Source organism: Flavobacterium sp. GNP002 (assembly GCF_054343795.1).
Genome location: NZ_JBTGUW010000001.1, coordinates 2,076,174 through 2,191,516 on the forward strand (window position 1 = coordinate 2,076,174; position 115,343 = coordinate 2,191,516).

91 protein-coding genes and 2 tRNA genes (2 of these 93 cut by a window edge) are annotated in these 115,343 nt (G+C 33.7%); 36 read left to right on the forward strand and 57 right to left on the reverse strand.

Translation table 11 applies throughout. The features are described 5' to 3' along the window. A protein-coding gene (gene argS, locus ACXX80_RS09085; protein WP_458554089.1) for an arginine--tRNA ligase crosses the window boundary here: on the forward strand, positions 1 to 442 show its 3' portion. It extends 1,337 nt beyond the left edge of the window; the window shows 442 of its 1,779 coding nt (coding positions 1,338-1,779); the start codon falls outside the window, past its left edge; the stop codon is at positions 440 to 442. A 126-nt stretch (positions 443 to 568) separates the two neighbouring features. Here the strand turns inward: argS and ACXX80_RS09090 are convergent, their stop codons facing one another. Continuing rightward, positions 569 to 1,483: a DUF6607 family protein gene (locus tag ACXX80_RS09090; RefSeq protein WP_458552924.1), complete on the reverse strand. Its 915-nt coding sequence runs from the start codon at positions 1,481 to 1,483 to the stop codon at positions 569 to 571. A gap of 97 nt (positions 1,484 to 1,580) precedes the next feature. Here ACXX80_RS09090 and ACXX80_RS09095 point away from each other — a divergent pair, with 97 nt between their 5' ends. From ACXX80_RS09095 to ACXX80_RS09130, 8 genes are all read left to right on the forward strand, one after another. After that, complete coding sequence (locus ACXX80_RS09095; protein WP_458552925.1) at positions 1,581 to 3,656, forward strand: TonB-dependent receptor plug domain-containing protein; 2,076 nt, start codon at positions 1,581 to 1,583, stop codon at positions 3,654 to 3,656. 20 nt (positions 3,657 to 3,676) lie between these two features. Beyond that, positions 3,677 to 4,309, forward strand: coding sequence for an HmuY family protein (locus ACXX80_RS09100; protein ID WP_458552927.1), 633 nt, complete (start codon positions 3,677 to 3,679; stop codon positions 4,307 to 4,309). Positions 4,310 to 4,503: 194 nt separating this feature from the next. After that, positions 4,504 to 5,865 (forward strand): signal recognition particle protein, encoded by a 1,362-nt coding sequence (gene ffh / locus ACXX80_RS09105; protein ID WP_458552929.1) that lies wholly within the window; start codon positions 4,504 to 4,506, stop codon positions 5,863 to 5,865. Between the two features lie 74 nt (positions 5,866 to 5,939). Next, positions 5,940 to 6,821, forward strand: coding sequence for a bifunctional 5,10-methylenetetrahydrofolate dehydrogenase/5,10-methenyltetrahydrofolate cyclohydrolase (locus ACXX80_RS09110; protein ID WP_458552930.1), 882 nt, complete (start codon positions 5,940 to 5,942; stop codon positions 6,819 to 6,821). A 223-nt stretch (positions 6,822 to 7,044) separates the two neighbouring features. Further along, positions 7,045 to 7,971 carry a magnesium transporter CorA family protein gene (locus tag ACXX80_RS09115; protein ID WP_113666428.1) on the forward strand — a complete coding sequence of 309 codons (927 nt, stop codon included), beginning with the start codon at positions 7,045 to 7,047 and terminating at the stop codon, positions 7,969 to 7,971. A 100-nt stretch (positions 7,972 to 8,071) separates the two neighbouring features. Then, positions 8,072 to 8,686 carry a hypothetical protein gene (locus ACXX80_RS09120; protein ID WP_458552931.1) on the forward strand — a complete coding sequence of 205 codons (615 nt, stop codon included), beginning with the start codon at positions 8,072 to 8,074 and terminating at the stop codon, positions 8,684 to 8,686. Positions 8,687 to 8,688: 2 nt separating this feature from the next. Beyond that, positions 8,689 to 8,982: a winged helix-turn-helix domain-containing protein gene (locus ACXX80_RS09125; RefSeq protein WP_338647603.1), complete on the forward strand. Its 294-nt coding sequence runs from the start codon at positions 8,689 to 8,691 to the stop codon at positions 8,980 to 8,982. A 55-nt stretch (positions 8,983 to 9,037) separates the two neighbouring features. Continuing rightward, a complete protein-coding gene (locus ACXX80_RS09130; RefSeq protein WP_458552933.1) occupies positions 9,038 to 10,423 on the forward strand; it encodes a DUF4153 domain-containing protein in 1,386 nt (461 codons plus the stop codon). Positions 10,424 to 10,463: 40 nt separating this feature from the next. On the opposite strand, the gene rluF is transcribed toward ACXX80_RS09130, so the two are convergent. From rluF to ACXX80_RS09150, 4 genes are all read right to left on the reverse strand, one after another. Further along, the gene (gene rluF / locus ACXX80_RS09135; protein WP_458552934.1) at positions 10,464 to 11,276 is read right to left on the reverse strand and encodes a 23S rRNA pseudouridine(2604) synthase RluF; all 813 of its coding nucleotides are present in this window, start codon (positions 11,274 to 11,276) and stop codon (positions 10,464 to 10,466) included. Positions 11,277 to 11,373: 97 nt separating this feature from the next. Beyond that, complete coding sequence (locus tag ACXX80_RS09140; RefSeq protein ID WP_458552935.1) at positions 11,374 to 12,225, reverse strand: alpha/beta fold hydrolase; 852 nt, start codon at positions 12,223 to 12,225, stop codon at positions 11,374 to 11,376. A 38-nt stretch (positions 12,226 to 12,263) separates the two neighbouring features. Further along, positions 12,264 to 13,043, reverse strand: coding sequence for a zinc ribbon domain-containing protein (locus ACXX80_RS09145; protein ID WP_315208982.1), 780 nt, complete (start codon positions 13,041 to 13,043; stop codon positions 12,264 to 12,266). A gap of 3 nt (positions 13,044 to 13,046) precedes the next feature. After that, positions 13,047 to 14,141, reverse strand: coding sequence for a Nif3-like dinuclear metal center hexameric protein (locus ACXX80_RS09150; protein ID WP_458552936.1), 1,095 nt, complete (start codon positions 14,139 to 14,141; stop codon positions 13,047 to 13,049). A gap of 112 nt (positions 14,142 to 14,253) precedes the next feature. Between ACXX80_RS09150 and lpxK the strand changes: the two genes are divergently transcribed. Then, positions 14,254 to 15,279 carry a tetraacyldisaccharide 4'-kinase gene (gene lpxK / locus ACXX80_RS09155; RefSeq protein WP_458552937.1) on the forward strand — a complete coding sequence of 342 codons (1,026 nt, stop codon included), beginning with the start codon at positions 14,254 to 14,256 and terminating at the stop codon, positions 15,277 to 15,279. Then, positions 15,251 to 16,063, forward strand: a complete 813-nt coding sequence (locus tag ACXX80_RS09160) for a purine-nucleoside phosphorylase (RefSeq protein ID WP_315208976.1) — start codon at positions 15,251 to 15,253, stop codon at positions 16,061 to 16,063. The genes lpxK and ACXX80_RS09160 overlap by 29 nt, the downstream gene beginning before the upstream one ends. A 54-nt stretch (positions 16,064 to 16,117) precedes the next feature. On the opposite strand, the gene ACXX80_RS09165 is transcribed toward ACXX80_RS09160, so the two are convergent. The 3 genes from ACXX80_RS09165 to lipA all read right to left on the reverse strand — a co-directional run bounded on the left by ACXX80_RS09165 (position 16,118) and on the right by lipA (position 20,252). Further along, the gene (locus tag ACXX80_RS09165) at positions 16,118 to 18,247 is read right to left on the reverse strand and encodes a tetratricopeptide repeat-containing hybrid sensor histidine kinase/response regulator (protein WP_458552938.1); all 2,130 of its coding nucleotides are present in this window, start codon (positions 18,245 to 18,247) and stop codon (positions 16,118 to 16,120) included. 72 nt (positions 18,248 to 18,319) lie between these two features. Continuing rightward, positions 18,320 to 19,315 (reverse strand): type I glyceraldehyde-3-phosphate dehydrogenase, encoded by a 996-nt coding sequence (gap, locus tag ACXX80_RS09170; protein WP_417981062.1) that lies wholly within the window; start codon positions 19,313 to 19,315, stop codon positions 18,320 to 18,322. A 67-nt stretch (positions 19,316 to 19,382) separates the two neighbouring features. Next, positions 19,383 to 20,252, reverse strand: coding sequence for a lipoyl synthase (lipA, locus tag ACXX80_RS09175; protein WP_458552939.1), 870 nt, complete (start codon positions 20,250 to 20,252; stop codon positions 19,383 to 19,385). Positions 20,253 to 20,593: 341 nt separating this feature from the next. On the opposite strand from lipA, the gene ACXX80_RS09180 reads away from it, so the two are divergent. Then, positions 20,594 to 21,442: a M48 family metalloprotease gene (locus ACXX80_RS09180; RefSeq protein ID WP_458552940.1), complete on the forward strand. Its 849-nt coding sequence runs from the start codon at positions 20,594 to 20,596 to the stop codon at positions 21,440 to 21,442. A 59-nt stretch (positions 21,443 to 21,501) separates the two neighbouring features. Here the strand turns inward: ACXX80_RS09180 and ACXX80_RS09185 are convergent, their stop codons facing one another. Then, the gene (locus ACXX80_RS09185; protein ID WP_458552941.1) at positions 21,502 to 22,323 is read right to left on the reverse strand and encodes an energy transducer TonB; all 822 of its coding nucleotides are present in this window, start codon (positions 22,321 to 22,323) and stop codon (positions 21,502 to 21,504) included. A 256-nt stretch (positions 22,324 to 22,579) separates the two neighbouring features. After that, a complete protein-coding gene (locus ACXX80_RS09190) occupies positions 22,580 to 25,756 on the reverse strand; it encodes a TonB-dependent receptor (protein WP_458552942.1) in 3,177 nt (1,058 codons plus the stop codon). Between the two features lie 265 nt (positions 25,757 to 26,021). On the opposite strand from ACXX80_RS09190, the gene ACXX80_RS09195 reads away from it, so the two are divergent. After that, positions 26,022 to 26,774 (forward strand): glycerophosphodiester phosphodiesterase, encoded by a 753-nt coding sequence (locus ACXX80_RS09195; RefSeq protein WP_458552943.1) that lies wholly within the window; start codon positions 26,022 to 26,024, stop codon positions 26,772 to 26,774. Between the two features lie 110 nt (positions 26,775 to 26,884). Here the strand turns inward: ACXX80_RS09195 and ACXX80_RS09200 are convergent, their stop codons facing one another. The 10 genes from ACXX80_RS09200 to recF form a co-directional block, all read right to left on the reverse strand. Continuing rightward, positions 26,885 to 27,436 (reverse strand): RNA polymerase sigma factor, encoded by a 552-nt coding sequence (locus ACXX80_RS09200; protein WP_458552945.1) that lies wholly within the window; start codon positions 27,434 to 27,436, stop codon positions 26,885 to 26,887. Continuing rightward, entirely contained in the window at positions 27,427 to 28,533 is a 1,107-nt protein-coding gene (locus tag ACXX80_RS09205; protein ID WP_458552946.1) for a glycosyltransferase, read from the reverse strand. Before ACXX80_RS09205 ends, ACXX80_RS09200 begins: the two co-directional genes overlap by 10 nt. 85 nt (positions 28,534 to 28,618) lie before the next feature. After that, the gene (locus ACXX80_RS09210) at positions 28,619 to 29,233 is read right to left on the reverse strand and encodes an FMN-binding negative transcriptional regulator (RefSeq protein WP_417981053.1); all 615 of its coding nucleotides are present in this window, start codon (positions 29,231 to 29,233) and stop codon (positions 28,619 to 28,621) included. Positions 29,234 to 29,325: 92 nt separating this feature from the next. Further along, entirely contained in the window at positions 29,326 to 30,339 is a 1,014-nt protein-coding gene (gene murB, locus ACXX80_RS09215) for a UDP-N-acetylmuramate dehydrogenase (RefSeq protein WP_458552947.1), read from the reverse strand. A 48-nt stretch (positions 30,340 to 30,387) separates the two neighbouring features. Beyond that, positions 30,388 to 32,235 (reverse strand): asparagine synthase (glutamine-hydrolyzing), encoded by a 1,848-nt coding sequence (asnB, locus tag ACXX80_RS09220; RefSeq protein ID WP_458552948.1) that lies wholly within the window; start codon positions 32,233 to 32,235, stop codon positions 30,388 to 30,390. 2 nt (positions 32,236 to 32,237) lie between these two features. After that, on the reverse strand, positions 32,238 to 33,305 hold the full coding sequence (locus ACXX80_RS09225) for a glycosyltransferase (protein ID WP_458552949.1): 1,068 nt from the start codon (positions 33,303 to 33,305) through the stop codon (positions 32,238 to 32,240). Positions 33,306 to 33,320: 15 nt separating this feature from the next. After that, the gene (locus ACXX80_RS09230) at positions 33,321 to 33,992 is read right to left on the reverse strand and encodes a DUF2461 domain-containing protein (RefSeq protein ID WP_458552950.1); all 672 of its coding nucleotides are present in this window, start codon (positions 33,990 to 33,992) and stop codon (positions 33,321 to 33,323) included. A gap of 7 nt (positions 33,993 to 33,999) precedes the next feature. Beyond that, positions 34,000 to 34,698, reverse strand: coding sequence for a thioredoxin domain-containing protein (locus ACXX80_RS09235; RefSeq protein WP_458552951.1), 699 nt, complete (start codon positions 34,696 to 34,698; stop codon positions 34,000 to 34,002). 184 nt (positions 34,699 to 34,882) lie between these two features. Further along, positions 34,883 to 37,003: an ATP-binding response regulator gene (locus ACXX80_RS09240; protein ID WP_458552952.1), complete on the reverse strand. Its 2,121-nt coding sequence runs from the start codon at positions 37,001 to 37,003 to the stop codon at positions 34,883 to 34,885. A gap of 78 nt (positions 37,004 to 37,081) precedes the next feature. Continuing rightward, positions 37,082 to 38,161: a DNA replication/repair protein RecF gene (gene recF, locus ACXX80_RS09245; protein WP_458552953.1), complete on the reverse strand. Its 1,080-nt coding sequence runs from the start codon at positions 38,159 to 38,161 to the stop codon at positions 37,082 to 37,084. 144 nt (positions 38,162 to 38,305) lie between these two features. Here recF and ACXX80_RS09250 point away from each other — a divergent pair, with 144 nt between their 5' ends. The 6 genes from ACXX80_RS09250 (at position 38,306) to ACXX80_RS09275 (ending at position 44,549) form a co-directional block, all read left to right on the forward strand. Continuing rightward, positions 38,306 to 39,079, forward strand: a complete 774-nt coding sequence (locus ACXX80_RS09250; RefSeq protein WP_417951781.1) for a tetratricopeptide repeat protein — start codon at positions 38,306 to 38,308, stop codon at positions 39,077 to 39,079. 106 nt (positions 39,080 to 39,185) lie between these two features. Then, a complete protein-coding gene (ribH, locus tag ACXX80_RS09255) occupies positions 39,186 to 39,761 on the forward strand; it encodes a 6,7-dimethyl-8-ribityllumazine synthase (protein WP_417981037.1) in 576 nt (191 codons plus the stop codon). Positions 39,762 to 39,925: 164 nt separating this feature from the next. Continuing rightward, on the forward strand, positions 39,926 to 41,767 hold the full coding sequence (gene mutL, locus ACXX80_RS09260) for a DNA mismatch repair endonuclease MutL (RefSeq protein WP_315208935.1): 1,842 nt from the start codon (positions 39,926 to 39,928) through the stop codon (positions 41,765 to 41,767). Next, positions 41,764 to 42,525 carry a rhomboid family intramembrane serine protease gene (locus ACXX80_RS09265; RefSeq protein WP_458552954.1) on the forward strand — a complete coding sequence of 254 codons (762 nt, stop codon included), beginning with the start codon at positions 41,764 to 41,766 and terminating at the stop codon, positions 42,523 to 42,525. Before mutL ends, ACXX80_RS09265 begins: the two co-directional genes overlap by 4 nt. Positions 42,526 to 42,586: 61 nt before the next feature. Then, complete coding sequence (locus tag ACXX80_RS09270; RefSeq protein WP_458552955.1) at positions 42,587 to 43,456, forward strand: rhomboid family intramembrane serine protease; 870 nt, start codon at positions 42,587 to 42,589, stop codon at positions 43,454 to 43,456. A gap of 46 nt (positions 43,457 to 43,502) precedes the next feature. Further along, positions 43,503 to 44,549, forward strand: a complete 1,047-nt coding sequence (locus ACXX80_RS09275) for an endonuclease/exonuclease/phosphatase family protein (RefSeq protein ID WP_458552956.1) — start codon at positions 43,503 to 43,505, stop codon at positions 44,547 to 44,549. A gap of 16 nt (positions 44,550 to 44,565) precedes the next feature. Here ACXX80_RS09275 and ACXX80_RS09280 read toward each other — a convergent pair whose 3' ends face one another. From ACXX80_RS09280 to ACXX80_RS09310, 7 genes are all read right to left on the reverse strand, one after another. Continuing rightward, positions 44,566 to 45,192: a WbqC family protein gene (locus ACXX80_RS09280; RefSeq protein WP_458552957.1), complete on the reverse strand. Its 627-nt coding sequence runs from the start codon at positions 45,190 to 45,192 to the stop codon at positions 44,566 to 44,568. A gap of 20 nt (positions 45,193 to 45,212) precedes the next feature. Next, on the reverse strand, positions 45,213 to 45,593 hold the full coding sequence (locus ACXX80_RS09285; RefSeq protein ID WP_458552958.1) for a four helix bundle protein: 381 nt from the start codon (positions 45,591 to 45,593) through the stop codon (positions 45,213 to 45,215). A gap of 128 nt (positions 45,594 to 45,721) precedes the next feature. Continuing rightward, the gene (gene lepB / locus ACXX80_RS09290; protein WP_458552959.1) at positions 45,722 to 47,308 is read right to left on the reverse strand and encodes a signal peptidase I; all 1,587 of its coding nucleotides are present in this window, start codon (positions 47,306 to 47,308) and stop codon (positions 45,722 to 45,724) included. 68 nt (positions 47,309 to 47,376) lie between these two features. Beyond that, positions 47,377 to 48,078 carry a 4-hydroxy-tetrahydrodipicolinate reductase gene (gene dapB, locus ACXX80_RS09295; RefSeq protein WP_315208917.1) on the reverse strand — a complete coding sequence of 234 codons (702 nt, stop codon included), beginning with the start codon at positions 48,076 to 48,078 and terminating at the stop codon, positions 47,377 to 47,379. A gap of 59 nt (positions 48,079 to 48,137) precedes the next feature. Beyond that, positions 48,138 to 48,698: a DUF5683 domain-containing protein gene (locus ACXX80_RS09300; RefSeq protein WP_417981021.1), complete on the reverse strand. Its 561-nt coding sequence runs from the start codon at positions 48,696 to 48,698 to the stop codon at positions 48,138 to 48,140. Continuing rightward, entirely contained in the window at positions 48,698 to 49,597 is a 900-nt protein-coding gene (locus ACXX80_RS09305) for a ParB/RepB/Spo0J family partition protein (RefSeq protein ID WP_282717726.1), read from the reverse strand. The genes ACXX80_RS09300 and ACXX80_RS09305 overlap by 1 nt, the downstream gene beginning before the upstream one ends. A gap of 4 nt (positions 49,598 to 49,601) precedes the next feature. Further along, entirely contained in the window at positions 49,602 to 50,369 is a 768-nt protein-coding gene (locus ACXX80_RS09310) for a ParA family protein (RefSeq protein WP_458552961.1), read from the reverse strand. A gap of 434 nt (positions 50,370 to 50,803) precedes the next feature. On the opposite strand from ACXX80_RS09310, the gene ACXX80_RS09315 reads away from it, so the two are divergent. Both ACXX80_RS09315 and trxB read left to right on the forward strand, forming a co-directional pair. Beyond that, positions 50,804 to 50,878, forward strand: a tRNA-Pro gene (locus tag ACXX80_RS09315). A 130-nt stretch (positions 50,879 to 51,008) separates the two neighbouring features. Further along, positions 51,009 to 51,956 carry a thioredoxin-disulfide reductase gene (gene trxB, locus ACXX80_RS09320; RefSeq protein ID WP_458552962.1) on the forward strand — a complete coding sequence of 316 codons (948 nt, stop codon included), beginning with the start codon at positions 51,009 to 51,011 and terminating at the stop codon, positions 51,954 to 51,956. A gap of 128 nt (positions 51,957 to 52,084) precedes the next feature. Here the strand turns inward: trxB and ACXX80_RS09325 are convergent, their stop codons facing one another. From ACXX80_RS09325 to ACXX80_RS09345, 5 genes are all read right to left on the reverse strand, one after another. Beyond that, positions 52,085 to 52,918 carry a GIN domain-containing protein gene (locus tag ACXX80_RS09325; RefSeq protein WP_458552963.1) on the reverse strand — a complete coding sequence of 278 codons (834 nt, stop codon included), beginning with the start codon at positions 52,916 to 52,918 and terminating at the stop codon, positions 52,085 to 52,087. Between the two features lie 85 nt (positions 52,919 to 53,003). Continuing rightward, entirely contained in the window at positions 53,004 to 53,744 is a 741-nt protein-coding gene (locus ACXX80_RS09330) for a head GIN domain-containing protein (RefSeq protein ID WP_458552965.1), read from the reverse strand. Positions 53,745 to 53,748: 4 nt separating this feature from the next. Next, on the reverse strand, positions 53,749 to 55,509 hold the full coding sequence (locus tag ACXX80_RS09335; RefSeq protein ID WP_417981013.1) for a PspC domain-containing protein: 1,761 nt from the start codon (positions 55,507 to 55,509) through the stop codon (positions 53,749 to 53,751). 2 nt (positions 55,510 to 55,511) lie between these two features. After that, positions 55,512 to 55,844 carry a PadR family transcriptional regulator gene (locus ACXX80_RS09340; RefSeq protein ID WP_099713267.1) on the reverse strand — a complete coding sequence of 111 codons (333 nt, stop codon included), beginning with the start codon at positions 55,842 to 55,844 and terminating at the stop codon, positions 55,512 to 55,514. A 145-nt stretch (positions 55,845 to 55,989) separates the two neighbouring features. Beyond that, positions 55,990 to 56,445 (reverse strand): DUF4870 domain-containing protein, encoded by a 456-nt coding sequence (locus ACXX80_RS09345; protein ID WP_458552966.1) that lies wholly within the window; start codon positions 56,443 to 56,445, stop codon positions 55,990 to 55,992. Positions 56,446 to 56,598: 153 nt separating this feature from the next. Between ACXX80_RS09345 and ACXX80_RS09350 the strand changes: the two genes are divergently transcribed. After that, positions 56,599 to 57,051 carry a DUF4442 domain-containing protein gene (locus tag ACXX80_RS09350; protein WP_417981011.1) on the forward strand — a complete coding sequence of 151 codons (453 nt, stop codon included), beginning with the start codon at positions 56,599 to 56,601 and terminating at the stop codon, positions 57,049 to 57,051. 87 nt (positions 57,052 to 57,138) lie between these two features. Here ACXX80_RS09350 and ACXX80_RS09355 read toward each other — a convergent pair whose 3' ends face one another. From ACXX80_RS09355 to ACXX80_RS09370, 4 genes are all read right to left on the reverse strand, one after another. Next, positions 57,139 to 57,372 carry a hypothetical protein gene (locus tag ACXX80_RS09355; protein ID WP_458552967.1) on the reverse strand — a complete coding sequence of 78 codons (234 nt, stop codon included), beginning with the start codon at positions 57,370 to 57,372 and terminating at the stop codon, positions 57,139 to 57,141. 146 nt (positions 57,373 to 57,518) lie between these two features. Beyond that, positions 57,519 to 63,248 carry a DUF8693 domain-containing protein gene (locus ACXX80_RS09360; protein ID WP_458552968.1) on the reverse strand — a complete coding sequence of 1,910 codons (5,730 nt, stop codon included), beginning with the start codon at positions 63,246 to 63,248 and terminating at the stop codon, positions 57,519 to 57,521. 392 nt (positions 63,249 to 63,640) lie between these two features. Next, a complete protein-coding gene (locus ACXX80_RS09365) occupies positions 63,641 to 68,380 on the reverse strand; it encodes a DUF8202 domain-containing protein (protein ID WP_458552969.1) in 4,740 nt (1,579 codons plus the stop codon). 326 nt (positions 68,381 to 68,706) lie between these two features. Further along, positions 68,707 to 72,786 carry a M14 family zinc carboxypeptidase gene (locus ACXX80_RS09370; RefSeq protein ID WP_458552970.1) on the reverse strand — a complete coding sequence of 1,360 codons (4,080 nt, stop codon included), beginning with the start codon at positions 72,784 to 72,786 and terminating at the stop codon, positions 68,707 to 68,709. A 351-nt stretch (positions 72,787 to 73,137) separates the two neighbouring features. Between ACXX80_RS09370 and ACXX80_RS09375 the strand changes: the two genes are divergently transcribed. Further along, positions 73,138 to 73,812: a TonB-dependent receptor plug domain-containing protein gene (locus ACXX80_RS09375; RefSeq protein ID WP_458552971.1), complete on the forward strand. Its 675-nt coding sequence runs from the start codon at positions 73,138 to 73,140 to the stop codon at positions 73,810 to 73,812. Positions 73,813 to 74,085: 273 nt separating this feature from the next. On the opposite strand, the gene ACXX80_RS09380 is transcribed toward ACXX80_RS09375, so the two are convergent. Continuing rightward, the gene (locus ACXX80_RS09380) at positions 74,086 to 74,715 is read right to left on the reverse strand and encodes an MCP four helix bundle domain-containing protein (RefSeq protein WP_458552972.1); all 630 of its coding nucleotides are present in this window, start codon (positions 74,713 to 74,715) and stop codon (positions 74,086 to 74,088) included. A 145-nt stretch (positions 74,716 to 74,860) separates the two neighbouring features. Next, complete coding sequence (locus ACXX80_RS09385) at positions 74,861 to 75,421, reverse strand: DUF6642 family protein (protein WP_458552973.1); 561 nt, start codon at positions 75,419 to 75,421, stop codon at positions 74,861 to 74,863. Positions 75,422 to 77,212: 1,791 nt separating this feature from the next. On the opposite strand from ACXX80_RS09385, the gene ACXX80_RS09390 reads away from it, so the two are divergent. Further along, positions 77,213 to 78,592 carry an exonuclease domain-containing protein gene (locus ACXX80_RS09390; RefSeq protein WP_458552975.1) on the forward strand — a complete coding sequence of 460 codons (1,380 nt, stop codon included), beginning with the start codon at positions 77,213 to 77,215 and terminating at the stop codon, positions 78,590 to 78,592. 690 nt (positions 78,593 to 79,282) lie between these two features. Next, entirely contained in the window at positions 79,283 to 80,203 is a 921-nt protein-coding gene (locus tag ACXX80_RS09395) for a phytanoyl-CoA dioxygenase family protein (protein WP_458552976.1), read from the forward strand. A gap of 275 nt (positions 80,204 to 80,478) precedes the next feature. Here ACXX80_RS09395 and ACXX80_RS09400 read toward each other — a convergent pair whose 3' ends face one another. The 3 genes from ACXX80_RS09400 to ACXX80_RS09410 form a co-directional block, all read right to left on the reverse strand. Then, entirely contained in the window at positions 80,479 to 81,312 is an 834-nt protein-coding gene (locus ACXX80_RS09400; protein WP_458552978.1) for an outer membrane beta-barrel protein, read from the reverse strand. 162 nt (positions 81,313 to 81,474) lie between these two features. Next, complete coding sequence (locus tag ACXX80_RS09405; protein ID WP_458552979.1) at positions 81,475 to 88,128, reverse strand: MBG domain-containing protein; 6,654 nt, start codon at positions 88,126 to 88,128, stop codon at positions 81,475 to 81,477. A gap of 85 nt (positions 88,129 to 88,213) precedes the next feature. Further along, a complete protein-coding gene (locus ACXX80_RS09410) occupies positions 88,214 to 88,747 on the reverse strand; it encodes a phage tail protein (RefSeq protein WP_458552980.1) in 534 nt (177 codons plus the stop codon). 142 nt (positions 88,748 to 88,889) lie between these two features. On the opposite strand from ACXX80_RS09410, the gene ACXX80_RS09415 reads away from it, so the two are divergent. Further along, positions 88,890 to 89,384: a hypothetical protein gene (locus ACXX80_RS09415; RefSeq protein ID WP_458552982.1), complete on the forward strand. Its 495-nt coding sequence runs from the start codon at positions 88,890 to 88,892 to the stop codon at positions 89,382 to 89,384. 20 nt (positions 89,385 to 89,404) lie between these two features. Here ACXX80_RS09415 and ACXX80_RS09420 read toward each other — a convergent pair whose 3' ends face one another. The 5 genes from ACXX80_RS09420 to ACXX80_RS09440 form a co-directional block, all read right to left on the reverse strand. Then, the gene (locus ACXX80_RS09420) at positions 89,405 to 90,364 is read right to left on the reverse strand and encodes a sulfotransferase family protein (RefSeq protein WP_458552984.1); all 960 of its coding nucleotides are present in this window, start codon (positions 90,362 to 90,364) and stop codon (positions 89,405 to 89,407) included. Positions 90,365 to 90,374: 10 nt separating this feature from the next. Next, complete coding sequence (locus ACXX80_RS09425; RefSeq protein WP_458552986.1) at positions 90,375 to 91,058, reverse strand: aspartyl/asparaginyl beta-hydroxylase domain-containing protein; 684 nt, start codon at positions 91,056 to 91,058, stop codon at positions 90,375 to 90,377. 120 nt (positions 91,059 to 91,178) lie between these two features. Continuing rightward, positions 91,179 to 91,712 (reverse strand): adenylyl-sulfate kinase, encoded by a 534-nt coding sequence (cysC, locus tag ACXX80_RS09430; protein ID WP_458552987.1) that lies wholly within the window; start codon positions 91,710 to 91,712, stop codon positions 91,179 to 91,181. Positions 91,713 to 92,366: 654 nt separating this feature from the next. Then, on the reverse strand, positions 92,367 to 92,705 hold the full coding sequence (locus tag ACXX80_RS09435) for a hypothetical protein (protein ID WP_458552988.1): 339 nt from the start codon (positions 92,703 to 92,705) through the stop codon (positions 92,367 to 92,369). 244 nt (positions 92,706 to 92,949) lie between these two features. Further along, positions 92,950 to 93,023: transfer RNA gene (locus ACXX80_RS09440), tRNA-Met, on the reverse strand. A gap of 155 nt (positions 93,024 to 93,178) precedes the next feature. On the opposite strand from ACXX80_RS09440, the gene ACXX80_RS09445 reads away from it, so the two are divergent. Both ACXX80_RS09445 and ACXX80_RS09450 read left to right on the forward strand, forming a co-directional pair. Continuing rightward, positions 93,179 to 93,571 (forward strand): START-like domain-containing protein, encoded by a 393-nt coding sequence (locus ACXX80_RS09445; RefSeq protein ID WP_099716121.1) that lies wholly within the window; start codon positions 93,179 to 93,181, stop codon positions 93,569 to 93,571. 55 nt (positions 93,572 to 93,626) lie between these two features. After that, entirely contained in the window at positions 93,627 to 94,466 is an 840-nt protein-coding gene (locus ACXX80_RS09450) for an aminotransferase class IV (RefSeq protein ID WP_458552989.1), read from the forward strand. On the opposite strand, the gene ACXX80_RS09455 is transcribed toward ACXX80_RS09450, so the two are convergent. From ACXX80_RS09455 to ACXX80_RS09475, 5 genes are all read right to left on the reverse strand, one after another. Beyond that, positions 94,463 to 95,023 carry a YqgE/AlgH family protein gene (locus ACXX80_RS09455; protein WP_458552990.1) on the reverse strand — a complete coding sequence of 187 codons (561 nt, stop codon included), beginning with the start codon at positions 95,021 to 95,023 and terminating at the stop codon, positions 94,463 to 94,465. The two genes, ACXX80_RS09450 and ACXX80_RS09455, sit on opposite strands and share 4 nt — an antisense overlap. A 119-nt stretch (positions 95,024 to 95,142) precedes the next feature. Next, positions 95,143 to 95,415: an HU family DNA-binding protein gene (locus tag ACXX80_RS09460; protein ID WP_073017033.1), complete on the reverse strand. Its 273-nt coding sequence runs from the start codon at positions 95,413 to 95,415 to the stop codon at positions 95,143 to 95,145. Positions 95,416 to 95,594: 179 nt separating this feature from the next. Continuing rightward, positions 95,595 to 96,542, reverse strand: coding sequence for a methionyl-tRNA formyltransferase (fmt, locus tag ACXX80_RS09465; RefSeq protein WP_458552991.1), 948 nt, complete (start codon positions 96,540 to 96,542; stop codon positions 95,595 to 95,597). After that, entirely contained in the window at positions 96,542 to 98,437 is a 1,896-nt protein-coding gene (locus tag ACXX80_RS09470) for a RecQ family ATP-dependent DNA helicase (RefSeq protein ID WP_458552992.1), read from the reverse strand. Before ACXX80_RS09470 ends, fmt begins: the two co-directional genes overlap by 1 nt. Positions 98,438 to 98,495: 58 nt before the next feature. Next, positions 98,496 to 99,035, reverse strand: a complete 540-nt coding sequence (locus ACXX80_RS09475) for an AAA family ATPase (RefSeq protein WP_315211556.1) — start codon at positions 99,033 to 99,035, stop codon at positions 98,496 to 98,498. Positions 99,036 to 99,182: 147 nt separating this feature from the next. Here ACXX80_RS09475 and ACXX80_RS09480 point away from each other — a divergent pair, with 147 nt between their 5' ends. From ACXX80_RS09480 to ACXX80_RS09495, 4 genes are all read left to right on the forward strand, one after another. Next, positions 99,183 to 99,467 carry a DUF493 family protein gene (locus tag ACXX80_RS09480; protein ID WP_315211555.1) on the forward strand — a complete coding sequence of 95 codons (285 nt, stop codon included), beginning with the start codon at positions 99,183 to 99,185 and terminating at the stop codon, positions 99,465 to 99,467. Between the two features lie 89 nt (positions 99,468 to 99,556). After that, positions 99,557 to 100,282: a DUF4290 domain-containing protein gene (locus tag ACXX80_RS09485; protein WP_458552994.1), complete on the forward strand. Its 726-nt coding sequence runs from the start codon at positions 99,557 to 99,559 to the stop codon at positions 100,280 to 100,282. Positions 100,283 to 100,382: 100 nt separating this feature from the next. Then, positions 100,383 to 101,693, forward strand: a complete 1,311-nt coding sequence (gene murA, locus ACXX80_RS09490) for a UDP-N-acetylglucosamine 1-carboxyvinyltransferase (protein ID WP_417952666.1) — start codon at positions 100,383 to 100,385, stop codon at positions 101,691 to 101,693. 114 nt (positions 101,694 to 101,807) lie between these two features. Continuing rightward, on the forward strand, positions 101,808 to 102,674 hold the full coding sequence (locus ACXX80_RS09495; RefSeq protein ID WP_315211549.1) for a cation diffusion facilitator family transporter: 867 nt from the start codon (positions 101,808 to 101,810) through the stop codon (positions 102,672 to 102,674). A gap of 96 nt (positions 102,675 to 102,770) precedes the next feature. Here ACXX80_RS09495 and ACXX80_RS09500 read toward each other — a convergent pair whose 3' ends face one another. The 3 genes from ACXX80_RS09500 to ACXX80_RS09510 form a co-directional block, all read right to left on the reverse strand. Next, entirely contained in the window at positions 102,771 to 105,257 is a 2,487-nt protein-coding gene (locus tag ACXX80_RS09500) for a DUF5686 and carboxypeptidase regulatory-like domain-containing protein (protein WP_458552995.1), read from the reverse strand. A 91-nt stretch (positions 105,258 to 105,348) separates the two neighbouring features. Continuing rightward, positions 105,349 to 105,762, reverse strand: a complete 414-nt coding sequence (gene aroQ / locus ACXX80_RS09505) for a type II 3-dehydroquinate dehydratase (RefSeq protein WP_315211546.1) — start codon at positions 105,760 to 105,762, stop codon at positions 105,349 to 105,351. Between the two features lie 75 nt (positions 105,763 to 105,837). Further along, positions 105,838 to 106,401, reverse strand: a complete 564-nt coding sequence (locus ACXX80_RS09510) for a porin family protein (RefSeq protein ID WP_458552996.1) — start codon at positions 106,399 to 106,401, stop codon at positions 105,838 to 105,840. A 773-nt stretch (positions 106,402 to 107,174) separates the two neighbouring features. On the opposite strand from ACXX80_RS09510, the gene ACXX80_RS09515 reads away from it, so the two are divergent. Together ACXX80_RS09515 and xerD are read left to right on the forward strand one after the other, a co-directional pair. Continuing rightward, positions 107,175 to 107,765, forward strand: a complete 591-nt coding sequence (locus ACXX80_RS09515; protein ID WP_458552997.1) for a hypothetical protein — start codon at positions 107,175 to 107,177, stop codon at positions 107,763 to 107,765. 75 nt (positions 107,766 to 107,840) lie between these two features. Then, positions 107,841 to 108,752 (forward strand): site-specific tyrosine recombinase XerD, encoded by a 912-nt coding sequence (xerD, locus tag ACXX80_RS09520; protein ID WP_458552998.1) that lies wholly within the window; start codon positions 107,841 to 107,843, stop codon positions 108,750 to 108,752. A 71-nt stretch (positions 108,753 to 108,823) separates the two neighbouring features. Here the strand turns inward: xerD and rny are convergent, their stop codons facing one another. The 3 genes from rny to ACXX80_RS09535 form a co-directional block, all read right to left on the reverse strand. Beyond that, entirely contained in the window at positions 108,824 to 110,389 is a 1,566-nt protein-coding gene (gene rny / locus ACXX80_RS09525) for a ribonuclease Y (protein WP_458552999.1), read from the reverse strand. Between the two features lie 206 nt (positions 110,390 to 110,595). Next, positions 110,596 to 110,889 (reverse strand): cell division protein ZapA, encoded by a 294-nt coding sequence (locus ACXX80_RS09530; protein WP_282718127.1) that lies wholly within the window; start codon positions 110,887 to 110,889, stop codon positions 110,596 to 110,598. 8 nt (positions 110,890 to 110,897) lie between these two features. Continuing rightward, a complete protein-coding gene (locus ACXX80_RS09535) occupies positions 110,898 to 111,188 on the reverse strand; it encodes a coiled-coil domain-containing protein (RefSeq protein ID WP_458553000.1) in 291 nt (96 codons plus the stop codon). Between the two features lie 174 nt (positions 111,189 to 111,362). Between ACXX80_RS09535 and ACXX80_RS09540 the strand changes: the two genes are divergently transcribed. Continuing rightward, positions 111,363 to 113,060, forward strand: a complete 1,698-nt coding sequence (locus ACXX80_RS09540) for a M23 family metallopeptidase (protein WP_458553001.1) — start codon at positions 111,363 to 111,365, stop codon at positions 113,058 to 113,060. Positions 113,061 to 113,072: 12 nt separating this feature from the next. After that, positions 113,073 to 115,343, forward strand: the 5' portion of a protein-coding gene (locus ACXX80_RS09545; RefSeq protein ID WP_458553002.1) for a TonB-dependent receptor. The gene runs 198 nt beyond the window's last position; the window shows 2,271 of its 2,469 coding nt (coding positions 1-2,271); the start codon lies at positions 113,073 to 113,075; its stop codon lies beyond the right edge, outside the window.

Here is a 115,343-nt window from a genome sequence, read left to right on the forward strand (position 1 = left end):
GAAATACTATATTCTTAAAGTAGATCCTAAAAAACGAATCCTTTTTAACCCAGAAGAATCGGTAGATTTTGCTGGAAATACAGGGCCGTTTATTCAATATACGTACGCCAGAATTCAATCGATTATTCGTAAAGCCAATTTTGACTTTTCGAATAAATCAAATATGACTCAACTTCATGAAAAAGAGAAAGAACTCGTAAAGCAATTAGAGTTGTTTCCTGAAGTAATTCAAAATGCAGCCCAGCATCATAGTCCGGCGCTTTTGGCAAATTTCACCTATGATTTGGTAAGAGAGTACAATTCGTTTTACCAAGCCGTTCCTATTTTAGGGGAAGAAGATTTAGAAAAGAAAAAATTCAGAGTACAACTGTCCAAAAAAGTAGCCGAGGTTATTGCTTCATCATTTAAGTTACTGGGAATTAATGTTCCTGACAGAATGTAAATTTAAAACTTTAGATCAAAAAAAATTCCGAATCAGTTAAGATTCGGAATTTTTTTTGGCGAAAGCCAATTTTTTAAAAAGTTTTTGCAAACCTAAATATAACGTACACTATGCATTATATTTTTTTTAAGATTTAATTACAAAGGAATCTATGATAGCATCAATTTCTGCTTGACTTGCAGTAGGTTTTAGGTCAAATAGAAGAGAAAATAGAGACTTCTTTTCTACTTTTTTGTGCAAGTTGATGTCTTTTTTTGATGCATAAACGCTATTCCATTTATTTCTTATTTTGAGCCAGATGTCCTCGTTTTTCTTCCACCAGTTTTGGGCCACTTTACAGTTAGCATCAGGAACTTTAGTATAGACATCAAAACCTTTTTCTTGAGCCAATAAAATATCTTTTTGATTTAAATTCCGAATCAATTTGTCGTTATCTTGTTCATGAACCCAGCCCGTTGCCGTTATTTCATGTATGTTTCTTCTTTTTAATACATTGTAGTCATCTCTTTTTGTATGCTCTCTTCTTGGTAAAGGTGCGTCTGTGGTATTTTTCCAATAGTGACTTCTATCAACATGAACCCAACTGGATGAGCCTTCATACCTCGGACTGTCGTCTACCTGATATACTTTTTGTGTCCATTGTCCTTTTACATTTTTTGCAGGTGTTGCGCTGTGTTTCCAAGTCAAATCTTTTTGAAAGTTAAGAAAATTGGTGTTTTCAAATAGCCAGTCTTGTCTCCAGTGTTTTACAATGTCATTTTCATTAGGACCTACTATTAATAAATGTTGCATGCTTATTTTATTAGATGTGTCTTCAATAAGCTGAACCCATTCTAATGCTTTTTCATGTTTTGTTTCAGAAGGTTTATAGGTTAATGAATCTTTGGGATAACTAAAAGTTTCAGCAAAGTTGAATTGAACTTCATAGCAACCGCACATAGACTTGATGGCTGCGATGTCATTTTGTCTAGCATTTGTTTGACTGTTGCTTAATAAGCTTGTAGTTAATGCAATGGAGGTAATGAAAATTTTTGATCTCATATAAATACTTTTTAATGAATAAATAATTTCGCCAAAAATACTATATTTATTTAGAATAAATAAAAATAATATTTACATTTGCTGAAAATTATTAAGAATGCTTCTAAATAGAATTTTAAAAATAGGCTTTCCTTTACTGTCATTAGCTTGTTACTCTCAAGGTCAACAGTCTATTGATTCTTTAAAACAGGAACATTTAGATGAAGTTGTTGTAACAGCAACACGAACAAAAAGATTGATTGCTACTTTGCCACTTCCTACACATATTATATCTGCGGCTACTATAGAAAAGGCCGGCGTGACACGATTAGATGAAATTTTAGCACAACAAACAGGACTTCATCTTACATCAGATTTTGGAGGAGTGGAAGGATTACAAATGCAAGGTCTTGATGCAGCATATATTTTAATTTTAATGGATGGGGTTCCTCTTGTAGGAAGGAGTGCAGGAACATTTGATTTGTCTCGAATAAGTGTGGGAAATATTGATCGAATAGAAATTGTAAAAGGAGCTTCTTCGTCTTTATATGGTTCTGAAGCTTTAGCGGGTGTAATTAACATCATAACTAAAAAGCCAACGCGAAATAATACTTCGGGAAATGGATCCTTTAGATACGCTAGTTGGAATACAAATGATGTAAATCTGAATTTGAATTGGAAAAAAGAAAAAATTTCGGCAACACTTTTTACCAATTATTTCTCCTCAAATGGCTATGATTTAGACCCAAAAACGGAATTAAAAACAGTAGAGCCTTATCGAAACACCACTATACAACCCAGAGTGTTTTGGGATTTTTCAAAAAATGTAAAATTTACCTTTGGGACACGTTTTTACAATCAATTGCAAGAATATAAAACTATCATAAATGCCATTAATTATGCTGGTAATACGACAATTATAGAATGGGATTTACATTCAAAATTAGAACAAAAATGGGGGGCTAATGTACAAGTAGACTATGAATTGTATGCCACAAATTACAAAAATAATTCTTTTTTAAATGGTCCAGAAAATATACTTTTTGAACAAAATTATTACAATCAATGGTTGTATCGCCCAGAAGTTAGAGCCTTATTTAATTGGAGAAAAAATAAAATTATTGCAGGTGCAGGTTTCAATCATGAATCTTTAGATAGAACTTATTTTGCTACAAAAGTGGCCGTTCAATCTCAATATATTTTTTCACAATTGGATTTTAATCCGACGGACAGAGTCAATTTTTTGCTAGGAATTCGGTATGATAATAATAGCCAGTTTGCCTCTCAATGGAGCCCTAAATTTGCCGTAAATTACAAAGTAAATCCTAGTTTATCTTTCAAAACATCTATCGGTTATGGTTTTAAAGCGCCTGATTTTCGACAATTGTATTTTGATTTTACAAATTCATCAGTAGGATATACCGTGCTGGGATATAATGTAGCAGAATCACAATTAAATGTTTTAGAAAAGCAGGGACAGTTGCTGAACAGAATACTTGGAATTAGTTTTGAAAATCCATTAGAGCCAGAAAGTTCCGTAAATCTAAATTTGGGTAGCTTTTATCAAAAGGAAAAATTAAAAGTGGAGACCAATTTTTTTTACAATTCGATATCAAAGCTCATCGATACAAGAGTTGCCGCACAAAAGAATAATGGACAAAACGTATTTAGTTACTTTAATGTTGACCAAATTTTCACCTATGGTCTTGAATTCAATTCAACTTATACTTATTCGAAGCAATTTAATGTTTCTATTGGTTACCAATACTTAATTGCTAAAGACGAGTCTGTTATCAAAGCTGTTGAAAAAGGAACAGTTTACGCCCGAGATCCTGTAACATTAGAATCTTTCCAAATTAAAAAATCCGATTATTTTGGGTTATTCAATCGTTCGAAAAATATGGCAAATTTAAAGTTTTATTTTGCTATGCCAAAGATAAAAACCGATTTCAATTTACAAGTTTTTTATAAAAGTAAGTATGGTTTATGGGATTCTAATAACAATCAAGTTTTAGATAAATACGATGACTTTGTAAATGCTTTCACAACGATCAATATTTCCGCTTCAAAAAAAATTCTAAAAAAGTTTACTATACAAGCAGGTGTCAACAATCTTTTTGATTTTACAAATCCACAAGAAATTAGCACACTTTCGGGGCGTTTATTTTTTACAAGATTACAATTTAATTTTTAACACTTTTTAATATTTTTATTATGAAAAACACATTTTCAACCTCTTTTTTTACAATCGCAGTTGTGGCAATTTTTGCAACCTTTATTTCATGTGATAAGGATGATACTCCACAAAAAGTAGTAGCCCTTGAAACAAAAACAGTTTCAAATTTACCAGCTCCTCAAACAGGTGGTCAAGGACAACCAGAAGGAGGACCGTTTACAAAGTTTAGTTTTTCTCAAAATGCAGTTGTTACAAATGATGTTTGGGATATCGCTTTTAGAGGGACAAAAATAATTGTTAATGGAGGCTCATTGATTGGTCTTAACGAAGAACCATCTAGAAAAGGTGTTGCAGCTGTAAGTATTGTAACGGGGTCATTGAGCAGTATTACAGCTATTCCAGCAGCAAATACATTTGTTCAAGATGGTGATAAAATCTATTCCTTTCCTACTTCTGGAATTAATTCATGGTATGATTATAATGCTACATCGCATATTATTTCTGCCAAAGCAGGTAAAGTATACGTGGTAAAAACACACGATGGTAAATATGCTAAATTTGAGATTTTGAGTTATTACAAAGATGCACCTTCATCTCCTGATGGAACTTCTTTATCCCGATTTTATACTTTTAAATTCGTTTATCAAAACAACAGTTCAACCTCTTTCTAGAGGTAAAACTGTTTACCTTGAATTCATTTTTAGTTGATTTTTTTATTTTTTTTGAATTAAAGAGGCTGATTATTTCAGTCTCTTTTTGTTTTATTCAGATAATTTTAAAAACATTCCTTTTTTTATTACTAATACCTTTTCAACTTCAATACCAAATCATTAATTTTACAGCTTAATTAAAGAGAAAAAGAATTATGTTCGATAATTTAAGCGAAAAACTAGATAAAGCCTTCCATATATTAAAAGGTCACGGAAAAATAACTGAAGTAAACGTAGCAGATACTTTAAAAGAAGTTCGACGTGCTTTACTTGACGCCGATGTTAACTTTAAAATTGCCAAAGATTTTACTACCAAAGTTAAAGAAAAAGCAATAGGTCAGGACGTTTTAACAACGCTTCAACCAGGGCAATTATTAGTTAAGTTGGTCAAAGATGAATTGACTGAATTAATGGGTGGCGATGTAGCCGGAATTAATTTATCAGGTAATCCATCTGTTATTTTGATGTCTGGATTACAAGGTTCGGGAAAAACTACTTTCTCTGGAAAATTAGCTAATTATCTTTTAACTAAGAAAAACAAAAAACCACTATTGGTTGCCTGTGATATTTACCGTCCAGCAGCGATTCAGCAATTGTACGTTGTTGGAGATTCTATTGGTGTTGAGGTATATTCAGAACCAGAAAATAAAAATCCAGTTGAAATTGCTCAAAACGCAATCAAACATGCTAAAGCAAATGGGTTTAATGTTGTCATTGTGGATACCGCTGGTCGTTTGGCTGTGGATGAAGAAATGATGAACGAAATAGAACGCGTTCATAAAGCAATACAACCACAAGAAACCTTGTTTGTTGTAGATGCTATGACAGGTCAAGACGCCGTAAATACAGCAAAAGCATTCAACGACAGATTGAATTTTGATGGTGTTATCTTAACAAAATTAGATGGTGATACCCGTGGTGGAGCTGCTTTGTCTATTAAAACAGTTGTAAATAAGCCTATTAAGTTTGTAGGTACTGGAGAGAAAATGGAAGCTATTGATGTTTTCTATCCTGTACGTATGGCTGAGCGAATCTTAGGAATGGGTGACGTTGTTTCCCTTGTGGAAAGAGCTCAGGAGCAATTTGATGAAGAAGAGGCAAGAAAAATCCAAAAGAAAATTGCTAAGAATGAATTTGGTTTTGATGATTTTCTTTCTCAAATTCAACAAGTAAAGAAAATGGGTAATATGAAAGACTTGGTTGGGATGATTCCAGGTGCTTCAAAAGCCATGAAAGATGTTGAGATTGAAGACGATGCATTCAAGCATATTGAAGCTATTATACACTCGATGACTCCAATTGAAAGAAGCAAACCAGCTTTGATTGATGTAAAAAGAAAAGCAAGAATTGCTAAAGGTTCAGGGACAAAAATCGAGCAAGTAAATCAGCTGATGAAACAGTTTGATCAAATGAGCAAAATGATGAAAATGATGCAAGGTCCAGGTGGAAAAAACCTAATGAAAATGATGGGCGGAATGAAAGGCGGAATGCCGGGTGGAATGCCTGGAATGAAATAAAGAATTTAAAAAGAGAGTCTTAAAGTTGTAATGGCTTTAGGACTTTCTGCTTTAATACATTAAACTAAATAACAATGCAACTACTAGACGGAAAAAAAACAGCGGAAGATATTAAAAGTGAAATCGCTGTAGAAGTACAAAAAATGAAAAACAATGGGGACAAAGTTCCTCATTTAGCAGCCGTTATTGTTGGTACTAATGGAGCCAGCTTAACTTATGTTGGCAGTAAAGTGCGGTCTTGTCAGCAAATTGGTTTTGAATCTACTTTAGTGGCATTGCCAGAAACAATTACTGAAACAGAGTTGCTTTCAAAAATCAAAGAACTAAATGAAGATAGTGATTTAGATGGTTATATCGTTCAATTGCCGTTGCCCAAACACATAGACGAGCAGAAAATTCTTATGGCTATTGATCCTGATAAAGATGTGGATGGTTTTCATCCAGCCAATTTCGGAAAAATGGCTTTGGAAATGGAAACCTTTTTGCCCGCAACTCCTTATGGAATAATGGAATTGTTAGAACGTTATAAAGTAGAAACTGCTGGTAAACATACCGTAGTTATTGGACGAAGTCATATTGTGGGTCGTCCTATGAGTATCTTGATGAGTCGCAAAGGATATCCCGGTGATTCAACGGTAACACTTACTCATAGTAGAACCAAAAATATTGAAGAATACACTAAAAATGCTGATATTATTATCACCGCTCTTGGTGTTCCGAATTATTTGAAAGCCGATATGGTAAAAGAGGGAGTGGTAGTAATTGACGTTGGTATTACCAGAGTAGAAGATTCCTCACACCCAAAAGGATATGTAATCACCGGGGATGTTGATTTTGAGCAGGTGAGTAAAAAATCATCGTTTATTACTCCTGTTCCAGGTGGAGTAGGACCTATGACCATTGCGATGTTGTTGAAAAATACGCTTTTGGCAAGGGAAATGAAAAGAAATAAATAAAGAGGAAATAGTTTTTATTGAAAGCCTTAAACATACGTTTAAGGCTTTTTTTTATCTTAAAAAACGTTTAAAATTCTGATAATTGATGCTAAAACGAAATTTAAAGAATACTTTTGCACCACTAAAAAAAATGGTAATGGACGATTATTATTCGGAAATGTTGAACTAATGTAGCACTTGAACTATTTTCAAGAGGCTATACATAAACCTATAGAATTTTGAAATGAGAGCTTTTTACAAAAACAATAACGGATTAATTGCCACTGCTGATTGGACTCCAAACTGCTGGATAAATATTGAATGTCCTACCGAAGCAGAAAAAAAATATTTACTCGAAGAATTACAAATTCCCGAAGCATTTTATAACGACATTGAAGATATTGACGAAAGACCAAGGATAGAAATTGAAAATGGTTGGACTTTGATTATCATGCGAATTCCTGTGAAGAGTAACGATGTGAAGTTACCTTTTCATACGATACCTGTTGGAGTTGTTTTTAAAGGCGAAGTTTGTATTACCATTAGTTTTCATAAAACGGAAATGCTTACGGATTTCGTTACTTATACCAAACGCAAGAATATCAACATTAAAGACAACTTCGATTTAGTGTTGAAGTTATTATTGTCGTCCAGTGTTTGGTTTTTGAAATACTTAAAGCAGGTCAACCAAAAAATAAAATTAGCCGAAGACAATTTAGAAAAGTCAATTAAAAATGAGGAATTACAGGCGTTGCTTCAAATAGAAAAATGTTTGGTATTCTTCATGACTTCCTTGAAGGGAAACGATATTTTGTTGCACAGAATCAAGAATATAAAATCCCAAAAAGAACATTTTGATTTGGATTTATTGGAAGATGTTGAAATTGAATTGCGTCAGGCACAAGAAACTACAAATATTTACAGTGACATCTTAACGGGAACCATGGATGCGTATGCTTCTGTGATTTCTAATAATATGAATACGATCATGAAGCAGATGACTTCGATTTCGATTATATTGATGATTCCAACATTGATTGCCAGTTTGTATGGAATGAATGTGCCTAATGATTTAGAAGATAATCGCTATGGAATATGGATTGTTATTTCCGTATCAGTTTTGTTATCTGCTTTTGGCGTGTTTTTGTTTAAAAGAAAAAGATGGTTTTGATACTTTAAACTTTTGATAAATAATATTTATTAAAATAATTCCCTTTCTGTTTTGAAATCTAAAAATTATATATAACTTTGTAATTCAAAGTACTTTATTTATGAGTCAAAAACTTCAAGAAGATTTATCACATATTCGTTCCATGATGGAGCGCTCTTCCAGATTTATTTCGTTAAGTGGCCTTTCAGGAGTTTTTGCGGGGTTATTTGCATTAGCCGGGTCAATTTATGCGTATCAATTATTTAAAAATAATGGTATTGAATATTTTGATGGCAGGCAAAAGATGTATAGCTATGATTTAATAATCGAATTAGTATTCATTGCTTGCGCAATTTTGTTCTTAGCATTAGGATCAGGTATATTCTTTACTTTAAGAAAAAGTAAAAAGTTTAATTTACCTGTTTGGACTAATACGACTAAAAAAATGTTACTGAATCTAGCGATTCCTTTATTTGTTGGAGGCGTGTTTTGCATGGCGCTCTTGTACCACCAGTTATTCGCTCTGATTGCTCCTGTTACTTTATTGTTTTATGGTTTAGCACTTATTAATGCGGGGAAATATACTTTTTCGGATATTAGATATTTGGGTGCATGTGAGATTATTTTAGGATGTATTTCCCTTTTTTATCTTGGGTTCGGACTCGTTTTTTGGGCAATTGGATTTGGAATTTTGCACATCCTGTACGGAATAATTGTATTCAAAAAATACAAATAGAAATGGGAATCATTGACAAATTAAATAAAGATTTCGAAAGTCGGGTTAGATTAGGCATTATGTCTGTTCTGATGGTAAACGACTGGATTGATTTTACCGAAATGAAATCTTTATTGAATATCACTGATGGTAACTTAGCCAGTCATTCTTCCGCATTGGAAAAATCGGGATACATTGAAGTTAAAAAAGAATTTGTTGGTAAAAAACCAAAAACATCGTATCGCGTTACCAATATGGGTAGATCTGCTTTTGTTTCCCACTTAAATAGTCTTGAAAAATTAATCAAATCTAAATAACTCCTTTTTTTTAACTTTAAACTTTGAAATGCAAAGTACTTTTAAATTTATAATTATGAAAAAATTACATTTTATTTTAGTCAGCAGTTTGGTTTTTACCCTGCTTTTTTACAACGAAGATTTGGGTCTCAATTGGGCCATTTTCGGGATGATGCAAACCGCCTTAATATGTTATTTCTTTCAAGAGAAAATTACAAGTAGGGCACATCTGATTTTAGTGGTTACATCGGTTCTGTCATGCTTTGCATTTGCTTGGTACGGAGATTTTCCATCTTTTTTTGCCATGGTTTTGTCGATTATCTTTTTACAATTCAAAACCCAGGAACCAAAACTTAAATTGTTACAAGCTCTTCCTTTAGTATTAATGAACGGTATCGCTTCGATAGGCCGTATATTGATGTTTAGTCAATATCTTCCTAAGAGAAAAGTCAACAGCGGTTTTGCTAAAAAACTGATTGCTTATTTTGTTATACCAGCGCTATTTCTAGGCTTGTTTATAATCGTATATTCTTTTGGAAGCGATCATTTTTCCTCTCTGTTTACCGGTTATTATTTAGATATTGATGCGTGGCAAGCATTTGTACTGACCGCTTTAGGATTTTTCATTTCTTTCACTTTCTGGAATTATTGGATTCCTGAGGTTTGTCATGAAAAGAATAATTTACTGGATAATGATTTTAAGGAAGATGCTAAAATTCAAAATCTAAATTCATTTTCATTTCTGGATATTGATTTTGAAAGAAGAAGTGGAGAGATTACATTATTTCTTTTGAATGTGCTTCTTTTGGTTTTCATTGCGACTTATAATTACGAACAGTTTTTTGAGGTTGTAAAAAAATCTAACTTAAGTTCTGATACACATGAAAGAGTAACTGCCGTTATTTTTTCAATTATAATGGCTGTTGGTGTTATTTTATTCTATTTTAAAGGAGGATTTAATTTTGATAAAAAAGCTAAAAACCTTAAAAAGTTAGCCAAGATTTGGATTTTCTTAAACGGAGTTTTAATCCTTAGTACAATTATTAAAAACTCAGAATATGTTTCTTTTTTCGGATTGACTTATAAAAGGTTAGGTGTTTATGCTTTCTTGATTTTATCAATTATTGGATTGGTTATTTCTTTTATAAAAATCACCAAGCAAAAAACGAATGCTTTTCTTTTTAATCAAATGATTTGGTATTTTTATGGAACGATTCTACTATGTAGTTTTGTCAACTGGGGAAATCTGATTACCAATTATAATATTGCTGTAAATAAAGGAGTTGAATCTACCTTTTTATCCGGATTAAACTTCAATGATGAAGTGCGTAGAGACTATTTTTTACAAAATAAGTTAGAGGGTCAATACCTTGAAATTTCAAGAGAGAAGGAAATTAGTCGAATGCAATCAAGGACCTTTTTATCAAAAGCTTTGTATTATGAATTTTTACCGAGTAAATAAAAGCAAAATCCCATTCGTTTCTGAATGGGATTTGTATTTTTTAATAGTCGCCTCTTTTCTTAAATCGGGGATCGTCTTTTTTTATGAATTCGGTTCTTCTTTTAGCAGGATCTGCTTTCGGTAAACTGGCTTCTTCTGTTTTGCTCGAAGGTTCAATCAATTCGTTTAATTCTTTAATTTCTGCATCAGTCAAATCACGGTAACGACCTACAGGAACATCAAGTGAAATATTGATAATTCTGATTCGTTTTAGTGCTGTAACATCATAGCCTAAATACTCAGTCATTCTACGAATCTGACGGTTTAAACCTTGTGTCAAGATAATTTTGAAAGTGAATTTGCTAATTTGTTCCACTTTACATTTTCGAGTCACGGTGTCTAAAATTGGAACTCCATTTCCCATTCGTTCAATAAAACGATCGGTGATGGGTTTGTTTACGGTAACGGTATATTCTTTTTCGTGATTGTTTCGGGCACGTAATATCTTATTGACGATATCTCCGTCATTAGTCATAAAAATCAATCCTTCACTGGCTTTGTCCAATCGTCCGATAGGAAAAATACGTTTCGGATAATTAATGTAATCCACAATATTATTACGAACATCAAGGTTTGTGGTACATTCGATTCCTACAGGTTTATAGAAAGCAAGATAAACAGGTTTCTCATTTTTCTCACGGATTAGTTTACCGTCAATACGCACTTCGTCATTCGGTGAAACTTTTGTTCCCAATTCCGGAACAACTCCATTGATGGTTACACGACCTTCTTCAATGATTTTATCTGCTTCGCGGCGGGAGCAATACCCAGTTTCTCCTATGAATTTATTGAGGCGTTTTAGATTTTCTTCCATACTGCAAAAGTAGTACTAAATTGTTTAATCGTTTATGTGGTAAATTGTTTATTTGAAAAATTTAGAAATCTGTAAAAGATTTCACTTCAATTTGATTTTAGTTGTCTGCTTGAAATAAAAAATTGGATACTTTTTCATACAATTCATCGTCATGCATACTGTGTCCTAAGCCTTTGGTTTCAATGAAAATAGCATTTTCCCATGCACCTGCAATTTTCTTTCCTTCTTCGAATAAAACTACCGTGTCGTCAACATCATGTGCTATTAGTCCTTTGATATTCAGTTTTGAGGCGAATAATTTTCCTGAAAAATGTTCCAGACTGAGTTTGAAATGGTTTAAATAATGATCTTCTAAAGATTTTGAAATCTTAGAATTCAAGCTCAATAATGTAATATAATTGTTTAATATAATATTGAAATCACTTGGAGAACCCAGAATTACCATTTTTTTTAGCGAGTCATTTTGATAAACAGATTGGTAATACAAACACGTTTTTCCACCAATGGAATGACCTATCAGGTATTGAGGTTTGAATTTTTGTACAGCAACATGAATAAATTCAGCATATTGGGGAATGTTGAACTCTTTTCCGCTAGACAATCCATGAGCTGGACCGTCAATTGCAATAATGGTGCTTCCTGATTTTTTAAGATACGGAAGTAAATTTTCCCAACGAGAAGCGTTGCTTTCCCAGCCGTGAACTAATAATATTACAGTGTCATTTCCTTTCCAAGTATACGTATGAAAGGAATCTTCTTGAAGTTGGAACTTTTCGGACTGCGCTTCTTGTAGGACGTCCGGAAGTTTATTTTTAGATAATTTTCCTTCCCGGGGTTCACTAAAAAAACCATACGCCAGTTGCGAGGCTTTTTTTGGAAATACAAAACTCAAAAGGTTAATGTATAATCCAATGGATTTAGTGAATATAAAAAATACTATTTTTTTCATAAAAAAAAGTCCCGATGTGTATCGGGACTTAAATGTAATTAGAATTTAGAAAACAACTGTTCCATTTTCTCTTTTTCTTCGTCAGCTAATACACTGTCGACTAATATTCTTCCTGAATGTTCATCAGTAATAATTTTTTTTCTAGAAGCAATTTCTACTTGTGTCTGTGGTGGAATCGTAAAAAATGATCCTGCAGATGCTCCTCTTTCGATAGAAACTACAGCTAAACCATTACGAACGCTACTTCTGATTCTTGTGTAAGCTTTCAATAATCTTTCTTCAATTAAAGCTTGATACTCCGCTGATTTTTCAGATAGGAATGCTTCTTCTTTAGCGGTTTCAGCCATGATAGCATCTAACTCAGATTTTTTATGCTTTAAGTGATTCGATTTTGCTTCTAATCTTTCTTTAGAGCTTGAAATTACTTCTTTCTTGTGTTCGATAGAAGCTTTCATTTCTTTAATTTGTTTTTCAGACAATTGAATTTCTAATTCTTGAAATTCAACCTCTTTAGTCAACGAGTTAAACTCTCTGTTATTACGAACAGTTTCTTGTTGCTTAGTATATTTTTTGATAGCTTCTTTGTGCTCATCAATTGCATTCTTTTTTGATTTGATTAGATCCTCGATAACTTCAAGTTCTCCTTTCAATTTTTCTGAACGTGTGCTTAAACCAGCCACTTCATCTTCTAAATCTTCTACTTCTAAAGGAAGTTCTCCTCTTACGTTTCTGATTTCGTCAATTCTAGAGTCAATAAGTTGTAAATCGTAAATTGCTCTTAACTTGTCCTCAACACTTAATTCTTTCGTATTCGCCATATTCTATAAGTACTTAACTGGATTTGAATTTTCTTCTGATAAAATAACTGCAAAATTAAGGATTTTTTTCCGAAGATACTCAACAATATAATTTTTTGTATAACGTTCACTCTCAAAATGTCCAATATCGGCCAAAAGCAACTTGTTTTCGGCTTCATAAAACTGATGATATTTTAAATCTGCAGTCAAATAAGCATCAGCTCCAGCCTGAATCGCATTTTTTATAGCAAAACTTCCGGCTCCGCCAAGAACGGCTACTTTTTTAATTTCTTTTCCAATAAAGGTCGAATGGCGAATTCCACCACATTGCATTTTTTCTTTAGCAAAAAGCAGAAATTCTTTTTCATTCATAGGATTTTTCAATTCGCCAATCATACCCAAACCAATATTTTGATGTTGGTTTTGCAACTCATAAATTTCATACGCCACTTCTTCGTATGCGTGGCTTTTGAATAATGCTTTCAGGATTCTGTTTTCCAAATGTTTTTCGAAAGTGACTTCGATTTTGATTTCATCTCCTTGCACAAACTCAAATCGCTCTCCAACCTGTGGATTGCTGTGCTCATTGCCCATATAAGTTCCAATTCCTTTAGAATTAAAACTGCAATTTTCATAGTTGCCAATGGTGCCCGCGCCAGCATCAAATAGTGCATTTCGAACCTCTTCCGCGTTTTCAGGAATGGTAAAAGTCACTAATTTTCGAATGAAATTTTGCTTCGGAATAAGGATTTTAGTATTTATCAATCCTAATGCATCACAAAATATTTTATTTACGCCTGCTTGATGATTGTCTAAAGCGGTGTGAACGGCGTAAATTGCAATGTCATTTTTTATGGCTTTAATAACTGCGCGTTCCACGTAGTTTTTTCCCGTAATTTTTTTCAAACCAGAAAATAATATCGGATGAAAACAAACCACCATATTACAATTTTTTGCAATTGCTTCGTCAATTATATTTTCTAAAGCATCATGGCAAACCAAAATTCCAGTGGCTTCCACATCTTGGTTTCCAACCAATAATCCGACATTGTCAAAATCTTCAGCATAGGCAAGTGGTGCCATTTCTTCGAGTACGGAAATTATTTCTTTGATTATCATGTTTTTTTTTAGTTTTAAGTCTGAGGTTTAAAGTTTAAGGTTGATGAACTTTAAACATTAAACAAAAGAAACAAAATTTTAAATCAAAGATAATTTATTCTACTTTCGTAAAATGAATTTACTTCGAAAATTGCTATTCCCGTTTGCCATTTTATATGGTCTGATAACGAGTATTCGGAATTTTCTTTTCGATAAAGGGATTTTAAAATCGTACTCTTTTGATTTGCCTGTTATTGCTGTCGGAAATCTTAGCGTTGGCGGAACCGGAAAAACTCCCCAAATTGAATATCTGATACGATTACTTTCGGATAAATATAAAATTGCCACGTTAAGCCGTGGATATAAAAGACAATCTGAAGGTTTTATTTTGGCTGATGCCAATTCAAATGCTGCCCTTCTTGGAGACGAGCCTTTTCAGTTTTTTCAGAAATTCCCATCGATACAAGTGGCGGTTGATGTCGACAGAAAAAACGGAATTGAACAATTGCTTTCGCAAAAAGAAAAACCAGAAATTATCTTGCTTGATGACGCTTTTCAACATCGAAAAGTAAAAGCGGGTTTTTATATTTTATTGACTTCTTATGGTGATTTGTATTCGGATGATTGGATGTTGCCAACTGGAAATTTACGCGAAAGCAGGAGTGGAGCAGACAGAGCAAATGTGATTATTGTAACCAAATGTCCTTTTAATCTCGCGCCTGAAGAACAAAATATGATTAAAAAGAGGTTAAAAGTTGGTGTAAATCAGGAATTGTACTTTACTTTTATAGCTTATGAAAAATTTATTTACGGGGAAAACCGAAAAATAAATGTAAATGAAATTCAATCGACTGCTAAATTACTGGTAGCTGGAATTGCGAAACCGGAACCGTTTTTTGCCTATTTACAAGAGACCAATGATGTTTGTTTGTCTTTTCCAGACCATCATAATTTTACCGATAAAGACATTTTAGAAATTAAAAATTTAGCTCAAAACAACATTATTATCACTACCGAAAAAGATTACGTACGTTTAAAGGGAAGTTTACCAAGTGAACAACTTTTCTATCTGCCAATACAAAGTTCTTTCGTTTCAGGAAGTGAAAATTTTGATAAAACAATTAAAGATTATGTGGGAACAAGTACAAGAAACAGTTAGTTATATTAAGGGAAAAGTTGATTTTACTCCAGAATACGGTGTGATTTTAGGTTCAGGATTAGGGAGTTTTACGGACGAAATAAAAGTAGAATTTACGATGCCGTATAATGAAATTCCAAATTTCCCAGTGTCTACGGTGCAAGGTCATAAAGGTGCATTAGTTTTTGGAACAATAGGAGATAAGAAAGTCGTTGCCATGCAGGGAAGATTTCATTTCTACGAAGGCTATTCGATGACAGAAGTCACTTTTCCGGTGCGAGTTATGAAATTTTTGGGCGTGGAGAAACTGGTAGTTTCAAATGCTTCTGGTGGTGTTAATCCAAGTTATAAAGTAGGTTCTATTGTTATGATTACGGATCATATCAATATGACACCAGAACATCCTTTGCGTGGAAAAAACGACGAACGTTTTGGACCTCGTTTTGTAAATATGAGTGAACCGTATTCGAGAAAAATGATTGCGAAAGCCACTGAATTGGCTCAAGAATTAAATATTGAGGTTCATGAAGGAATTTATCTGGGTTTACAAGGTCCAACTTTTGAAACCTTGGCCGAATACAAAATGGTAAAAATTCTGGGTGCAGATTGTGTAGGAATGTCAACCGTTCCCGAAGTGATTGTGGCACGTCATATGGATTTGGAAACATTTGGTATTTCAGTAATTACCGATATGGGGAATGAGGAAAGTATTGGAACGATTTCACATGATGAAGTATTAGAAGCGGCAAAAAATGCAGAACCAAAAGTAAGAAGTCTTATTAAAGAATTGATTTTAAATTATTAGGAGCCAGTTGGGTGTGATTAGTTTTTAATAATTGTACCCAACAGGTTATTGAGTCTATATATATTCAGCGATTACACTGTAAAATTCCTCTGGCACAAATGGTTTAGTGATTACATCGTTCATGCCAAATGATAAAAGCATTTCACGATTTTCATGTAATGATATTGCAGTAAGGGCAATGATAGGAGTAGTACTGTCAAATGTTCGTATTGTTTCTGTTGCAATTGTTCCATTTATGCCGGGTAAGTGTACATCCATAAGAACTAAGTCGAATGTATTAGTTTTCATTAAATCAATTGCATCCTCACCGTTATCAATTATTTCGCAGATAATTCCTTTATTATCCAGCATTTTCTTAGTAATCATTTGGTTGATTTTATTGTCCTCAACCAATAGTATTTTCTTGTTTATTAATTTAGCAGGATCGTATTTTATCATTGGCTTTTTCTCCATTTGAGATTCCTGCTGTGGACTTATTTGGAATTCTAATTGAAATGAAAATGAAGAGCCTTCGCCTACCACACTTTTAAGCTTGATATGTCCGCCAAGAATTTTAATTAATTTTTTTACGATAGTCAATCCTAAACCGGTGCCACCATATTTGCGATTTACTTCTATGGAACCTTGCGAAAAACTATCAAAAACGCTTGCTAATTTATCTTCGGGTATTCCTATTCCAGTATCTATTATCTCAAAATACAAAGTAGCTTTTTTATCTTCTAATGTGCTAAGATTAGTTATAACGGTAACGTTTCCGTTTTTTGTGAATTTCAGTGCGTTGTTGATTAAATTCAGTATTATCTGTGATAATTTTGTGGGGTCGCCAATCAAATAGTCGGGAATTGCGGCATCAACTTCAAGATTGAAATTATTGTTATTCACCACAGCCAATTCTTTCAAAGAATGTTTGATATCCTCTAATAATTTTTTTAGATTAAAACTGGTGTATTCAACTTCTGATTTTTGAGAATCAATTTTATTAATTTCTAAAATTTCATTAATGAATTTTGTCAAATAATCTCCTGAAAATTTTAAGGAAGACAAGTAGTCCAATTGATTTTTTTTTGGGTTCTCTTCCAATAATAAGTGTGTAATACCATTGATGGCATTTAATGGAGTTCGAAGCTCATGACTCACAGTGGATAAAAATTCGGATCTCGCTTTTGATGCTTTTTCTGCTTTGTCTTTTGCAATCTCTAATTCTTTGTTTTTTTCTTGCAATAATAAATTAGACTGATTTCTAATGATATTATTTTTGTACAAGGATAGACTTAATAAAGATAAAATTGAAATTAATGCAATGGCGAAAATACTGATTAGTTTAGAAAATTTATTAGCCTTTTCTTGCTCCTTATTTTCATAATTAGCTTGTGCAATTTCTTTTAATTTTTCAGACTCTTTGAACTTTTTGTAATCATCTATGCCAAGTCTTTCATTGTTCAAAATTGTGATGCTCTCTTTTAAATTAAGATGCTGTTTTAGATAGAAATACGCATTATTTTTATCTAACGTTTTTTCATAAACATCACTTAAGGCCAGTAAAATATTTGATTTCTGTTCTAGATTTTCAGATTTACTGTTTAGTTCTAATGCTTTATTCAGATAATTTAAAGCCAAGTTATTCCTATTTCTGCTGGCTTCAATTTTTCCTATTTGATAAGTTGCTTCAGCTTTAGTATTTGTCAAAGCGGCATTGTCAGGTTTTGCAATAATAATTTTAAAAGCAGATAATGCTAAATCTAATTTATTCTTTGATTTGTAAATTAGACCTTTCTGAAGGTTTAACAACTCAGCAACGTCAGGAATTCTTAATTTATCATTAATTGATCTTGCTCTCTCAAAGTATATGGAAGCTCTGTCATAATCTTGCTTTTGCATGTAGCATAAGCCAATATGGTAGTACGTTGCAGAACGCTCTGAACTTGGTTCGAAATTTGAAAATAATGCAGCACTTTTTAGTAACGTTTCTATTGCGTCATCGTATTTTTTTAAGTCAAAATAAATTTTTCCAAGATTAAAAGTTTGTTGCGCTTGGTCTTTAATATTTTTATTTTTTTTGGCGTAATCAATTGCCTTTTGGGAATGCAATAATGCCTCTTTATAATTATTAGTCTTAATATTGGAATTGCTCAAACTGCTATAATATGCTGTGCTGTCTACTTCCTCATAGGGCTGAGAGTACATTGAGGAGTAAAAAAAAACAAAAAAAACAAAAAAATACTTCATTTACAGCTGAATTTTTTTCCTAGGGTTATTTTATTTTTTTGTTAGAAGAATTAAATCAATAATTCTAGACGAATAGCCTATTTCATTATCATACCATCCTACTACTTTTACCATTTTATCAATAACAGAAGTTAGCTGAGCATCAAATATACATGAATTTTTATTGCCAATCACATCAACAGAAACAATAGGGTCTTCGGTATAATCCAAAATCCCTTTTAAATTTGTTTGTGCGGCAATTTTGAACGCTGCGTTAATCTCATCTATAGTCACTGCGCGTTTTACATTGAAAGTAATATCAGTCAAAGATCCATCAGGAACGGGCACTCGTATACCACAACCGCCAATTTTACCTTCAAACTCAGGGAATATTTTTGTCAATGCTTTAGCCGCTCCAGTTGTTGTGGGCACGATAGACTGACTTGCCCCGCGAGCACGACGTAAATCTTTATGCGGTTGATCGTGTAAGCTTTGGTCTGTCGTGTAGGAATGAATAGTAGTAATATACGCTTGTTCTATACCGCAAAGTTCATTGATCACTTTAATCATTGGTGCAGCATTATTCGTTGTGCAACTGGCATTCGAAATTATGGTTTCAGTTCCGTCAAGAATAAAATCATTTACACCGAGCACTACCGTTTTTATAGTGTCAACTTCCGAAGGTGCAGAAAGAATCACTTTTTTGGCACCAGCGATAATATGGGAATTCAATTCTTCAAAAGTCTTATACTTACCCGTCGATTCGACTACGTAATCAATGTCTAAACTTTTCCAATCCAGGTTTGAAATGCTTTTTTCGTGAAAAAATAAGAAATGATTTCCATCTACGAGAATTCCTTTTTCGTCATCGCTGACCGCAAATGGTAAAACACCGTGGATACTGTCATACTTCACTAAATGCGCCATTGTTTTTTTATCGGCAATGTCATTTATGGCAACAACTTCTATTGAGGGATGGTTCAAAAGTAATCGGAATAAATTCCTGCCGATTCTTCCAAAACCATTTATGGCAATTCTTGTTTTCAAATGGATTTGTTTATTCGTTTATTCGTTTATTTGGTTAACCGATTAAACAAATAAACGAATATACTATTTATAAAATATGTTTTTGTGCTTTGTAGGAGGAACGAACCAATGGTCCACTTTCAACATGACGGAAACCTAATTCCAAACCAAATTGCTCGTATTTAGCAAATTGTTCCGGCGTTATAAATTCCTTTACGGGCAAGTGTTTTTTGCTCGGCTGTAAGTATTGGCCGATGGTAACAATATCAACATTGGCTTCACGCAAATCTCGCATCGTTTGGTACACTTCTTCTTCTTGTTCTCCAAGACCAAGCATAATTCCCGACTTAGTTCTGTTAATTCCTTTTTCTTTTAAGTACCTCAATACTTCAAGACTTCTGTCATATTTGGCTTGAATACGTACTTCACGAGTCAATCGACGAACCGTTTCTACATTGTGCGAAACCACTTCAGGATTTGCTTCTACGATTCTATCAATATTTCTTTCTATACCTTGAAAATCTGGAATCAACGTTTCCAGTGTTGTGTTTGGGTTCATTCTACGGATGGCTTTCACGGTTTCTATCCAAATGATAGAACCACCATCCTTCAAGTCATCTCTGTCAACACTTGTAATTACGGCATGTTTGATGTTCATGATTTTGATAGAACGCGCCACTTTTTCAGGCTCATCCCAGTCAACAGTTTCAGGTCTTCCGGTTTTTACACCACAGAAACCACAAGAACGAGTACATACATTTCCTAAAATCATAAATGTTGCTGTTCCTTCGCCCCAGCATTCACCCATATTTGGGCAACTTCCGGACGTGCAAATCGTGTTCAAACTATATTTATCAACTAAGCCGCGAAGCTCAGTATATTTTTGGCCTATTGGGAGTTTAACCTTCAACCATTTTGGTTTTCCTATCGGTAAAGTATTATCTAAAACAGTTTCCATAAAATCAATTTTCAGAGTACAAAGATAAGGAAAGTTGATTTAAGAAATAGGAATTAACAAACACGAATTAAGAGTCAAAGTTGCAATAATTTTAGTAGCAATTTCTAGCTATATGTTTCAATTTTGTATTTTATAATATGTTTTTATAAGAGGAAAAAGGTTCATCTGCTGGTTGCTCTTTTTTTGTCAAAAAAAATACCATTTCGTAACACAACGATTTCTATTCTTATCCGGGCTAGAAAGGGTAAGATTCAGGATTTTCATAAAGACTGAATATTATTGTATCCTATTAAAGCAGTTCTTTTAAAAATATTATATTTGAAAATCAAAATCAAAAAAAAATGAAAAATAAATCAATACTATTAGGGGTATTATTGGTGGTTTTTGGTCTTTCGAAAACCAATGCGCAAATTAATTTTGGAGAAAAAGCATTAGGAGCAGTTCAAAAAGGGGTTGCAGGTTTTACTTTTAGTGATGCAGATGCTAGTGCTTTATCCAAAGCAGCTGTTGATAAAATGGATATGGAACATATTGTTACAGGGCCCAAAGACCCTTATACCATACGTCTTAATAAAGTCTTTGGAAAACATACAAGTGGTGAAGGATATGCTCTAAACTATAAAGTATACAAGCTAAATGAAGTAAATGCATTTGCAACTGCAGATGGGAGTGTTCGCGTTTACTCAGGATTGATGGACATAATGGATGATAATGAATTGCTGGCAGTTATTGGTCATGAAATAGGGCATGTGGCAAATCATGACTCCCGAGATGCTATTAAAGCTGCATATAAAAAAGAAGCTTTAATAGATGTTGTTGCTTCACAATCTGATAAAGTAGCGGCTGTAACGGATAGCCAATTGGCTAAATTAGGCAGTGTGATGATTGATAGCAAACACAGTAGAAAACAAGAATCAGAAGCAGATGAATTCTCATATGACTTTATGAAGAAAAACGGATACAATGTGAACGCAGTTGCTTCGGCTTTTTCAATCTTGGCAAAAATGAGCGAAGGAACTCAAGCTTCTTTTTTGGGTAAAATGATGAGTTCACATCCGGACTCCAAACAAAGAGCTGAAGTTGCTAAACAAAGGGCAGAGAAAGATGGATTGTACAAACCATATGTGCAACAAAAAGCTATTGTAAAAGCGACAACCACTAAAAAAACTACTGTTAAAAAGAAAAAATAAAAAAATTTTCAAAAAGGTATAAAAAAGCAGAACTGAAAAGTTCTGCTTTTTTATGATTACTAGTTCATTTGTACTGTAATGGGAAGGTTGTAAGCAGTTCGCACTGCTTTTCCGTCAATCATTCCTGGTGACCATTTTGTTTTCAAGGATTTCAATACTCGAACGGCTTCTCTGCCCAAGCCATAGCCAGGATCTCTTTTCACCTGAATGTCAGTCATGCTGCCATCTCTTTCGATAACAAAAGAAACATATACTCTAATAGAACCGCTGCCATCTATTTCTTGTTTTTCAAAATTATTACCCACATAGGTGTAAAATTTATTGATTCCGCCAGGGAATTCAGGTAGCTTATCTAGAGCAACACTGTTTACAATAGTGTTTCCCAAATCAACTGGAGTTACGGTGTCAGTTCCTGTTCCTGAAGAAGAAGTTGGATTTATACCTACAGTTCCAGTTCCCTCTGAAGTTGTATTTGTTATGGAGGTATTGTCAGTGGTTTTTGCAATGTCTTGATTTGCTTGCGAAGCCTGAACAATTACAGGATTAACAAGTTGGGCGCTTTTAACGGGGACTTCTACATTTTTAGTTTTTATCTGAGGAAGCGTCTTTTTTTCTTCAAGCTGATTCGGAATTATGTCAGTAAGTTGGACCACGGTATTTGTCAGTTCTGGAATACCTATCGTGATGCCTTTATTGGGGTTCAAATAGGTAATGATTACTGGGATACTTAAGGCACTAGATAAAAACAATACACCCATAAAAAGTGCTGTTAATGATGTTTTAGTACTCTCCTGACGCAATTGATACGCTCCATATTCTTTGTTTCGGTCTTGGAAAACAAGGTTAATCCAACCGGTCTCGTAAATGCTTAGTTTTGACATAATTTATGGATTTAGTGGTTAAGTAGTAATTAAATCATAAGCAGAGCTGTTTTTATTTTATAACGTGTAAAATAAGAATTTTAGTATATGAATTTAATGATTATTTTTGATTTAATTGATTTTATGTTTGTATATTTAACGATAACGTTACTTAATTTAGGGATTTAGTTCTTAAATTTAAATGAATTCATAAAAAAGGCGCGTTCAAATCAATGAATGCGCCTTGTTCTTGTATTAAATTATTTTCTAGTAGGATTTAAAAAGCATATTTAAATCCAATTTGTATTTGGAATGGATTTCCTGAAAGCGAAGGAAGTCCTGCATTGTTTACTCTGTAATTAAATTGTTGTCTGGCGCTGTCAAATCCTGGAACTGCTGCTGTTGTTCCTGCTGCGGGTGTTCCTAAAGCATATAAAGATTGACTTCCCAACGATTTATTTACACCCCATTCTTTGTTTAATAAATTGGCAACATTAAATACATCTGCAGTAAATTCTATGAATTGTTTTTTGTCTAATGCAATCTTTTTGCTGATTCTTACATCAACAAGACCATAAAATTCATTTATTCCACCATTTCTTTCGGCTAATTTTCCGGAGTATTTATTGATGTAATCTTTTAAACTTTGGCTGGCAGCCGGATTATCAAGTATGGTTTGTAATCCTGTTTTTATATTTTGAGGAACCGCTGGGTTATTGATGTCAAAAATATAAGCTAAATCATTTGAAGCTGAAACAAAATCGGCGTTTGTATTTCCTCCTGATAGTAAGCTGTAGCGTGTACCACCAATACCAGAATAACGAACACCAACACTGATACCATAAAAAGTAGGCAATGTTCCATAAAACACCACTTTATGTCGGAAATGGTTATCGGAATAACTCATTTTGCTCAAGTCTCTTGGATCATCTTCTACCGGTAAAACTAAAGTTGCTGTATTGGCTACGTTTCCGTTAAATGAAGTATTGTCTTTGGTATCATTCAAGGTATAACTGGCAGATATTTCACCATCTTTAAAGTAGCGATAGGTAGCATCTACCACCATTGCAAATTGATTGACTTTACCTTCGCTGTTTAATTCTAAAACACGTCCTAATTTATTGCTGATACGTCCTTGCATCCAGTCTCCAGCACCATTTGCAGGCATTGAACTTGCTGGAACATATACGCCACGATTTCCTTCATTTGCCAAAGTAAAAAATGGATTTGCTACCATATTTCGGTCTACATAAACATAGTTGTTACGTCCTAAAGTAGCATAACCCGCAATTCCTGCTTTCAATCTATCAGTGAAGAAATGAGAGTAGGATACATTGGCTTTATAAACAACCGGAACTTTAGCATCTGTTCCAGTGAAATTAATAGTTGGTAATTGGAACGCATCCAAAGTTGGAATACTAGCATAGTTATTTCGATAATCAATGAAATTTGGCAACGGAACATTTGGAGATCGTACATCAACAGTCGCGGTGTGATTTCCATCAAAATATAAGTTGTTTATGACCGCATAATTATTCAAATCAGAAGCAAAAATTCCAGCTCCTAAACGAATATAATCTTTGTGGTTTTCATTTACATCCCAAGACAATTGCACTCTTGGTTGAAGAATAGCTGACTGAAGTTTATTATCCGTACGAATGCCTAATTCATCAAAAACTAATTGATTAAAGTTGGCTGTTGGATATTTAGCATAATCAAATCGCAAACCTAAAGTCAGGTCCAATCCCACACCAATTTTAGTTTGCAACTGACCATAAATTCCAGCATTTAATATATTAGAAATCACGGTAGGATCAGCTACTAAAGGTACTTCTCTGTAATAACGATACGGTGTAAAGTTGTTAAAATTAGCAATACTATTAAAATGGAAACGACCGTTTACCTCGCTGCCATATAACGATTTTGCATTGGTTTGCATTAAATCAAAACCAAAAGTGTATTTAACTTTATCCGTGTTATAGTAGATATTATCTACAATTTGAAAAACATTATTGGTAAATTTTTCTTGGGCAAATCGATGACCTCCAATTTGAATATTCGTAGTTCTTACTGCTCCATTAATAGTTGAAGCCACATTTTCTACAATAGCACGTGGGATATTGTAAGCAGGCAATTCATCGCCCGGATTACTATCCTGAAAAGTGTATAAATGTTGTACTTTCAGTTCATTTGTAACTTTTGCATTGACTTTTGTTCGTAAAGAAGCTAAAATACTGTTGTCAATATTTAAATCGTCACCAAACGATTCATATAAATTGATGGTCGTATTATCTTGTAAACCTAGTTTATTATTGTCATAGGTGAAATTATTACGTACCGTCAATAAATTGTTACTGTTAATTTGCCAGTCAATACGAGCGAAAGCTGCATCAGAATTACGTTTTTTATCAAATGTTCCGTATTGTGGGGAGTTTGAAACGCCATATTTATTACGGGCAATAGTCACAAAATTATCTAATGTTGCTTTTGTAACATTAAAACGCAATTCATCTTCTGGAGATTGAACATCAGCGATGATCAACGGACGCGAATCTTGTTGGTGGTCCCAAGCTACAAAAAAATGTAATTTATCTTTAATGATTGGTCCACCAAAAGTGAAACCATATTGTGACGTAGAAAAATCATTTTGACGTCTGTTTCCTCTAATGTCATAAGAGCTAGACAGCCAATCTGCACGATTATAAGCAAACATGCTTCCTGTAAAATCATTTGTTCCTGATTTAGTCACAGCACTTACAGTTCCGCCGCCACTTCGACCATAACCTACGTCATATTGATTAGTCACCACTTTGAATTCTCTTACGGCTTCAATCGATATGGAATAAGGAGCACCGCTTCGACTGGTTGTAGATCCTGCCGAAGTTGGGTTTTTGGCATTCATTCCATCCAGTGTGTAATTTGTCGAGGAAGCTAATTGTCCTGAAATATTCCCGCCTCTGCTCAAAGGTGATAAATCCATTAAACTAGTGAAATTTCTTCCGTTGACTGGCAAGGCATTGATTAGTTTTGCGGTTACTGCCGTTGCAGCTCCTAAATTCCCTGTTTTGTTTTTTAAACCTCGTCCTACAACTTCAACCACTTCCAGATTTTGAATGTCGTTTTGCATTAGGATCTCAATGTTTATTAAATCACCTTGATTTAATGTGTAACCGGAACGCTGTTGTTCTCCAAAACCTAAAGCTTTAATGCTTATTGTGTAAGGCCCGCCTAACGGTAGTTCTTTGAAAGTGAAAACGCCTTTGAAATTAGACAATGAATTGGTTTTAAATCCAGTTGATTCATTTCGAATTAGGACTGTTGCATCTTTAATAGGTTCTGAATTATTGCCTAAAACGCTACCTGAAATTGAGGCCTGAGTCGTTTGGGCAAAATTTGTAGTGCTAACAAAAACGGTCAGGACCATCGTTAATAAAAATAATTGGAGTTGTTTCATGAATACTATTTTTTTGTTTTTTAGTGCCGACAAAGGAATTGACTAATTGAAAAAAGGCAGTTATTTAAACAATAACTGTAGAATACTTTTGTGTAAATGAAACCTTAAAAACCGAGTGTTAAAACTACTTTTTTTAAGATATTGTTAACCAAAGCAGACCAAGAAAGATCGAATTTGTTTAGGTAAAATAGTCTTAATTTAATCCTATCTTAATGTTTGGTTCTGGCGGTTCATCTATTTTTACGACAAAACTTAAATGAAAATTATGAAATTTACTACACTATTTTTGGCTTCAACAGCAGTCTTATTATTATCAAATTGCGGTTCGAATAAATTTGTGGTTTGTGGGCACAGAGGTGCGATGGGACACGAAACCGAAAACACATTGGCATCCATAAAAAAGGGAATGGAATTAAAAGCTGATATGTTAGAAATCGATGTTTTCAAAATTAAAACAGGTGAATTGGTTGTTTTTCATGATGATGATTTGGATCGCATAACTAACGCAAAAGGAAAAATCGAAGAATATACTTTCGAAGAATTGAGAAAAGTTCTGGTTGCCGGCAAACACCAAATCCCAACTTTACAAGAAGTGATTGAGACAATAGATAAAAAAGCAGTACTTAATATTGAATTGAAAGGGACAAACACCGCAACGGACACGTACAGAATTATAGAAGAATACAAGAAAAAAGGTTGGAGAAATAAAGATTTCTTTATTTCCAGTTTTCGAGTAGGGGAATTGCAAAAAATGAGGTCTTTGAGTACTGAAATAGCTATTGGGTTGCTTACCTATAAAGATCCTATTGAGACTATTATTAAAACAGGAAAAGAGCTTAAAGCTCAGGCAATAAATCCGTATTATAAAACCTTAACGGCTGAAAATGTTGCGGTAATGAAAGCTAATGATTTTAAAATCTATCCTTGGACCGTGAATGAACCTGTCGATATTAAGAATTTACAAGGACTTAAAGTGAGCGGAATTATCACTGATTATCCGGAAAGAATTATAAGATAATTTTTTAGAAATCTATAATTGCTTTTGATTAAACGAAGTGATCTAAAATTAATTTAGATCACTTTTTATTTTTAAGGAATTAAAAATCGATGCTGTTTTGTAAAATAAAACTACCTTTTATTGTGAATGATTTCTGCCAGAAGTTTTTTGGCGCGAAGCAATTTAATCTTCACATTACTCAAAGGTTCATCAATTTTATTGGCAATTTCCTGATAACTCATTTCCTGAAAATAGCGCAATTGAATCACTTCTTGATAATGTGGTTTCAGTTCTTTAATGAATTGTAGTAACCGAGAAAGGTTTTGTTCCGTAATTAACTCATCTTCTGCAGATGGAGTAGTGTCGGCAATATTGTAGGCTTGCTGGTCTTGTTCATCGGTAATTTCGACAAAAAGACTTGATTTCTTTTTTCGTAATAAATCGATGTGTACGTTTTTTGCAATCGCAATAAGCCAAGTGTTAAATTGAAATTCCGAGTTGTAAGTGGCTATTTTATCGAATGCTTTCGAGAACGTTTCGATGGTAATATCTTCGGCATTGGTTTCGTTTTCGGTGCGTTTCAGCATAAAGCCATACACTTCATTCCAATAATAATCCAATAGAAAAGTAAAGGCAACTTGGTCACCTTGTTTTGCTTTTTCTATTTGTTTGTTTATTTCCAATGTACCGGTTTTGAGAATATATTAGTTATAAAGATATTGATTTGTGTTAAGATAAGTACTATCTCAACGATAGGGAACCATAACTTTATATCATTTTCTTTAAGCTTACCTGCTGAAAATCCTACCACAATCCATGCCACAAGATAACGTAATGCGATTAAACTTAAAACTAATATCCATTGAAACTGGAAGGCTAATAATATAATGGGTAATAAAATAAATAGTAATTGCGAACAATAGAATGCTCCTAATTGTAATTTATCTAGAGGTTTGTAATAGTTTGCCGTAGCAATATGCCTTCTTTTTTGGATAAACCAGTCTTTGTAGGTTGTTTTTGGTTTAGAAAGGGTAAAACTTTCCGGTGTGTAGGCGATAGTTGTATTTTTAGCTTTTGCGGCTTGGTTTATAAATAAATCATCATCTCCGGAACGAATCTGCATGTGCTCGATGAATCCATTTACATTGAAAAATTCTTCTTTTTTATAGGCTAAATTTCTTCCTACACCCATGTATGGATGTCCAATTTTGGCCCATGAAAAATATTGAATTGCGGTCAATAAAGTTTCAAAACGAATTATTTTATTCAGGAACGAATTAGGAATATTTTCATATTTACCATAGCCCAAAACAATAGTTTTCTGCATGGTAAATTGACAACTCATAGCCGTTATCCATTCTTTTGAAGTTGGGTAGCAATCAGCATCAGTGAATAATAAATATTCTTTTTTGGCAGCTTTTATTCCTAAAGTCAATGCGTATTTTTTGTTTCCCCAGAAGGCTTCGTTGTTCTCTACTTTTACCAAACGAACATTAGGATATTGCTTTTCAAAACCTTCAAAAATATCCAAAGTAGCGTCACTTGATGCGTCGTCAATCAGAACTATTTCAAAATCAGGATAGTTTTGTTCAGCAAGTAGAGGAATAAAATTAGTGACATTTTCTTCTTCGTTTTTGGCACAAACAATCACCGAAATCGGGATTCTTTTTGGTGTTGTTTTCTGCGCTTTAGCAAAAGCAAATTTTCCAAAAACACCTAAATAATACGAAATTTGAACAACGACTATAAAAATAAAAAAGTAAAGAATTAGTATAAGCATCTGAGTTTAATGAGTTTTAAATCGAGTGCAAAGGTATGAATAGAATTGTGAATTGTTAAATACAATCTGTGAATTTCGAAAGAATTTATATTGGGCATTTCTTCATCTCATTCGCAATAGCGATGGACTGATTTGTATTGGCTTTTTCTAACTCAGTAATGATGTTTTGGTGATTTTTTTCGTCTCTGTTTTGAGACAATTTTCTCGTGGCTTGGATTTCAGTTATTTCAATTTCAAACGCTACAATACCACGAGTTTGCATCATAGTTTTTTTCGATAAATCTTCTACACGGACTGGATTTTCAGAATTTTGTTCGTACTTATCAACTAGCTTTTTCAAAGATTCGATGACGGCTTCTCCTTCAATAATTTTGATTTTTCCATACACATGAACGGCGATGTAGTTCCATGTCGGTACATTTTCATGATCGTACCAAGAAGAAGAAATATAACTGTGAGGTCCTGAAAATACTGCTAAAATTTGGTCATTGTCTATAAAACCATTCCATTGTGGGTTTTCTTTAGAAATATGTCCGCATAAAATATCGTTGCCTTCTTTATTAGTTTCTAGTTCCAAAGGAATATGTGTGGCACATAATTTTCCATTGGTTTGATTGATTAGAATACCAAAGCTGTTCTCTTGCAGAAACTTTTTGATTTCTTCTTGATTCTCGTTTTTGTAGATTTCTGGAGTGTACATAGTTTGATAACTTAGGTTTTTTGATATTAGAATTTAAGATAAGACGAATCGATAAGTTATTTAATAATATAAGGTGTCTAACAATTTTTTTATTAAATCACATTCACTTCGGCTTCGATATGAATGCCAAACGTTTTAAAGATTGTTTCCTGGATATGTTTTGAAACATTCAAAATTTCCTGTCCTGTCGCATTACCATAATTCACTAAAACCAAAGCTTGATTTTTATGGATTCCGGCATCACCAAAACGTTTTCCTTTAAAACCAGCCTGTTCAATTAACCAGCCAGCGGGAACTTTTACTTCAGTTTCAGAAATATCAAAATATTTCATTTCAGGAAATTGCTGATGTATTTTTTCGAAATCTGATTTCAATAGAATTGGATTTTTAAAAAAACTACCACTGTTTCCCAGTTCTTTTGGGTCTGGTAATTTGCTTTGTCGAATGGCAATTACGGCATTACTGACATCCTTTAAAGTAGGATTTGTGATGTTATATTTAGCTAATTCAGATGAAATATCTCCGTAAGAAATATTGATTTTATGATTTGTTTTTGTCAATTTAAAAACAACCGATGTAATGACAAATTGATTTTTTGCTTCGTTTTTAAAAATGCTTTCTCGGTACCCAAAATGGCATTCGTCATTTGTGAACGTTTTCATTTCCTGACTTTCTATGGTCATTGCTTCACAGGAAACAAAAGTGTCTTTTATTTCGGTTCCATACGCTCCGATATTTTGGACTGGTGTAGTTCCAACGTTTCCTGGAATGAGTGACATGTTTTCTAAACCGCCAAAATTTTGGTCGATGGTCCAAAGTACAAATTCATGCCAGCTTTCACCAGCTTGACTTTCGACCCAAACAAAATCATCATTTTCTTCAATAATTTTCTTGCCTTTCAAATCGATATGAATGACAAGCGCATCAATATCTTTTGTCAAAAGCATATTGCTTCCGCCACCTAAAATGAATTTTTGCTGGGTTTTATTTTCTTGTAAAATTGTTTTCAAATCTTGTACAGAATGAACGGCAACGAACTGTTTTGCTTTGGCTTCAATGCCAAAAGTATTGTGTTTTTTTAAAGAGAAATTATGTACTATTTCCATAAAAGAAAGTGCTTTTTGAATTGTTTTATCCCGCACCAAAAGTAAGAATTAAAATTTAGTTGCATACGTTTTCATCCAGATATGCATCATAAACAATGGCATAATATAAGGAGTCATCGTAACATCACCCTTTTGTAAATTCTGAACTAATTTTTTAATGTTTATGTGTTCAAAATAAGGTATTTGAAATAAATCACTTTTCGAGAAAGAATCTAATTCGTCTTTGAAAGCAGGACTTTTTGTGATGTAATCGCCCCAAGGCGCACTCAAACCAACTTTTTTGAATTTTAGAATTTCATTTGGCAAACGTTCTTCCATTGCTTTCTTTAGAATGAATTTCCATTTTTTTCCTGTAAAAAGCCATTTGTCTTCTAATGATCCTAATCCAACAATTAATCTGGGGTCCAGAAATGGTTCTCTACATTCAATGGATGCACCCATGGTACAACGGTCATTCCTGTCTAAAAGCGAGCATAAGTAGGTGTGTTGGTCAAAATAAAGTGCTTGACGACGTAAATTACCAGGATACAATGACTTTGCTTCTTTGTAGATTTTTTTTCGGTATTCGTTGCTTGGAGGTGTATTAATCCCAAAAGTTTCCGCAATATCATTGGGATAAATATTGGAACCATTAAATAGGACTAAATCGGATTTTTTTATGATTTGGGCATAACGCGTTAATTTCTCGTATCGTGGTTGTTTTGTAAAAACATCCAGATTTCCTATGGTGGCTATAGAATTCAATAAGGATGGATATTGTAAGGCCTTGTAGCGTACATAGCCTCCCATCAACTCATCGGCACCTTCGCCGGAAAGCAACACTTTTACGGAAGGTTTTGCCATTTGTGAAACTGCTAAAAGGTGTGGTTCGCTTAAATGCATGATTGGCTCATCCTGAAAATAAGTAGCATTTATTAATTGGTCATAAAGATTCTTATCCTCTAATTGCATGGTTTGAAATCCATAATCGAATTTCTCTGCCATCATTTTAGCCAAATGTGCTTCGTTATGTTCTTTCTCTTTAAAACCAATATTAAAGGTTTGTATGTCTTTGTATTTTTGATGGTGTAATGAAGCTAAAATAGACGAGGAATCCAGTCCGCCACTTAACATAACACCTACAGGAACGTCGCTCACCATTCGCATTTTTACAGAATCATCAAACGTTTCTCGAAACCATTCTACCGGATTTTTTATTTCAGGTTGGTTTTGAATTTCCTTTTTTAAATTCCACCATTTTTCGACAGTAGTTTTTCCACTTTCATAAATGGTCATAATATGTCCGGGCAATACTTTTTTTACGTTTTGATATAGCGTGTTTTCTCCGGCAACAAATCTGTTAAAAATATATTCTTCCAGTCCTTCCTGTGCCATTTTGAGTGGAACTCCAGCCGTGAAAAGTGCTTTCTGTTCAGAAGCAAAATATAAAGTTTCGTTATAAAAAGAATAATATAAAGGCTTAACACCCATTCTATCCCGAACAAGAGTTAACTTTTTTTCTAATTTATCCCAAATAGCAAATGTAAACATACCGTTGAGGCGGTTGAGCATTTTTAAACCATGCAATTGAAATAATTTCATCAAGACCTCGGTATCCGAAGTAGTTCTGATATCAAAACCATTGCTTTTTAATTCTGGATAAAACTCTTTGAAATTGTAGATTTCGCCATTATAAACCATCACATATCTTCCGTCTTCTGATTGGAAAGGCTGGTGTCCGGCGAGAGAAACATCTAGAATTGAAAGTCTTCTGTGTCCAAAACCAATATTATTTTCTATAAACAATCCTTTGTCATCAGGACCTCGATGTTCTAGCGAATCGCGCATTTTTACAAGAACGCGTTCGTCAATTTTTTTTTGTGATTGTAAATGCAAGATTCCATTAATTCCACACATAGTTAATTGGGGCTATTTGTGTTAATTAATTCGTGGTATTTATTGGCAATGATTTTCATATTTATGTTGTAATCTGCATTTTTCTCTAAAATTTTTCTATTTTTTAAAACAGCTTCGTTTCGGTGTTTATTGTTTTCAAATGCCCAGATTAATTCTTCGGCCAGCATTTTGTAATCATCAACTGTAACTAATTGTCCATTTTCGCGGTGTTTAATCCAACTCTTATTTCCTTCAATATCGGTTACAATTGGATAGCAATTAGTAGCCATAGCTTCAAATAATGAGGCCGAAACACCTTCAGTTATTGGCATACTAATGTAAATATTAGATTGCTGTAATAGTTTTGGTAATTCAGTATTTGGGATTCTTCCCGTAAAGTTGACTTTGTTTTCAATACCTAAATTTTTTGTTAAATCTTTTAATTTAGAAAGTTGTGTTCCGTCTCCTATAATGGTAAGTAAGAAGTCTATTCCTTTTTGGTTTAAAAGGGCAAATGATTTTAAAATAATATCATGACGATATTCAGGTAATAAAGAACGAGTGACTATGGCACAAATTTTTTCTGGATTGGCGTTGTTTTGATTTCCAAATTTAGTCAAATCAATTCCTTTCGGTAAAACTAAAACTTTATTCATATCGACATTGGCTTCATGCATAGAAATAGTCATCACGGGTCCCCAAGCATGAATTAAATCTGCTTTTTTGAAAGCGTAATTCTGAATAAGTTTTTTTAACGGTAATGTAATCGATTTTTTAGGCCATAAATCGGTTTTGCCTTGTTGTGCAATTGCAACAGGTTTTACACCGGATAATGCAGCAAGAAAACCATAACTTGTAGTTCTTTCTGCAATTACCATATCCGGTCTTTGTGCTTTTATTATTTTCCTGATTTTAAAAATGGCTAATTCAAATTCGAAAACCCTTAAAATTCGGTTATGAATGCAATTGTTGGGTGTTTTTAATTCCCAAGTAATAATTTCAAAATCACCAAATTCCTTTAAACCATTCATCCAAGTTATGGCATCGGCTCTGTAGGATTCTCCCAGAAAAAGTATTTTCTTTTTTTTCATCAGTGTAAATTATAACTACTCAGAAGTTAAAGCTCGATTTATAAAATCGTTCAGTGGTTTAAGCGCAATCAGTTTTTTACTCATTGTGGCAACAAAATCTTTTTTTGTTACTTCTGAAAAATCAATTCTTTGAGAACATTCGAAACTTTTCAATTTCAAAAATTCAATAGCAGGATGTTCTTTTTCGTACCCTCGTGGTGGATTTTTCAGTGTATCTTTTTCATTTCGATCAAAATCTTTAAACTCTCTTTTGAAATCTTTTTCGTTGAGAATAGCTTCTAAATCATCATGAAAATAAGCAATTTCCTTACGCATTTTTTTCAAATCTACCGCTTCGGGACAATACAACCCACCGGCAATAAAACTAGCTCCTTTTTCTAAATGAATGTAATAACCAGAGCGATTCATACCTTTTGCTCCCGAAGAAAGCCAAACGCCTAAATGCGATTTGTAAGGAGTTTTGTCTTTAGAAAACCGAATATCACGATTGATTCTAAAAGTACAATTTTTCACTTCAAGCATTTCTAGCGATGGATCAAGCGGTTTCATGGTGTCAAGAAAATTACCAACTAATTGCTGGTATTCTTTTTTGACTGCTTCGTAGCGTTTTTTATTTTCCAAAAACCAGTCCCTATTGTTGTTGGCTTTTAAATCATCTAGAAATTGGATTGTATTTTTTGAAAGCATCTTGAAGCTATTGTAGTTGTTTTTTTAAATCATTTTCACTTATAAAACCAGAATGTTTCCATTTTACGGTTGCATTTTCATACAGTAAAAGTGTAGGAAGTTCGCTGATTTTCATTTCAGAAATTAAGGTTTTATTTTTATCGGCATCCAATCGAATAATAACTACTTTATCTGCTAAATCTTTTTGCATTTGCAAAACATAAGGAGCCATTTTTTTACAAGGCGCACACCATTCAGCATAAAAACTAATCAATACTTTTTTATCTGAATTTAATAGTTTGTTGTATTCCGTAGCGGATAGTCCTATGATTTTATCACTTGGTTTAGAGTATCCTGCAGCATCCCATTTTAATATTCCTCCGTCTAATTGATAAATAGTTTTAAAACCTAATTCATTTAGTTTTTCAGCTGCTTTCTGGCTTCTTCCACCACTTTTGCAATACACAAAAACGGGTTGAGATTTGTCTAGTTTTTCTACATCGGAAACAAAAGTAGTTCCAAGCCAATTTATATTTTTAGCATTATCAATATGATCAGACGTAAATTCGTTAGGAGTTCTTACATCCAGAATTTGTGGATTCGGAGTCGCTGCCATCTTTTCAGCAAAAGCTTTTGAATCAATAGTTTTGATTTCTTTGGAATTTTGCCCGTTGCAAGACGCAAAAACTAAAACTAAAAGCAGGTACAAAAGAGATTTGTATTTCATGATAGGTGTTTTTTGGATAAGCTAAAGTAAGCAATTAAATAGTGCTATTAATCATTAATTTAATATGTTGTGTGCTGCGTTTTGCAGGCAATTATAGAAATTATGATGAATTTTAATCCCAAATCTATTTGTGTCTTATTGTCTACCAAAGTTTCTGTATTATAAAAGTGAACTTTAGGATTGCTTATTGATTCAATACCGTGTAAATCTTAAAAAAAAGTTCTTCTTTGTTAATTGGTTTTATTATGATTTCATCTATTTGTAATTCTTCTAGGTTAGCTGTATTCATATACGAATCTCCTGTTATTACAATAATTGGGATTTTTGCATTGTTGTTTTTAATTTCTTTGACATCCTCAATAAAATCAAAACCTGAATAATCACAAATTTGAAGATCGGTTATAATTAAATCCACCTCATTTGTACTGAGGTATTCTTTTGCAGCACCAACTTCTTGATAAGTTGTTACTTTAAAATTGATTTTGGACATTAATTTTTTTAAAAGTAATAATGTCATTGGATCATCATCTACAACCAAAAGCTCTTTGTTAGTGTCCTTAAATTGATTGATTAGTTTTGTTTGATTTGTTTCTTGTTCCAGCTTTAATGTCTCTAATATCAAGAAAAAGGAAATTTCAGTTCCTACATTTAGTTTACTTTTTACGGCAATTTCACCGTTAAATAATTCAATTATATTTTTACATAAGTTCAATCCTAATCCAGCTCCAAAACTGATTTGTTCATGATGCGTTTTACTTTGATAAAATTTGTCAAAAATTTTATCAAGTTCTTCTGAAGGGATTCCAGCTCCTGTATCTGTTATTTTTACATCAAAGCGGAGTTTTTCGCCTTCTGCTGTTAGATTTGTTTCAATAGTTATTGATCCTGTTTTTGTGAATTTTATAGCATTACCAATTATATTGTAAAACAGTTGGTGAATTTTAACATTATCAGCCCACACATCTTGATCAAGGTCGGGGGAGATGTTGTATTTAATTTGGAGTTGTTTTAATTCTGCTAATGCCTTTAAAGACTCTAATATAGAGCCGACTTCTGTTTTTAGATTAATTTTTGAATTGTACAGCAGCAGTGTACTATTTTCATTTTTAAAGAAATCGAGAATTTGACTTACAGTGATTTGCAAGGAATTTGCAGTAAAGTATAACGAGTCTATATTCGAATTTAAATCTGGATTTGTATTGAGCCCCTTTAATTTTTTTGAAAAATTGGAAATGATATTTAGGGGCGCTCTCATCTCATGGCTAATCATTCCTATAAGTTGATTCTTTTTATCTAGGCTTATTTCAGCATTAATTTTTGCTTGCTGTAGATTTTTTTCCAGTAAGTATGAGTATACAGTGTATAGGAGTAGTAAGATAGTTATAATGCTTATCGTGATTAGCAAAATAAAGATGAACTTCTTTTTGTCTTTTAAACTTGCATTATATTTTTTTATGGAGTTCAAGTAATCAATCCTATTCAATTCCTGAGCGGAACTAGAGTAGATTAAAACAATCTCTTGACTTTTAGACAATATGCTTTTATTGATCAGTAGTAAATCTTTGTCTTTTGCTTTTAAAGCAGAATGAACTTTTTTTAATTTTGTAACTTCCGTCTTATAATAATTTTCAGTTAACTTAAAAATGTTGCGTAGCTGGTCTTCAAAGGAACCCGACTTTTCTTGGTTGTTAAAAACCATTTTGATAACTGACTTTACTTCCTCTTTGTCTACTTGTGTTTTGCCTGAAAGTGCATTTCCAATACGACCAAATAGACCTTTCTTTTTAGTAACAACAGCCGTTTTAGTCGTGTCGTATGTAATGGAGCTTAAAACGGTTTCGTAATTATAGGCTTTTACTTTAAAGTCAATATCTTCCAGTTTTGCCGCTGCTTTAAAATTAGTATTGATTATTAAATTTAGTTCCGCTTGAAGGTCACTAACATTTTTTTCAGTACTTAGTTTTGATGCAATGATTTGCTTGAATATATTGTTCTTAGTGCTAAGGGAACTTAGTTGGTCTAAATCAGCAGCCATTTTTTTTATAGCAGTTCTGTAAATTGTATAGTCTTGTGCTGAATTACTATTTAGATATGAGGTGAATGCATTATTAGCTGTAAAATAGCTTTTAATAGCTTGGTTGGATAAGGATACAGCTTCATTTGGTTTAGCAATTTTATCAATTGAAGTGTAAAGATTATTTTGAATTTTTATCTCTGCATACCAAAAAGAAAAGGCTATCGCTTGCAATGTAATTATTGAAATAAAAAGAAGGAGATGGATTATTTTTCTGTTTTTTAAATTCATGGTTGTAAGTCATTAGTCACTAAAGATTGACATGTTTGGTTTTTTAATAAATTTTGTTTCAAATTTTCATAAAGATAGTTATAAGTTGAAAATTTTATACGTCTGATGTGTCGATTTTACAATGGTTTCAGTACGTTCCGGATGTGTATCTGAAATAAAAAGTTGACCAAAAGTATCGCTGTTGACCATTTCGATGATTTTTGCTACGCGACTTTCGTCCAATTTATCAAAGATGTCATCAAAAAGTAAAATGGGTTTTACACCGCTTTGCTTTTTTAGAAATTCAAATTGAGCTAATTTTAAAGCAATCAGAAACGATTTTTGTTGGCCTTGAGAACCAAATTTTTTAATTGGATGTTGATCAATTTCAAATGCTAAATCGTCTTTGTGAATTCCTACACTTGTGTAATGTAAAGAACGGTCTTTGTTTATGTTTTCTTGTAATAAAGTCAATAAATCTTTTTCGAATAAATGACTTTCATAAACCAGACGGACAGTTTCCTGCGAGCCTGTTATGGCTTGATGGTGTGTGTTAAAAATAGGAATGAACTGGTCAATGAATTCTTTTCTTTTTTCGAAAATATAATCTCCAAAACCGTTGAGTTGCTCATTATATATCGAGAGCGTATCAGTATCAAAAACATGATTCAATGCAAAATATTTCAACAAAGCATTACGCTGACTCATTACTTTCTGATATTGAATGAGTTGCTGTAAGTAATGGGAATCCAGTTGGGAAATCACGCTGTCCATGAATTTTCTTCTGGTTTCGCTGCCTTCCACAATCAAATCCCTATCAGCAGGAGAAATGATAACTAAAGGAATAAAACCAATATGATCTGAGAATTTTTCGTAGGCTTTTCCGTTGCGTTTCAATATCTTTTTTTGTCCTTTTTTTAGGCTGCAAAGAATTTGTTCATTTCTTTCGTTTTTTTCAAATTCAGCATCAATCACAAAGAATTCTTCTCCGTGTTTAATATTCTGAACCGCTAAGGGATTGAAATAGCTTTTTCCGTACGATAAATGGTAGATTGCATCCAGCACATTTGTCTTACCAATACCATTCTTACCTACAAAACAATTTATTTTGCTGTCAAAATCGAAATTTGCTTCCGAAAAATTCTTATAATTGAATAATGAAATCTTTTTTAAATACATCTGTAAGGCTTGCTGGTATTGAGAACTTTGATGTTTTTAAACGGGTTTTTCAAAGTGGGTGCAAATTATTGAAAAATATCGATAAAAATGGCTTTTAGATTTGAATAAAAATTTTATTTTTGCGACTCACTAAATTAAAAATAAATGGCTACTTACAATAAAAGAGGATATAAAGCACCAAAAGAAAAAGAAGTAAATGACGCGGTTGAAGCAGTACAAATTGATGAAAAAGACAGCACAACAGCTGGTGTTTTTTCAACATTAGACGAAACAGCTTCGAAAACTGAGGATTGGGTAGCTAAAAATCAAAAAGTTATTATTGGTTTAGTTGCCGCTGCTGCTATTTTTACTATTGGTTATTTAGGATACCAAAGATTCGTTGCCGCACCACAACAAGAGGAAGCAGCGAATGAAATGTTTGTAGCACAGCAAAATTTCCAAAAAGCAACTGATGGAGTAGCAAGTGACTCATTATATAAACTATCTTTGAATGGTTCAGAAGGTAAATTTGGATTCTTAAAAATTGCTGATGAATATTCAGGAACTGATGCAGGAAATTTAGCTAATTATTATGCTGGAATTGCTTATTTGAATACAGGAAAATACACGGAAGCGATTGATTATTTAAGTAAATTTAAATCAGATGATATTGTTTTAGGAGCTTTGGCAAAAGGAGCAATTGGAGATGCTTATTCTCAAAAAAATCAACCGAAAGAAGCTTTAGAAAATTACGTAAAAGCTGCTGAATCAAATAAAAATGATTTCACTACGCCACGTTTCTTGTTAAAAGCAGGAAAAACAGCTTTGGCATTAGGAAATAAAGCTGATGCTTTGAAATATTTTACAGATATTAAAGACAATTTTGAAGGAACTCCAGAGGCTGCTTCAGTTGACGTTTTGATAGGATTAGCACAATAATAAAAAATGATAGTAAGATTGGGATTTAAGATTGGAGATTTTTGATTTCAAAAAGCTACCTTTAATATCTGAAATCAAAAATCTAAAATCAAAATTTTAAAATAAAATGGCTACCGTAAATAAAAACTTATCCGAGTACGATAAAAATTCAATCCCAAACGCGAAAGATTTTCGCTTTGGGATTGTTGTTTCAGAATGGAATGATTCCATAACTGAAGGACTTTATAGAGGTGCTATTGAAGCCCTTTTGGAAAATCAAGTTCCAGCCCAGCATATTATTCGCTGGAATGTTCCTGGAAGCTTTGAACTTATATATGGTTCAAAGAAAATGCTGCAAACACAAAATGTTGATGCTGTGATTGCTATTGGATGTGTAATTCAAGGGCAAACCAAACATTTTGATTTTGTGTGTGAAGGAGTAACGCAAGGTATAAAAGACCTGAATGTTCAAACGGATATTCCTGTAATTTTTTGTGTTTTGACTGATAATACCATGCAACAATCCATTGATAGAAGTGGAGGAATTCACGGTAACAAAGGTACTGAAGCAGCTATCGCAGCTATCAAAATGGCGTATATTCGTCAGCAGGCTTCGTTAACCCACCAAATAGATAATCAGCATTTATTATCTGCTGGAGCAATTCAACTAGAAGAAGGTTCGCCTTTAGAGTTGAAGGAATAAATAATAAAAATACTAATTATTAAACCTATACTGTCTCATAAATAGTATAGGTTTTTTGTTTTTTTTATGATTAAATAAGCTACCATTCCCAATAGAAATTCATTAAATTTGTACATCTTGGTTTTAAAAAATTTAAACCTTAAACTTTAAACAACATTTTTTTAATGTCGAGTATAATTCAATTACTTCCTGATCATGTTGCCAATCAAATTGCTGCTGGAGAAGTCGTTCAAAGACCAGCTTCAGTTGTCAAAGAGTTGCTGGAAAATGCGGTAGATGCCAGAGCAACAGATATCAAATTAATTCTTAAAGATGCTGGGAAGGCATTAGTTCAAGTGATTGATAATGGTTTAGGAATGACTGTTACCGATGCGCGTTTGTGTTTTGAACGTCACGCCACTTCCAAAATTCGTCAGGCAGAAGATTTGTTTTCTTTGCATACCAAAGGGTTTCGTGGAGAAGCATTAGCATCTATTGCGGCAATTGCCCATGTAGAAATGAAAACCAAGCAAGATCAAGAAGAACTTGGAACACACATTATCATTGAAGGCAGTAAGTTTGTATCGCAAGATGTTGCTGTTTTGCCAAAAGGTACTTCATTTGCAGTTAAAAATTTATTTTTTAATATTCCGGCGCGACGTAATTTCCTGAAATCGGATACGGTGGAATACCGCCATATTATTGATGAATTTCAACGTGTAGCCTTGGCTCACCCAAAAATACATTTTACGTTTTATCACAATGGCAGTGAAATGTTCAATTTGCCGCCATCTACTTTACGCCAACGAATTGTCAATATTTTTTCGGGTAAAACCAATGAAAAATTAGTACCGGTTCAAGAAGAAACAGAGATAGTGACGATACAGGGATTTGTAAGTAAACCTGAATTTGCCAAAAAAAATCGTGGAGAACAGTTTTTCTTTGTGAATGATCGTTTTATAAAAAGCGGTTATTTGCATCATGCGGTTATGGCTGCCTATGACGGAATTTTGAAAGATGGGGCACAGCCCAGTTATTTTTTATATTTATCGGTGCCTCCTAATACTATTGATATCAATATTCATCCCACTAAAACGGAGATCAAGTTTGATGACGAACATGCATTATATGCTATTTTAAGAGCTTCCATAAAGCATAGTTTAGGTCAGTTTAATGTGGCTCCAGTTTTGGATTTTGACCGTGATTCTAATTTAGACACGCCGTATCATTACAAAGATTTAACGGGGGAAACGCCTACAATTCAAGTTGATGGAAACTTCAATCCTTTTTCCGAAGAAAAACCCAGCAAGCAATTTTCCAGTTACAGAAAACCGGAACCAACGGCTAATTGGGAAAGTTTATACGTAGGTTTAAAACAAGATACGGATGAAATAGGACAGATGACTTTCGAAAATGAAGAAGTGACTTCCTCTTTATTTAATGACGAAGAAGTTGAGCATTCTGTTCATAAAACGTATCAAATACATAAAAAATATATTGTTTCCTCCATCAAATCAGGGATGGTAATTGTCGATCAACAACGTGCGCATCAACGTGTTTTGTATGAGCAGTTTTTAGTAAATATGACCGTTAATCAGGCATCAAGCCAGCAGTTGTTGTTTCCTTTGAACTTGTTTTTTTCGTCGAGCGAAATGGATCTTATCGGTGAATTACAATTATCATTAATGAACACTGGATTTGTCTTCGAAGAAAATAATACTGATCATATTGTTATTTCAGGAATACCGGTAAATGTAACGGAGAGTGAAGTTTCTCTGGTTTTAGAACAATTATTAAGTGATTTGCAGGACGGAATTCCTGAAAGCAGTTTCAGTCAGAACGATACGATTGCCAAATCTATGGCAAAAAGTTTAGCGGTAAAAACAGGAACGCACCTTACAGAAAAAGAACAGGAAAATTTGGTTAACGGCCTTTTTGCCTGTAAAGATCCCAATGTTTCCCCATTTCATAAACCCACTTTCATCACGATGCGTGTGGAAGATTTAGATAAAAAATTTGCATTATGAGAAACGTAACTGAGACAGTAAAACAATTAATAATTATAAATGTATTGTTTTTTGTAGGTACACTTGCTTTAGGGGATTTTAATCCCACAAATCCAGCCTATAGAATATTGGCTTTGTATTTTCCAGAAAACCCAAGTTTTCAATTGTGGCAACCGCTGACGCACATGTTCATGCATGGTGGCTTTATGCATATTTTTTTCAATATGTTTGCGTTGTATTCTTTTGGATCAGCTTTAGAGCAAATGTGGGGAAGTAAGAAGTTCTTATTTTTCTATATTTCCTGTGGACTAGGCGCTGCGTTGTTGCATACCGGAGTTAATTATTACTATTTTCAAGATGGTTTGAATACACTAATCGCTAACGGATATCCTAAGCAAGAAATTTTACAACTTTTAAATGAGGGTAAAATAGATACAAGATGGCAACAATTTATATCCGTTTCTGATTTTCAAAATTTCACAAGCGCTTATGTTGGTACAGCAGTGGGCGCATCTGGAGCTATTTATGGAACGATAGTAGCATTTGCTTTCATGTTTCCTAATGCTGAATTGGCTTTGATGTTTATTCCTGTGCCAATAAAGGCAAAATATTTTGTGCCAGGTTTAGTATTGGTTGATTTGTATTTAGGTATTTCTGGAAAATCAATTTTTGGTGGCGGTGGAATTGCCCATTTTGCACACGTTGGAGGTGCTTTATTTGGTTTTATTATTATGTGGTATTGGAAGAAAAATCAGTTCAATAAAAATCGTTGGAATTAAAAATCTAACCCCTTTTAAAGTAGTACGACCTAAATATCAGCTCTTAAATCCCAATTAAATTATGAATATTATTGACGACCTGAAATTACAATACAAGATGGGAGGAATAGTTACTCAGCTAATCTTTTGGAATGTAGCTTTGTTTGTTCTACCATGGTTGTTTTTTGCTCTTTTATCCTTGTTGGGTGTCAATATTGATTACATCCATTATGTGAGTTTGTCCTCTAATCCGGCAGATTTGCTTTGGAAACCCTGGTCGTTACTTTCGTATGCTTTTTTTCACAGTGGAATCATGCATATTATTTTTAATATGATTGTTCTGAACTTCTCGGGCAGATTATTTATGACGTATTTTACTTCTAAGCAATTGCTGGGCTTGTACATATTGAGCGCCATTTTTGCAGGAATTTGTTATATTTTGGTATTTTACGTTTTAAATATTAATGCTCCAATTGTAGGTGCTTCTGCCGCTATTATGGCTATTTTAGTAGCAACTACTACTTATCATCCTTTGATGGATCTCCGTTTATTGATTATTGGAAATGTCAAGTTGTGGCATATAACTGCCGTAATTATTATTGTTGATTTAATGCAACTGCGTTCAGAAAATATGGGTGGGCATATTTCTCATCTTTCTGGAGCTTTTTTTGGTTTTATTTTTATTAAATTGCTTCAAAATGGAACCGATTTAAGTACTGTTGTTACTCGTGTTATAGATTTTTTTGCAAATTTGTTGAAAAAAAATAAGTCAACACCATTCAAGAAAGTGCATAAAAATTACAGTAAGCCTTTGGTAAAAAGCGTTTCAAAAATAGTTACAAAAGATAAATCTCAGCAGCAGATAGATGAAATTTTAGATAAAATCAGTCAGTCAGGTTATGATAGTTTGACAAAAGAAGAAAAAGAATTCTTGTTCAAAGTTGGGAAATAAGTATCAAATAAGATTTTAGATATTGTCTTACTAAAAAATATAGAAAATGAAAAATCTTTCATGGTTTAATAAAGGAATGTTTTTTTTGAATATAGTTCTTACTATTGTCACTTTTATTGCCTATGTTCTGCCTTTTTTGGCACCGAAATCTTTTCCTCTTTTATCCGTTTTGACACTTTTCATGCCGCTTTTTTTTATCTTAAATGGCTTGTTTTTTGTGTATTGGGCTTTGCAATTCAAAAAGCAATTGATAGTTTCGGGTTTGGTTTTATTGATTGGAATTACTTTTATAAATAAGTTTTATAAATTTTCTTCACCAGAGTTTCCTAAAGAAGAAAAAGATTTTACCGTAATGAGTTATAATGTTCGTCTGTTTAATGTTTTTAAATGGATTGACAGAGACGATGTTCCTTCAGATATTCTCACGTTTATTAATGATAAAAACCCTGATATATTGTGTATTCAGGAATACTCTTCCTCAGCTGATATTGATTTGAAAGTGTATCCCCATAGATATATTTTTACCGATGGAAACCAAATTAAAACGGGACAGGCGATTTTTTCTAAATTTCCGATTATTGATCAAGGAAATATTATTTTTCCAAATTCAAGTAATAATGTTGTTTTTGCGGATGTAAAAAAAGGAAAAGACATTATAAGAGTGTATAATATGCACATTCAATCCATCAAAATTTCTCCTGATGTCAATGAAATTGATGAAAATATAGATGCGATTAATCAGCAGAAATCACAAATGTTATTTATTAGAATCAGTAAAGCGTTCAAGCAACAACAACAGCAAGCGGAGATTTTTAAGGAACATAAAATGAAATGCACGTATCCAATTATCATTTGTGGCGACATGAACAATAGCGCGTTTTCATATGTGTACCGAAGCATTAAAGGAAAGTTGAAAGATAGCTTTGAAGAAGCAGGGAATGGTTTTGGAGAGACCTATAAATTCAGGTACTATCCAGCCAGAATTGATTATATTTTTGCTGACGAAAAAATGAAAGTAAAGAAGTTTGAAAATTTTTCGAAATTTATTAACTCAGATCATTTTCCTATTATGGCTAGATTGTCTTTGGAATAAAATTTAATTAGGAATTTTATTTTAGAATCAGATCTTGCTTTTTTAAATAATCCATTGCATATTTCCCTTCATTAAAAAGCAAATCTATAACACTAAGATTGTTGATAAAACCATATTTGTCATCAAAAACCTGAGTGTAACTTTCGAATACAGAAAGATCTTTTTTCCCGTTTACCAAAGCTCTGAAATCAGTAATTATAGTTGTGTCAACTTCATGAAAGTATTCGGTTGTTGTCGTGTAATCCTGTTTTATACGGAAACATTTTGATAGGATATCAAAAACCTCAAAATTTAAATCCAATAAAAAAGTATATTTTTTTTCGAAAATTGGTCTGATGTCATCTTCGAAAAACTCAAAAAAAGGAGAACTTCGGTATCCTGCTTCTAATGATTTGAAATGTTGTTTTTGCCAATCAAAATCAGTTTCAATTTTGATATCTTTTGTTTTTTGATGACTTTGTTTCGAATGTTTTACAGGGATGTTTAATAACTGAATTCCGTTTGGACTATAAATATAAGTGCGGTTGCGGTTGGTTTGTTTCTGGAAATTATCTTCTATTTCAAAAGTAATGTTTTCCGATTGTACCATGGCTGCAAAATGGCTTATCGATGGGAAATAGGTAGGATGGATGAGGATGTCCATGTGGTTATTCGTTATTTTGGTTATTTGGTTTTTTCCGTTGATTTGTCTATTTGGTAATTTCGAAGTCCATTTAGTTTGTTTGTAACACTTTCGATATTTTGTCTTAACCTTAAATAGTCATCTTCGATTATAATATTTAACTCAAAAGATAATATCAATTGATTTAAAACTTCAATGGCTGAACTAAATGCCATTGTTGTAAAATGTGCCTTGTCTTTATATGAACTCCTTGCAGAGCCTTCGGCAATATTTGAGCAGATAGAAACGGATGCTCTTCTTAATTGTGAAATTAATCCAAACTTCTCTGAATCTGGAAATGTAGAAGTTAAGAAATAAATGGATTTAGTGAATTCTTTAGCTTCATTCCAAACCTCTAATTTCTCAAATGAATAAGTATACATTTTATTTGGTGATTTGTTAAGTAAATTGCTAAGTTATTTGAAACGTAAATTTCATATTTATTTTTTATCTAATGACTAGATATGTTTCTGTCTTTACGATCAAATAAACAAACTAACGAATAATCAAATTAACTTTTACCCTCTTTCCTTTTTTTCCAAAAATACTCTCCAATGAAAAATGCTGCTAAAGCGAATAGGAAATATTTTAAATAAGATTGAGGTTGGCCTTCACCGCTAACAGTTGTAAAAACTCTGTCCCAACGTATTTTATTCAACCCTTTACCATTTGTATCCCAACTTAACCAGATAAAAATAGGTTTCCCTACGATGTGATTTTCAGGAACAAATCCCCAATAGCGGCTGTCTTCAGAGTTATGACGGTTGTCACCCATCATCCAGTAATAATTTTGTTGGAAAGTGTAGTCTTTAACTACTTTTCCGTTTAGTCTTATTTCGTTTCCTGTTACTTTAAGGTCGTTTTTATCTCCATTTTCATTTGTTTCATAATCAGTAATTATGGTTTTATAAAATGGCAATGATTCAGTTGTTAAAGCGACAGTTTTTCCTTTTTCTGGTACATAGATAGGGCCGTAGTTGTCACTGTTCCACTTATTGATATGCGGGAAAACACCTTTTCCATTACTAGCTTGATCAACATCTCTTGATATTTGTCTTGTAACACTAGTAATACCAGGTACATTTTTCAATCTTTCAGCTCCAGCAGCTGTCAAAGCACTAAAAAATAATGTGTCTCTTCGCGTTTCATCTGTAACAAGTACAGGGTCAGTTACGTCCATCTCTTTAAGTAAATGCTCAAAATCGATTGGCGTTTTTCCGTCTAATGATACTTTGTAGGAGAATTGCGGTTTTGCTCTTTCAGGTAATTCCAATAGTTTACCATCAATATAAATCATACCGTCTTTTATAGATAAGTTGTCTCCAGGGATTCCAACACATCTTTTTACGTAATTCGATTTCTTGTCTACCGGTTTAAAAGCACGTCTTTTTGAAGTGTCAAAAAACCTGTAAACAGTATCAACCGGCCAGTTAAATACAACGATATCCGTTCTGTTTATGTTTTGAATTCCCGGTAATCTTAAATAAGGTAATTGCGGCCAAGTTAAGTATGATTTTTTTTGAAGTAAAGGGATAGAATCATGAACCATTGGCAATGCTACGGTTGTCATTGGGATTCTTGCACCATAATTCATTTTACTCACAAATAAAAAGTCACCTACCAATAAGGATTTTTCCAATGAAGAGGTAGGAATCGTGTACGGTTGAATTAAATAGGTGTGAACCAAAGTAGCTACTATAACTGCAAAAAGCAATGAGCTAACGGTATCAGCTGCTTTGTTTTCGGGGCTTAAACTTCTGTCAGCTATGTAATTTAATTTTTGAGTATAATTAACATAATAAATGTAAAATCCAAGAGTTACAAGCCCTAAAAAAGTATCTAATCCAGATCGTTTTCCAAAACTTCTCAATGTTTCTACCCAGATTACAGGAAACATAATCAAATTAATAATTGGGATAAAAAGTAAAATCGTCCACCAAGTAGGGCGGCCTATTATTTTCATCAAAACAATAGCATTGTATACTGGAATAGCTGCTTCCCAACTTTTCCTTCCCGCGCTTTCATATAATTTCCATGTTCCTAAAAAGTGAACTATTTGTACTAGCAGAAAAAATACAAACCATTGATATACTGACATAGTTTTTTGTTTAAAGTTTGAAGTTTAAGGTTGTTTCGTTAGCGATTTTCCTAAAACCGAGTATAATTTTATTTTAAGTCTAAAACATCTTTCATGGTAAAAACACCTTGCTTTCCTATAATCCATTCTGCTGCAATCACAGCACCCAGAGCAAAACCTTCACGATTGTGTGCGGTATGTTTTATTTCGATAGCATCAACAACAGAATTGTATGTTACGGTGTGTGTTCCCGGAACAGTTCCTATTCTTTTTGCTTCGATATGAATTTGGTCGGCTTCAGGCTTTTCTAATGTCCAGTTGGTGTACGAACTATTTTCAATTACTCCTTTGGCTAATGATATCGCTGTGCCACTTGGTGCATCTAGTTTTTGAGTATGATGAATTTCTTCCATTTCTACTTTATAACTGTCAAATTTTGACATGATTTTTGCCAAATATTCGTTGAGTTCAAAGAAAATATTCACGCCTAAACTAAAGTTAGAACTGGAGATAAAACCACCGTTCTTAGCTGTGCAAAGTGCCACCATTTCATCATAATGTTCTAACCAGCCTGTTGTTCCTGAAATTACAGGGACATTAGCATGGAAACAACTGGAGATATTAGGGACTGCAGCTGTTGGAACACTGAAATCAATAGCTACATCAGCAGTTGAAAGACCATCAAAAGTATTGTTTTCATCTTTTTTCAAAACGATTTCATGTCCTCTTTCCAGTGCAATTCTTTCAATTACCTGACCCATTTTTCCGTATCCTAAAAGCGCAATTTTCATTTGTTTTTTATATTTATAAATTAAAATTTTAAAGATGAATGGAGTATTCTGTTTTCAATCTAAAAATTATAATTAAATGTTAGTCCTACATTAGTCTTGAATGTTACATCATTTGGATAAATAACAGGTCTTACTGATAAGTTTTCATCCACATTGAATTGTATTAAAGCAGCATCGACATTAGCATCTATGATATTTAATGCATAAAACGCTAAAGTTACCAAAGCTGATAAATCTCGATTTCTTTGATAAAATTTTTGCCCAGCAATCAATCGATTATTATCTAAGAAAGCCAAATCATCGGTAGTGTATCCTTCCAGTCTGCTTTTGTAAGCATCTCTGTATTGATGGTATTTCCTGTTGTTGTCAATATAAAAGTAAACACTGGTTCCTAAAGCTCCGTAAACGAGCGGTATTTTCCAGTATTTTTTATTGTAAGCCTGACCTAAACCCGGCAAAATTGCCGAAAAGAAAGCTGCTTTAGCAGGAGTCAATGGATCAATGTCATTTGATTTCAAAGTATCTTTTGCGACAAGTACTGCTTCTGTTTCCGTTTGGGCAAAAACAGTAGTGTTTCCTGCAATAAAAAGGAATAGACCTATGAAAATGATTTTATGCACTACTCGTTTATTAATTTAATAATTCTGTTGAAGTCTTCTTCAGAATGAAATGGAATAGTGATTTTTCCTTTACCGTTTCCAGCTACTTTCACATCAACTTTGGTTCCAAAATAATTTGTAAAAGTACTTTTATGGGAATCTGCAATTTCAAATGAAGCTGCTTTTGGTTTACCGGCAGGTTTAGGCTTTAAACTTTCCTGATAGTTTTTTACTAAAGCTTCGGTATCGCGAACGGATAGATTTTGACTGACGATTTTTTGATAAATATCAGTTTGAATATCTTGGTCTTCAATATTGATAATTGCACGACCATGACCCATACTGATAAAACCATCACGAATTCCGGTTTGGATGATCGGGTCTAGTTTTAAAAGGCGTAAATAATTAGCGATAGTAGAACGTTTTTTTCCTACACGATCACTCATTTGTTCCTGAGTCAGCTGAATTTCGTCAATCAAACGTTGGTACGAAAGTGCAATCTCAATTGGATCTAAATCATGACGCTGGATGTTTTCCACCAATGCCATAACCAATGATTCGTTGTCATTTGCAATACGAATGTAAGCAGGAACTGTTTTCAATCCCACAAGTGTCGACGCACGAAGACGACGCTCACCCGAAATCAATTGGTATTTATTGAAGTCTAATTTACGTACGGTAATAGGCTGAATAACGCCTAATTCTTTAATAGAAGTCGCTAATTCTCTCAATGATTCCTCATTGAAATTACTTCTTGGCTGAAACGGATTTATTTCAATTGCTTCAATTTCAAGCTCAATGATATTTCCTACAACTTTATCAGCATTTTTGTCGTCAACGGATTTTATATCGTTTTCCGGATCTTTCAATAGTGCGGATAATCCTCTTCCTAAGGCTTGTTTTTTTATTGCTTTTGCCATAAAACTATTTACTGTTTTTCTTTATAACTTCTTGAGCAAGATGCAAGTAATTAGTAGCTCCTTTGCTTGTTGCATCGTAGTTTATTATACTTTCTCCAAAGCTTGGCGCTTCGCTCAGTTTTACATTTCTTTGAATAATAGTGTCAAAAACCATATCGTTGAAATGTTTTTGAACCTCTTCAACTACTTGGTTTGATAAACGCAATCTCGAATCAAACATGGTTAATAATAACCCTTCGATATCTAAATCTGGATTGTGAATTTTTTGGATGCTTTTTATCGTATTCAATAATTTCCCTAAACCTTCCAGTGCAAAATACTCACATTGAATAGGAATAATCACAGAATCAGCAGCAGTTAAAGCATTCAACGTAAGCAATCCAAGAGATGGAGCACAATCGATAATGATATAATCGTACTCGTCCTTGATGTTTTCCAATGCTTTTTTAAGCATATATTCCCTGTTTTCTTTATCGACTAATTCGATTTCAATTGCAACAAGGTCAATATGTGATGGAATTACGTCCACATTTGGAGCAGAACATTTTATGATGGCCTCTTTCGGCGTATGACTATGTTCCAGAATTTGATACGTACCTATCTCTACAGATTCAACATCAATTCCTAATCCTGAAGAGGCATTTGCCTGTGGATCAGCATCAATAAGTAATACTTTTTTTTCTAAAACACCCAGTGAAGCAGCAAGATTTACAGACGTTGTAGTCTTTCCAACTCCACCTTTTTGATTAGCAATCGCGATGATTTTGCCCATTTATTTTTCTAAATTTTGAACCGTAAAAATACAATTATTTATGGTTTCTAAAAATCTATTTTGTTAACATTTGTTAAAGCTTGATTAGTCGCTATTTGGCAATTCCCATTCTTAAAAAGGATTTCATTTTTTAGGAGCTATTCCAGCTGTGCGCTACAATCCCGATAGTTCGGGACTTGAGTTGCTCCCAGTTTTTTCTAAAGCCATAAACGGAGCTTCCTTTGGTCGCTCTTTTCTGTCAAGAAAAAATTGGTCGCACCTCGGAGAAGCTTTTCACTTCCATCTGGGCTAGGAAAGTTGTGGCTGGATTATACTTTGAAAAAACAAATTTATTTTAGATTTCCATACTGATTTTTTGCGCCAAATAAATTTAGTCCTTATTTCTGAAATAGTTTTGCATAAGCCAAAAATAGTACTATATTTGCACCCGCTTTCGGGGTGTAGCGTAGCTCGGTTATCGCGCCTGCTTTGGGAGCAGGAGGCCGCAGGTTCGAATCCTGCCACCCCGACAAATTGATCCTTTCTGTTCTCACAGAAGGGATTTTTTTATTCCAGAATAATTAAAACTGATACTTCTAGTTCACTATTCCAGCAATAATATCCTATTTTTGCACTGTTAAATTCAAAAGAAACATTAATATGTCAGATACAATCGAAAAAATTAAATGTCTTATTATAGGTTCTGGTCCAGCAGGTTATACTGCAGCGATATATGCCGCCAGAGCAAACATGAATCCTGTTTTGTACCAAGGAATGCAGCCTGGTGGACAGCTAACAACAACTAATGAAGTAGAAAATTGGCCTGGTAATCCTGAAGGAATTACTGGTCCGGAAATGATGGTAGGATTACAAGCACAAGCACAACGTTTTGGTACTGATGTGCGTGATGGTTGGGCTACAAGAGTTGATTTCTCAGGAGATGTTCATAAAGTTTGGATCAATGATACTATAGAATTACATTGCGAAACAGTAATTATTTCTACTGGAGCTTCAGCTAAATATTTAGGGATGCCATCAGAACAACATTATTTAAAAATGGGCGGTGGAGTTTCTGCATGTGCTGTTTGTGACGGTTTTTTCTATAGAAACCAAGAAGTAGTAATTGTAGGGGCAGGAGATTCAGCTTGTGAAGAAGCACACTATTTGTCAAAACTTTGTAAAAAAGTAACCATGTTGGTGCGTAGCGAAAAATTCAGAGCTTCTAAAATCATGGAAGAACGCGTTCGCAAAACCGAGAATATTACCATATTAATGAATCACGATACTGTTGAAGTATTAGGAGATGAGCAAGTGGTTACTGGGGTAAAGGCTTTGAATAAAACTACAAATGAAGTTTTTGATATTCCTGCGACTGGTTTCTTTGTAGCTATTGGTCACAAACCAAATACTGATATTTTCAAAGATTATATCTCGTTAGACGAAACTGGATATATTATTAATACTCCCGGAACCTCAAAAACTAATGTTGAAGGCGTTTTCGTAGCGGGTGATGCAGCAGATCATGTATATCGTCAAGCGATAACTGCAGCCGGAACAGGTTGTATGGCTGCTCTTGATGCTGAAAGATATTTGGCTTCTAAAGAATAATCAGAATCTGATTTTTTAAGATAAAAAAAGTCCCATTTGCCTTAGCAATTGGGACTTTTTGTTGGTTAGGATATATGTTAATCAATTCTGTTCTTTCGCCCTCTCCTTTGGAGAGGGCGGGGAGAGGATTATTTCAACTTTTTTATCAATTTTGCTTCATCGACAAATTTTCTAATTTCAATTTTTGGAGCGCCCACAAGTTGAATCTCGGATTTATTAGCTGCGTCTATGATAACGGTTGTTGCTGCATTAACACTACAAATGGAATAACTTTCTGTGGTTACGTCAACATTTTTTACAGTTAATTTATTTCCTGTCAAGCTCGAGTTATTATCCAACCGAATGATGGCATTAGTGGCATCTCCTTCGATACTAGCATCTGCTTTTTGATACATATCTACTTTCAAATCTGTAGTAGTGACTAAGGCTTTTAGAGATGCGTTTTTACTTAATTCAATGGTAGTATTTTCTGATTTTAAATTGAGTTCTGTTTTTGATTTATCATCAGATTGTAATACGAATTTTTTGGCATTCACATTCAAAAATAGTTTGGATGCATCGTGTGCTTTTAGTGTAAAATCATTCAATAAAATTTCCTGAATCGCATTTACAGTTGTTTCATTTTTAGACGTAACCAGATTTAAATCATTGGTATATGTTACTCTAACAATCAGTTTTTTATAATTAGTGGATTGTTTTGTAGTGTAAATACGAAGCATATTGTCTCTTAAATCCAGCGAAATAATATCGTGTAAGTTGTCATCGGCTTCAATTTTTAGTTCGGTTTTTTCACCTCTTTCTAAGTATACTTCGAGATTGTCTTCAACAGTGAGCGATTCGAAATTACCCACTTCCCTTTGTTCTACAGTTACTGTTTTTGAGCCTTTTACTTTTTCCTTTTTCTGTGCTAAGGTCAATGTAGTTGATAAAAGGAGTAGGAGTATAACAGCGTATTTTTTCATAGTCATTTAGATTAGTGTCTACACAAATATAAAAAAATCATCCACTTGTGATGGATGATTTTTTGATTTTTAGTAAAATGATTTGTTATTCTTGATGAATACTTCCTCCAGAATTGGTTTCTTTTCGAATTGATTTTGGAACTTTATTATAGCTTATACTTCCTCCGCTAGAAGCTTCGGCATCCAGACTCACAATAGGATGAATGTTGATGGTGGCTCCACTGGAAGCTTCGGCATTAACTTCATTAGCTAATAAGTTTTTGGCGTCAATTCCGCTTCCACTTGATGCATTTGCTTTCATTTTTAATCCCATTCCATTAATGGTGATGCTGCTTCCGCTACTGGAATCACAAGTAATATCATCTGCTTCTATATTCAGGTCGATAGTTCCAGCACTAGAAGTATTCAGTGTGATATTTTCTCCTTTTATAGTGTTTCTACTAGTTATTGAAGCGCTGCTATTGGCTTCTAATTGTTCAATAACTGGCATTTTTACAGTTACTTTTTTAGATTTCGTATTGATAAAAGAATTTTTATCACAAGAAATAACGAGTGTGCCATTTTCAACTTTGGTAAAGATGTGTTTTTGCAAATTATCATCAGCTTCAACTACTATTTCAGTTACGTCTGATTGTTCAATGACAAGATCGATAGCATTGCTAACTTCTATGCTTTTGAAATCACCTTCCACATTTCTTCTTTCGGTGGTGACATTCCCACTTCCTTCAATTGATTGTAAATTTATGGAATGGTTACACGATGCAAATAGTAAGGCAGTTAACGCAACCAGAATAAATTTTGTAATTATTGTGATGATTTTTAACATAGCTTTAATTTTTAATGATTACACCGTTTTTACTTATTGATAAGCCTTTTTTGGTTCCAGCTTCATTCACTGTTACCGTTTCTCCGTTTACTTTTACAGTAGTAGTTGTTATACTATCATTTTCGGTTACTTTTCCAGTAATGTTTACTTCTACATTATCACCATTTTCATTTTCATCAACATCATTATATTCATTTTCATCAGCAGGACAATTTAAACATTTTATTTGAGAATTTTCTACTTTGTAAATGTAATTGTCTGAACTGTAGTGTAAGTTGAAAAATGAATCGTCAGATCTGTCGTAATTTTGTACTGAAGTATCTGGTTTCAACAGAATCCCTTCTGGTAGGTATAAAAATATTTCTACTTCCTGATCACGGAATTTATTGGCTACTTCTGTCAATAAATAATTATCTAGAATCAGCTGATTTCCTTCAATTTTTATAGCGTATTTTATTTTTTCAGCTCTTCGTTTTGCATCTTGAAATGATTTACCTCTAGCTATTTTTTCAATTTGAATGAAAGGTAATTTCTCGTCTGTGCGTAAAATTTCTAAACTTACATTATTGGAATAAATCAATTGCGTGTTAGCTGAATCTTGAACAAACTTGAAGCTTTCTCTGTCGTCAATGTCTTTTGTGTAATACTCATTGTATCTGAACTTTACAAACAAAGTATCATTTGGTAATACATTAATCGTTTCTTTCTGAACCGTTTTCCCTTCGTAAGCCACTTCTGATGCTTGTTTTATTCCTATCGAAATTAGTATCGCTATTGCAATTATCCAAAGTGCCAATAATGTGTATTTAGCAATATTTCCAATTGATTTCATGGTAGGAGACAATAATTTGAAACCTAAAAGGGTCAAGAAAAAGAACGGAATTCCAACAGCAAAGAACATTAATAATCCAAAAGACCATATTGGGTAATCTGTGAAATTTCCTGCTTCAATGAAACTTTGCCATGGCACATCAATAAAATCTGAGGAACCTAAAGTGAAAACAGCAATTAGTAAAGAAACTAATGTTGCAATTCCAGTGATAATTAAAATAACACCTAAAAACTTTGCAAAAATCTTAAAAATAGTCATGATAAAATCTCCAAAAGAGCTTCCTATTTTCCCGGCACCCGTTTTTATTTGATTACCATATTTGTCGTAATCTACATTTTTTATTTTCCCGGAAACGCTTTCAAACTCTTCACGTACTTTTTTTTCGATATTCGAAATATTTACGGGTTCTCCTGTCATTTCCAGTTTTTCTGATGTGGTAACGGCCTCAGGAGTAACAATCCATAGAATGATATACGCTAAAATTCCAGTTCCAAATCCAGCAAAAACTAATAGTATTAGAACGATTCTGATCCATACGGCATCAATTCCAAAATAATGACCTAATCCAGCTGCAATACCACCAATCATACCTTTTTCTTTATCGCGGTATAATTTTTTTGTTCTTCTGTTTGAACTGTCACTAAAGGTTTGCGAACCTTTCAACTCATCTTCAATAATGTAATCTTCCGGTTGTCCCATTACTGCGATAACCTCATCTACATCTTTTAAACCCACAACATGTTTGTCGCTTATTTGTTTCTCATTCAATAATTCTGAAACACGCATTTCGATATCTTTTATGATTTCATCATGTCCAGATGAATTAGATAAAGAACGTTTTATGGCATCAAAATATCGAGTTAATTTTTGGTATGCATCTTCATCTATATGAAAGAACATTCCGCCTAGATTTATATTTACAGTTTTGTTCATGACTATTGTTTTTGGTTGGTTATAAGGTTTACGGCATCGGATAATTCAGTCCAAGTGCCACTAAGTTCTTTTAAAAATGTTTGTCCTATTTCAGTTAGACCGTAATATTTTCTTGGTGGTCCTGATGTGGATTCTTCCCAACGGTAGTTGAGTAATCCATCATTTTTCAATCGGGTTAGCAGCGGGTAAATAGTTCCCTCTACAACTAATAATTTTGCGTTTTTTAATGTGTCCAATATTTCCGATGTGTATGCATCTTTTTCTTTTAATACTGATAAGATGCAAAACTCGAGAACACCTTTACGCATCTGGGCTTTTGTGTTTTCAATGTTCATAATTTCTTTGTTTTGATTTTGTGTTGATTAAACGGTTCATTTTTTGATTGATGATTGATTTGTATTTGCGAGAAACGAAGCAATCGCTCCTTGCTATTTCGTTTTATTTATTACATCTATTCTCTTTTAATCCATTTTATTTTTTCTATTTAATAAACGGAATCGTTATTGGATATTTGTATTTTTCTCCATTTGATGTTTTGATTGAAGCATAAATGATTAAAAAGAATTCAGCCACTTTCAAAAGACCAAAAATTAAAACAGCAACTAATCCTACTGTTAACATTCCAATGTTTCCTTCGAAATTAAAATTTCTAAAAACAAAATCGTGATCATTAACTACAGCTTCAACAGGAATATTTCTAAACAGTGTAATTAAAAATGTTGGAACTGCAATTAGGATAAGCACTAAAGAATACAATAATAAACTTAACTGAAAATTAAGTACTTGTTTTCCGTGGTGATCCACAAATTCAGAACTTTCCTTTTTTGAAGTCCAAAGTATTATTGGAAAAATATAATTTCCAAAAGGAATAAAATATTGAGTCAATGCACTCAAATGAGTAAATGTTGCGGTGTTTTTTTCGGTTGTTGTTTCCATGATTAAAAGTATATAGTAATTTCTTATGCAAATATATATCTAAAAGACAGTATCTTGTTTCGCATAGTACCAAATATTAACATAAAATTAACAAATTAATTTAATATGTACGCATAGTATTTTTTTGTATTTTAGCAAAAAACCTAGCTATATATGAAACTTACAGCGTCAAAACTTAATAAATTTCTCTTATTTAAATTACCGTCGGCATTTATCTGTGGTGTACGTGTTAAAGAGATTGATGAAAACAAATGTGTGGTATCAGTAAAACACCGCTGGATTAATCAAAATCCGTTTAATTCCATGTATTTTGCAGTGCAAGCGATGGCTGCCGAGCTTTCTACAGGAGCTTTAGTGATGTTTCAAATTCAAAAAAGCGGTAGGAAAATATCGATGCTTGTTGCTAACAATAAAGGTAATTTTACCAAAAAAGCAACGGGTAGAATCACTTTTACCTGTACTGATGGTCATTTAATTGAACAAGCAATTGAAAGAACAATTGCTACCGGAGAAGGACAAACGTTTTGGATGAAGTCCATTGGAACAGATGAAAAAGGAGTGCAAGTTTCTGAAATGGACTTTGAATGGAGTGTAAGAGTCAAATAAAAAACACTTAGTTATTTATAAAAAATAGAAAACGCCTCTAATTCTAGAGGCGTTTTTAATAGGAAATTGAAATTTATATTTTTTAGATTAACACTTTTTTCCGTTTGCTTTTGCTGATGATGCATCACACTTTTTTCCTTCGGCTTTGCATTTTGCTTTACATTTTTCTATTTCATCCGCACTCATCGCTTTTGATTTGGAATCTTTTTTAGCACAACAGGATTCTTTTTTAGCTTTTTCTTTTGTGGCAGTTTTACTTTCTTGCGCACTAAGATTCACAGTCAGAAATGCGATTGCTATACATGCTATTATCTTTTTCATTTTTATAAATTTAAATGGTTTTTCTTTTTTTCTTTGGATGTAAATCCAAAATTATAATTCAAATATAAATAATAATTTAAATCAATTATTAAAATTCAGATTAATATTTACTTTATCGAATCTGATTATCTACTGGAAACATACATTTATTTGATAATGATTTTTTTATTGAGAAGCCCTTTAGATGTTTTTACTTTTAGGATATACACTCCTGAACTTATTTTTTTTATTGGAAGTTGTATGTCATATTGTCCTTGATTTTCAATTTTCCAACTGGTTATTGATTGTCCAATAATATTGAATAAACTCACTTCTTGAACAGTCGTGTCTATTGTTTTGTTGTTGATTATTATTGTGTTTTTGCTTTGTGAATGGGCTACTTTTATTACATCATCAGTACTGGTTTCATCGTTAACACTTAATGTCTTGTCTTTGAACCGTAATGAAAAACGGGAATGGTATTCGCCATTTGCAAGATTGATTTCAAAAGCTTCATTTCGGATGTTATGGTATACTTTAGTCTCATCATCGTATAGAAAAATAGGCTGGTTGGCATCAAAGTTTTCTAAATCGTCAATCATGAATTTTACTTTCCCAGCAGCATCGGTTTTTACACCAATAGGGTAGGAAGCATCGAGGTCAAAAAAACCTTCACCTTGAATTACCAGTTGATTTTCCCCATTCAAAAAATACATATCATTAGGAAAGTCATCGATATTTAAACCGTCATAACCGAGATCCATTTCGCTGGTCGCTTTTTCATCCATAAACCCTAACAATACCTGTCTGTGATGATCATTATGGGAATTAAATCCCAATCGAATTTTTTTATAAGTGTTATTTATTACTACATCATTATCATTGTTATTCCATGTTTTTTCTTTACTGGAGGTAGTTTTGTACATTACATTTGAGTTCAAAGCGTCATTTTCTTTATGAAAACCTCTTTGGCTATTGTTAAAAATAACGGTTCCTCCAAAACCAATTTTTCCATTCACAAAAAATCCTTGCCCAACCGGAATATAGCGGTTAGGAATACCTCTTGACGGAGTTCCTGACTGACTGATAAAATCAACGCCTGCAGCTGATGGCGCTAATCCTCCAGTTAAATTTCTAACGGCATAACCTCCTTGATAATCGCGCAAGATATGGGTGTTGTTACTGTCATAATGTTCCCAGAAGTATAATGTTCCATCTGTGGAGGGATTTGAATTTATATTAGCTGTTATGAAAGCTTCGGCATCCAGTGCAGATGGATAAGGATTTCCAGTTAATAATAATTGATCATCACCAACAGTATTTGTTGTTATTGATCCATTATTTGGTTTTCCAATGAAAGTATAGTTTTGAGTTCCTAATGGACCTCCACTTCCTTTTAAAGTGAATCCTTGACCTACTCGTACTGGATCATTTTCAGTTATTTGAACCCAATTAGCATAATCATTAGTATAATTATCAAATTTATAAAGCCAATATCTGGCCAAGCTTATAGGAAATGTAGGAGCTCCGTCATAGCCACCAATCCAATTTATTGCTATTGGAGCCAGAGGATTTGTTCCGTCTTTCAAACTGCCAGCAACCGTATAATTAGTGTTGTTTGTTGTTGCATTTATTGGACTTACAGGAGAGCTCCAATAATTATAGTTGTATAAATTAGATTGCCCTTTTTGATCTCTTTCGATATGTCCAGAGCTTGTAACGTCTAAATCACTTTCGATAGTTTGCACCAATTGTGACATCCCAACTAAATCAATTTTCCCATCTAATTTTAAGTACCAATCATTTTGTATTTTGGTATCATTGTTCATTATGATGTTTTTTCCTGTATCTACCAGCATTCCTAAATCAATATTGTTAGCCGTTTCTGTAATGTCATGTTTTACATGTATTATCGACCAGTCTTGTTCCATGATATCTTCACCTCTGATTTCTTTAGTGGGGCTGTTTACCGCTGTTGCAAAACTTCCATTTCGTTCTGTTAAAAATGGCATTGGCGCTTGTTGAACACGAATGTTTTTATGGTTGTATATTTTTGTTCCAATGATATCAATTGCCGGAGTCGTCAGGTCATCAATGATATCATTTTTATAATTATCCATTCTGTAATACCTAAGTAAATTAGTGAAAGGCAAAGAAACTGGAGAGGAGGCTACATTTTTTGGAACAATTAAACCCCTAATTTGGGAACCAGTATCTTGAATTTCCTGGTAAACCATTCTTTGTAATTGAGACTCTGTCAAAGCTAAATTAAAGACCCTTACTTCATCTATTTTTCCTTTGAAATATTTTGTACTTGTGCTTGGATCTCTTCCTAAAGTAAGCAGTGAAGCATCTGCTGGAATACTTCCTGTTTTAGCTTGGCTTGTCACTAAAGCGCCATTTAAATAGAGTTTAATATTTGATCCATCATATATTACGCCAACATTGTACCACTGTGATACATTTAGAGAGGTATTAAAAAGAACGGATGTTCCATTAACAACGGCTTCTAATTTTTTGGCAGCAGTAATTCGTATTTGAAAATTATTTTGTCCTACAATAACTCCTTCCGAAGTAAATGCAGGGTTTAAATTGATCCATGCCATGAGCGATGCATTGGCTAAACCACCAAGAATGGCTGTACTTTGTCCATAATCATTTCGTCCGTCAAAATCTAGATATAGTTTGGCTCGGATGTCTCTTGGTGAACCAAAATAGGCAGTATTTGTATCAAATATGTCTAGGATTCCATCTTTATCAATGTCAGTTGTGCCGTCAATAATCCCATTATTATTAGTATCTAAAGTTTTATAATCATAGATTAATAACGTGTTAGCGATATCAAATGTACTTCCATTAGACATACTATCTAAATAATCAGGTATTCCGTCTGCATCTGTATCTTTTAAATATGTAGTGGCAGGATTTCCAGTTGCAATACCTTGTCCTGAATTTCCATATTGAGTATTAAATGTTGCTCCGATACCATAATCATAAAGATCTAATATTCCGTCTCCAAAACCTTCTGTTATTCCGTCTCCATTGATGTCTTTACTTCTAAATGTTTCTGATTCCGGTCCATCACCAACACCATCGCCATTGATATCCCCATCGCCATTTTGATATCCTGAAACTGCATTTGTATTTCCGGCTCCAGACTCATCAACATCAAAAAGACTGTCGTTATCGCTATCTAAATCAATATAATTCGGAATACCATCACCATCAGAATCTAATGCTGGTAATGCTGCTACTGATTCACCACTGTCATGAAGCCCATTTCCATTAGTATCGACCCAACTTACATCAATTTTTCCTTTGGCATTACTCAAGCTTCCTAAACCAGCTTCAATAACGTCTTCAATACCATCATTATCGGCATCTAAATCAAATATATCAGCAACACCATCATTGTCTAAATCGCATAAAGTTTGCGAAATTAGAATGTCATCTAGGGCAAGGTCATTACCGCCACCACCAGGAGCATTATTTTTAAAACGAATGGTAAACGCATTTACATTTCCTAAGTTGACACGAGCGGTAAATTGTTTCCAAACTCCTTGAGCGCAAGTATTATCAGTGTTGTTTCCAGAACATCTGCCAATATCACCCGTGTTGAAAGTCGTAAGAAGATTGTTTGATAAATCATAAAATTCTACCGTTACATTGGGTAAAATTGAATTTGGAAATGTAGATTGTGCCATGATATTTAGCACCCAAAAGCTGTAAGTTATAGGTAGATTTGACAAGACCCCGGTAATGGTTGTTTCATAAAATGTGCCGGGAGTAAAACTGGCATTAAAAACGGCCATCCTGCCATTAGTATCTCCAGTTGTATGATCTTCGCCATTGTACCATGCTAAATCACCATGAATATTTTCAGGATCGCTAGCAACTGTTCCTGTTATTTTAGAGACTACGGTGTATTCACCATCGTCTAGTATCCAAGTTGATTGACTAGGACATTCGGTTGTATTAGTACCTACAATTCCATCTTCATAACAATAGGTTGTTGTTGCATTATAGGCAGTAGTAAAACTTGACGTTTTTCCTCCTATACCAAAGGTTTCATTTAAAAATTTATAATCTACTTTATGGCCATTTGCGTTGTTACAATTTAATTCCTCAGTGGCATCTAAGATACTGTCGTTATCATCATCAATGTCAAAGTTGTCATAAACTCCGTCTCCATCGCTATCAAAAAAGGTTTGGATTCCCGTTCCTTGTATCGAAATATCATATGGGTTTTCATTACTGTCATTGTTTACAATTGAAATTCCAGCCGTTTTTATACCTATGGTGTTAGGATTAAAACTAACAGAAAATGTTGAGGTAGCTCCCGAAGCAATTAATACGCTCGGATTAGTGGTAACTGTGAAATCACTTGCATTAGTTCCAGAAATAGTTATCGCTCCTATAGTTAATGGTGCATTTCCAGTATTTTGAATCGTGAACGTTTTTGTGATGATTCCGGTACTGGTTTCCATTGAGCCAAAATTTGTCCAATCGGTATTACTTGGTGTTGTGTCACCATCAATAATAGAAATCGCATTTCCAAGGATGTTTATTTCTGGGGTATTTACGGTTGCTATTATTGGAATTCTTGGCGAAGAAGTACAGGAAGCATTATTGACTTCTAAATAATATGTAGTGGTTGTAGTAAGAATTGGGGTAGTTAAGGTTAATCCCGTACCTAGATTAGTTCCACCAGTTAGGGCTGTAAACCAAGAAATTGATCCCACTGAAGCAGTAGCTTCAAGTACAACTGTACCTGTTCCTATTCTGGATGCAGGTGTCGTACTTAAAATTATTGGAGTTGTATTTATAGTTATGTTTACTAAGTTATTAATGGTGATGAGTGAACTACAATTATAGGGAGCTGTTCCTCCACTTGACAGTTTAGTTATTGTTAATGCAGTTACACCAGAGTTAAAAAGTGTATTAGTTGTAAAAGTTCCTACACCAGCAGTTGTAACAGTCATAGTTGCTGTGTTTCCTATGGCTACATCGGCTCCTAATAAGTCATAAGTGACGGTATAAATTCCTACCGGTAAATTTGCTGTAGCAGCAGTGACAGCTATTGTAGCACTATTTGTGGTACACACTGATGTAGCGATTGTTGTAGTATTTAAACTATAAGTAGTAGGGCAATTCCATGTAATAATAACTTTACCATCTGATCCATTTCCTCCTGTTCTTGGATTTGATGGGGATGTAGAATGTCCTCCCGCACCTCCCGCACCAAAAGTAGTGCTTGAAGCACCATTTGCATCTGCAACACTTCCAATGGCTCCAGCTCCACCACCTACAGGCGCGATTCCACCAATTAAAAGTATCGGAGCATTTCCGTTTGTTAAAGTACCGGCACTAGAACCGCCACCGCCACCAGATATTCCAGATAGACCGCCACTACCTCCGGCACCACCGTAGTATGAATAGGAGGTGGACCAACCTATATTTCCTGTTGTACTTGCGCTGGCTCCAACTGCGGTGTTATTGTTGCTTTCAGAACTATTACCTCCATTTCCACCTACTGCTTTGATTGTTGTTGATGATTGAAACCATGATGCACCACCAGCACCACCAGAGCTGGTAGTGCCAAGTCCACCAGTTCCAACATTAATAGTGTAAATGGTGCCTGGCACAACTGTAAACGCTGTGTTTTTGACATAACCACCACCGGCACCTCCACCACCACCAGATGAGTTTTTAGTTGCACCACCACCCGCACCACCACCACCCCAAGCTTCCACTTGTATTGACGTTACTCCAGCAGGAACTGTAAAAGTGCCTGAAGTGTTATAAATTTGACTTGTTTGTGAAATTCCAAAAACGGTTGTAAAAAGAAGGCTAATCGTAAAAACTATTTTTTTGCTTATTAAAGTAATTTTCTCCATAATCTAATTACTGTATTTAATTAAGATTCAGTTTTTTATCTTTTATGAGGAATGTATTTAAGGTTGTTTTTTATTAATGCCATAAATTTAAATTTATTATTGTTATAAAACAGTTTAAAAGTAATTAAAACCGATAAAGTACATCTTTATGTAAATAATGTAAGTTTATTAGTGTTTTATTATTATTAAAATTTTACGAGAATATTATGAAGAAAAAACAGGTTCGATTTTTTGAATAGTAATTACTTTTTCAAAAAAATACAATCCCGAATATGAACATTTCTTAATTCCAGATTTATAGTTTTAGTTAAATTTCTTTTTACTGATTTTAGTATAAAAAAAAACGACTTCCCGGTTGTGGGAAGTCGTTTTTTAAGTTGGATTATTTTAAATTATTTGATAATAATTTTTTTATTGATATTTCCTTTAGTAGTTTTCAATTTTACAATATAAACTCCTGATGTTTTGTTTTGAATTGGGATTTTAATGCTGGTTTGTTCCTTGTCCGCAACATCCCATTTAGATATTAATTTTCCTTGAATGTTGAAAAGTGACACATTAACTACTGTATTGTCATTTGATCCATTTGTAATATTCAAAACATTATTAGAACGAGTAAAGACTATTTGAATACTATTCTCATAAATTACATCTTTTACACCAAGTGTTTTATCTCTAAAGCGTAATGAGAAACGTTCAGTCAAATACCCTTCAGGAAGTTCTACTTCATAAAGTTTGTTTTTTATGCTATTATAGGTATCCGTTTCTTTATCGTAAATAAAAACATTTTGGCTTTCGTCGAAGTTTTCTAGAGCATCAATACCAAACGATACTTTTCCAGCAGTCTCTGTTCGAACACCAATAGGGAAGGAGGCATTTTCATCAAAATAGCCTTCTCCTTGTATGGCTAATTCATTTTCTCCGTTTAATAAATACATATCACTTGGAGAATCATCAATATTGAAAGCATCATAACCATCATTCATCTCACTATTAGCTTTTTCATCCATAAAGGCTAATAACACTTGTCTGTGGTATGTTTTGTCAATAACATTAAATCCTAGACGTATTTTTTTATGGGTGTCTTTCTCAATAGGAGCATTGCTGTTGTCTGTCCAATGACTGGAAGTTTTTGGACTAACCGGAATTCGATATATTGTTTGTGAATTAGGCGAGTCCTCTTTAATAAAATCCCTCTGGCTGTTATTAAAAGTTACTGTGCCGCCTGTTGTAAGGTTACCAATCACAAAAAATCCTTGCCCTACAGGAATGAATTGGTTAGGAATTGACTTGCTTGTTGTGCCCGCTCCACTTATGAAATCTACACCAGTGGAACTTGGAGCGAGTCCACCAGATAGATTTCTGATAGCATAACCTCCCTGATAGGCTGCTAAATTATGGGAGTTATTAGTGGAATAGTGCTCCCAGAAATACAAAGTACCGTCTATTGATGGGGTACTAAATGTGTTTGCGATAACGTTAATATTATCATTAATAAATTTTTTTGCATCTAGTGCTGATGGGTATGGATTACCCACTAGTAACAATTGATCAATTCCGACAGTATTTGTTATAGTTCCATTGTTAGGTTTTCCTATAAAGGTTAGGTTTTGTATTCCCGAAGTTCCCGCTCCTTTTAATGTAAATCCTTTACCAGCTTGAAGCATACCAGTTTCTCCTATTTGAGTCCAGTTAGCATAATCAATTGCATTCACATTACTGTCAAATTTGTATATCCAATAGCGTGCTAAACTAAATGGGCTTAAAGCACCATCATATCCACCAACCCAAGTTATTGTCCCTGGAATAGGATTTGTCCCGTCTCTTAAAACACCATCAACGTTGTAATCCTTATTGTTGGCAAAAGGAGCAATTGTAGTTATTGGACCTACAGGTGAACTCCAATAATTATAATTGAATCTATTGCCTTGTCCTTGTTGGTCTCTTTCTAATGAACCTGAACTGGTAGGGTCTAAATCACTACCTAGTTTTTGTATTAATTGTGACCGTCCTACTAAATCAATTTTACCATTTAGTTTTAAGTAATGTGAAACTTCAATTTGTGTGTCATTAGTAGCGCTCAAAGTATTGCTATCAACAAATAACCCTAAAACGGTTTTATTCCCAGGTGAAGTAATATTGTGGGTAGTTCTCACGATATTCCAGTCAATACGTGTTGTGTTATCAACAATTGATAAGCTATAAGGCTGGTCTTGATTAGCTCCATTTTTCCATGTTGAAGGAGTTTGCCATAAATCATTAGTATCACTAATGTATGGCATTGGAGCTGTTTGAATATTGATTGAAACTTTATCAGGTATGATTAAACTACCTCTATTTGTATTTACTGAATCATCATCTAAATGTGTTCCTATGTAGGAATTCATAGAATAATAAGCAAATAAATTACTCCAGTTTAACGTGTTGATATCGTTTTTTGTAATCGTTGTTGGAATAATAGTTCCTCTTGTACCAGAAACATTCTGTAAAATCTCTTGATTCATTATAAATTGAATTTCTACTGGAGTAAGAACTCTGTTCCACATTCTAAGTTCGTCTATATCTCCTTTGAAAAGATTAATAATAGATGTTTTACTTTGATATTGTGAACCTATGCTAAAAGTACTTACTGAAGCTGCAGGAGCAATTGAAATTGTGACAGTTTTATCTAGTACGCCATCGATATACATTGATAAAGAATTGCTACCATAAGTAATAGCGATATTGTGCCATTTTAGATTTGGTATAATAGTGTTAGTTATAGCACTTTGAATAACTGCTCCTACTCCCCATTCAATTCTTATTCTGTTGTCAGTTTGTAACACTAATTGATAACCGCTTGTAGCATTTGCTTTTTTAGCTAAAATTGTTCTTTCAGTTCCAAGTGTGTTTGCTCCATTAGGACGTATCCAAGTCATTACACTAAATGTGTTTCCCAGTTCATTTGTATCCCCAATTCTTACATAATCGTCAACACCGTCTAGTGTTATATGCAATGGATTTGTAGCTCTATGTGCCACACCAAATGAAATGTATTTAGTTCCGTCAAAATCATATAAACAGGTTTGATTCCCTCCAGAAGTTGACATAAAAACGGTTTCTAATCCAGTTGTAAATGTTGAATTGGTTGCTACAACCATTACATAAGCATCTGTTGCGCCAAGAGCAGGTAATCCGCTTACAAAAGAAGCGCTAGGAATATTAACACGTACTGTACCTACATCCCCGCCTGTTTCTACTACTTTCCATTTTCTATTCACTACTTCAGTAATAGTTGTAATAGTAGTTGGTCCTAAATCTATGTTTAAGTTGACTCCAGAATTTGACATTGTGCCATTGTTTGAACCCCAAACTAAATAGTTTCTATCAGTTGTAAAACTGTTTGGATTTATGTTATTAGTGCTTGTTATATCACCAAGTCCAATAGTTAAAACTGTATTAGGATTTTCACTTTTAGATTGTTTTTGTATTAGTACAGTATTATCATCTCTTCCTATTCCAGCTATGTCATAATTAAAACCCGCATTAGCTGCAACATCCCAAATAATACCTCCATTGGAATTGATATAGTTAATATCTCCTAAATTATCTACTGTTGTACTCCCAGAGGCATGTAAGGTTACTCCATTCTTAATCCCAAGATAGGATTGTATTTTTTGTTGTTCAAGCGCGGTTCTGGCAGTTGAATAACTGGCTACCTCTGTTATTCTCCCATCGAGGTAGGTATTTAATGCATTACCATTAAGCGTAAATCTTCCAACTCCTAATTGGTAAACAGAATTATTAAAATCAGAATGAATTAATGTTGTTCCTGTTCCGGTAGCTCCTCTTGTTCCCGTATGATTGTCTATTCTTTTACCATTTAAGTAAATTTCAGTAAGGTTTGGTGTCACTGATGTATTCGATTTAATGTTTAATATCATCACGGTACCTCCAGTTGTATTGGTAGGAGATGGTGGAGCGTACGATCTTCCATAAGAGTTTGGCAAATCTGGGTTTGCCGGTATATCAGTGGTTAAATAATTTCCAAACGTATGAGAAATTAAATTTTGACTATTAAATCGACCAGAGATTCTTCCAAAACCTAATCCCGTTCCATCTTGTCCGAAATTATTGGCTGTAGTTTTTCCAGAAATCACTTCTTGCGAATTGCTTGTTGTTTTATCCACAGTACTATTTGTTTTTACGACAACATAATAGTCTTGAGACCAATAACCTCCCTTTCCTTTTAAAACGTTACTTCCACTTCGGTTAAAGTCTACAACAGGATTAAAATTAATGTTTCTACTAGCATCATTTCTGTATTTAGGTGCAAAAGTACCATAACCATTTGCACTATTGTCATAGGCTTGGTCTAACCAAGAGGTTACTGGACTATCGTCAATTGTTGAGGTAGTCCCAACATTAGCTTTTAGCCACAGTTTAAGATTTCCATTTATATCACCTGGACCTCTTACTGGATTTGCTGGTGCTGTAATATGTTCTCCTTTTATAATGATATTGTCAATAGCTACCCCGTCATCGTTAGTACTACCGTCTGATCCAAAATTGACTCTAAAACGCAGTGAGGTAGCATTATTTAATGCAGCTACTTCACTACCTGATATATAAGCTTCTACAAATTTTGATGGACTTAGTGCTACTTCAGTATTTACTCCGGACCAACCATGAACAGTATTACCTATACCATTAACATCATTGTCGTTGTACCAGTTATTTCCTTGACCTTGGCTTCCTAATCTTGTCCAACCTAATAATCCAAGTGGGTCAGTTGTGTATTCTATATTCATACCATCTACTCCTGCTTGTGTGATGTAACGAATATCAATATAGAATTTAACATTGTTAAAGCCGCTAGTAGAAATTACAGGACTCGTTAATCTCGTTAAATAATTAATCCCATAATTGTTGTAGTTATTCAAGCTCCAATAACTACCCTCTCCCACTATAGGGTTTGCGTTATGAGACCATGACCCAAATCTCCCAACTACGGTGCTTGAGGTCCAACTCCCATCATTAGCATCAAAATTCTGATAATGTATCGTCTTGGACTGTGAATATGCTAAAAAAACAAGAAATAAAGATGCTAAAGTAAAGAAAGCTTTTTTTGTGGAAAGTATAGTTCTAGTCATATTGATTTGATGATGTATTTATTTAGGAAAAATAGAATGTCCAAGTATAACATCATTTACGTATTTATTTTTGATTTGGGTTTAATTAACTGCTAATTAATACTTTGAATAGCGTAATTTAACTTGTCAAAAGTAAAATATTTAATTCTAATTTCAATGCCTTTTTATCGATAAAAAGCAATTATTTGCGTTTAAGTTCAATGTTTTATGATTTTTAATAATTTTTCATCAAAAAACGAAAATTAATCATGCAGTAAGAAACATCTTATTGAAAAAAAAAGCTATCGTATTAGGATAGCTTTTTTTAGATTCAAATTATTAAAGTATTATTTTTTTATAAAACGTTCTATTGTAGTGGTTTCTTTGTCAGTTATTTCCAGTACGTAATTGCCTTCGCTTATAGAAGAAACGTTAATGTTGTTATTGGATAATTTACCTTTCATAATGGTTTGCCCAATTACATTGTAAATTTTAAATGTTGCATTTTCAGAAACAGAAGTTACATTTAGTATGGATGTAGTTGGGTTAGGGTACACTACAATATCATTTGTAATTTCTTTCTCTTTGCTGGTTTCAATTGTCCTAGCTGTTGGAGAAGTTATATTTACCGTATAATCCTCAACTTGCCCTGATGCAAATGTTTCGCATGAAGTAGGAATTGCATTGTATTTCATAGAAACTCTCATTCTGGTTACTCCAATTCTTGCTGTAGCAGGAATGGTGATGCTTCCAGTAACTGGCGTTGTTGTTGTAGCTGCTCTCGTGAAAACTTGCTCACCTGCATCGACAAAATCGCCATCCCCATTGTAATCAATCCAAACACTATATCCTTCTTTGTATTTTATTGAAGCCCAAGAAGGTGTTATAGTAATAGTGTAAGCACTTCCTCTATTAGTATTTGTTGAGATAGCAGTAAAGTTCTCATAACCTGTTCCACCAGTTGTAGTATTGTTTATTGTGCCAAAAACAACTTTACCAATTTTCTCTTTTGTAACACTATTACCTTTAGAAGCACAATAAGTAGCAATAGGCGCTGAAGTTGTTATGCTTACAACATTGCTTGAAACTGAAATGTTTCCGGCAGCATCTTTGGCTTTTATAGAAAATGTGTAGGCTGTTGACGCTGTTAATCCAGTTACTGCATAAGAAGTTGATGTTACGCTTGCCTTCAAAGTAGTTCCTTGATACACATCATAGCCAGTTACTGCAGTATCATCAGCTGAAGCTGTCCAAGACAAATTGGTTGTGGTTTGAGTGGTTCCTGAAGCTACTAATGAAGCCGGAGCCGAAGGGGCAGTTGTATCAGCAATTGGAGCTAATGTTGAAACATTAATAGTGCTTTCAGTCGAAATGTTTCCGGCAGCATCTTTTGCTTTTACAGAAAAAGTATAGGCCGTTGAAGCTGTTAATCCAGTTACTGTATAAGAAGTAGTTGTAACACTAGCCCTTAGAGTGGTTCCCTGATACACATCATAGCCAGTTACTGCAGTATCATCAGTTGAAGCTGTCCAAGACAAATTGATTGTGGTTTGAGTGGTTTCTGAAGCTACTAATTCAGTAGGAGCAGTAGGTGCTGAGTTGTCTATAATAACATTTTGATTTGCTGTTATGGTTTGGCCGCTTCCATCATCAAAAGTCCAAACGACTACAGTTGTTCCCTGTGCAGTTATAGGGAATGTTGTTTCAGTTGTTCCTGTTATTGATCCGGCACATACATCAGTAGTTGTAGGAGCAGTAAGCGTTACGGCATTTCGACTCGTTACATTAGCTAAAGTTGGAATTAGAGGTGCAGTTGTATCTTTAATAGTTATGCTAGCAGTGCAGCTTGAAGTTTGTCCGTCAGCATCAGTCACAGTAAGAGTCACTAATTGAGTAGTATTTCTATGGGTGCAATTGAAAGTGTTTGGAGAAACCGAAATAGAAGTTATGGCAACATCATCTTTAGAGCCGTTATTTATATCTGTTGGCAATACGGTTAATTGTCCGCTACTGCTTAAGGATAAAGTTGCGTCTTTACAAATAGCTACAGGAGTTGAAGATATGTCTAAAATTTTGATGACTTTAAAATCGTCGATATAAAAACCATCGAAGGTAGTTGTGTAACCATCAGTATTATTGGAACTGTCAGATCTCATGTATAGTCTGAATCTAGCAGCTGTGGCACCAACTAAAAAAGAGTTGTTACTGGCGTCAATTACAATTTCTTCCATTACCCATTTGCCCATTTGATTTCCATCATATAAAACACCACCAACGCCTGCAGTATTCTGAAAATTATTAGTAGATGATTTAGTGGCATGAGGATTGGTTTCGGTTTTTGATGTTGGTTTGGTATAATTTCCGCACAATGGAGTCCAGTTTGTTCCATTTGTTGAACCTTGCATTTGAACTAAATCAAAATTCCTTTCTAAATCCCATTTTGCATAATACTGTACTAATACTTTAGTCGCTCCAGATAAATTTGAAGTAGTGGCAGTAGTAAGGGTTTTATTTAGATTATTGGCGTAAGCTACTGTCGAAGCATCAGTAATCGATCTGGTTCCGGAATAAGCACTAGTTGAGTTTACCCATGTGCCACCAGCTTGTGTCCATTTAGACAGTAAATTAGCGTCTGGATTGTCGCTGAATAATACAGTTGGTTGGTAATATTTTATAAAATTAGCTTCGTATAAAATAAAATCTCCGTTACTCAATGAAACTTTATATTCAATTTTTTGATTGGGTAAAATCCCAGGAGCTAATTGTATTGCAGCAGTTACATTTCTTTGTTCTAATACAGTCATCCCGGTTTGCACCGTTGGAGATGTGATAGAAACAATATTGCTGGATATAGGTGTAACTGTTAGGGTGTAATTTGCAGTGGTTTGCCCAAGTCTTTCAATTCCAAAAGTTAAATTAGAATTTAAGGAAGTGATATTGCTTTGTGTAAGGTCATGAAGTTTTGCATATTTTCCGGCATAGTACGCTGCAATTAAATTCATTCTCAGAGCTCTTTTTGCAATAGCGGTAATGTTTATTGGGCTAGGCCAAAAACCACCTTCTGCTAAACTTCCATTTTCTGGAGATACTGATAAGGTATTTTTTCCAGATCCCGTAGAACCTGTTCCGTCATTAACTCCGCCTGTCATCCAGTCGCTTGCATCACCACTCGCAGCATATAATATTCCGGGTGCTGGTCCATAAACATATCTGTTGTATTGTGTCATATCATGACTGAACTTAGCAAATTCATTTTCTCTCCCTGTTAAAACTCCTGATTTTCCATTTATTGGGTGCGGAAGAAGATTAGAATACGCATGATGATTTAAAGCTGTTTTGAAATTTTTTGTTAAAACAAAATCTCTCATCATTTGAGTTTCTGGCTCAGAAAAGGCAGCTGTTCCTCTATAAGTATTGTCGCATAAAGCAGTAGAAGAACCAACTAATCCATAATAATAACCGTAATTTCTATTTAAATCAACTCCTCTAGTATTGTTACTGGATGCTGTAGTTCCGGCATCACAAATTCCAGGTCTTAAATTTTTACGCTGCATTCCTCCACCGGATGGCGCAATAGTTTCATTCCAAGACAATCCATCAGGATTTGCTACAGGAACAAAATACATTTCGGTATTATCAACGATACTTTTTATAAAAGGATCTGAGTTGTAGTTTTCCAATAAGTACCACATATAATATATTGTATTCATCATACTGCTAACTTCTCTTGAATGTGTCATACCAGTGTAAAGAACATTTGGTTCTGTTTCATTCAATGATGGGTTATCAGAGATTTTTACATAATAAATAGCTCTTCCTTGGTGTGTTAATTGATTTGATGGAGAAATATTTGCTTTGACAGAGATTAGATTTGGATACATTTGCTGCATTTTATCTAATTCAGCGAGCATTCCGTTATTAGTCAGACATCCACCAAAAGTTGCGGGAATAGTAAAATTAGTAGGTGTTACAAAGTTGATTTCACTGCAATCATTTTGTTGTCCAATATTACCAATAATAACATTTTTTACGCTCAATGATTTGTTCCCTTTTGAGCTCCTTTTTTCTCTAAGTAAATTGTTTTGAGCTTGAGGCATATCTTTTTGAGCTCTTTCAGAATATAATTTTGTAAGATCTTCAATTACTACTTTATACTTCAATCCGGCAGATTTAATTTTGCCTAACTCATAATCTGAAAGTTCTAATTGTATGTATGCTTCTGTATTTACTACACCACAATCAAGATCTACACCGGTTTGCATTAACTTTGTGATAACCTCAGGAGAATTTTTCGAAATTTGTACTCTTTTGTACTTAAACTCGGAATCTTGTATTTGACTAGAATTACTAGTGATAGATTTTGTTTGAGAGTAAGATTTGAAAAAAATAAAAGAAATTAAAAGAAAGATAAAAGTAGTTTTTTTCATGGTAAAAAAATTTAGGTACTCAAATCTAAATTAAATATTTAACAAAAAAAAATTTAAAATCGATAAAATGCATTATTTAACCGATAAAATGCGCTAAAAACTATTTTTATAATGTTGAAAATGTTAAATAATTTAATTGTAGCTTAAATTATTTTGACTGCATCTTTAGTAAATTTGAAATTAAAAAATTGAATTTAATAAAAAGATAAAAGAGACAGTTTAATTTATTTTCTTCCGATTATGCTTGATTATTAATTATTTGCAAGCTCATTTAAATAGTTATTTTAGTAAAGAAAATATTTTGGTATTACTTTTTTAGTACATTTAACAATATTTATAAATTATAGCATTATGAAAATTTCTAGAACATTGGTAGTTGTATTCTTCGTATTTGGTGGTTTTGGTTATGCGCAAAATAAGTTGACCGGAAAGGTTATGGATTACAAGAATAAACCAGTGGCAAATGCCAGGATATATTTAGATTCTATTTATTCAAATGTCACGACCAATAGTAAAGGGGATTTTGAAGTTTTACTTCCTGAAAAAGTAGCAGTTATTAATGTGTACTCCTATAAGTTTGGTTTATTGTCTTCTAAATTTGATAATGAAAATGTAATGAATTTCATGTTTTTGGAATCGCAAAAATCGATAAAAGATCGAGCTAAAAATGGCGATGATATTAGTATTGGCTATTCTGAAGTGGATCAAAAGTACAAGGTTAATGCATCTCAAAAATTAGATGCTAAAAACGATAAAAGCTCAATTATTTATAATACTATATATGACCTAATACGAGGGCGATTAGCAGGAGTTACTGTCACAAGGAATAATAAAATAACTATTAGAGGTGTGAGCTCAATTAACAACATCTCTGAACCTTTATTTGTGGTTGATGGAGTTATCGTATCAAGTATTGACTATATTTTTCCTAATAATGTGAAAAGTATAAGTGTATTAAAGGATGCTGCTGCGTCTATTTATGGAGCTCAAGGTTCCAGTGGTGTTATCATAATTAAAACTAAATAGAGTTTAATCTTAATGTCGTTTATCTATTTTATTCTAATTAAGTATTTCTGTGATAGATTTTTTGACTGAATTACTATTTTATCTGAATGAAACTTAAGCTTTGTATGTTTTTTATATTAGTATATAATACAAACCCCTAAGTAATCTTTGTTTAGGGGTTTTTCAAGTTAAGGTGAATGCTATTTAACAACCATAGGTTATTAATTTAATTCCTGTTTGCTTTAGCAGTTATCATGTAATTCTCTTAGCTTATAAATATATTTTAGCCTATAATTAATTCATACTTTGAGGTTCAGGTATTTTGATACTTATTTTAGTTTTCTTAGACATCAATAAATATAAGGTGATGCCGCCTAAAATGACCAGCAAAGCAATCTGAAGTTGACCCATAAGATTGTTGTCGTTGTGCAAGGTATTTGAATTTGTCAATTTTGATTTACCTTCTTTACTTTGAATTTGTGACAGCAGCTCCAATGTTTGTAAAGCTTGATTGCTGGAGTAGTTAACTTGATTCCAGTTTTTATTTTTAGTCTCTTTATTAATCGCAGAACAAGAAGCCAGAAATGTAGTTAAAGATATTTTTTCTTTGGGAGTTAAAACAGTTTTTAGATATTGTTTATCTATGTTTCGAATGTTTTTTAGTGCCACCATGATGAGATCGTTTTTTTGGACGTCATTTAGCTTTGTTGCTACTGCGTTTGCTTTTATGAAATAAAGCTCATTTGCATATTGAAAAATATAGCGAGCCACAACTAATCGGTCATTATAGATCGTATTGATATCCTCATTAGTTCTTTTAGAGTTTTGTAGTGTATTGAAATTATTCAATAAGATGATAAACATAACAATCAGTAACACAAAAGCGGCTTTTGTTTTAGTACTGTATTTTTTTAAATCTTTCATCACAATGGAATTTATAAGTAATGCAATATAAGCTATTGTATTGAACTTGTTTTAACTAAAACAAATAGTTCTCAAAAGTATAGAATTTAGTGGCAATTTATTTAACTATACTATTGACTAACATTCAACAATGGTAACATTCATTTTAATAATACAATCTAAAATCGAGGAGTTTGCAAAGGGCATAGTGTTTTTGATGTAACTCTTCTACAATTTCCTCAACATCGTCTAACTCTTCAAATAAACTAAAGAAAGCTTTATCAAGATTACTGCTTGTTAATGTATTGAATTTTGCCCCATAACCGGAAACAGCACGTGCTCCAGTAATATCTAAAAAATATTGTGCTTCTTCCTGGCTCAAGTCTAACACTTTTGCATTGGCAAAATGTAAAATTTTCCCTTTCATTTTTCCTTCAAAAAGCTCGGCTATTTCTTCTAAACTGTAGTAATATTCATTGAGGCAAATATTGTTTCCTTCGCCTTGCATTACTAAGTAGATTATTTCATAATTGGTAAAATTATGGTCGTCATAAAGCAATGAATGTAAGCTTTCTTCTAGTCCTTCAATCGTATCGCATGTTTTATAAATACTTGTAATGCCTTGCTCAAAGGCTAATTGCTCTAAGTTTTTGACTACTTCTGTAGTGTTGTTATTTTCTATATCTGGAACGGCTTCGAGGCAAAAAATAAATGTATCTGAATCCATGAATTTAGTTTTTTTAGTTGATATAATGCAAACAAATATTTTATGGAGATAATAATCACATGGAGTGGCACTCTTTATGAATAGAAAAACAAGCGAAAGTTTTTTTAGCACTAGCTACAAAGGCTAGAAATCTTCTCAGATTAAGGTTTTGTAATTTCATTTTGTAAAATTACTTCAGAAAGAAATTTGTTGTTAGTATTTTACAATAAATAGTTATTAACCTTTTTGTTGAAGAAAGGTGTGCATAGTAAGGGTATTTGAAATAAATCCCTAAATCTTTTTCTTCATTCCTAAGGTTGAGGTCTGAAGAATATTTAAAAATTCAAGTATAACAAAAAAACCTAACACATTGATTTTAGGGTTTTTTACTTTGGTGGGAGACCGAGATTTGAACTCGGGACCTCAGGTTTATGAATTAATTTTCCTGCTAAATTTAACCCCCTTTTTTGCCTTTAAAAGGTATATTTTTTAAAAAAATGTATGGTTTGGTGTACTGTTTAGTGTACTGTTTTTGAAATTATTTTGAAGTTTAAATTACTTATTTTGTCAAAATTATAGCTACGGTTTTTTTTTTTTTTAAAGGTGAATTATGTCTTGAATTTGGGTTTTCGAGCTAGATAAATAGGGTTGTTAAATAGCTATTTTAAATCAAATAATGTTTTATAATTTCTATTGATTGGATCTTAAAGATAACGCATGGTAAATATTAAAACTGAAAAGAGGGGAGTGGTGGAATAAGTTTTAAACTATTTTTTTGAAGTATATACATTTTTGAAAAGGTAGTCTATTGCATCTTGCTTGGAATATGTAAACTCTTTTTTCTTTGTTTTGGATAACATGGAGAATTTTGTGTCTTCTTTCCTTTTATATTCATTTACTAAAGTTATATTACGTTGCCTTTCCGATCCCCGAAGAGCAAGAAAAATGTCATATACTGTATTAGCAGTCATTAATTATTTTTTAAGCAAAAAACAAAATCTGTGTTTGTTTTAATTACAAATGTTTGATTTTAAATTTTATATCTATTTGTATTTGAATGGATTCGCTCATATCTGTTTGCATTTGCTCACATTTGTTTGTATTTGTTTGTATTTGTTTTGATTCGTTAGAATTTGATAGGATATTTGTTGTTCACGATCAATATATTATATGGTAAACTCAGTGGCCAATGTCGATGAGGCCTAAAATCCGAAGCAAATATTTAGTTTTAATTTTTATGTCTAGAAGGATTCGATTGGATTCGGGAGGATTTTGTTGGTTATAGTAGTTTAAAGTAACTTTCGGCCGGATTTGGAAAGGCTAAGATTGTAAAAGTGGCAAATCCTTCCCAATCCTTCCGAATTTGGGTGAGTCTTAATATAAACCTCCTTGTATTATATCAGATGTAATAATTAATTCGTTTTATCATTTTTTATTTATCGAAGACATAATTTTTTTTAAAATTTTAATCATCATAGTTCCTGCCCCATGGTCTTCTTGCTAAATAATTATTAAAACTATGACATTCTCTGCCTATCTGCCAAGTCAAAAACACTTCAATTTAATGCAACAGAACAACTGAGAGGTGATATTAGCACCACCGAACGAGCTCCATATCCGCAAGAACACGAAATCAATTTTCCAAGAATAAAGATGGTCAAGGAGTAACAAACAATATGAAAATATTTTAAGCTTTTGATTTGTCAGCCTTGAAATCGAAGATTCATCAATACAAAAATTGACAATATAAACTCGGGAATACTTTTTGATTGTTTTGTAATAACACAAAAGAAGAGTAATTAAATAAACCACATGAAAAATCAGGAATACGCAATAGTAGATATAGAAACCACAGGCGGGAATGCCAGTGGCAGCCGCATTACAGAAATTGCCATTATCATCCATAACGGAACTAGTATCATCGACCGTTGGGAAACGCTCGTCAATCCAGAAAAAGAAATTCCACTAGCTATTTTTTCGCTAACTGGCATTAACAATGAAATGGTACGAAGTGCACCTATTTTTGATGACATTTCTGAAAAGGTTTTAGAATTGCTTTCCGGACGCATTTTCGTGGCCCATAATGTAAACTTTGATTACTCCTTTGTCCGCCACCAACTAGAAGCCAGCGGTTTCAAATGGACTGCGCCAAAATTATGCACCGTTCGAGCAGCTAGAAAGATTAAGTCGGGCCTGCCATCATACAGTTTGGGCAGACTTTGCAATTCCTTAGACATACCTTTGACCAACCAGCACCGTGCTGGTGGTGATGCAGATGCTACCGCAATTTTATTTTCCCGTTTGCTGGAATGGGATGTGGAAGGGGTAATAGAAAAAATGATAAAAAAGACTTCTCAAGATCAGCGTTTACCTCCTAACTTACCACCTGCTGACTTTGAGCAGTTACCGGATAAAGTAGGAGTCTATTATTTTTACGATCAAACAAGAAAAGTGATTTACGTAGGTAAGGCAATCAATTTAAAAAAAAGGGTTGCCTCTCATTTCAGTGGCCATAATATCACGCCTCAAAGACAAAATTTCTTGCGTGACATACACGCCATTTCCTTTGAAGTTTGTGCCACAGAATTGATGGCACTACTGCTCGAATGTACCGAAATCAAGAAGTTGTGGCCCGTCTACAACAGAGCACTCAAACGTTTTGACCCTAAATATGGACTGTATGAGTATGAAGCCCGCAGCGGCTATAGGTATTTAGCCATTGGCAAATTAGGTAAATTTCAAGCGAGTATAGAATCTTTTAATAGTTTGTACAAAGGCATCAATGTATTGCAAGGACTAGCCAAACAATTTAGCATTGATAACCGATTCTGCAATTACGGCATGGACGACCATGGAGAATTTACTCCAAAACCAGACCGAAGCGATTTACCTGAAGTGGAACGACACAACGAACAAGTCGAGAAAGCGATTGATTTTTTAACAGAAAATAGACCCAGCTTTGCCATCATAGACAAAGGCAGATCTGCCGAAGAACGCAGTTGCATTTGGGTTGAAAAAGGTCACTTCTATGGAATGGGATATATCGCTTCGGATATAGGATTTACGGATCCCTCTGAAATAAAAGATCATGTAACTCCTTATAAAAGTAACCAATACAGTGTCGATTTAATTCTTGCTTATGCTGAGAAATATCCCGGAAAAGTGCTTTTTAAACAGAACCAGAATGAATGATAGTTGATCTAAATTTTTATGACATGTAGCGGTAGCGGAAAAAAAAATATTGACATTCCGGAAACGGAACTCATCCTCCAAGACATTTTTTTTACCAACAACTATTACACTACTGTAGACAATCCCACTAAATAAACTGGATGATATAGTAGATTCGTAAGTTAGGTACTAAACATACATGTAGTGTATTTCATAGATTTAAATTTGAATAGTTACACCAATTCATTAACTTAAATCACTGGAAAAATGAAGCGGGTAAAATCACAATTCTGTTAGTAATAAATACAGCCAAAAGATATCAATAAGGACTATGTCCAATCATTTGCAGAATAACACATTCTGCAAACACGATTAACAAAATTATTTAAAGGCTTAGAACACCCATACAACAAGCTGTCTCAGAAGGTTATTTAGACAGGGAGCGATTCATACTATACAAATCAAAAAAAGTACACCAAGAAGTTATATTCCACAGGAAAATGAAATTAATTTATCAAGACACAAAATGAATACAACTAACGACTAAGAGTAGTATTGGATAAAATGAAGCTTCACTTTATGTGCGATTTTTATCTGTATATTCATACATTTACTGCAATTAGCACATATCTTTACCTTATAAATTTTCAATATTAAAAAATAAAGAATAATATTATGAATTATTTTTGAAAACAATCTAAATACACCGATATGCCGTCGACCATTATTAAGAAACTCTGGGAACGAACGTTGCACCCAGGAAAAGAAACTGCTTCTGGTGAAAATTGTACTTGGAATAAGGAAATTGAATCATTGTACCGCTTGGGCATCAGTATGGAGGATACGCTTCGCTATCTTTATTTTGAGAAACCCAGTTTGGAATCTTTTGAAGAATGGATTGTAAAAAATCAAAAAGATGTTTCTATAGCAGAACAAGCTATCGTTGAGGATGTTCTTTCTGAGGAAGATCTAGCTTTTTGGGATAAAAACGGGTATGTGGTCGTGAAAAATGCCATATCTAAATCAGAATGTGAAGCGACCCAACAAGCTATTTGGGAATTTTTAGGAATGAATCCAAACCAAAAAGAGACTTGGTACAAACAACACGAGGAACAAAGAGGTCTGATGCTTACTTTTTCAAATCATCCCACGCTGAATAAAAATAGGCAATCATTACGAATTCAAAAAGCCTATCAGCAACTTTATGCCACCACAAAGATTTATAAAACCATCGATAAAGTAAGTTTTAATCCTCCTGAAAATAACTATTTTCGGTTCACAGGAAGTTCGCTTCACTGGGATGTAAGTTTAAAACTGCCCATTCCTTTTGGACTGCAAGGACTTCTTTATCTGACTGATTGTAATGAAAAAGAGGGGGCATTTCATTGTGTTGCAGGATTTCACCGTAATATTGAAGGTTGGCTAAGTGAGTTATTGCCTAATGAAAATCCAAGAAAAGTCGCACTGGAAACATTAAAGCCTATCCCCGTGATCGGAAATGCAGGCGATTTCATTATTTGGCACCAGGCATTGCCTCATTGTGCCACACCCAATCACGGTTCTACTCCCAGAATGGTGCAATACCTCACTTATTTAACAGACAACTACAAGCAAAATTCGGAATGGATTTAATACATTTTTTTATATTAATGAATATTTTTTCTCGACTATTTCTTTTACTGAATGCAAATTCCAGTGATATTGACTACCCAATTTCAATTTAAAGTGAGCACTTGATTCTATTCAAAATGCACTCTTTTTTTTCATTAAAAACTACTTTTTTTAATCTGTATAAACAGCACTTGATGAAAATTAGCACTCATAAACTTTCTGAAAAAGCAATCTATCGACAAAAAAAGGCCTTGATTTTGAGTCAAGACCTTTTGCATTATTTTAAAAAAATGAGATTATTTAAAATTCCATCCTAGCGTTAAACCAAAAGCTACTGGTTTTATTTCAGCATCTTTGTCAGTACTGTACAAGCCATTAGCTTTCCTATCAGCTGTAGATGTTGGGCTGTAACCAATATAAGATTCATTTTTGTTTTGGTCTAAAATTGTACCATATCCATTTTCCAAAAACATGGCTGCATACAAAGAACTCTTTTTTCCCATATCAAATGTAAATCCTAACTCAAAAGAGCTCATTATAATTCCTTTTGTTTTGTACTCTCCTGATGCGGAATAATTATTTTGTTGACCAAAACCATATTCTGGTAAATCACTAATGGTAAGGTTGACATCAGGATAATAAGCAGTACCATTTGTATAATCGGCAGTTGCATTAATTTCATAGTTTACAGGTAAAAAATATTTAGCACCAGCTCTAAAATTAAAGTCAACACCGGTATTTATGTTTTTTTTATACTGCACAAAAAGAGGAATTTGCACAGCCTGTAATGTTTGTTTTTCACTATAATTGTTTGTAGTCATGTTATATACAAATGCTGAAGTGGAAGCATCAACTTCAAAATTTGAAAGTGTTGCAGTAGGCCTAGAAAAAGAAACTTCTTGCTTGTATTGCGAAAACTCTAACCCGGTACCAATTCCAAAATGACTATTTAAAGAATAGATATAACCTGCCTTTAAAGCTCCACCAAGGCGATTACCTGTTTGTATACCAGTAATGTCACTCTGAACATTTCCGATTCCCGATTGTATGCCTACATAAAACTGTGCAGCTATACTTTGTGAAATTAAGAAAGCTATAGTTCCTATTATGTTTGTAATATTGAATTTCATAGATGTAAAATTTATTTTTAGCGGTCTTATATGTTATTGCCTTTTACTTGTTGGTTATTGCTCGCGCACACTTACAGAAAATGACAATTTCATACTTGTTTTTTTAATTTGAATAATACATCCTCATTCATTAAAATGAGGATGTCTATTCAGTAAATAATTTTAATTTTTCACTAAAAGGTTTTTAGTAAAATATTTACCATTTGCTAAGGTTATTTTTACAATGTAAATTCCCTCAACGCTCGGAGCTATCATGTCAATATTGTTTTGACTTGTATTTACAGTTGTTAACAAGTTTCCTGTTAAGTTAAAAACTTCAACACGTGCATTTTGTATTCTGCTTGCGTTAATATTAGTAATTAATTGGAAACTCATATTGCTTCTAACAGGGTTTGGAACAATTCTCATATACTCTTCTTCTATTGTTGGAGAGAGAGTCAACGGACAGCTTGTAATTAATGTTCCGTCCAGTTTTGTTGCTACTGCGTAATAAGTTCCATTCAAAGCACCATTTTCTTTAAAATATTGTGAAGTTTGTCCTGAAACTAAAACCCCATTTTTATACCAGTTGTACGATTTGAAGTTCTTCGAACTGTTGTCAAAGAATATAATATTTTCAAATTGTTTTCTAATCAAGTTGGGTTGACTAGAAACTATTGGTAAAATAACTGCCGGAGCTGCGTTGTAATTCATGTTTCCTGGTTGTGATGCTGTAACAGTTGCAGAACCATAATTTTGGAAAATTAATGAATTATTTGAAACAGAAGCAATGTTCGCGTTAGAAGAAAGATAATTTACTGCTAAACCACTATTTGAAACAGCAGTTAAAACAATACTAGTTTCTCCATTACAACCAAATCCTAAAGTCTGATTCCATGTAATTACCTGATCTGCTTTCGTAATCGTGAAATTAGAGCTGCTGTAAGTAATGGTATAATTTCCACCAGCACTTAAGGTACCTTGTGCAATGGTGTACGTCCCCACATTCTCTCCAGCAGTTCTTGTTAAGGCTCCAGTGAAAGAGTCGCCACTAACTAAATTTGGTGAAACAGTGTAAGAGTAAACCGGATTCGTTGTACCATATACTTTGGTTTGTGAAGCATTTGCAGTTACTGTGATCGGTTTTGCCGTAATAGTAAAATCTCTGCTTACATAAGTAATGTTATAATTAGCCCCTGCACTTAAATTACCTTTTGTGATAGCATAGTTTCCAATATTTTCTCCAGCAGTTCTTGTTAAAGTTCCCGTGAAAGAATCGCCACTAACTAGACTTGGTGAGAAAGTATAAGAGTAAACCGGATTCGTAGTGCCATATACTTTGGTTTGTGAAGCATTTGCAGTTACTGTGATCGGTTTTGCAGTAATAGTAAAATCTCTGCTTACATAAGTAATGTTATAATTAGATCCTGCACTTAAGCTACCTTGTGTGATAGCGTAGTTTCCAATATTTTCACCAGCAGTTCTTGTTAAAGTTCCTGTTAAGGCATCACTACCTACAAGATTTGGTGAAAGTGTATACGTAAAAGAAGGATCTGCTATTCCATAAACTTTGGTTTGTGATGGGGTTACTGTTACTGTAATTGGTTTTGCAGTAATATTAAAATTAGCACCTGCATAACTAATCATATAATTAGATCCCGCACTCAAATTTCCTTGGTTAATGCCATAAGTTCCTGTATTTTCTCCAGCAACTCTTGTTAAAGCTCCTGTAAAAGAATCACTACCAACTAAACTTGGTGAAACGGTATAAGCAATAACAGGATCTATTTCCCCATAAACTTTTGTTTGTGATGTAGTTGCTGTCACTGTAATTGGTTTAGCGGTGATGGCAAGGTTAGTACCAACATAGGTAATTAAGTATTTAGACCCAGCTGAAAGCGAACCTTGATTAATAGCATAAGTGCCAATGTTTTCACCACTAACTCTTGTTAAAGATCCTGTAAATGAATCTCCAGAAAGTAAACTTGGTGACACTGCATAAGTTAAAACTGGGTCACTTTCCCCATATACTTTAGTTTGAGAAGGTGTTGCAGTTACAGTAACTGGTATTTGGTTTAATTTCAGTACATAATTAAATGTAGCAGTACAATTATTAGCATCAGTAGCAGTAACGGTAAAATTACTATCTGCAATTTGAGTTGAAATACCTGTTATCTGTCCAGCTGTTGATAGTGAAAAACCAGAAGGCAAACTTCCTGTTGTAACTGCATATGTTTTAGCCCCTGTTCCTCCTGAAGCTACAATACTCTGACTATATCCAGTATTGTAATCATACCCAGATAAAACAGTTGTTGTGAAACCAATTGCCGTAGGCTGTGTAATGGTGAAACCTTGAGTAGCTATACAAGAATTAGCATCAGTAACAGTCACGGTATAGGTACCTGCTGTTAGTCCTGTAGCTGTAGCAGCCGTTCCACCAGATGGTGCCCAAGAGTAAGTATATCCAGCAGTTCCACCAGAAACAGAGACTGTAGCCGAACCATTAGATCCGGAGTTACAAGATACATTAGTTTGTGAACTAGCAGTTGCAACTAGAGCAGTTGGTTGCGTGATTGTAAAACTTTGAGTAGTTATACAAGAATTAGCATCAGTAACAGTCACGGTATAAGTACCTGCTGTTAGTCCTGTAGCTGTAGCAGCAGTTCCACCAGATGGTGCCCAAGAGTAAGTATATCCAGCAGTTCCACCAGAAACAGAGACTGTAGCCGAACCATTAGATCCGGAGTTACAAGATACATTAGTTTGTGAACTAGCAGTTGCAACTAGAGCAGTTGGTTGCGTGATTGTAAAACTTTGAGTAGCTATACAAGAATTAGCATCAGTAACAGTCACGGTATAAGTACCTGCTGTTAGTCCTGTAGCTGTAGCAGCCGTTCCACCAGATGGTGCCCAAGAGTAAGTATATCCAGCAGTTCCACCAGAAACAGAGACTGTAGCCGAACCATTAGATCCGGAGTTACAAGATACATTAGTTTGTGAACTAGCAGTTGCAACTAGAGCAGTTGGTTGCGTGATTGTAAAACTTTGAGTAGCTATACAAGAATTAGCATCAGTAACAGTCACGGTATAAGTACCTGCTGTTAGTCCTGTAGCTGTAGCAGCCGTTCCACCATTTGGTGCCCAAGAGTAAGTATATCCAGCAGTTCCACCAGAAACAGAGACTGTAGCCGAACCATTAGATCCGGAGTTACAAGATATATTAGTTTGTGAACTAGCAGTTGCAACTAGAGCAGTTGGTTGCGTGATTGTAAAACTTTGAGTAGCTATACAAGAATTAGCATCAGTAACAGTCACGGTATAAGTACCTGCTGTTAGTCCTGTAGCTGTAGCAGCCGTTCCACCAGATGGTGCCCAAGAGTAAGTATATCCAGCAGTTCCACCAGAAACAGAGACTGTAGCCGAACCATTAGATCCGGAGTTACAAGATATATTAGTTTGTGAACTAGCAGTTGCTACTAGAGCAGTTGGTTGCGTGATTGTAAAACTTTGAGTAGCTATACAAGAATTAGCATCAGTAACAGTCACGGTATAAGTACCTGCTGTTAGTCCTGTAGCTGTAGCAGCCGTTCCACCAGATGGTGCCCAAGAGTAAGTATATCCAGCAGTTCCACCAGAAACAGAGACTGTAGCCGAACCATTAGATCCGGAGTTACAAGATACATTAGTTTGTGAACTAGCAGTTGCAACTAGAGCAGTTGGTTGCGTGATTGTAAAACTTTGAGTAGCTATACAAGAATTAGCATCAGTAACAGTCACGGTATAAGTACCTGCACTTAATCCGGTTGCAGTAGCAGCAGTTCCACCAGATGGTGCCCAAGAGTAAGTATATCCAGCAGTTCCACCAGAAACAGAGACTGTAGCCGAACCATTAGATCCGGAGTTACAAGATACATTAGTTTGTGAACTAGCAGTTGCAACTAGAGCAGTTGGTTGCGTGATTGTAAAACTTTGAGTAGCTATACAAGAATTAGCATCAGTAACAGTCACGGTATAAGTACCTGCTGTTAGTCCTGTAGCTGTAGCAGCAGTTCCACCAGATGGTGCCCAAGAGTAAGTATATCCAGCAGTTCCACCAGAAACAGATACTGTAGCCGAACCATTAGATCCGGAGTTACAAGATACATTAGTTTGTGAACTAGCAGTTGCAACTAGAGCAGTTGGTTGCGTGATTGTAAAACTTTGAGTAGCTATACAAGAATTAGCATCAGTAACAGTCACGGTATAAGTACCTGCTGTTAGTCCTGTAGCTGTAGCAGCCGTTCCACCAGATGGTGCCCAAGAGTAAGTATATCCAGCAGTTCCACCAGAAACAGAGACTGTAGCCGAACCATTAGATCCGGAGTTACAAGATATATTAGTTTGTGAACTAGCAGTTGCAACTAGAGCAGTTGGTTGCGTGATTGTAAAACTTTGAGTAGCTATACAAGAATTAGCATCAGTAACAGTCACGGTATAAGTACCTGCTGTTAGTCCTGTAGCTGTAGCAGCAGTTCCACCAGATGGTGCCCAAGAGTAAGTATATCCAGCAGTTCCACCAGAAACAGAGACTGTAGCCGAACCATTAGATCCGGAGTTACAAGATATATTAGTTTGTGAACTAGCAGTTGCAACTAGAGCAGTTGGTTGCGTGATTGTAAAACTTTGAGTAGCTATACAAGAATTAGCATCAGTAACAGTCACGGTATAAGTACCTGCTGTTAGTCCTGTAGCTGTAGCAGCCGTTCCACCAGATGGTGCCCAAGAGTAAGTATATCCAGCAGTTCCACCAGAAACAGAGACTGTAGCCGAACCATTAGATCCGGAGTTACAAGATATATTAGTTTGTGAACTAGCAGTTGCAACTAGAGCAGTTGGTTGCGTGATTGTAAAACTTTGAGTAGCTATACAAGAATTAGCATCAGTAACAGTCACGGTATAAGTACCTGCTGTTAGTCCTGTAGCTGTAGCAGCCGTTCCACCAGATGGTGCCCAAGAGTAAGTATATCCAGCAGTTCCACCAGAAACAGAGACTGTAGCCGAACCATTAGATCCGGAGTTACAAGATACATTAGTTTGTGAACTAGCAGTTGCAACTAGAGCAGTTGGTTGCGTGATTGTAAAACTTTGAGTAGCTATACAAGAATTAGCATCAGTAACAGTCACGGTATAAGTACCAGCACTTAATCCGGTTGCAGTAGCAGCCGTTCCACCAGATGGTGCCCAAGAGTAAGTATATCCAGCAGTTCCACCAGAAACAGAGACTGTAGCCGAACCATTAGATCCGGAGGTACAAGATACATTAGTTTGTGAACTAGCAGTTGCTACTAGAGGAGTTGGTTGCGTGATTGTAAAACTTTGAGTAGCTATACAAGAATTAGCATCAGTAACAGTCACGGTATAAGTACCTGCACTTAATCCGGTTGCAGTAGCAGCAGTTCCACCAGAAGGTGCCCATGAATAAGTGTAACTTGGTATGCCTCCTGTAGGTGAGACTGTAGCAGAACCATTTGAGCCTCCAAAACAAGACACATTAGTTTGTGCGGCAGCTGTTGTTGCAAGAGTAGCAGCTGGTTCTGTAATAATAACTGTATGGGTTTTTACACATCCAATATTGTCGGTAACCGTAACGGTGTATGTTTGCGCACTCAGACCAGTAGCTGTTGCTGCTGTACCACCAGAAGGGGACCATGAGTAGGTATAAGGTGCTATCCCGCCAGAAGCCGATAGGATTGCTGAACCATTACTACCTCCCTTACAGGATACATTGGTTTGAGAAGTTGTAGTAACAATTGTATTAGAAACCGTTAGTGTTCCGGAATTTGATGTAGCAGAACCTGTACCAGTGGCAATACATTGATATAAATAACCACTCATTCCAGCGGTTGCCGCTGTAATAGTTAAAGTAGTTGTAGTAGCGCCAGAATAAGTTGCCCCATTAACAATATTTGTAAATCCGCTACCTTCATTTACCTGCCACTGATAACCAGTGGCATTTGAAGCCACTATGGAAAAGGAGGCATTAGTATTGGTACAAGTACTAATATTAGAAGGCTGCCCAGAAATACTTACCGGCGAGCCAATGGTAAAGATTGGATTTCCTCCGGGAAAATTTGTACCTCCAGGGGTTAGATCTTCATTAGTAGTTTCACTTCCGCTCCAATTCGCTGAATTGACAATTGCCGATAAAATATCAGCTTTAGTTCCTGATTTGATTCCTGTATACACATTATTATCAAAATGATAAGCAGGGCTTCCACTTTGAATATTTGCTGTTGTACCATTCAATAAACTAGAGGGCAAATAAGAAATAGTAGCATTCGGGAAAGTCACACCTGTACTTGGCCAAGTTTTAATTCCATAGGCACCTGTACTCCAATTGGCGTAAGCATAAATAAAAGTTGGAGCTGCAATACTTCCTTGCAATACAAACCAGTTATCACCACCAGATGCAATCGCATCTCCAGTCCATCCAGTAGCAGAAACAGAACCAAAGTTCGAAAGAGTTCCACCTATTACTGCACCTGGACCTATTGTAATTTTAATAAGTGTTCCGGCAGGAACTGTTGTTTGAGTGGTCCAAGTTATAACACCTTCTGCTGTACTATTGGTTGTTTCTAATGAAGAGCCATTCCATGCATAATCAGTTAGTAATATTGTTTGCCCACTAGCGATGGAACTTAAGGTCAAGATGGCTATTTCATTGGGAATTGGATCTGAATTAATTCCTACAAAGGCAATATCACCTGTTTGTAATTGAGCATTCGCAAATGGTGCAAAACTAACCAGGATCAGCAAGAGGATTAAATTTTTAATTTTTAAAGTAATGTTTCCTTTCATAAATTGAATTTAAAATGATATTAATTCGAATAATTAATCAACAAAAAAGGTGATTCATTTTAATGATCACCTTCAGTTTTACGTCTTAGTTTCTTGAAGGAAAAATACCTTCGAGGCAGATAATATAAGTAACACCCAAATATGGAACTCTATTTTCATGTGGTAGATTGCCTCCTGTTACACCAATTGAGTTTGGAGATAATGCAACATTTGGAGTAGTACTTAAATAATCATTAACAACATCTCCATTTATATCAACCGGAGCTGCTATTACAGTTGCACTTGTTGGTTTATGTACAGTCGCATCACCATTATTCACATTTAATGCATGATTATGAGCCGGAATTTGATTAGTGGTAAGTGTCACATTTTCAACTCCTCCAACTTGACCTAATGCAATATTTGAAAGACCTGGTCCTAGTCCGCATCCAATTGCTTCTCTTCCTCTTAAATCAGGCAAAGCAAAAGTTGTCTGACCGTTTCCTCCATACGTAGTCCCTAATATAGAAAAAAGAGCTGCGTTTTGTGCTATTGAAAGGATTTGACCATTACAAAGTGCCCAACCCCTAGGAGCAAAATTTCCTGCGAATATTTTTATTATTCCTAAGTATTCTTCCATAATATTTTTTTTAGTTTTTATTGATTTTCTATTGCAAATTAGCAACTTATATTTTATTTTTGCAAATATAATATACTTTTTTTTTATTAAAAAAAAAGTGTAAAAAGCATTCGAAAAGTTTAAAAAAAACAATATATAACTCATGAAAAGAAGGACATTTATTCAACAATCAGCAGTTTTATCTACCGTGACATTATTGTCTTCCCCTCTTGAATTAATTGCCAAAGAAAATTCAAATTGCGAATTAAATTTAGTTTCTTTTATCGCAACTGGGAAAAAAGCAATTGTTAATGGTTTTGCAATAGATGCCGTTTCTAAAGATCCGATAAAGGCAAACATACAAATAGCTTCAGATTCGGGTTTTTATACTAAAACCAGAACAGGAATCAGCCAAAACGGACAGTATTCTATAGTTGGAAATGTATTAAAGGAAGGAAACCATAAAATCAAAGTAAAAATTGAAGCTGACGGATACAAAACATTTATTGGCACAATTTACTTAACAAAATTAGGATGTCGCGTTGATAGTCAATTGTGGTCTTACAATCCAAATTTTAGACCTGAATTCATTCCTAAAAATGAGATTACAGATACATTAATCAATTCAAAATTTAACTTCCATTTAGTAAAAGCATAACAACAGAAAATACCATATAACTATACAGTTATTTGAATATTGCTTAATTTTTCATACAAGATTTTAAGTTGGGTAAAATCTATTGCCAAAACTTCATCTGTAAAGAAATCTCCATTAAAGACTGCGTTTTCATTTTTAGAGTGCTTTTTTAAACGTTCAAACATTTCATTAACTTCATCAGTTGAATAGTAAATGACAACAAAAGATATAAATCTCTCTATAACAGATTGCATTCCGTCATTATAATTACACATTAAAACATTATGATCTGTTGCATAAAAATCAAGAAATGCCTGAAAATATTTCTCTAAAACTAATGCACCATACTGTTTATGACTAATTTCTGTAATTACCTTACAGGTGATACCAAAAACACTGTGCGGTATTAATCCGGGAACCATATGCATTCCAGTCATTTTTTGATGGGATTTTAAGATCTCTGTTGGTTCTCTATAAAGCAACATAAAAGGTAATTCCGGAAAGATCAATCTAAATTGGGCAACATTAAATATATGCCACGCGTCTAACTTTATAATTAAATTTTTTTGTTCTGGAAATCGTTTTTGACCTAGAAGCCTTATTACTGCTTCAACAAGAACGCACTTTTGTTTGAAATCAAAAACAGTCGTACGTAAAATTTGATCTATAAGCGGAGCTTCAGAAATCATTATATTTCCTGAAGAAGTAACTAAAGACTGACTCAACATGGTAGAACCGCAGCGTGAAACATGAAACACTAACGACTTTAATTGAACAGAAATCAATTGCTTAGACCAATCCAAAAGATTTTCTATAGTACTTACTACTCTAACTGCTTTTGAATTATAGGGATGGCTTTTACATTTAGAAATAGTTTCTTCAAAAAACGGATCCGTATATTTTCTATCTCCTAGATAGATCCATTCAAAATATACATCATTATTTTTTTCAATTAACTTATAAGGAATCCAATGTAAAAGAGGATGATCTATGTTTTCCATTTTATTAAATTTATTTAGCTTGCAGACTTGCTATAATTTTGGCATTTATCTCAGATGGAGTTCTGGAGAGTTCAGCAATAATTTGTTGTTTAACTTCGTCTGAATACTGGTTTTTCTTTGAAGAATAATGAATATCAAACCCCATTTTTGTAAATAAGTCATCTGACCACGCGTTTCTGATACAATCCAAAGTGAGGTGAATTCTGGGTTTTAATCCCTTATTTTGCACACTATGCGGAAGCTGAAAATTGGCGTACCAACACTCACCCATCCTCATAGGAACAAGTTCATGGTTAACATAAAAAAAAACTTCAGAATTCGTTACAATGGGTATGTGAATTCTAAAAAAACCATCCTCGTAGGAAGTATCATTATCTACGTGCTCTTTTATTTCACTTTTTGGATCTAAACGAAGCAACCGTATAGCTTCTTTGTCACATTTAAACCAATTTATAATTTCGGTGAAATAAGGGCAATGATCAAGTAAACTAGTATTATGGTATTCTTTATTTGCAAAAGATAGAATGTCATTTACCTCGCCAGAAGCTGATCTCAAAGAAATACTGGTCCAGCTGCCTTCATAGCGTTGTGTATTGAAATGGGGAGCCCACAGATCATTTTCACATGCAGCTAATTCACTTTGCAATTTATCTATCGAAAAGGTAATTGGGAGTTTAATAGAAAAAGGATTCATATTCTTTTAAAAGATTAAATTAGAAATTATTTCTTTTACGCTCTAAATATATAAATTATGTGAATACTTTGTCAACGATGCAATTAATATTTTTTTTTTCAGACATCTGCTTTTTAATAATTAAGAGCAATTGACCAAATTTTCTATTATAAAATTATACAGTTTATTAGTAGATAAAGACACGGTTTCTAAATCCGTTTTTAATACCAAGTCTGCTCTTAAAGGGATCTCAAAAACAGCACTAATTCCTGTGAAATTATTTATTTTATTACTATCATTATCCGGCAGTAATGCCTTTTTATACAATCCTTTAGGGTCTCTTTTGATCAAATTTTCTATCGAACAGTCCAAGAATACAGTCCTGACAAATTTATGTGCTCTCAATTCATTTCTTAGATTTTCGTATGGATTAATTACCGACATCAAAACGATAGTATCTGCTTTAACAAAATCTCGCCCTACCTTAAAAAGACGTCTGATATTTTCACATCGATCTTCTTTTGAAAATCCTAAATCTTTACAAATAGTTGTTCGATAAACATCACCGTCAATGACTTCAACTTTATAGCCTTCTGCTACTAACAGCTGATGAACACTGTCAGCTAATGTTGTTTTCCCCGAACCAGATAATCCTGTAAATTGTATTAATACCATCCTACGAATAAATTTTTATGATCAAAAAAATATTTTTTCACCACATTAAGTAGTAAGTAAAATATAGTCTCGCAATTATTAAAAAAGAGTTTTTGCCATCAATTAGAAGGATTAAACAGATTTTTAAAACTTGATTACTCATTAATCTGCGCCACATTGTGGCAAATAAATTTACAGCTTTATAAAAATACGTAATAAAATTTTAGCCGTTACTTATTCTACTAAACACATCTAAGACATCTAAGACATCTTATTGCATAATATTAAAAAACTGTCATCAATTATCTATTATAACATTTGCTTTCGCTAACTAACTTTTATTCAAATATAGCTAAATAGTATCTCGATGTTTCTTTTTTCCTTTATGGTCGGCAAATTTTTTAAAAATTAATGATCATAATGATATGCAATAATAAGTTATTGTAACGCTTCGGTTACTCCTTAAATAGCTGGTTTGTTTAAGTAGTTTTTCTATCAAAAACTATTGAATTGTTGCAACGTAAAAATAACCAAACTTCTAGATTTCACTTTCTGCAACTATTTCATTTTGCAATGATGTTTACATTAATATTATAAGGTATATATTAGACTATTTTCAACTTGACCATCATTCAGTAAAGTAATGAAGATACACTGCCCCCAAAAAGTTAGATACTATTTGGGGGCAGTGTAGTAGGAGGTGACCACTTTCTTGTTTACGTATGTAATTTGCCTGTCTTTAAATCCATTTTCATTTAGCCACTTTTCGAATCGTAGCATTCTTCCCTCTAATCCTTGATAAGACGTACCTGCTAAGGTGCTTTTTTTAATGTTTAAAGCAAATTCAAAAGCTTCTCGTATAGACTGGCTTAAACTTTCTTTAGTATCAAATTCAAAGTTGTTATTTGGATTATAGGGATTGAAGCCGTCCTTTAAAAATATAGATAAGTTGCGCTGAATGGTTTTTAACCATTGAAGACTCTCTTTTTTATCAAGCTGTTGAGGGGCATACATGTTATCAGGAAATCTAATAAGAGTAAGGTCAGCAGTTTTTCTAAAAGAAAATAAACATACCAACGTTTTGACAAATCGCCGTCTGTATATTAGATCTTAGGTTCGGAGTATTTCTTCTTTTCTTTCAAATCGTGCTCAAAATCGTCTTCACATTGCAAATGTCGTAATAAATTAGACATAAAAAAGCGGTATTAAATTGCTTTAATACCGCTTAAAATCTGAGTTTTATGATTTTTAAAACTTGTAGCGAGACCGAGATTTGAACTCGGGACCTCAGGGTTATGAATCCTGCGCTCTAACCGACTGAGCTATCTCGCCATGATTCCGGATGGATAATCATCCCTGAATGCGGGTGCAAATATAAAAATAAAATTAATGTCTGCAAGTATATTTTTAATAAAAAAAAATATTTTTGAAAATGCTTTTTTTTCGGAGTTATATTCTATATATTTCGAAAAAAATAAATGTAGCTCATGGATCAAAAAGTACGTTACGAAATCGAGTTTCCTATAAATTCTTCGCCTCAATTATTGTATCAATATATATCGACTCCTTCAGGTTTGTCTGAATGGTTTGCTGATAATGTAAATTCTCGTGGGGAGTTTTTTACTTTCATTTGGAATGATTCACAAGAAAAAGCTAGGCTTGCTTCAAAAAAAACAGGTGAAAAAGTAAAGTTTAAATGGGTTGATGAGAACAGTAAAGACACGGAATACTTTTTTGAGTTGCATATTTTAGTGGATGAGCTTACTAAAGATGTTTCTCTAATGGTAGTTGATTTTGCTGAGAAAGATGAGGTTGATGAAGCCACACTGTTGTGGGAAAATCAAATATCAGACCTTAAACATCTAATTGGTTCTGTATAGTAAAATAGTATTTTATAACTTATATTTGCCCTGAATAAAATTTAGGGCTTTTTTTATGATTAATTTTAATGGGACTATTGTATCTGAGGATGCTAATATATTGACACAAAACCGAGCTTTTTTATATGGCGATGCCGTTTTTGAAACGGTTAAAATAATAAACAATAAAATTCTTTTTCTTGAGGATCATTATTTTAGGTTAATGTCTTCAATGCGTGTGGTTCGAATGGAAATTCCAATGAATTTTACCATGGAGTATCTTGAAGAGCAAATACTTTCTTTAGTTGCAAAAAATCAAGTGGTTCACTCTTCTCGTGCTCGAATTACTATTTATAGAAATGACGGTGGATATTATTTGCCACAAAATAATACGGTATCTTTTCTTATTCATTCAATAGCGCTTGAAAATACGTTCTATTCAATTGAAAAAAAGCATTATGAAGTTGATTTGTACAAAGATTTTTACATTACAAAACAATTGCTTTCATCGATTAAAACGACCAATAAAATCATAAATATTACAGGAAGCATTTTTGCGAATGAAAACGGTCTGGATAATTGTCTGTTGTTGAACGATAGTAAAAATGTTGTTGAAGCATTGCAAGGCAATATCTTTATGTTATTAGGCAACAAATTAACTACACCTCCGGTTTCTGAAGGATGTTTGAATGGTGTTATGAGAAAACAAATTCTAAGTTTAGCTAAAAAAATAGAAAATTTAGAAGTTGTAGAAGAAGTAATCTCACCGTTTGACCTTCAAAAAGCAGATGAATTATTTATTACAAATGTCATAAAAGGAATTCAACCGATAACACAATACCGAAAAAAAGCATTCAGTATGAATATATCTGTTAAATTATTAAAAAAACTTAATGAAATGATCAGTACGACCTAATTTAAGTATGGGTTTTCAGGAGCATTGGACCAAATGAGATATTCTCCGCCTAATTCGATGATTTGCTCTTTCCAGAAATGTGTTGCTGATTTTCCAATTATTTTATTTTCATAGCTGTTTGCTGTAATAATCCAGGAGTGGCTTTCCATTTCATTTTCTAATTGGTTTTCATCCCAACCTGTGTAACCTAGAAAGAATCGGATGTTATCGTTATTAATTGCTCCTTTATTGATGAGTTCTTTTGTCGACTCAAAATCACCTCCCCAATAAATTCCATTAGAGATTTCGATGCTATTGGGAATCAATTCAGGAATGTTATGAATAAAGTAGAGGTTGTCTTGTTCTACCGGTCCGCCATTATAAATCTTAAATCGCGCGTCTATATCCGGGATTAAATCATGTATGGTGTACTTCAAGGGTTTGTTAATTATAAAACCAACTGATCCTTCTTCATTGTAATCAGCTAATAAAATTACCGATCTGTTGAATGATAGATCCCCAATTATCGTAGGTTCTGCTATAAGCAAATATCCTTTCTTTAGTTTATCTGTAATCATCGGAATATATTTTTTTAATAAATTTAAGTTTTTTATTATAATAACGCAAAATAAAATCGTTGAAACGCAGAAAAAAACCTTCCAGGTGGAAGGTTTTGATTATATTGGGGGAACTAAAATTAGTTTACCGCACCTTCTAATTCTGCACCTGCTTTAAATTTCACTACATTTTTAGCAGCGATTTGGATAGTTTTTCCTGTTTGAGGATTTCTACCGTCTCTTGCAGCTCTAGCAGAAACTGACCATGATCCGAAACCTACTAAAGATACTCTTCCACCTTTTTTCAAAGTTCCGCCTACATTACCTAAAAACGACTCTAAAGCCAATTTTGCTGCAGCTTTAGTAATTCCTGCATCAGCAGCGATAGCATCGATTAATTCTGATTTGTTCATAATAATTAGTTATTAATTGTTGGTTAAAAAAATTGTTAATACACAAATTTAGTAGGAAATACGTTCCTTGCAAGCGTTTTGCTTGATTTTAGTTTGTTTTGTTAATAACTTATTTTTTTTGTTAATAATACTAAGGTTGTTTCTTATTAAAATGAATAAAATGCCCGTTTTTATTGATGTTAATGAGCTTTTGCTTCAGTCGAAAATGTAATTCCATTAAGTAATTCTTGCGTATTCATCTTCTTTTTACCTGGAAACTGTAAACTTAGTACATGAATAAATCCATTTTCTACTGCAATCTTCATTTCTTTTTTGGTACAAATTAGACTTCCTATATTGTAATGATGGTCTTCTAAAACAATTTTAGCTTCATATAGTTTTACATTCCATTCTTCATTTTTATCCTGAATGAAACACCAAGCTGCTGGATAAGGACTCAAACCTCTAATAAGATTATTGATTTCTAAAGCTGATTTTGTCCAATCAATCTTGCAGTTTTCTTTATTAAGTTTGTATGCTGTTTTAATATCGGCAGTGTCTTTTTGAATAATTGTGGATAGATTTCCTTTTTCAATCATTTGTAAAGTATCAATAACAGTTTTGCTTCCCAAATCCATTAATCGGTCATGCAGTTGACCTGCATTTTCGGTTTCATCAATAGGTGTTTCCGAGCTTAAAATCATTGCGCCGGTATCAATTTTATCATCAATAAAGAAAGTAGTTACGCCTGTTTTAGTTTCTCCATTTATTATTGCCCAATTAATAGGTGCGGCTCCGCGATAGTTCGGTAGGAGTGAAGCGTGAAGATTGAAAGTTCCTAACGCCGGCATTTCCCAAACTAGTTTTGGTAACATTCTAAAGGCAACTACGATCTGTAAATTAGCATTCAACGATTTCAATTCCGATAAAAAAGTCTCGTCTTTAAGATTTACGGGCTGTAATAAAGTAAGATTATTGGCTAATGCATATTCTTTTACCGCTGAATATTTTAATTTTTGTCCACGACCGGCAGGTTTGTCTGCGGCAGTAATAACGCCTACAACTTCGTAGTTGTTTTTTAGTATTGTGTCTAATATTCCTACTGCAAATTCGGGCGTTCCCATAAAAACAATTCGTAATTTTTCCATTATGATCTTAAAGTATATTTATTATTTGGTTTAACCAAAATAGTGTTGTTTTCTAATAAATTCTGAAGTACAAAGATAACTTCGTCAGGGTTGTTTTTAGTTCTGTTTTGTATGTCTCTCGAATTCAAATCTTCGGATTGTAATAAAGTAATGATTGCTGCAGAAAGTGACGCGCTATTTTTTTTCTTGTTTTTCTTGGTAATGCAATAGGAACAAATTCCACAATCGACATCAGTTTTTTCTCCAAAATAACGCAAGATAAGCTTGTTCTTGCAAACCTTTTTTTCGCTTATATAATTCAGAACGGAGTGAAGTTGTTCTTTTTTTAATTGATTTTGATTTTCTAAATATTTTGAAACCCGACTGATGGTTCTTTCATCTTCCCGAATTTCATTAAAAATCAATATAGAATCATTATTTTTCGAATGATATTCTATTATATCCTTTCCTTTTAATTTAAGTAAGACTGCTTGTATTTCGGCTTCCTTATGATTTGATTTTTTGGCAATCAATTGTAAGTTGAAAGCAGTTTGCATTTCATAAATTCCGGGATATGTTCGCAATATAGCCAAAATAATTTCCTCGTCATTAGGATTCAAACTCATATATCGAATCACTTCTTTGGAAGGAATAAGAAATTGTAACGTGATTTTTTCAGAGAACTCTTGGGACAAATTGATAATTCCTTGTCTGTCCAGAAATTGCATTGCATTGTATGTTTTCAATGTTGGGAATTCATATTTTAAACAAAAATGATGCAAATTAAATGTAAACTGCTCATTGATTCCTTCTCCGTAAGCAATCTGGAAATAATTACAGAGCTTGATATACATGAGATTCAAGAACTTTTTATCAGGAAGGACATTTATAAATTGACTTTCAGCCTGAATAATATCTGAAGGGCTTGTTAGTAAAACGGCATAGGCTTTTTCTCCGTTTCTTCCTGCGCGTCCTGCTTCCTGGTAATAATTTTCTAAATTTTCGGGTAGTTGAATGTGGATTACGGTTTTTACATTGGCTTTATCAATTCCCATCCCAAAGGCGTTGGTCGCCACAATAACCTGTACGTCTTCATGCATCCACAACTGCATGTTTTTATCTTTTTCTTTGGACGTAAGTCCGCCGTGATAATACGTTGCTTTAAATCCTAACGCATTCAATTGAGAGGAAATTTCCAGACAGGATTTTCTATTTCGAACATAAATGATTGATGATTCTGGATTTTTCTTCAGGATTTGTTCTATTCTGAAAAGTTTATCTTCTACTTCAAAAACCATGTAGGCGATATTTTTTCTTGCAAATGATTTCTCAAAAACTTGCACATCATGCAATCCCAGTTCAGTAATGATATCTTCTTTGACTTTTGGAGTTGCAGTGGCTGTTAATGCAAGGAAAGGTACTGTTTGAAAATGTTTTTTTAATGCAGAAATCTTCAAATAAGCAGGTCGAAAATCATGTCCCCACTGTGATACGCAATGCGCTTCATCAATGGTAATTAAGTTTATGGGAAGGCTTTTTATTCGTTCCAGAATCCAGTCAGATTGTAAGCGTTCCGGAGATAAATAGAGGAATTTATAATTACCGAATTGGCAATTATCCAATAAATCAATCATTTCTTCGGATCTGATGCCACCAGTTAAGGCAATCGCTTTGATGTTTCGCTTTTGCAAATTAGCAACTTGATCTTTCATTAATGCTACTAATGGCGAAATTACCAGACAAATTCCTTCGTTCATCATAGCCGGAATCTGGAAACATATTGATTTTCCTCCGCCGGTTGGCATCAATGCAAAGGTATCTTGACCACTTAAAACGGAATCGATAATTTCCTTTTGCAGCGACCTGAATTTGTCGTGTTTCCAATATTTTTGAAGAATAGCTAACGCTTCTTGCATAGATTATAGATTTCAATTCGTAGAAAAAATCCCAAATTGTAAATTCTAAACTTGAAAATTATTTAGAAATTTCATCTAAGATAAAAAGAATTCTGTTATCCAGGGTATCTTTAGGAACTTCTATGAGTTCGTAGCCGTAACTTTGATACGTTTCTGTAAGGTGATTATAGATGAGTTTAGCTTGTTCGAAGTTTTCATAACGTTCGTGATCGCTAATATAAATTTCTTCCCAAGGCGGAAGAATAAAGATTTTTGAATACGTATGTTCGCGACAAGCGATGTCAAAAGAGGCAGGATAGCTATCGCCAATATAATGCATGTAAGCCAAAACATCCGGAATTCCGCGGTCAATAAAAACGACTTCATGTGGCTCTTTTGAGGCATTATGAAACTGTTTTTTTCTTCCTTCAAGAAGTAATTCACTGAATAATAGTGGTTTTTCGAGGAATAATTGCTCGATTCCTTGTTTTTTTGCTTCCAAAGTTACTTCCCGTGAAATTTCGGGATAACAACAATGCCCTTTGGCTACCAAACCATCGATGATAGTTGTTTTACCTGTTCCTGGACCGCCAATGATAACTATGATTTCTTTCTGCACCTTTAAAAAATAAGGGGCAAATTTACTTAAACTTATTGGGATTTGAAAAAATGATTGCGGTTAAAATAATATTAGGTAAAAAATCATAATTCAAAATTCATAATTTACGTTTGAAACTGTATATTTGCCTTTATTTTTAAATAGAAAATGGATAAGAACACTCAAGAATTTTATGATAGATTAAAAGTAGAGTTGGACCTGAGTAATTCATGGCCGGCTGAATACTTGTTTAAATTTATTGTGCCAACAGAAGATGATAATATCGAACGTGTTCAACTGGCTTTTGATTGTATGGGAGCGGTTATAAAAACGACAAAATCTAAGACCGGTAAGTTTACCAGTATATCTATTGACGTAACCATGAAAGATTCACAAGAAATAGTAGATAAATACCTAGAAGTTTCTACAATTAAGGGGATTATTTCTCTTTAAATATAAAACTAAATTTTGATGCATATACAATCGAATGATTACAAATCTTCGAAAAAGAGCATGTAAGATTAAAAAATATACATTCGAATATGAATTCAAAATATATTAAAGAAAACTCGAACGATGTGGTGCATCATTTGGAATATAATGCGGAAAGATCGCATTTGATTATTCCGGAATATGGACGCCATTTGCAAAAACTAATTGATCAGGCAACTAAAATTGAAGATGATGTAGAACGCAACAAAGTGGCAAAATACATTATTCAGGTTATGGGAAGTTTGAATCCACATTTGCGTGATGTTCCTGATTTTCAACACAAGTTGTGGGATCAGATTTTTATCATGTCTGATTTTAAATTGGTGGCTGATTCTCCTTATCCAATTCCATCCCGTGAGGTTTTACAATTGAAACCGGATGTGTTAAGTTATCCTCAGAATTTTCCAAAATACAGGTATTATGGCAACAACATAAAATACATGATTGATGTAGCCAATAAATGGGAAGATGGTGAAATGAAAAGTGCTTTAGTGAAAGTAATCGCTAATCACATGAAAAAATCTTATTTGAGTTGGAACAAAGACACCGTTAAGGATGATGTTATTTTCGAACATTTATACGAATTGTCAGGCGGTAAATTAAATTTACTTCAAAGTACCGAAGAGCTTCTTAATACCACTGATTTATTGCGAACAAATAAGCGAGTTTCTAATAAAATCTCACCTGCTGGTCCGCCAAAAATTCAAAGTAATAAGATTACAAAAACAGGAAAACCAAATCCGACTCACAAAAATCAAAATAGAAAACCGTTGTAAGTCAGTTATAAAATAGGAGTTATAAGTTTTTTAATTTTTTCAGTACTAACTTTTAACTCGTAAATTTTAACTCATTACTAATAATTCATAACTTATCAATATGGGAATTTTTAAAATCGAAGGCGGCATTAGTCTTAAAGGAGAAATCACGCCACAAGGTGCAAAAAATGAAGCATTACAAATCTTATGTGCTGTTCTTTTAACACCTGAAAAAGTGATTATTAATAATATTCCTGATATTATTGACATCAATAAACTAATTACACTTTTAGGAAATTTAGGCGTTAAAATCCAAAAAACTGGATCTGGTTCGTATACTTTTCAAGCTGATGAAGTGAATATTCAGTATTTAGAAACCGAAGCATTCAAGAAAGAAGGCGGTTCTCTTCGTGGATCTATTATGATTGTTGGACCACTTTTGGCACGATTTGGAAAAGGATATATTCCAAAACCAGGTGGAGATAAAATTGGCCGTAGAAGATTAGATACTCACTTTGAAGGATTTATAAATCTTGGAGCAAAATTCCGTTACAATAGAGAAGATCATTTTTATGGTGTAGAAGCACCTAAAGGATTGAAAGGTGCTGATATGTTATTAGACGAAGCATCCGTAACCGGAACAGCTAATATTGTTATGGCTGCAGTTTTGGCTAAAGGAAGAACAACGGTTTATAACGCTGCTTGTGAGCCTTATTTGCAACAATTATGTAAGATGTTAAACTCCATGGGAGCTAAAATTACAGGTGTTGGATCAAACTTATTGACTATTGAAGGTGTTGAAAGTTTAGGCGGTTGTGAGCATAGAATTCTTCCAGATATGATTGAAATAGGAAGTTGGATTGGCCTTGCTGCAATGACAAAATCGGAGATTACGATAAAAGATGTAAGTTGGGATAACTTGGGAGTTATACCTAATACTTTCAGAAAACTAGGAATTACACTGGAACGAAAAGGAGATGATATTTACATTCCTGCTCACATAGATGGGTATGAAGTAAAAACTGATATTGACGGTTCTATTTTAACAATTGCTGATGCGCCTTGGCCTGGATTTACTCCAGATTTATTGAGTATTGTTCTTGTAGTTGCCACTCAAGCGAGAGGTGATGTATTGATTCATCAAAAAATGTTTGAAAGCAGATTGTTCTTTGTGGATAAATTAATCGATATGGGAGCTAAAATCATGTTGTGTGATCCGCATAGAGCGGTTGTTATGGGACACGATTTCAAATCACAATTGAAAGCCACAACAATGTCTTCACCAGATATTCGTGCGGGAATCTCTTTATTGATTGCAGCGCTTTCAGCAAAAGGAACGAGTACCATTCAGAATATTGAACAAATTGACAGAGGGTACGAGCGCATAGACGAACGATTGAGAGCCATTGGAGCTAATATTGTTCGCGCATAAATCAAATAAATAATTATAAAATATCGTTTAAGTAAACCAATAGGATTTGAATTTAATGATTCAATACGGTTTACTTAAACGTTTTTAGTTTTAATTCATCTTTATAAAAAGATCATGTCAACGGAACAAACAGCGATAAAGGCCACTTATTTTAGTATTATTGGAAATACATCTTTGGCCATTATTAAAGGTCTGGCAGGTTTTTTTGGGAATTCGTATGCTTTAATAGCGGATGCAATTGAATCTACAACAGATATTTTTGCTTCATTTTTAGTTTTATTTGGAATCAAATATTCTAATAAACCAGCAGATAAAAATCATCCTTATGGACACGGAAGAGCTGAACCATTAATCACTTTTTTGGTAGTAGGTTTTTTAATCACTTCAGCTACTATTATAGCTTATGAAAGTATCATCAATATTGGTACGCCGCATCAATTACCAAAACCATGGACATTAATCGTTCTTGGGGCAATAATTATTTGGAAAGAGTATTCCTTTCGTGTAGTAATGAAAAGAAGCATTCAAACCAATAGTTCCTCATTAAGAGCAGATGCTTGGCACCATCGCAGCGATGCAATAACATCTGTAGCAGCATTTCTTGGGATTTCTATTGCTTTGATTTTAGGTAATGGATACGAATCAGCTGATGATTGGGCAGCACTTTTTGCTTCTGGATTCATTCTTTATAACAGTTATCAAATATTCAGACCTGCTTTGGGCGAAATAATGGATGAACATTTATACGATGATTTGATAGAGCAAATTAGAATTGTTTCTCTTCAAGTAGATGGAATAATAGATACCGAAAAGTGTTTTATTCGAAAAGCAGGAATGCAATATCATGTAGATTTACATGCAATTGTGGATTCGAATATTACAGTAAAAGAAGGGCATGACTTAGCACACAAACTGAAAGATACCTTGAGAGAGGAAATCCCGGAATTAGGTCACGTTTTGATTCATGTGGAACCGAATTAATTTTATTATTTAAGTCATTTTTGAAATTTATAAAAACTAAAAAAGGCACAAGAAGAATATTTCTCGTGCCTTTTTTATTGTTGTTAAACTGAAGTTTTACTCTAAAATATTTAAAAATTTAAGTCCAAAAACTACTCCGTTGCCTTGGAAACCATTTTGATAGGAACGCACATAATCGACACGAAGCATTTTAAATTTACCAAAGCCTAAATTATCTAAACCAACCGTAAATTCTCTATAGGGCTTAACATTTGGTGTAGAAAGTGTATGTGCACCCAGTATTAAAGTTGATTTTAATTTATTCAACAGTGGGATTTTATTCATAATATAACCTTCGTCAGTGTACTCTGCGTGGGCCTCAAAATAACGATTGTTTGTACTGTTAGAATAATATGGCAATAAGTTAAAAACATTCAAATAACGTTCTGTCTGTCCTATGTGTGTTTGATTTCCATTGAAGTGCTTGTAATCTATAAAGGAGATGTTTTCTGCATTCAGAAATTTTCCGGCTTTTATATTCATTCCTATAGTTCCTTTATTTTCCAATTTTAAATCATAAGTTAATCGTGCATTAACATGGTCAAATTCATATTTCTTTTCATTGGCTGCAAATCCTTTTTCATATCCTAAAAATAGAGTAGGATATTTTTCATTTCTAATGTTATATTTTCCATCTGGACGGGAAGAATATTTATTACCAAAATTGATTCTTGCATTTAGATTGGTTTTCGTCAAATGATGTTTTTCAAAAGCGGGAGTGGTGAAATCATCCGTTGCTAGCGGATTATTTGAAGTATATAAATCGTGTTTATTGAAATAGGAGAAATCAGTATTGTTGAATAAGGGTTTTCGCTGTTGGTATTCTATCTTCCCATTTAGATTCACACCATTTGCAATATCTTGGCTATAGCCAATTGCAGCTGATTCCAGATTATACAACTTCATAAAATTGTTCTTGAAAGCTAATGAACTTATCGTGTTTATAACTTTACTTATAGGTTCGTTAGGATTAAATTGTTTTACTGAATTACCTCCTGTTAGGTATAAAGTGGCATAATTCTGGTTGTTGAATCTATGGATAAATTGTCCAGTTACACGCAGACGATCTTCGGCAAAACCGTAATTGAGTTTTGTACTTATAGAAGTGTAAATTCCTTTACTTTCCTGATTTTTCCAGTTGGTGTATCTAAATCCCGAATCAAAATTATAACCTTGTACGGAATTGAAACTTAGAGAACCCAGATTTAGTAGTCCTTCATAACTAAAGGAGTTTTTCTCGGAACTATTTTTATAAGTATAACCCGTAAGTAGTTTTAGTAGTTTGAATTTATTGCCTTTTGTATCAACAGAATCTAAATATTTTTTAGAATTTCGAACCTTGTAAATACTGTCTTTTCGAATGTAATCACCACTTTCTTCGATTGTTAAAGGAATGGGTCTGTTGCTATTCCAAAATATGGAATCTTTTTTATTTGAATTTATTTCGACACTTGTAATTTCATTTGTAAACGTTTTTTTAGCAAAGGAATTCACAAATTCGTAATTACTGTAGACATAGGTGTATCTTCCATTGAATTTTATTCCAAAGGCTCCAGCTGTAATATCAAGACTTTGCGTGTTTTTAGCCCAAATTTTGTTGCTTTTGTTGTAACTGAAGTTTTGTTTTAAAGTCATGACATCGACAAATTCCTCTTTCATTCGGTATCCTTTTATATCTAAATCAACGGCATAAATAGCCCATGAATCTTCAACAATATAAATGTAACCTTCAAAAACAGGTTCGCTGTCACGTTTTGCAGTAACTTTTATTTTATTGATCATTTGATTATTGGCATCATAAAAAGTGCTTTCCAGTTTGTATTTGTAATAATTGAACGCATTATTTGCGATAGGAGAAATCATATTAACTCCAAAATCAATCGTATTATCATAGAAGTCATAAAAAGAAGATCTGGCCGTATTGTAACTGTAGCCGTTATCTCTTCCGCTTACTTTTGAGGCAGTTACAACTTCTTTTAAATTATTGGGTTTTTCAAAAGTAATTTTAGAAAAAGTTTCAGATAATGAAATTATTCCGGTTCCTGTAGAGTCCAAAGAACCATTCAGGTCGCCAATTTTTTGACCCAATATTTTTTTAGGGGCATTTTTTAGTTTGAAAATTCCTCTGGAATAAAAGTCGGCATTGAATCGAGCCGTTTTTTCAGTATTTTCTTTTTTGCTGGCAATTGCATTTTTTATGATAGCTAGTGCAGGATTGATTTTGGTGTTGATTACAACTTCATTCAAAGAATAACTTTCTTCAATCATTTTAACATCAAATGAATACGGTAACTTATCCTTCTGAATTGTTATTCTTTGCGTTTTAAAACCTAAAAATTGGAATACTACGATTTGTTTTTCCGTTTTCTTCAAGTTAAGTTCATATTTCCCTACTTCATTTGAGGTAGTTCCATTGTATGTGTCTTCTTGAAAAACGGTTACAAATGGCAGAGGATTCCCCTTTTCATCAGAAATGGTTCCTTTTATTTGTGCATAGTTGGTAAATGATACCAAAGTAATTAGAAGTAAGTAGTATTTTCTCATGAAAGTTTTTTCTTTCACAAAAATATAAGAAGTTTAAAAAGAGGCTATTAATTATTTGTTAACATTTATAAGAATATTTTTATTTAAAGACTTACAAGAAAGATTGGATTGCCAATTCATAACTCTTTAAACCAAAACCTAAAATTACTCCTTTTGCATTTCCAGAAATGTAGGACTGGTGTCTGAAACTTTCACGTGAAAATGTATTCGAAATATGTACTTCAACAACTGGAGTAGTAATGGCTTTAATAGCATCTCCAATCCCAATGGAAGTGTGGGTATAAGCGCCTGCATTTAGAATAATACCATCGTAAGTGAAACCGAATTCCTGAATTTTATCAATCAATTCACCTTCAATATTACTTTGAAAATAGGTAAATTCTATTGTTGGAAATTTTATTTGTAAAGTGGTAAAATATTCTTCAAAAGTTAAGCTACCATAGACTTCTGGTTCGCGTTTTCCTAAAAGATTGAGATTTGGTCCGTTGATGATACTAATTTTCATAATTCCAGTTTTGGTAAAAATAAAAAAACCGTTCTAATTTAAAGAACGGTTTTGATAAATTTAATTTTATTATTTCTAGAATTTAAATCCAGCAGAAATTTGCACTACTGAGTTCTTGACATCTGCATCTTTAGATGCTTCAGTAAGACCTAATACATAACGTCCTTGTAGAAAAATGCTTTTTGTAACATTTAATGTTAAACCTCCGGCAACTCCAAACTCAAAAGTTTCTGCGTTTTCTACATCAAAATCATTTCTTTCGCTTAACAAAAATGAAGCTTGTGGTCCAAGATCAAGACTGACTGTTTTATTTAAATTAAATTTTGCCAAAACTGGAATGGATAAATAACCTAATTCATTTTTGAATTCTGTAGCTGCATATTTGTATGTTGCTCCTTGTGTCGAATATAATAATTCGGGCTGAACAGAAAAACCATCGGTTAACTTAATCTCGGCTACTAAACCGGCGTGATAACTGGTAATAGCTTCCTTATCATAATTACCACTATTTATTGTAATATCACTTCCGGTTTGATTAGCGTAATTTAAACCAGCTTTAATTCCGAACTTGACTAATTGCGCTTGCATGGTACTTGAAATTGCGAGCAGTAAAACGGTAACTAAAATTGTCTTTTTCATAATATTGATATTTAATTATTGTTCTTAATTTGAACCTGCAAGATAAAACTCTTAAAGTATAGAAATATTACAATTTTATTTTTTTTACTTATAATATTTACTTCCTTTTAAAATCAGGTTTATGCTGTTTTAAGTTGCGGAATGGGTCTGTTTTTTGAATGGAAATTAGTTATGGATGTTGTGGAAAACTTTAAATCAGGCTATTATGTTTTGATTTTTTTGTTTTTAATTTGATACTTATCGAGTTTCTTTATTAAAAAGCCATCTGCTATTTGATTATTTTAACTTTGAGAGGATAAGAGGAGATTTGCCTTTAGATTACATTACTATTCTAGTTATGGCTAAATATTATGTGGCGGATGCTTTTAGTATGGAATTTGGCCATCAAATCGATATTCTGGTATCTGCCAAATCAAAATCTAGTGGAGAATCTGAGGTCGTTAAGGACAGCTTAATCTACAGATGTAAGTTTGAATTTTGGTTTAAGATATGATATTACAGAAAATTTTATGATTGGCGCACGTTATAATTTTAGACTGACACGTTTGCAAGATGAATTATTTTAGATGAAGTTGGATCTAAAAATTCTGTTTTTCAAATTTTAGGGACTTACAAATTCTAATATTTTAAATGTATATCTAAACCTCCCAAATCCGGAGGTTTAAATATATAACTCCATAATTTAAATATGTTGATAACTTATGTTAGGTAGGAAGTGTATTACTTTAAATTTAATATACTTTTATCTTGTTATTAACAATTAAACATCAAAAATGAAAAGAGTTATTTTAGTATTACTTATTACTTTCGTTGGTTTCAACGGTTATTCACAAAAAAAAGATGGATTTAGAGTAGGTTTAGATTTAGGGGGCGTTCCTACTAATGGTGGCGGAGGAGTTTTGTTCTCATTAGAACCAAAATATAATATTAAAGATAATATGAATGTTGGTTTACGAATAGGAATAGCCGCGATCGTTCGCGATATAAATGATTCTGGTGCGACTACTACCGCAAAAGTGGCGGCTAATGGTTCTTATGTTGCTACTTATGATTATTATTTCAACGGTGCTGGAAAATCTTTTGTTCCATACATAGGTGCTGGTGCCGGTTATTACAGTATTGCAAACGTAGAATTGGATGATACAGATAATAGTGATGATGTAAATGTAGAAGCGACCGGTAAACTAGGAGGATTAGTTCGTGGTGGTTTTGAGTGGGGGAAATTCAGAATGGGACTAGAATATAATTTAGTGCCAGAATCTAATTTACAAGATATCAATGGAAATAATCAAGGTACTGTAGCTAATTCTTATGTTGGGATCCATTTAGGATTTTATGTGGGCGGCGGTAAATGGGGAAAATAATCATTTCTTTTACTTATATTAAAACCACTCTCAGTAGTGGTTTTTTTATGTCTAAAAAAGAGTTACTTTGTAATCATGAATTGGGATAGTTATATAAAGAGTTATCAATCGTATCTGAAAATTGAGCGTGGTTTGTCAAAGAATACAATAGAAAATTATTCTTTTGATATTGAACGGTTGTGTCTTTTTTTGACTAAAAATGAAATTGTTGTTTCACCAATAAAAATTGGAGAAGAAACGGTGCAGCAATTTATTTATAGTGTGGCTAAAGAAGTTAATCCGCGTTCACAAGCCAGAATCATTTCAGGTCTTAAAAGTTTTTTTAGTTATTTGATATTTGAAGATTATCGCGTAGACAATCCATTAGAACTTATTGAAACTCCTAAAACGGGCAGGAAGCTTCCGGATACTTTATCTGTAGATGAGATTGATAGTCTTATTTTTGCGATAGACTTAACTACTAACGAAGGCGAACGCAATCGTGCCATGCTTGAAACACTTTATGGATGTGGATTACGGGTCTCAGAATTAATTTCTTTAAAAATTTCCGATTTGTTCTTTGAGGAAGGTTTTATTAAAATAACGGGTAAAGGAAATAAGCAGCGCTTTGTGCCAATAAGTGATTTGACGCAGAAATACATTCAAATTTATAGGAATACTATAAGAACGCACATTACTATTCAAAAAGGTTTTGAGGATACGCTTTTTTTAAATAGAAGAGGGAAGCAACTCACTAGAGCCATGATTTTTACTATTATTAAAAATTTAGCAGTTAAAATAGATTTGAATAAAACGATAAGTCCGCATACTTTGCGACATTCTTTTGCAACTCATCTTTTAGAAAACGGAGCTGATTTACGCTCTATACAATTGATGCTTGGTCATGAATCGATAACGACAACAGAAATATACGTACATCTTGACCGAACGTTTTTGACGCAAGTCCTAAATTCATTTCATCCCAGAAAGAATTCAAATTTGAAATAATGAAAATAAAAAAAAAGACGTACTGATTTTATATCAATACGTCTTTTCAATAAATGTAGAATAACTACTTTTTATTTAGCAATATTCACAGCTCTAGTTTCACGAATTACAGTTACTTTAACTTGTCCTGGATACGTCATTTCTGTTTGGATTTTTTGTGAGATATCGAAAGATAAGCTTGCCGCATTTTCATCAGAAACTTTTTCGCTTTCAACGATTACACGAAGTTCTCTACCGGCTTGAATTGCATAAGCATTTTTCACACCGCTGAATCCGTAAGCTACTTCTTCAAGATCTTTTAAACGTTGAATATAAGAGTCCAATACTTGTCTTCTCGCTCCTGGTCTTGCACCTGAAATAGCATCACAAACCTGGATAATTGGAGATAATAATGATTTCATTTCAATCTCATCGTGGTGTGCTCCAATAGCGTTACAAACCTCTTCTTTTTCACCGTATTTCTCAGCCCATTGCATTCCTAATAAAGCGTGTGGTAAATCACTTTCAGCATCTGGAACTTTACCAATATCATGTAATAAACCAGCTCTTTTAGCCAGTTTTACGTTTAGTCCTAATTCAGCAGCCATGATTCCGCAAAGTTTAGAAACTTCACGTGAGTGTTGCAATAAATTCTGTCCGTAAGAAGAACGGTATTTCATACGTCCTACTACTTTAATCAATTCAGGATGTAATCCGTGAATTCCTAAATCGATAACGGTACGTTTACCAACTTCTATAATTTCATCGTCAATTTGTTTCGCAGTTTTTGCAACTACTTCTTCAATACGAGCCGGGTGAATTCTTCCGTCAGTTACCAATTTATGTAATGCCAAACGCGCAATTTCTCTACGTACAGGATCAAAACAAGAAAGGATAATAGCTTCCGGTGTATCATCTACGATGATTTCAACTCCAGTAGCCGCTTCCAGTGCGCGGATATTTCTACCCTCACGACCAATGATTCGACCTTTTACGTCATCAGATTCAATGTTAAATACAGAGACACAGTTTTCTACTGCTTCTTCTGTACCAACTCTTTGAATGGTATTGATAATGATTTTTTTAGCTTCTTGTTGTGCGGTTAATTTAGCCTCTTCAATAGTATCTTGAATATGAGACATTGCTTTGCTTTTTGCTTCTGCTTTCAGTCCTTCTACTAATTGATCTTTAGCTTCTTCCGCGGATAAACCAGAGATAACTTCCAATTGTTGTAATTGACTTTTATGTAGTTTGTCAACTTCAGTTTGTTTCTTATCTAAGTTTTCAATTTTAGTGGTGTATTCTAAAGTTTTAGATTCAAAATCATCATTTACTTTTTTAGCTTTTGATAATTCATTAGAAATTTGAGATTCTTTATCGCGAACTCTTTTTTCTATTTCAGCAACCTTTTTATCACGGGATAAAATAACTTGTTCGTGCTCTGATTTTAATTCAATAAATTTCTCTTTTGCTTGAAGAATTTTATCTTTTTTTATGTTTTCAGCTTCCAGATTTGCATCTTTTAAAATTGATGCTGCTTCTTTTTTTGCGTTTTTAATTAAGTTTGAAATATTGCTTTTTTCTATCAGTTTTGCAATACCAAAACCTCCCGCAATACCTATAATTCCTGAAATAATAATCGTTAATATGTTGTCCATGTTTGTTAAAATTTATATATAAAAAAGCCTACATTAGAGTGATTGAATAAACTCGAAAAGACAAGTTTTGAGCTAACTCGTTGTTCAAGCTTCCAAACTGAATTGGCTTGCTATAGTAACGATGATTTGCTCATTCTAAATTGTTAGTGTTGAGTTTACCAAATATGAACTAATGTAGGCAGTATCTTAGTTTCTGTAAAGAACGTTTATTTGTCGAGATATTGATCTAAAATCGCATTGATTTTTTTTATTCTTTCGATGGTCGCTTCTCCATCTATGGCATTATCAATTTGTTTTTGTTCCGTTTGTGAGGCAAATTGTAAAGCACACATTGCCAATACATCTTGCTTGTCACGAACAGCATAATTTTCTTCAAATTGCTTTATCATCTTATCAATTTTTTTAGAAGCGCTTCTAAGGCCTTCTTCCTGCGAGAAATCAACCGTTAACGGGTAGACTCTGTCTGCGATTGATATTTTAATTTTAAGCTTTTCGTCCATATCTTTTATTAATCTGATAGCTGTGCTATACAGTAATCAATTTCGCGAATTAATGAATTTATTTTAAGCTTCGTATCTCTTTTATTATCGTCACTGCCTAGTAATGTATTTGCTACTTTGAGTGTTTCATACTGCGTTTTTAGCGCTTCAATCTCTTGTGACTGAGTTTGTATTATGGATGCAGTTTTTGTTAATTCGTTTTTCAAATCTTGATTATTTTTCTCCAAACCTTTCATTTTTGTGAAAAGTTTTTCAATCTTATTTTCAAGATTATCAATAATTTCTGCAATTGCACTCATTATATATCTTATTCATTACATAATCATACAAAGTTAGTATTCCTTTTTAATTTTGCAATATTTTATTATTTTTTTTGCATTAAATTAATTAAATATCAGTTGTACAAATGGTTACGAACCATTTTTTTTAGTGCTGTTTTGAATACTTTTTTTATCTTAGCAAAAATGTAAACAATGAGATTTCCTGTATTTTTTTTATTTTTTTGCACTTCTGTTTTTGCACAAGTGGACTATCCAAAAGATTATTTTAGACCTCCATTAGATATTCCGATGCAATTATCTGGGAATTTTGGGGAGTTAAGACCCAATCATTTTCATGCAGGTTTCGATTTGAGAACGCAACAAAAAGAGGGATTAAAAGTGTATGCCGTAGCCGATGGTTATGTGTCAAGAATCAAAATATCAACTTTTGGTAACGGAAAAACAATTTATATCAACCATCCTAATGGTTTTACATCAGTCTATGGACACTTAAAAATGGCCAACGGTGAAATAGAAAACTACATCAAGAAAACGCATTACAAAGAACAATCGTTTGAAATTGAAATGTTTTTTAAGCCAAATGAAATGGTAGTTAAAAAAGGAGAAAACATCGCTTTCTCAGGAAATACTGGTGCTTCAGAAGGTCCGCATTTGCATTTTGAATTTCGTGATTCCAAAACAGAATTTATAATTAATCCGATGCTTTTTGGGTACAATAAATTTTTAAAAGATACTAAGAAACCAATTGTCTCCGGAGTTTATGTATATCCTTTGGATTCAAAAACTACGGTCAATCATTCTAAGCGCCCTTTGTTACTGAATGTTTCATTACAAAAAGACGGTACGTACCTTTCAGATAAAGTAGTTGCAAATGGTACAATAGGTTTTGGGATTTCGGCTTATGACACTGATGTTGTCTCGTTTAATAATAACGGAGTGTACAAGGTACAGTCTTTTTATAATGGGAAACCCAATTTCGGATATGAATTTAATACCTATTCATTTGACGACATGCGTTATATTAATGCGCTGATTGATTATTCGAGATATAAGAAAATGCAACAGCGTGTTCAGAAATTATTCATGAAAAACCCGTATAATTTGAGCATTATCCAAGCCGATGAAAATAAAGGTGTTTTGCAGGTAACTCCAAATTTAGCCTCGCTGTATCGCATTGAAGTTTCGGATTTCTTTGGAAATAAAAAAACAATAGCTATTCCTATTCAATATGATTTATTGTCTACAATAATAAGTCCAGAGCCAGTACAATCGGACTATTTTGTAAAAGCTAATAAAGACAGTAATTTTGCTTTAGCAAATATGTCGGTTTTCTTTCCTGCAGGAACTTTTTACGAAGATTTTGATTTGAATTTTGATGTGAAAAATGATACGTTGTTTTTACACGACGAAACTGTTCCTGCTCATACTAATTTTACGGTTTCAATTGAAGACACAAAATCGACTGAAGCGCAAAGAGAAAAAATGTTCATTGGGAGAATTGAAGGAAAAAAAGTAAATTATAATCCAACCTACAGAAAAGACAACGTTTTCAATACCAAGGTTAAAATTTTAGGAAAATATGCTTTGGTTGCGGATACGGTTGCACCAAAAGTAACTATGGCTGTTCCTGTTGAAGGAAAATGGATTAATGACCAAAAAACCATTCAGCTCTCTATTTACGATGAATTGTCAGGTATAAAATCATACAATGGTTATTTAAACGGAAAATGGGTATTATTAGAATATGATAACAAGACTAGAAAACTGACTCATTATTTCAGTGATGGAATTGTTGCTGATGGCGCCAATGATTTAAAAGTTGTGGTGATTGATAATGTTGGAAATTCAACTACCTTTGAAACTCGTTTTTTTAAAAGCCAAAAAAAATAAAAACCAAATCATTTGAGTACTAATAAATTAATTTTTGTTTTCTATTTGTTTTTAGTCAGCCTACCTTTATTGGCTCAAACGGCTAGAATAAAAGGAGTTATTTTAGACAAAAACAATCAACCGGTAGATAACGTAAATGTTTCTTATTCCAGTATTGGAACTCAATCCAATAAAAATGGTTTTTACGATTTAAAAGTTCCTGCAAACGAAAAAGTAACACTTGTTTTTACGCATGTTTCTTTGAAAAAAATAACAGTTATTTTTTCTTTGGATACCAATGAACAAAAGGAGTTCAATCCAGTAATGAGCGATCAGGAAGAACAAATGGGAGAAGTTATTGTTACATCGAATAACAGAAAGTTGATTCAGGGTGTTGCAACAATTGAGCCTGAAATGATTCGGAAAATTCCCGGAGCCAATGCCGGAATCGAAAACATTTTAAAAACCTTACCGGGAGTAAACTCAAATAACGAATTGAGTACACAATATGCTGTGCGCGGTGGGAATTATGACGAGAATTTGGTATATGTAAATGAAATTGAAGTCTACCGTCCGTTCCTGATTCGCTCGGGACAACAAGAAGGGTTAAGTTTTACCAATACGGATTTAGTGCAAAATGTTGATTTTTCGGCGGGAGGTTTTCAAGCGAAGTTTGGGGATAAATTATCTTCTGTTTTAGATATTACATATAGAAAACCGGTTAAATTTGGCGCAAGCCTTGAAGCGAGTTTCCTTGGCGGAAGTCTTTCTGTCGATGCAGTTTCCAAGGATAAAAAATGGTCTGCAGTAACGGGAGTTCGATACAGAAATAACAGCCTTTTAGTAAAAAGTCAAGAAACTCAAACGAATTTTACACCATCTTTTGCGGATATTCAAACTAATATAAATTATCAAGCTTCGGCTAAATGGCAATGGAGTTTTCTGGGGAATATTTCTCAAAATAAATACCAATATCAGCCATTAACTAGGCAGACTAATTTTGGAACCATAGATAATCCTATGGCACTTACGGTCTTTTATGAAGGTCAGGAAAAAGACGAATACGACACGTATTTTGGAGCTTTAAAAACAACGTTCAATATTTCTGATAATTTTACATTGAAATTTATTGGTTCTGTTTTTCATACTTTAGAACAAGAATATTTTGATATTTTCGCACAATACCGTTTAGGCGAAGTGGATTCCAGTATTGGGTCAGAAACTTTTGGAGAAGTTGCATTTACAAGAGGAATTGGTTCGCAACTAAGTCATGCCAGAAACGATTTGGATGCGCTGATTGTAAATACAGAGATAAAAGGATTTCATGATTGGAAAGAAAACCAATTTGAATGGGGAATAAAATATACACGAGAATCTATTCGTGACAGAATAATAGAGTGGGAGGTAATTGATTCGGCTGGTTTTTCATTGAATCCACCCATTATTGATTTGCCAAAAAATGATCAGCCGTATTCACCTTACACCGGACCGCTTGTTCCGTATCAAAATATTAGAGCGACAAATTTTAACTCCATCAATAGATTTTCGGGTTATGGTCAATGGAGTTTAAAATCGAATATTGGTTCGAGTGAAGTTTGGTATAATGCCGGAATACGTTTACACAATTGGGAAGTTACAGGTTCTGATATATCTGGCGAATCCCAAATTACTTTCAGTCCAAGAGCACAATTTGCCATAAAACCAGATTGGGAGAAAGATATGGTTTTTAGACTTTCGGGAGGATTATACCATCAGCCGCCTTTTTACAGAGAATTGAGAGATGCGGATGGAATGGTGCAACCTAATACCAAGGCGCAGCAATCAGTGCATGTTGTTTTTGGGAATGATTATAGTTTCAAGATGTGGAATCGTCCTTTCAAGTTGGTTTCGGAGTTGTATTATAAATCGTTGACGGATGTAAATACGTACACGATCGACAACGTTCGCATTCGATATGCAGCGAATAATAATGCCACCGCGTATGCGCAAGGATTGGATGTTCGCTTGAACGGGGAATTTGTTCCCGGAACTGAATCGTGGTTTAGTTTTGGCTATTTGAAGACAGAAGAAAACAGCAATGATAAAGGATATATTGCCAGACCTACAGACCAGAGATTGAAATTTGGACTTTTATTCCAAGATTACATGCCTAATATTCCAAGTATTAAATTGTACTTGCATTTGGTTTACAATACTGGATTGCCCGGCGGTTCGCCATCGTATGTTGATCCTTATTTATACCAAAACAGATTGAATGATTACCGGCGTGTGGATGTAGGTTTTTCTAAAGTTTTTATAGACAAC

What these genes read in the sequence shown, in the direction of transcription:
- ACXX80_RS09365 (WP_458552969.1), bottom strand. Translation starts at nt 68,380, where the DNA reads ATGACTAGAACTATACTTTCCACAAAAAAAGCTTTCTTTACTTTAGCA.
- ACXX80_RS09500 (WP_458552995.1), bottom strand. Translation starts at nt 105,257, where the DNA reads ATGAGAAAATACTACTTACTTCTAATTACTTTGGTATCATTTACCAAC.
- ACXX80_RS09285 (WP_458552958.1), bottom strand. Translation starts at nt 45,593, where the DNA reads ATGTATACTTATTCATTTGAGAAATTAGAGGTTTGGAATGAAGCTAAA.
- ACXX80_RS09130 (WP_458552933.1), top strand. Translation starts at nt 9,038, where the DNA reads ATGAAAAAATTACATTTTATTTTAGTCAGCAGTTTGGTTTTTACCCTG.
- ACXX80_RS09305 (WP_282717726.1), bottom strand. Translation starts at nt 49,597, where the DNA reads ATGGCAAAAGCAATAAAAAAACAAGCCTTAGGAAGAGGATTATCCGCA.
- ACXX80_RS09420 (WP_458552984.1), bottom strand. Translation starts at nt 90,364, where the DNA reads ATGGAAAACATAGATCATCCTCTTTTACATTGGATTCCTTATAAGTTA.
- ffh (WP_458552929.1), top strand. Translation starts at nt 4,504, where the DNA reads ATGTTCGATAATTTAAGCGAAAAACTAGATAAAGCCTTCCATATATTA.
- ACXX80_RS09370 (WP_458552970.1), bottom strand. Translation starts at nt 72,786, where the DNA reads ATGAAAAAAACTACTTTTATCTTTCTTTTAATTTCTTTTATTTTTTTC.
- ACXX80_RS09495 (WP_315211549.1), top strand. Translation starts at nt 101,808, where the DNA reads ATGTCAACGGAACAAACAGCGATAAAGGCCACTTATTTTAGTATTATT.
- ACXX80_RS09535 (WP_458553000.1), bottom strand. Translation starts at nt 111,188, where the DNA reads ATGAGTGCAATTGCAGAAATTATTGATAATCTTGAAAATAAGATTGAA.
- ACXX80_RS09095 (WP_458552925.1), top strand. Translation starts at nt 1,581, where the DNA reads ATGCTTCTAAATAGAATTTTAAAAATAGGCTTTCCTTTACTGTCATTA.
- ACXX80_RS09485 (WP_458552994.1), top strand. Translation starts at nt 99,557, where the DNA reads ATGAATTCAAAATATATTAAAGAAAACTCGAACGATGTGGTGCATCAT.
- ACXX80_RS09460 (WP_073017033.1), bottom strand. Translation starts at nt 95,415, where the DNA reads ATGAACAAATCAGAATTAATCGATGCTATCGCTGCTGATGCAGGAATT.
- ACXX80_RS09360 (WP_458552968.1), bottom strand. Translation starts at nt 63,248, where the DNA reads ATGGAGAAAATTACTTTAATAAGCAAAAAAATAGTTTTTACGATTAGC.
- ACXX80_RS09210 (WP_417981053.1), bottom strand. Translation starts at nt 29,233, where the DNA reads ATGTACACTCCAGAAATCTACAAAAACGAGAATCAAGAAGAAATCAAA.
- ACXX80_RS09480 (WP_315211555.1), top strand. Translation starts at nt 99,183, where the DNA reads ATGGATAAGAACACTCAAGAATTTTATGATAGATTAAAAGTAGAGTTG.
- xerD (WP_458552998.1), top strand. Translation starts at nt 107,841, where the DNA reads ATGAATTGGGATAGTTATATAAAGAGTTATCAATCGTATCTGAAAATT.
- ACXX80_RS09435 (WP_458552988.1), bottom strand. Translation starts at nt 92,705, where the DNA reads ATGTATGCCCCTCAACAGCTTGATAAAAAAGAGAGTCTTCAATGGTTA.
- ACXX80_RS09180 (WP_458552940.1), top strand. Translation starts at nt 20,594, where the DNA reads ATGAAAAATAAATCAATACTATTAGGGGTATTATTGGTGGTTTTTGGT.
- ACXX80_RS09125 (WP_338647603.1), top strand. Translation starts at nt 8,689, where the DNA reads ATGGGAATCATTGACAAATTAAATAAAGATTTCGAAAGTCGGGTTAGA.
- ACXX80_RS09415 (WP_458552982.1), top strand. Translation starts at nt 88,890, where the DNA reads ATGAAAAGAAGGACATTTATTCAACAATCAGCAGTTTTATCTACCGTG.
- ACXX80_RS09510 (WP_458552996.1), bottom strand. Translation starts at nt 106,401, where the DNA reads ATGAAAAAGACAATTTTAGTTACCGTTTTACTGCTCGCAATTTCAAGT.
- ACXX80_RS09115 (WP_113666428.1), top strand. Translation starts at nt 7,045, where the DNA reads ATGAGAGCTTTTTACAAAAACAATAACGGATTAATTGCCACTGCTGAT.
- ACXX80_RS09100 (WP_458552927.1), top strand. Translation starts at nt 3,677, where the DNA reads ATGAAAAACACATTTTCAACCTCTTTTTTTACAATCGCAGTTGTGGCA.
- ACXX80_RS09310 (WP_458552961.1), bottom strand. Translation starts at nt 50,369, where the DNA reads ATGGGCAAAATCATCGCGATTGCTAATCAAAAAGGTGGAGTTGGAAAG.
- ACXX80_RS09450 (WP_458552989.1), top strand. Translation starts at nt 93,627, where the DNA reads ATGATTAATTTTAATGGGACTATTGTATCTGAGGATGCTAATATATTG.
- ACXX80_RS09120 (WP_458552931.1), top strand. Translation starts at nt 8,072, where the DNA reads ATGAGTCAAAAACTTCAAGAAGATTTATCACATATTCGTTCCATGATG.
- ACXX80_RS09230 (WP_458552950.1), bottom strand. Translation starts at nt 33,992, where the DNA reads ATGCTTTCAAAAAATACAATCCAATTTCTAGATGATTTAAAAGCCAAC.
- ACXX80_RS09540 (WP_458553001.1), top strand. Translation starts at nt 111,363, where the DNA reads ATGAGATTTCCTGTATTTTTTTTATTTTTTTGCACTTCTGTTTTTGCA.
- dapB (WP_315208917.1), bottom strand. Translation starts at nt 48,078, where the DNA reads ATGAAAATTGCGCTTTTAGGATACGGAAAAATGGGTCAGGTAATTGAA.
- ACXX80_RS09090 (WP_458552924.1), bottom strand. Translation starts at nt 1,483, where the DNA reads ATGAGATCAAAAATTTTCATTACCTCCATTGCATTAACTACAAGCTTA.
- lpxK (WP_458552937.1), top strand. Translation starts at nt 14,254, where the DNA reads ATGAATTTACTTCGAAAATTGCTATTCCCGTTTGCCATTTTATATGGT.
- ribH (WP_417981037.1), top strand. Translation starts at nt 39,186, where the DNA reads ATGGCTACCGTAAATAAAAACTTATCCGAGTACGATAAAAATTCAATC.
- ACXX80_RS09195 (WP_458552943.1), top strand. Translation starts at nt 26,022, where the DNA reads ATGAAATTTACTACACTATTTTTGGCTTCAACAGCAGTCTTATTATTA.
- ACXX80_RS09140 (WP_458552935.1), bottom strand. Translation starts at nt 12,225, where the DNA reads ATGAAAAAAATAGTATTTTTTATATTCACTAAATCCATTGGATTATAC.
- aroQ (WP_315211546.1), bottom strand. Translation starts at nt 105,762, where the DNA reads ATGAAAATTAGTATCATCAACGGACCAAATCTCAATCTTTTAGGAAAA.
- ACXX80_RS09160 (WP_315208976.1), top strand. Translation starts at nt 15,251, where the DNA reads ATGTGGGAACAAGTACAAGAAACAGTTAGTTATATTAAGGGAAAAGTT.
- ACXX80_RS09350 (WP_417981011.1), top strand. Translation starts at nt 56,599, where the DNA reads ATGAAACTTACAGCGTCAAAACTTAATAAATTTCTCTTATTTAAATTA.
- ACXX80_RS09185 (WP_458552941.1), bottom strand. Translation starts at nt 22,323, where the DNA reads ATGTCAAAACTAAGCATTTACGAGACCGGTTGGATTAACCTTGTTTTC.
- ACXX80_RS09390 (WP_458552975.1), top strand. Translation starts at nt 77,213, where the DNA reads ATGAAAAATCAGGAATACGCAATAGTAGATATAGAAACCACAGGCGGG.
- rny (WP_458552999.1), bottom strand. Translation starts at nt 110,389, where the DNA reads ATGGACAACATATTAACGATTATTATTTCAGGAATTATAGGTATTGCG.
- ACXX80_RS09190 (WP_458552942.1), bottom strand. Translation starts at nt 25,756, where the DNA reads ATGAAACAACTCCAATTATTTTTATTAACGATGGTCCTGACCGTTTTT.
- ACXX80_RS09325 (WP_458552963.1), bottom strand. Translation starts at nt 52,918, where the DNA reads ATGAAAAAATACGCTGTTATACTCCTACTCCTTTTATCAACTACATTG.
- ACXX80_RS09355 (WP_458552967.1), bottom strand. Translation starts at nt 57,372, where the DNA reads ATGAAAAAGATAATAGCATGTATAGCAATCGCATTTCTGACTGTGAAT.
- ACXX80_RS09265 (WP_458552954.1), top strand. Translation starts at nt 41,764, where the DNA reads ATGAGAAACGTAACTGAGACAGTAAAACAATTAATAATTATAAATGTA.
- ACXX80_RS09400 (WP_458552978.1), bottom strand. Translation starts at nt 81,312, where the DNA reads ATGAAATTCAATATTACAAACATAATAGGAACTATAGCTTTCTTAATT.
- ACXX80_RS09250 (WP_417951781.1), top strand. Translation starts at nt 38,306, where the DNA reads ATGGCTACTTACAATAAAAGAGGATATAAAGCACCAAAAGAAAAAGAA.
- ACXX80_RS09150 (WP_458552936.1), bottom strand. Translation starts at nt 14,141, where the DNA reads ATGATAATCAAAGAAATAATTTCCGTACTCGAAGAAATGGCACCACTT.
- ACXX80_RS09145 (WP_315208982.1), bottom strand. Translation starts at nt 13,043, where the DNA reads ATGGCGAATACGAAAGAATTAAGTGTTGAGGACAAGTTAAGAGCAATT.
- ACXX80_RS09385 (WP_458552973.1), bottom strand. Translation starts at nt 75,421, where the DNA reads ATGGATTCAGATACATTTATTTTTTGCCTCGAAGCCGTTCCAGATATA.
- murA (WP_417952666.1), top strand. Translation starts at nt 100,383, where the DNA reads ATGGGAATTTTTAAAATCGAAGGCGGCATTAGTCTTAAAGGAGAAATC.
- ACXX80_RS09515 (WP_458552997.1), top strand. Translation starts at nt 107,175, where the DNA reads ATGAAAAGAGTTATTTTAGTATTACTTATTACTTTCGTTGGTTTCAAC.
- fmt (WP_458552991.1), bottom strand. Translation starts at nt 96,542, where the DNA reads ATGGAAAAATTACGAATTGTTTTTATGGGAACGCCCGAATTTGCAGTA.
- asnB (WP_458552948.1), bottom strand. Translation starts at nt 32,235, where the DNA reads ATGTGTGGAATTAATGGAATCTTGCATTTACAATCACAAAAAAAAATT.
- ACXX80_RS09375 (WP_458552971.1), top strand. Translation starts at nt 73,138, where the DNA reads ATGAAAATTTCTAGAACATTGGTAGTTGTATTCTTCGTATTTGGTGGT.
- ACXX80_RS09340 (WP_099713267.1), bottom strand. Translation starts at nt 55,844, where the DNA reads ATGAACATTGAAAACACAAAAGCCCAGATGCGTAAAGGTGTTCTCGAG.
- ACXX80_RS09335 (WP_417981013.1), bottom strand. Translation starts at nt 55,509, where the DNA reads ATGAACAAAACTGTAAATATAAATCTAGGCGGAATGTTCTTTCATATA.
- ACXX80_RS09280 (WP_458552957.1), bottom strand. Translation starts at nt 45,192, where the DNA reads ATGGACATCCTCATCCATCCTACCTATTTCCCATCGATAAGCCATTTT.
- ACXX80_RS09410 (WP_458552980.1), bottom strand. Translation starts at nt 88,747, where the DNA reads ATGGAAGAATACTTAGGAATAATAAAAATATTCGCAGGAAATTTTGCT.
- ACXX80_RS09380 (WP_458552972.1), bottom strand. Translation starts at nt 74,715, where the DNA reads ATGAAAGATTTAAAAAAATACAGTACTAAAACAAAAGCCGCTTTTGTG.
- ACXX80_RS09165 (WP_458552938.1), bottom strand. Translation starts at nt 18,247, where the DNA reads ATGTACTCTCAGCCCTATGAGGAAGTAGACAGCACAGCATATTATAGC.
- ACXX80_RS09110 (WP_458552930.1), top strand. Translation starts at nt 5,940, where the DNA reads ATGCAACTACTAGACGGAAAAAAAACAGCGGAAGATATTAAAAGTGAA.
- ACXX80_RS09530 (WP_282718127.1), bottom strand. Translation starts at nt 110,889, where the DNA reads ATGGACGAAAAGCTTAAAATTAAAATATCAATCGCAGACAGAGTCTAC.
- ACXX80_RS09395 (WP_458552976.1), top strand. Translation starts at nt 79,283, where the DNA reads ATGCCGTCGACCATTATTAAGAAACTCTGGGAACGAACGTTGCACCCA.
- ACXX80_RS09240 (WP_458552952.1), bottom strand. Translation starts at nt 37,003, where the DNA reads ATGAATTTAAAAAACAGAAAAATAATCCATCTCCTTCTTTTTATTTCA.
- ACXX80_RS09330 (WP_458552965.1), bottom strand. Translation starts at nt 53,744, where the DNA reads ATGTTAAAAATCATCACAATAATTACAAAATTTATTCTGGTTGCGTTA.
- lepB (WP_458552959.1), bottom strand. Translation starts at nt 47,308, where the DNA reads ATGTCAGTATATCAATGGTTTGTATTTTTTCTGCTAGTACAAATAGTT.
- ACXX80_RS09275 (WP_458552956.1), top strand. Translation starts at nt 43,503, where the DNA reads ATGAAAAATCTTTCATGGTTTAATAAAGGAATGTTTTTTTTGAATATA.
- ACXX80_RS09470 (WP_458552992.1), bottom strand. Translation starts at nt 98,437, where the DNA reads ATGCAAGAAGCGTTAGCTATTCTTCAAAAATATTGGAAACACGACAAA.
- murB (WP_458552947.1), bottom strand. Translation starts at nt 30,339, where the DNA reads ATGGAAATAGTACATAATTTCTCTTTAAAAAAACACAATACTTTTGGC.
- ACXX80_RS09225 (WP_458552949.1), bottom strand. Translation starts at nt 33,305, where the DNA reads ATGAAAAAAAAGAAAATACTTTTTCTGGGAGAATCCTACAGAGCCGAT.
- ACXX80_RS09405 (WP_458552979.1), bottom strand. Translation starts at nt 88,128, where the DNA reads ATGAAAGGAAACATTACTTTAAAAATTAAAAATTTAATCCTCTTGCTG.
- ACXX80_RS09445 (WP_099716121.1), top strand. Translation starts at nt 93,179, where the DNA reads ATGGATCAAAAAGTACGTTACGAAATCGAGTTTCCTATAAATTCTTCG.
- cysC (WP_458552987.1), bottom strand. Translation starts at nt 91,712, where the DNA reads ATGGTATTAATACAATTTACAGGATTATCTGGTTCGGGGAAAACAACA.
- ACXX80_RS09425 (WP_458552986.1), bottom strand. Translation starts at nt 91,058, where the DNA reads ATGAATCCTTTTTCTATTAAACTCCCAATTACCTTTTCGATAGATAAA.
- ACXX80_RS09345 (WP_458552966.1), bottom strand. Translation starts at nt 56,445, where the DNA reads ATGGAAACAACAACCGAAAAAAACACCGCAACATTTACTCATTTGAGT.
- ACXX80_RS09205 (WP_458552946.1), bottom strand. Translation starts at nt 28,533, where the DNA reads ATGCTTATACTAATTCTTTACTTTTTTATTTTTATAGTCGTTGTTCAA.
- lipA (WP_458552939.1), bottom strand. Translation starts at nt 20,252, where the DNA reads ATGGAAACTGTTTTAGATAATACTTTACCGATAGGAAAACCAAAATGG.
- trxB (WP_458552962.1), top strand. Translation starts at nt 51,009, where the DNA reads ATGTCAGATACAATCGAAAAAATTAAATGTCTTATTATAGGTTCTGGT.
- ACXX80_RS09235 (WP_458552951.1), bottom strand. Translation starts at nt 34,698, where the DNA reads ATGAAATACAAATCTCTTTTGTACCTGCTTTTAGTTTTAGTTTTTGCG.
- mutL (WP_315208935.1), top strand. Translation starts at nt 39,926, where the DNA reads ATGTCGAGTATAATTCAATTACTTCCTGATCATGTTGCCAATCAAATT.
- ACXX80_RS09270 (WP_458552955.1), top strand. Translation starts at nt 42,587, where the DNA reads ATGAATATTATTGACGACCTGAAATTACAATACAAGATGGGAGGAATA.
- rluF (WP_458552934.1), bottom strand. Translation starts at nt 11,276, where the DNA reads ATGGAAGAAAATCTAAAACGCCTCAATAAATTCATAGGAGAAACTGGG.
- ACXX80_RS09455 (WP_458552990.1), bottom strand. Translation starts at nt 95,023, where the DNA reads ATGATTACAGATAAACTAAAGAAAGGATATTTGCTTATAGCAGAACCT.
- recF (WP_458552953.1), bottom strand. Translation starts at nt 38,161, where the DNA reads ATGTATTTAAAAAAGATTTCATTATTCAATTATAAGAATTTTTCGGAA.